Genomic DNA, 113,116 nt, shown 5'->3' on the forward strand with positions numbered 1-113,116 from the left:
CGCTTCCCCGCTGAAGCGGGCACTCCGCCAGCTGGCGATCGGTTTTGGGGCTGCGGGAGCGACCTATCTCCTCGGCCTGGCCTTCGGGACGACCCTCGGCTGATGATGGCTCGGTCGACGAAGGGCATTCGCGGGTATCTCCTCACCGCTTTTTCTGGTTCCCCTGACGGTATACCGCCGTGGGTGGCGCAGCTGGAACACGGCGACGACATCGGCTACTTCGGGCCGGGCTCTGCGGTGTGGACGGTCAATGGCGGTACACCGGTGCTCGTCGCCGGTATCCGCGCGCTACTTATGCAGACACTTCATCCTGGCGCGATGGCGGGGGTGCACGATTGGTCCCGGTACCGGGAGGATCCGCTCGGACGGCTCGCAGGCACCGTACGCTGGGTGCTCAGCACCACATTCGACGACCGCGCGGGGGCTGAGGCCGGCTCCGCGCAGGTGCGGAAGATGCACACCCGCGTGACGGGCGAGTACACCGATGCCTCGGGCTCACGGCGGCCATATAGCGCAGCCGATCCCACCCTCGTGAGCTGGGTGCACGTCGTTTTTGCCGAGTCATTCCTCAGTTGCCACCAGCTGTTCGGGGGCGCGATTCCCGGGGGCGCCGATCGGTACGTCGCCGAATGGGCCTCGGCGGGTGAACTCATGGGCGTGCTGAACCCGCCGCGCACCGAGGCTGAGTTGCGCGGGCAGCTGGAGGCCTTCGGCCCCGAGCTGGTCAGCGACGAGCGCGTCGCGGATGCACTGCGGTTTATCCGTAAGCCCCCGCTGCACCCGTCGGTGATGCTGGGTTATCGCGTGCTGTTCGCGGGAGCCGTAGCGTCGCTGGATCCCCAGTATCGCCGCCTGCTCGGCCTGCGTCGCCCGTGGTGGCCGGCGCTCACCCTGACCCGCGGGGTGCTGGTCTTGCTTCGCTGGGTTCTCGGGCGACCCTCGTCGAGCGAGGTCTTCGCGCGTAAACGCATAGCGCGGCTCGCATCGCTGGATAGCCGGGCGCAGCGGTGGAATACTGGGGACGATGACGACAGTTGACGCCGTAGTAGTCGGATCCGGACCTAACGGCCTTGCGGCGGCCGTGACGATGGCCCGGGCTGGACTATCGGTCGCGGTGTACGAGCGAGCAGCCACAATCGGTGGCGGTGCCCGAACCGCCGAACTCACCCTTCCCGGCTTTCACCACGACGTGGGGTCGGCGATCCATCCGATGGCCCTCGCAAGTCCATTCTTTCGCGCGTTCGGGTTGAGCGACCGTATCGCCCTGACTGTGCCGGAGCTGTCGTACGCACACCCGCTCGACGGGCGTGACGCTGCAATCGCGTGGAGGAGCCTGGAGCGTACAGAGCACGAGCTGGGTCGGGATGGCGCAGCGTGGCGATCGCTGTTTCAGCCTCTTGTCGACCAGATCGGCAACCTGGCCGAGATCTCTGGTTCGCCTCTGCTGCGGGTACCGCGACACCCGATCACGCTTGCGCATCTGGGCCTCCGGGTACTCGAGCAGGGCACCCCGACCTGGAACCTTCGCTTCCGTGAATCAGCTGCCCCTGCGCTGCTCACCGGCGTTATCGCGCATTCGATCCAAACGCTGCCGAGCATGGCGGCCGCTGCCGCCGGTCTCGTCCTCGCCGCACACGCTCACGCCGCCGGGTGGCCGGTGCCCGTCGGCGGAAGCCAGTCGATAATCAACGCTCTCGCAGCCGACCTGCGTTCCCACGGGGGCACCATCACCACCGATGCCCACATCACTTCGTTGGCGGAACTTCCTCCGTCGCGGGTCGTGCTGCTTGATACATCCGCCCGCGCCCTTCTGGATCTTGCTCCTGACTCCGTGCCGGCCGCCTACGCGCGAACACTGCGGTCGGTGAAGTACGGAAACGGTATCGCGAAGGTCGACTTCGCCCTGTCCGATGGTGTGCCGTGGGCAGACGCGCGCCTGCGTGAAGCCGCGACCCTGCACCTCGGCGGCTTTCGCGCGGAGACCGCCGCGGGAGAGCGCACCGTGGCGCGCGGGCGGCTCCCGCGCAGCCCCTACGTGCTCGTCGCTCAGCCGAGCGCCCATGACCACACCCGCGCTCCCGAGGGAAAGCACGTGCTGTGGGCGTACACCCACGTGCCGAGGGGCTCGACGGTTGATCGTGCGGACGCGATTGCGACGCAGATCGAACGATTCGCCCCAGGGTTCCGAGACACAATTCTCGCGCAGGCTTCCAGTTCAGCCCAGGATGTTGAGTACTCCAACCCGAATTACATCGGCGGCGATATCTCGGCAGGAGCCGTGAACCTGCGGCAGCTGCTGCGGCGCCCGACGCTGACCGATCCCTGGCGAACCCCGGTGCCGGGAGTGTACCTGTGCTCATCAGCGACATCGCCGGGGCCGGGAGTGCATGGCATGGCGGGTTGGCACGCCGCGGTCAGCGCCCTCCGCCACGAATTTGGGATACGGAAAGCGCCTGACCTGGCGCCCTGACAACAGACGGTGGCCGTGACGGCCGCTAGGACTTCTGTTTGTTTGGGTCGGAATTTCCGTGGGGCTCATCCATAAACTGCATGCCCTGCGCCGAGTTGGCCGACAGGGTGAGTAGCTCAAGCCACTCGCGGTTGATGGTGGGTTGCTTGCTGCCGAAGTACTTGAAATACAGCGGGATGGCGGCGTCGATCCAGATGCTGCTCCTGCCGTCTCCCACGCTGGGGTCATCCTTCCACGAGAAAAAGAAGCTCTCCCTGCGTCGCAGCTTCGCGCCTATTACCAGCTGGAGGTGTGCCATGTCCCGGTCATCGAAAACGATCTCGACGCCCGAGTCTCCATACAAAATCTTGCCCACTTACTTGTTTCCGTTCTCTTTCCCCAGATGATCCGCGCCGTGCGTTGTTCGCAGAGTAGACCCCGACAGTCGTTGATTCAATCGCACTCGCCGCCGTCGGGTGGCGTAGATCACGACGTGACCTGAAGTTCAGCCGTAGGCGACCCCCACAGCCGAGAACGTTCGTTGCGGGAGCTGGATTGCTCGACCGAGCCCGGAGCACGAGGTGCTGACCGTTGATCTCATATCGTTCCCCCCACCCGCAGCATTGTGGCTGACAATCAAACCCCCGCGTGGGCGACCACGCGGGGCGGCTAGACTCCACCGCGCCGTACGGAGTCAGTCTCACACGCTCAACTAGAGGGTGAAACGGGCTTGCGATGGCACCGCGCAGGGTGCTATCGCTCTTGCGCCCCCCTGAGTGCGTGGGGCGACCACTCGCGACTCTGCGAGGTGGCCGACCCACAGTTTCTAGCGGGCCGAAGCGCGCACCATGTCGACGGCGTAGTCCCAGCTGAGCGACTGGCCGACTTCGACGGCATGGCTCAGTACATCTCCGTGGAGGGCAACGTACACGGCACCGACCTTGTGGATATAGCCGAGAGTGTCGTTGTTGCTCATGACCGCGTAAACGTCATCGGTGACGAGCGCAATCGATGAGTCAGTGCGCGGCGCGCGGGTGGAAGAGTGTAATACGGACATGGGTCTCGTCCTTTCAAACGAACCCCGGAGGACAACCGGGACGCCCCACCTTTGGGGGGTACCCCCATTGAAGCACGGGCACCTTGAGCGACGAAAAATCGGCGTACCCCTTGACAGGAACGCCGATTCACGCAGGTGTCGGATAAGAGCCGCGCCCTTGCCCATTTCATGCGGTGATCAGGTGATTGAACCCTCCCGCTGCACGATCAGGGCAGAGTGCGGGGGCAGTGTGGCCTGTCCATCGATGACGCGCGCCGAGGCATCCGTCATCACCAGCACGGTATTGCCCGTGGGCAGGGGGAGGGTCAGCGCCTCGTCCCCGAAATTGATCAGTGTCGAGAGCGATCCGCGGTCGAGGCGGAACCAGCGTCGCTCGTCGCTGTAGGTCGCATCGAGCACCCCAAACTGCGGGTCAGTGAGCTCGGGCACGGCACGACGGAGGGCACCGAGCTCACGGTAGAGGCTCAGGAGCCGGGCGTGGTCACCCTCGGTAGCCTCTGACCAGTCGAGTTTGGAGCGGTGGAACGAATCGGGATCCTGGGGGTCGGGCACCACATCGGGGTCCCAGCCCATCTTCTCGAATTCGGCGATGCGTCCCTCGGCCGTGGCCTTTCCCAACTCCGGTTCCGGATGGGAGGTGAAGAACTGCCACGGTGTCGAGGCTCCCCACTCCTCGCCCATAAACAACATGGGTGTGAATGGTCCGGTCACGGTGAGCACGGCGGCGATCGCAAGCTGACCGTAGTCCAGGGAGGCGGTCAGACGGTCGCCGATCGCCCGGTTGCCGATCTGGTCGTGGTCCTGCGCGAAGGTCACCAGGCGCCAGGTCGGCACGGCGGGGTCGATGGGATGCCCGTGCTCCCGCTCGCGGAAGGACGAGTAGCTGCCGTCGTGGTAGAACCCCTGCGTGGAAACCTTCGCGAGAGCCTCCAGGGAGGCGAAGTCGGCGTAGTACCCCGTTGTCTCTCCCGTCAGGGCGACGTGCACGCTGTGGTGGTAGTCGTCGCTCCACTGCGCGGTGAGCCCGTACCCACCGGCCTCGCGCGGCATGATCAGCTTGGGGTCGTTCAGGTCTGACTCGGCGATGAGCGTCAGTGGGCGACCGAGGTGGGCGCTCAGGGCGTCGGTCTCCTCGGCCATCTCCTGCAGGATGTGCTTGTCGTTTGTGTCGACCAGCGCGTGCACGGCGTCGAGGCGAAGGCCGTCGACGTGATAGTCGCGCATCCACATGGCGACATTGTCGAGGATGAACCGGCGCACCGCGGGCTCATCCAGGTTCACCGAGGAGCCCCACGTGTTCGCGTTGGCTTCGTGGAGATAGGGACCGAACATGGGGAGGTAGTTGCCGCTCGGACCCAGGTGGTTGTAGACGACGTCCTGCAGCACGGCGAGTCCGCGGGCATGGCACGCGTCAACAAAGCGCTGGTAGGCCGCGGGGCCGCCGTAGCCCTCGTGCACGGTGTACCACTGCACGCCGTCGTAGCCCCAGTTGTGCGTGCCGTTGAAGCCGTTGACCGGAAGCACCTCAACGAAGTCGACGCCGAGGTCGACGAGGTGGTCGAGCCGCTCAATCGCGGCATCGAGGGTGCCCTCGGGCGTGAACGTGCCGAGGTGCATCTCGTAGATCATTCCGCCGGCGAGCTGACGTCCGGTCCAGGACGTATCGCTCCACTCGTGGGCGGCCGGATCGAACGCTTCACTCGGTTCATGAACACCGTGTGGCTGGCGCCGCGAGCGCGGGTCGGGGATGACCTGCTCCCCGCCATCGAGCACGAATCCGTAGGCCTCGCCCGCGGCCGGTGCATCTGGCGCGGTCCACCAGCCGGAGTCTCCGCTCACCATGGGCGTCGTTGCGTCGCCCACGCGGAGGTCAACCTGCGTGGCGGAGGGCGCCCACACGTGGATGCCAGTGTCAGTGCCTGAAGTGCTGAGATGCCGTGCCACGCTCATGAATTCTCCGATGATGAGGGTGCGGGCGCGAGGAGCGCCACGGGATAATCGGCGAGCAGGTCGGCGAGAGGAAGGTTGCCCCCGTCGAACGCACGCCCGGAAATCGTGTCGATGACGCGTCTGTTGGGCAGCATCACTGACGTGTCGCCCCAGCCACCCCGTTTTTCGAGTCCGAGCGGGAAGCGTGTGCCGATGGTCACGGCACCGCCGCGGTCGAAGGCGATCGCGTGCGTCGCGGCGGATCCGAGCACCGGGATTTCCGCGTATCGGGTGAACAGCTCCGGGTGATCGCGGCGCAGCCGCAAAGCCGTCGTCGTCACCAGCAGCTTCGCCGCTCCGGTGGAGTCGATCGGAGGATGTGCGCCGGCATCGATCTCCGCGAGGATTTGGCGTCGCACCACAAAGTCGACAGCTCGGCGGTTGTCGGGATCCACCAGGCTCGTTTCCCAGAGTTCACTGCCCTGGTACACATCGGGCACTCCGGGAGCCGTCAACTGGATGAGCTTCGCGGTGAGCGAGTTCGACCAGCCGGCGGGTGCGGCGACGGCGAGGAACTCCTCCACGATGCGCACGACGTCGGTGTCATCGAACGCCGAGTCGACCAGCGCGTGCATGCTCTTTTCGAACGCCTCGTTGGGAGCGGTCCAGGCGGTCGAGTTTCCCGCCTCGCGTGCGGCCTTCTCGGCGTAGGCGTGCAGCCGCTCGCGGGACGCCGGCCAGGACCCGACAATCGACTCCCACAGGAGGTTCTCCAGCGGTCCGTCGTCGAGCGGAGCGCGGGCGTGCAGCGCCGCGAGGGTGGTGTCCCACAGCTCTGGCACTTCGGACAGAACATTGATGCGCGCCCGCGTGTCCTCTCCACGTTTGGTGTCGTGGGTGGACAGCGTGGTGAGAGACGCAGGGAAACTGGCCTGCCGCACGACCTGGCGGCGGTGGAACTCCGCAGCGTCGATCGAGAACTCCGCGGGGTCTGCCCCAACCTCCGTGAGAGACGAGAGGCGGTTGTACCGGTAAAACGCGGTGTCTTCGACCCCCTTGGCCATCACCATTCCGGAGGTCTGCTGGAATCGGATGGCAATCGGCTCATTCGGGTCTGCGAGCAGGGGAACGAGCGCCTCCACCGCGTGGGCGAGTTCGGGCCGGTGCTTGATCGCCAGTTCCGCCGCGGCGGTGAGGTGCTCGCGCCCAACGGGCAGGTACGACCGGTACACGGGGAAGCACGCCAGGAGCTCGGCGATCGCATCATCCGCCCGCTCAATGGGAACGGGAAGCAGCCGCTCCAGCCGCAACACCTCGGAACGCAGGATGGTGTCTGCGATGCCGCGCTTGGTGCCGTGGATGAGAGTGTGCCAATCGAGCGGCTGCGCCCGTCCACGAAGGCGGGTGTCGAGCGCGTCGAGCGCGTCACGTCCGGCCGGGTCGACGAGCACCCGGTCGATGTCTGCGAGCGCGTCGTAGCCGGTGGTACCGGCCGTCGCCCAGAATGTCGGGAGTTGCTCGTCGCCTTCCAGGATCTTCTCGACCCAGACCTCGGTTCCGCCGCTGGCTGCCGCGAGTGTGTCGAGGTAGCCGCCCGGGTCGGCGAGTCCGTCTGGGTGGTCGACGCGCAGACCGTCGGCGAGACCGTTCCGCACCCAGCGGAGAATCTCGGCGTGCGACTCCTCAAACACCCACGGAACCTCGACGCGGATGCCGGCGAGGGTGTTGACCGCGAAGAACCGGCGGTAGTTCAGCTCGGCGTCAGCGCGACGCCAGTTCATCAGCTCGTAGTTCTGTTTCGCGAGGACCTCGGTGATGTCGGATGACGCGTCCGCGGTGCCCGGAGCAAGCGGGAAACGGTTCTCGAAGTAGTGCAGCTCGCCGTTCTCGATGGTGAACTCGCCAGCCTCGAGCGACTCCTCGAGGGTGCCGCCCAGCACGGGAATCCGCACCTTGCCCTGGCCGAACTCCCAATCGACGTCGAACGCCTCCGCGTAGCGGGACGCGCGGCCGTGGGTGAGCAGATCCCACCACCAGCCGTTCTCGTGCGGCACCGCGACGCCCATGTGGTTCGGCACGATGTCGATGAGCACGCGCAGGTCGTGTTGATGAGCCGCGGCGGACAGGGCGTCGAGGCCCGCAGCTCCGCCGCGGACCGGATCAACGAGCGAGTGGTCGACCACGTCGTAGCCGTGGTCAGAGCCAGCCGTGGCCTTGAGCAGGGGAGAGAGGTAGACCCAGTCCGCACCGAGGTCGCGTACGTAGGCGGCCACCTCCGCGGCAGAGTCGAGATCGAAGCTCTCCCGAATCTGGAGCCGGTAGGTAGAGATGGGGACGGTCACGGTTATACCTCCGGGCGGGCGGAAGGAAGGTCGTCGGCCGTGGATCCCACGAGCACGGCGAGCGACGCGGCGACCGAGTGATCGGGTTCCACCTCGGGTTCGACGTGGGCCCGCAGCACGATCAACGACTTGCTCTCGACGGTGACTGCCGATCCTGCCGTGCGCGGCTCAGAATCCGCACTGACACCAGCGGTGTCGACGACAACTTCCCAGACGGGCGAATATTCCTCGATGGGGAGAACGAAGTCAACGGACTCGTCGTGCGCGTTGAACAACACAATGAAGTGACGATCGATGATGCGCTCACCGCGCGGGTCGCGTCCGCCGATGCCCTCACCGTTCAGGAAAACGCCGATGGCGCGGCCGAAGCCGGAGCCCCAGTCCTCCGGAGCCATCGCGCTGCCGTCGGGCTGCAGCCACACGATGTCCGGCAGTGGTTCGCCTTCGGAGCGGCGTACGGGGCGCCCGTCGAAGAACCGGCTGCGTCGGAAGGTCGGGTGTTCCTTGCGGAGTCGGGCGAGGGCCGCCGTGAACTCGATCAACGGGCCATCCGCATGGTCCCAATGCACCCAGCTGATCTCGGAGTCCTGCGCGTACGTGTTGTTGTTGCCCAGTTGGGTTCGCCCGAGCTCGTCGCCGTGCAGGATCATCGGCACACCCTGTGACAGCAGCATGGTGGCAAGGAAGTTGCGCTGCTGACGCGCGCGGAGGATCAGCACCGCCGGGTCGTCCGTCGGGCCCTCGACGCCGAAGTTGTACGAACGGTTGTGCGATTCGCCGTCGTTGTTGCCCTCGCCGTTGGCGTCGTTGTGCTTCTCGTTATATGACACGAGGTCGGCAATCGTGAAGCCGTCGTGGGCCGTGACGAAGTTGATGGATGCCGCGGGGCGACGTCCCGAGTGCTCGTACAGGTCCGCGGACCCGGTGATGCGGGAGGCAAACTCACCGAGGGTCGACGGCTCACCGCGCCAGAAGTCGCGCACGGTGTCGCGGTACTTCCCGTTCCACTCGGTCCACTGCGGGGGAAAGTTGCCGACCTGGTAGCCGCCGGGCCCGATGTCCCACGGTTCAGCGATGAGCTTCACCTGCGAGACCACCGGGTCCTGCTGCACCAGCTCGAAGAACGTGGACAACTTGTCCACGTCGTAGAACTCGCGGGCCAGGGTGGAGGCGAGGTCGAAGCGGAAACCGTCGACGTGCATCTCGGTCACCCAGTAGCGCAGGGAGTCCATAATCAGCTGGAGCGAGTGCGGGTGTCCCACATTGAGTGAGTTGCCCGTTCCCGTGTAGTCCATGTAGAACTGCTTCTCGTCGTCCATCAGGCGGTAGTAAGCAGAGTTGTCGATGCCGCGGAACGACAGCGTGGGGCCGAGGTGGTTTCCCTCCGCGGTGTGGTTGTAGACCACGTCGAGGATGACCTCGATGCCGGCGGTGTGCAGCGCGCGCACCATCGCTTTGAATTCCTGCACCTGCTGGCCGAGCTGGCCGCCCGAGGCGTAGTGATTGTGGGGCGCGAAGAAGCCGATGGTGTTGTAACCCCAGTAGTTCGACAGGCCCTGGTCCTGCAGGGTGCTGTCGTTGACGAACTGGTGCACCGGCATCAGCTCGATGGCGGTGACGCCCAGCTTCTGCAAGTGTTCGATGATCAGCGGGTGCGCGATCGCGCTGTAGGTGCCCCGGATCTCCTCGGGGATGCCCGGATGCAGCTGGGTCAGACCCTTCACGTGCGCCTCGTAGATCACGCTCTCGGCGTAGGGAATCCGCGGCAGGCGGTCGCCGGCCCAGTCGAAGAACGGGTTGACGACAACGCCCAGCATCATGTGCGAGGCGGAGTCCTCGTCGTTGCGCGAGTCGGGGTCACCGAAGTTGTACGAGAAGAGCGACTGGTCCCAGTCGATTTCGCCCGCGGTTGCCTTGGCGTAGGGATCGAGAAGAAGCTTGTTCGCGTTGTTGCGGGTTCCCTTGGCCGGGTCGTACTCGCCGTGAACGCGGTAGCCGTAGCGTTGGCCCGGCTGAATCTGGGGGAGGTAGGCGTGCCAGACGTAGGCGTCGACCTCGATGATCTCGACTCGGGTCTCAACGCCGTCGTCGTCGAACAAACACAGTTCTACACGCTCTGCTGCTTCACTGAAGATTGCGAAGTTGGTGCCGTTTCCATCGAATGTCGCGCCCAAGGGGTACGCGGATCCTGGCCAGGTGTGCATGGGGTCCTTTCATTGACCGTGGTTCCACCGTACCGTGACCTCCCTGAGGGCGAAGCGAGCGCCCTAGGGTGGCTTCATGAACACGGTCGTGGCAAAGAGATACGTCGCACTCCTGCGAGGTATCAACGTGGGTGGTGCTAAACGTATCGCGATGGCCGACCTGCGTGCGGTATTCGAATCGCTCGGGTTTGTCAGGGTGCGGACCCTCCTGCAGAGCGGAAACGTTGTGTTCGACGTGCCCGAAAACGCGGGTCACGACGTGGACGAGGCGTTCGTGCGCACCCTCGAAACCACCCTCGAAACCACCCTCGAATCTGCCATCGAATCGGCCACGGGAGTGCACTCCAGCACGATCGTGTTCTCGGCCGCGAGATTCCGGCACATAGTGCGAGACAACCCCTTCGCGGATGCCGCAGATCCCTCCCGCATGCTCATCACTTTCTGCGGGTCGCCGCCGGAGAGGCCGGAGAGGATTGCGCAAGCACGCCCCACCGACGAGGAGCTTGCGCCGGAAAAGATCGTGGTCGGCACGGACGCGATCTACCAGTGGCTCCCTGATGGCGTGCTCAAAACCAAACTTCCTGCGAAGTACACCGAGCGAGTGGCCCCGCGATGCACCGCACGCAACCTGCGTACGGTTGGCAAGATCTTGCAGCTGCTTGAGGAGTGACGCGTAGCCTGAATCTATGACCTCGACACCCACCCCTGCCCTCGCGCCAGCACCGATCGTCGACAACCCCGAGCCGTGGGTCTCGAGACAGATCATCCAATATGTGGAGACGGATGGCGCGAAGCCGGTGTTTCGCGGCGGCGCACCTCTGCTACTCCTTACTACCCGCGGGCGAAGCTCGGGGCAGTGGCGCCGTACCTGCCTCATCTATGGGCCAGACGCGGGACGGTTCATCGTCGTCGCGTCGCTGGGCGGGGCTCCGAAACATCCCGTCTGGTACCTCAACCTCCGGGCGCACGACCGAGTCTGGGTGCAGGTCGGCGCGGAGACCTTTTGGGTCGTGGCACGGGACGCCACAGCGGAGGAGAAGCCGGCGCTGTGGGACAAGATGGTCGCGATCTACTCGGACTACGCCAACTACCAGAAGAAGACCGACCGGGAGATCCCCGTCGTGATCCTTGAGCGCGAGCAGTAGCGCGCGCGGAAACTACTGCAGGCGCGGCACGACCTCGCGGGCCAGGAAGTCAAGGTGGTCCAGGTCGGACAGGTCCATGATCTGAAAGTAAACGCGGCTGATTCCGAGGTCAGCCATCTCGCCAATGCGGTCCACGACCTCATCTGTGGTTCCGGCGAAACCCCCCGAACGCAGCGACGCGAGGTCCTGGCCGATGGCACCGGCGCGGCGCGCGGCCTCTGGCTCGGTCGCCCCGGCGGCGGTGGTGCCGGCGATCGAGAGGATCAGGTCGGACGGATCACGATCGATGGCCGCACAGGCCTCGCGCACCCGTTCAAGGCGAGCCGGAATCTCCGGCGCATCCCCCACGAATCCGGCGTTGTATTCTGTGGCGAAGCGCGCGGCCAGCGCCGGGGTCTTTCGGGGCCCGCCGCCGCCGACGATGATCGGCACGGTCGACTGTGTGGGCTTCGGCAGCGCAGGGGAGTTGGCTAGCTGGTAGTGCTCGCCCGCGAACGAGTAGGTCTCGCCGACCGGTGTGGACCAGAGACCGGTGACAATCTCGAGCTGCTCCTCCAGCAAACCGAAACGCTTGGCGGGGAACGGTATGCCGTAGGCCTCGTGCTCCCGCTGGTACCAGCCGGTGCCCAGGCCCAGCTCAGCTCGCCCACCCGACATCTGGTCGACCTGTGCCACCTGGATGGCGAGAATCCCCGGGTGCCGGTAGGTCACCGACGAAACGAGCGTGCCCAGTTTGATGCGGCTGGTGTCGCGAGCAAGGCCCGCAAGCGACGTCCAGGCGTCGGTCGGCCCTGGCATCCCGTCTCCATCGCCCATCACGAGATAGTGGTCGCTACGGAAGAAGGCATCGAAACCGAGTTGCTCGGTCGCGCGGGCTACCGCAAGGAGATCGTCGTAACTGGCGCCCTGCTGGGGCTCGGTGAAGATGCGAAAGTCCATGCAACCACCATAGACTTGAGGTGAACACGGGAGTCCGGTGAGCCGGGCTGAGAGGAAGCTTCTCCAAGCTTCGACCGTCGAACCTGATCTGGATAATGCCAGCGCAGGGAGGCAATCTCTTATAACCCGTGCCATTTCATTCTGAAAGGCACGTCATGAACACCAGCACCCTTTCCTCTGCACCCCGCACATCGCTGCGCTCACGGTTGTCCGCACGCTGGCGGGTCGTTGACATCGTTGTTGCCAGCGTCATCGGCGTCGCCAGCGGCCTGATCTTCGTCGTGTGGAACGTACTGTCTAACCCGGTGACCGAACCGTTGCGGTTGCTGTTGCCCGGCCTGCAGGCCGTTGGCGGCGGGTTCTGGCTATTTGCCGGCGTGCTCACCGCGCTCATCGTGCGCAAACCGGGCGCGGCCATCTACGGCGAGGTAGTCGCTGCTGCCGTCTCCGCGTTGGTCGGCAACACCTGGGGGTGGTGGACTCTCGTCAGCGGCCTCACCCAGGGCATCGGTGCGGAGATCATCTTCCTCGCATTCCTCTACGCCAACTGGCGCGCGTACGTCGCGGTGCTCGCGGGAGCGGGCGCCGGACTTGCGATGGCGCTGACCGACCTGACCTTCTGGTACCCGGGTTCCGGTGCCCTGTTTGTCAGCGTGTACACCGCTTCCGCCATCGTCGGAGGCGCGCTCATCGCGGGCCTGCTGTCGTGGCTCGCGGCGCGCGGGATCGCCCGCACGGGCGCACTCAACAGATTCGCCTCGGGGCGCGAGAACGCCGCTCGGATCTGAATCGCGTGAGTGCTTCCGGAATATCGCCTGTGCGCGTGCGCGCCCGCGGTTGGGGCTGGCGTCACGCCGGCCGTCAGGCGTGGGCGGTCCGTGCGCTCGATCTCGCAATTGATCCGGGCGAACGGGTATTGCTGCTCGGTGCGTCCGGGGCGGGAAAATCGACACTGATGGCGGCGCTCGCCGGCGTGCTCGGGGGAGACGACGAGGGCGAAGGGGAGGGGGAGCTGCTGCTCGACGGCAGCGCCCCGGCTGATGCCCGCGGCCGCGCGGGCCTGGTGCTCCAGGATCCGGACAGCCAGGTGATCCTGGCGCGGGTGGGAGACGACGTCGCGTTCGGCTGCGAAAACCTCGGCGTTCCCCGGGACGAGATCTGGAGGAGGGTGGTCGAGGCGCTCGAAGCAGTGGGGCTCGACCTGCCCCTCGACCATCCCTCCTCGCGGCTGTCCGGGGGTCAGAAGCAGCGACTCGCCCTCGCCGGAGTCCTCGCCATGCGGCCGGGACTGATTTTGCTCGACGAGCCCACCGCGAATCTGGACCCCGACGGTGTGCGGGAGGTGCGCAACGCGGTCGTCAGGGTCGCCGACGCCACCGGAGCGACCCTGATCGTGGTCGAACACCGGGTGGATGTCTGGCTTCCCCTGGTGGACCGCGTTGTGGTGCTCGCGCCAGCTGGCGGTGTCCTCGCCGAAGGCACTCCCTCGGCGGTGCTCGAGCGACAGGGCGCCGCGCTCGCCGCGAGCGGTGTGTGGGTGCCCGGAGTCCCGCCGACTCGTTCCCTGCGAGTCCGCGAGGAGACAGCCCTCCTGCTACGCGCTGAGTCGTTGGCGATTGGTCGGGGGTCCACCCTGCGCGACGGTATCGACGTGAGTATTGCGGGGGGACGCGCGACGGCGATCACCGGGGCCAATGGCGCGGGCAAGAGCACCCTGGGACTCACTCTCGCCGGCCTCCTCCCGCCCCGGGCTGGCGCCGTTGTCGCGACCGATTCTCTTGCGGCCGGTGCGGGCACCCTCCCGCACCGGTGGAAGTCCCGCGAACTGCTGACCCGGATTGGCACCGTATTCCAGGACCCGGAGCACCAGTTTCTCGCCGGTACGGTTCGCGCAGAGCTCGCGGTGGGGCCGCGGGCGCTGCGGATGGCGCCGGACCTGGTCGACGCGCGAGTCGACGAGTTGCTGGAACGGCTGCGGCTGGCCCCGCTCGCCGAGGCGAATCCGTTCACGCTTTCGGGAGGGGAGAAGCGACGACTAAGCGTGGCGACGGTGCTCGCTACCAGCCCGCGGGTGCTCGTGCTTGACGAACCCACCTTCGGGCAGGACTCCCGCACCTGGGCCGAACTCGTAGCCCTACTCGCGGAGTTGCTCGACGGCGGCAGCGCCGTGGTCGCGATCACCCACGACGCCGAGTTCGTCCAGGCGCTGGCGGACGAAGAGGTGCGGCTGTGACCGACATACTCCTTCCCGTACGGGGAACCCAGGCGATCTACGGGATCAACCCCGTGGCGAAACTCGGCGCCGCTTTTCTCCTGGGCGGCTGTCTCATCCTGTCGATCGACTGGGTCTCCGCGGCCGTCGCGCTGCTGCTGGAGTGTGCGCTGTTCTTGTTCGCCGGACTCTCCGCCCGCACGTTCTGGCTGCGCACACTTCCCGTCTGGCTGGCGGCCCCGCTCACCGCAGCGACGATCGCCCTTTACGGCCAGACCTCGGGCCAGATCTACTTCGAATTCCTGTTCGCGCGGATCAGCGAGGGTTCGCTCGAGCTCGCGCTGGCGACGCTGCTGCGGGTGCTCGCGATCGGGCTGCCCTCGGTCGTGCTATTTCTCACGGTGGACCCCACCGACCTCGCGGATGGCCTCGCTCAGGTGCTGCACCTCCCGGCGCGGTTCGTGCTGGGTGCGCTCGCCGCGCTGCGTCTGGTGGGGCTGTTCCTTGACGATTGGCGCTCACTCGAGCTGGCCCGTCGGGCGCGTGGGGTCGGCGACACCGGCCGGATTCGCCGGACAGCCGGGCAGGCCTTCGCGCTGCTGGTGCTCTCCATCCGCCGCGGCAGCAAGCTTGCAACCGCGATGGAGGCGCGTGCGTTCGGTGCCCCCATCCAGCGCACGTGGGCACGGGAATCTGTGTTCGGCGCACGGGACTGGGTGTTGGTCGCGCTCGGAGGCGCTATCGGCGCGACGGCGATTGTGTGTGCGGTGCTGGCGGGAAGCTGGAACTTCATTGCGGCCTGAATTTCTCTCCCCGGGTGGCGCGTCCTCCCCACTCAATGTGCTCACTCCGCAGCCCCGGGTGCTCATTGACGGCCGCTCGGGCTCGGGCAAAACCGAGTTCGCCGCCCTCCTGGTATCCGCGTGGCCCGGGGCGCAGCTGGTGCGGCTGGATGACCTGTACCCCGGCTGGGACGGACTGGAGGCGGGAAGCGCGATGGTGCATACCCAGGTGTTGCGGGAGCTTCGCTGGCGCCGCTGGGACTGGGCTGCGAATAAACCGGCGGAGTGGCATCCGCTCGACCCCACCCGCCCGATCGTGGTGGAGGGGTGCGGTGCCCTGAGCGTGGAAAACCGCCGGGCCGCGACACTCGGGCTGTGGGTGGAACTGGACGACGCAACGCGCAAAGCCCGTGCTCTCGCCCGGGACGGCCAGGCCTACGCCCCGCACTGGGACGCGTGGGCCGCCCAGGAGGAGGTCTTCCTTGCCCGGGAGCGTCCCCGGGAGAACGCTGATGCGATTATTGATGGGGCGGATGTCTCGGCCGCCGTTACTCCGTGGCTCGCGCGGGTCGCGCTGATACCGACACCCTCCCCGAAGCGGCCCTAGTCCCACCCGAGCGCGTGAAGCTCCTCGTCATCGATGCCGTAGAAGTGGGCGATTTCGTGCACGAGCGTGACGTGGATCTGGTCTTTCAGTTCCTCGACGTCGGCGCTGATGGCGAGGAGCGGTTCGCGATAGAGGATGATTCGGTCCGGCAGCTCGCCGAAGCCGTAGGTGCCGCGCTCGGTGAGGGCGACACCGTCGTAGAGGCCGAGAAGATCGAGAGACCCGTCCTCCGGACGCGCCTCGGTGACAAAGACGATGTTATCGAGGCCGTCGACCATCTCGTCCGGCAGGGCGTCGAGTTCATCGACCACGAGTCGTTCGAAGTCGTCCTCGGTCATCGGGTCCATGCGATCAGCTTCCCATAGGCGTCGCTACGACGTGGATTCGACGAGCGTCTCCTGCAGGAAGCCCAGCCATTCGTAGATCGCTACCGTCATGGGGTCCGCGTCGGAGGGCATGGTGCCGTCGCGTTCCACTGCGAGTCGGGCACCCAGTGTCAGTCTCAGGTCGGTGAGGGTTCGCAGCCACGCGCCGAGTCCCTCGCCATCCAGCTCGACAACTTGCTTGCGATTGCGGGCAGGCCTCGACAGGTCGAGGAGAACCGCGCGTGCGTTGCGAACCTTCGCGTCGGCCAAGTCGGACTCGGTGAAACGCCGAAACTCGGCTGCGTCCTGCTCGGAATCCCGGTACCCAGCGGGCAGGAGGCGATCCAGTGCCGGATCAGCCCCTGGCGCTCCGCGGCGCTCGATGAGGTCGGCCAGTTGACCAACGAGGTCGCTGAGGATGCGGGCTTCCTCTGCGGAAAAGGATGCCGTGCTGGTGCCGGCTGAACTCTGCGCGAAGCCGTTCATCCGTCTTCCTTCTGGAGGCTCGCCGAGAGGCCGTAGCCGTGCAGAGCGACAACGTGGCGTTCCATCTCTTCCCGGCCTCCCGTCGCCACAGTGGCGCGCCCCTCGTGATGCACGAGCAACATCAGACGCGTGGCTTCTTCACGAGCGAACCCGAAGTAGTCCCGAAACACCCACGTCACGTACGACATCAGGTTCACCGGGTCGTCCCACACCAGCGTGACCCACGGCTGGTCGAGGAGCACCGTCGCATTCAGGTCCGTCAGTTCGTCTGTCTGTGCCATGAAACCAGCCTCGCATCAGACTAGGGGCCGGGGAACCGGCAGAACGGATAGGGACAAACTGAAGAGGCCGAAAATGGGACACGTTAAAACAGAAACGGCCCGACCGAAGTCGAGCCGTTTCCAGTGGGGTGAACGACGGGGCTCGAACCCGCGACATCCGGCTCCACAAGCCAGCGCTCTGCCAACTGAGCTACGCCCACCATGCGTTGCCGAGGCAACTAGATCATCTTATTACAGTCTGGAGGCCCACTGTGCAACAACTTCGGCCGAGACGGCCTGAACATCCTCCGAGGTGGGGCCGGGTTCCGCGACAAATACGGCTTTTCGGTAGTACGCGAGCTCGCGAATCGATTCCAAAATATCTGCCAGCGCGCGGTGGCCACCGTTTTTCGCGGGGGAGTTGAAGTACACGCGGGGGAACCAGTGGCGGGCAAGCTCTTTGATCGAGGAGACATCGATGCTGCGGTAGTGAAGGTGGCTGTCGACCCGGGGCATGAACTTGGCGAGGAATGCGCGGTCCGTGCCGATGGTGTTTCCGGCCAGCGGAGCGCTCTGGTGCGCCGGCACGTACTTGAGGATGTACTCGAGGATCTCGTACTCCGCTTCGGCGACCGTGACGCCGTTCGGAATTTCGTTGATTAGGCCGCTCTCGGTGTGCATGTTGCGTACAAAATCGCCCATGTTGTCCCAGGCCGACGCATCCGGCTTGATCACAATGTCGAAGCCCTCGGCCACGGGTTCGAGGTCGTAATTGGTGATGACCACCGCCACCTCCACGAGTTCGTCGATTCCGAGGTCGAGTCCGGTCATTTCACAGTCGATCCAGACCAAAAGGTCCGCAGAAGAAGCCATGGGGAGATTCTACCGGGGCGCGTGTGCGCACCGGCGGCGACGCGACGCCGATGGCGGTTCCTCGGCTTGCCTACACTGGCGGTATGGTCGTCGCTCTTCTCTTGCTCAATGCCGTCTTCAACGTGGTGGTGTGGCCGCAGTTCTACCGCCGCATCAGTTCGGACCCACGGGCGAGAGACTCCTCGGGTAAAGCCACGGCGTTCCTGCGCGTGCACCTCGTGCTCATCGTTATGGCCCTGGTGATCGCCGCGCTATCCGTGCTCGGCGCAATACTCACTCTCATCGGCGTCTGGTAGGAATTAACCATGACGAACAACACACCCCAGCTCGCGCACGGCGACGAGTACATCGTTTTCTATCAGGGTGGGCCCTATGACGGACAGAACGACACCCGCATCAGCACAGACGGAACCTGGGACACCGAGCTGACCGTGCTCGCCGCCGTAGATGGCCACGAGACGCAGCAGGTGTACACCGTCGTCAAGGCGGTCGAGGTGGGCGACAAGGTACAGGTCACCTACAGCTGGGACGCCCCGGAAAGCGACGCGCTGGAAGACCCGAACGAGCGCGGCGAGCTCTAGCCACCAGTTTTCCACGCCGAACGCCCAGGTTTCACTGCCCCCGGGCGCGCGGCCACCGCCCAGCGGGTCACGGAAGTTCCGACGAGAACGGGAATCCCGGGGCCCGCTTTGTGGTTGGCCCTCACGTGAACCTAGATCTCTATACCTCCGCGTTCTGCGACCCGTGCATCATGACGCGGGCAGTCATCGAGGACGTGCGACGGTTGGTTCCCGCCGCTGTGGTTCGAGAGATGGATGTCGCGCGCGACGAGCAATTGGCTCGTGCCGCCCATATCCGCTCCACACCGACAATCATCGTGCGTTCCGACGACGGCGCCGAGGTCTTCCGCGCCGAGGGGATACCGACCGTGAATCAGGTTCTGGTAGCCCTCGCGAAAGCGGTGTGAGCCGCCGGCCGCTGACCAGCGGCGGCGCGTGGCGACGGCGCTCGGTGTGGGTGCCCCTGGTAGGAATCGAACCTACGACAAGCGGATTAGAAGGCCGCTGCTCTATCCACTGAGCTACAGAGGCAGAAGCCCCAGTCTAGAGCGTGCCGCGACCAGGTCGCAGCACGCTCCAGACTGGGCAAACTGGATTCGGTTGGCGTTTACCTAGTGTTCGCTCAGTGTCGGATCGGGGTCGGTGCGCTGGCGCACTGAGCCCGCGTTCACGGGCGGCGCGTAGACGTCATTCGCCACGGTGGATACGTCTTCGCCGTCGTTGCTCGTGCGCTCGTATTCAACGTCGTCGGTGTTGCGCGTTTCGGTCGAGCCTTCGGCGTCGTGATCGCCCGAAGGTGCCTCGTTGTCCGCGATCGTGGCTTCGTAGTCAGCCGTGACCGGCCGCGTGTATGCGCTGGTTGAGAGGGTCTCGGACTCTTCCGCCGCGGCGACGGGCGCTTCGGGAGCAACCGGTGCGGTGGATGCCGCTGCCGGAGCTGCAATGGCCGCAGGAGCGTACGGAGCTTTGGCGGACGCGTCGGAATCAGCAGCTTTATCGCTTGCCTGCTTGGCGGTCCACTGGGCTTGCTTCTCGGCGGCGGCCTTGTCTGCGGCCTCGTCGTCGAAACGCCACTGCTCGAGGTCGAACGCGAACAGCTTGCGCGCTCGCTTCGGCTTGTCCTGCCACTCGAGGAGACGGTTGCGGTAGTCGACGAAAGTCTGTTCGGCCTGGAAGCTGAAGTTTGCGGAATTCTTCTTCATCCCCGCCAGCTCGTGGGCTGCCCAGTCCGCGGCAGCACTCGCGCCATTGACGGGAAGCAGACGCAATCGAATGTCAGCCTCGTTGAGCTGGTTGTCCATGCGCTGCTTCTCTTCGCCCCCGAGCGAACTCCACGAGGTCGCCTTACGGCCGGCGCCGATGATCGCCATCACAGCGGACGCCTTCAGCTCACGATCCTGATGGTCAAGCACGCGCTTGGCTGACGCCCGAGCGATCAATGCCGCGATAATTCCCGCAGCCAAAATCGCGACGAACGGCACAACGGCCGTCGCGATCACCTGCCGACCCTCGGTCGACGTCAGCCAGTCCACAAATTCATTCCACCACTGCATGTGACGCACGATACCTCGGGTGCTCGTTTGGACGGCAAAGCGCGCCCGAGTGTTGAAAAACTCGGTGGCGACTCGTTATCGACGGGTGCGGTGACCTTTCAGAGCCGAAAGCAGTCGATCGCGTCATCCATTCTCCAAAAATCACCGAGGGGAAGGGAGCCGCGCTGGTTCGGGATCAGGCGTCGCGAGCTGAACTTGAGTTCTCGGCCCTCAACGACAGCCTCGATGTACCCGAGCACCTCGCCCGTGGCGCGGGTGACCCGCCACTGCCCGTTGGCCAACTTGACCATCGCGAGTCCGCGGCGAACGGTGGGGGCGGTGCCAACACGATCAAGAAGGGTCATGATGATGCTCCTGGGTCATTCCGGCCGGTGCGGGGGATACCTCGAGACTAGGGAGCACCCCCGACAATGGGCGAGATGACAGGCAACACAGAAACGGAGGGCAGCGCGAGCTACCCTCCGTCGGTTATCTGTGTCGGTCGGCTAACTGCGCCGGCCCGCCGGCCTGTGCCGGACAGCTATCTCTGCCTCAGCGCAAGCTGGTTCCGTCGATTGCGAATTCTTCGATCGCTTCGATCTCCGCAGCGGTGAGCGCGGGACCTCCGAGAGCGCCGACGTTGTTCTCCAGCTGTGCGACGCTCGACGCTCCGATGAGCGCCGAGGTGACCTGCGGGTGACGGAGGACCCAAGTGAGTGCCAGCTGCGCGAGGCTTTGCCCGCGCTGCTCGGCGATCGCGTTGAGGCCGCGAGCGCGTCCGAGATATTCGTCGGTGATCTTGGAGGCGTTCAGCCACCGTCCCTCCGCAACCCGCGAATCGGCGGGAATATTGCCGTCGAGGTAGCGGTCGGTGAGCAGTCCCTGTGCGAGGGGCGAGAACACGATGCTGCCGGCTCCGACCTCGTCCAGAACCGGCAGGAGCCCGTCCTCGATGTGGCGGTCGAACATGTTGTAGCGCGGCTGGTGGAGGGTAAGGGGAATCTTGTGCTCCGCGAGCGCGGCAGCCGCGGCGAGAGTCTGCTCCGGGGTGTAGTTCGATACCCCTACATACAGCGCCTTGCCCTGCTGGACCGCCGTGGCGAGAGCCCCCATGGTTTCTTCGATGGGAGTGCCCGGGTCAGGACGGTGAGAGTAGAACACGTCAACATAGTCCACACCGAGGCGGCCGAGGCTCTGGTCGAGCGAAGAGAGAAGGTTCTTGCGCGAACCCCACTCTCCGTACGGGCCCTCCCACATGTAATAGCCAGCCTTACTCGAGATGAGGATCTCATCCCGGTAGGCGCGGAAGTCTTCGGCAAAGATGCGGCCGAAGTTCGTCTCGGCGGTTCCCTCCGGAGGCCCGTAGTTGTTCGCGAGGTCGAAATGCGTGATCCCCAGGTCGAACGCCCGGCGCAGAATAGCCCGCTGGGTGTCGAGAGGCCGATCGGTGCCGAAATTGTTCCAGAGCCCGAGGGAGACGGCGGGCAGCTTGAGCCCACTCTTTCCCGCACGGACGTAGTCGATAGAGGAGTACCTGTCTTCGTTGGCAATGTATGGCATGCCCATAGCCTAGGGCTGGCTGGGAGCGGGAATGCCGACGGGGTAGCGCCGGTTGGACATCACGGTGCCTCGCGTACCAATCCCCGAATCGAAAGTAGGATTCTCTAATGCAAACATTCGTTCTTGCCGGTGGCTGTTTCTGGTGTCTCGACGCCGTCTATCGCACTCTGAAGGGTGTCTCAGACGTAGTTTCTGGCTACACCGGTGGCGAAACGGCCCACCCCAGCTATGAGGCTGTCTGCACCGGGCGCACAGGGCACGCGGAGGCCGTCGCAGTCACCTTCGATCCCGACGTCATCCCGGCAGAGGTGATCCTCGATGTGTTCTTCACGCTGCACGACCCGCGCCAGCTCAATCGCCAGGGTGCCGACGTCGGCACGCAATACCGCTCAGCAATGTTCTATACGGATGATGCTCAGAAGGCGCTGTTCGAGGCAGCCCGCGACCGTGCCAGCGAGTACTGGGACGGTGGAATTGTCACCGAGATCAGCCCGCTCGGCGAGTACTTCGATGCTGAGGAGTACCACCAGGACTTCTTCGCGAAGAACCCCGGGCAGGGATACTGCCTGGCCGTGGCGCTGCCCAAGGTGAACAAGATCCGCAAGTCTTACGGATCGTACGTACTCGCGTCGTAACCCCTGCGCGTTCGCGCCTCCACGTTGCAGAATGGTTCTGCAACGAAAGGAGCTCAACGATGAGTGACAAGACCACGATTTATCAGAACTGGGTGGCGTTCGGCCCGGCCGGAGCCGTCGGCTCGATCCACCGCACCGATGACGGCTACATTTTCCGGCTGCTCGGCGACAGCGAACCGCGTGCAACGTACCCGAGCCTGGAGGTGGCGAAAAGTGCGCTGCATGCGGCACTCCTGCCGGGATCGGATTGGCCGGAGTTCCGCGAACACTGACCGTCGCGTCTCCTCCCCAGCGGCACATTGATCGGCCGGCTCCACATTGTGGGGTCGGCCGATTTTTCATGTGCGGGAATGACGAAACTGGGTTCAGGGATCCGGTGCGACATCCCGGCACGAGTGGCGTTCCGGATCCCGCCAAACCCATCTGACGGAGGAATCATGCCTGACACCATCACTCTCACGGGCGTTGTCGCCACAGCGCCGCACACAGTCAAGACGGAGGCAGGGCTGATTATCACCCACTTCCGACTTGCGTCGAACAATCGCCGTTTTGACCGTGCGACCCAGCGCTGGATCGACGGCGAGAGCAACTTTTACACGATTAGCGCGTTTCGCCAGATGGCTCATAACGTGCTTGCGTCGCTCGTCACGGGTGACCGTGTTGTTGTCACTGGCCGGCTGAAGGTGAAGAACTGGACGAGCGGAGACAAGAGCGGCACCAACATCGATGTGGAGGCCGAGTCCATCGGTCACGATCTGGCCTGGGGACAGTCTCGATACACCAAATCACCGAAGGCCGCTGACCGAGACTCCAGCGCATCGGAGGACCGTTCAGCGTCCGGCGACCCCGCATCGGGCGGCCCCGCATCGCAACGCGACGTGCACGAGGGTTTGCCCGCCGTTCCGACCGAGTGGGCCCAGCCGGGCGTGTATGCAGACCGGATAGCGGGTGACGCCGATGGCGAAGCATTATCTTCCGGCATTGATGATCAGGGGGATGACGCGGAGCTCGACGACACCGAGGGCGACGCGCTCGTCGATACCGTGGGCGGCGCGCTTCTGGCCCGGGTGGGGGCAGGTAGTCACGGCGCCGGGGAGAGGTCCGCGGACACACCCTTCTGAACGTCGGAGGAGGAGCCGAGCGGGGCGACCGAAACTGTCAATGGGGGTCGGTGATGGCGAGATCACTCAGGCGGCTAACCGTAGAATCGGCGTGGATGGGCGCGCTCGGAGCCCACGGGGGAGGACCAGCAATGCGACGTGCCAATGTGCCGAAGACTCGGATAGTGGTGGCGCTTACCGCCGCGCTCGGAGCGGCGCTTGTGCTCGCAGGTTGCGTCAACGGTGCCCCCGCGCCAACCACGACTCCATCGACACGGCCTTCGTCGAGTTCAGAGGCTCCCGTCACCACCGAACCGCTCGTCCTCGACCCCGCGGGCTCCGCACAGGACAATCTGCCCTTCTTCGCGTCAGTGGTGGAGGAATTTCTCGCCTCCGCCCCCGATTCGCAGGGCCCCGCGATCATCGATCACCTCGCAAGCGTCGGCTTCGACAAGGCGACGATGGAGGTCACTCCCGACACCACTGCCGTGGGGCTGGAGGCTGACAACATCCAGTTCTCCGTACGTATCAACGACAGTTGCCTGGTCGGCCAGTACGGAAATGTGGGAATCCACACCATTGCGACGTCGGTTCTGGCCACCGGCACCTGTCTAGTAGGGGAGACCCGCGCAATAGACTGGTGAGCATGGCCGAATTTGTTTACTCCATGGTGCGCGCTCGAAAGGCAGTGGGCGACAAGCTCATCCTCGACGACGTCACCATGTCATTCTTTCCCGGAGCGAAGATCGGAATTGTGGGGCCCAACGGCGCCGGCAAGTCCACCATCCTCAAGATCATGGCTGGGCTCGACACCCCGAGCAACGGTGAGGCGCGGCTGAGCCCCGGCTACACCGTGGGCATCCTCATGCAGGAGCCCGAACTCGACGAAACCAAGACCGTTCTGGAGAACGTCCAGGAGGGGGTCGGTCCGATCAAAGCCAAGGTCGATCGGTTCAACGAGATCTCCCTCGCGATGGCCGAGCCTGACGCGGATTTTGACACGTTGCTCGCCGAAATGGGTGTGCTGCAGGAAGCTATCGACGCAGCCGACGCCTGGGACCTCGACTCCCAGCTCGAGCAGGCGATGGATGCCCTTCGCACGCCGCCGGGGGACTACTCGGTTGCGAACCTCTCCGGTGGTGAGAAGCGCCGTGTTGCACTGACGAAGCTCCTGTTGCAGAAGCCCGACCTGCTGCTCCTCGACGAGCCCACTAACCACCTTGACGCGGAGAGCGTGCTCTGGCTGGAGCAGCACCTCGCCAAGTACCCGGGCGCCGTACTCGCCGTGACTCACGACCGGTACTTCCTCGACCATGTCGCCGAATGGATCGCCGAGGTCGACCGCGGTCACCTCTACCCCTACGAAGGCAACTACTCCACCTACCTTGAGAAAAAGGGCGAGCGGTTGATGGTGCAGGGCAAGAAAGACGCCAAGCTCGCGAAGCGACTGTCCTCTGAGCTCGAGTGGGTGCGCAGTAACGCGAAGGGCCGCCAGGTTAAGTCGAAGGCGCGTCTGGCCCGCTACGAAGAAATGGTCAACGAGGCGGAGAAGACAAGAAAGCTCGACTTCGAAGAGCTCGTCATCCCGGTCGGCCCGCGATTGGGCGCGCAGGTCATCGATGCGAAGAACCTTCAGAAGGGCTTCGACGGACGAGTGCTCATCAATGGTCTGAGCTTCACGCTTCCGAGAAACGGAATCGTCGGTGTCATCGGTCCAAACGGCGTGGGAAAGACGACGCTGTTCAAGACCATCACCGGGCTGGAGCCGCTCGACTCCGGAGACCTGAAGATCGGCGAAACGGTCGACATCTCCTACGTCGACCAAGACCGTGGCGGTATCGACCCGAACAAGACCCTGTGGGAGGTCGTCTCCGACGGACAGGACTTCATCCAGGTCGGCAAGACCGAGATCCCGTCCCGCGGATACGTATCCCAATTCGGGTTCAAGGGTCCTGACCAGCAGAAGAAGGCCGGCGTCCTCTCCGGTGGAGAGCGCAACCGCCTCAACCTTGCGCTGACGCTGAAGCAGGGCGGCAACCTGCTGCTCCTCGACGAACCGACAAACGACCTCGACGTCGAAACCCTCGGTAGCCTCGAAAACGCTTTGCTTGAGTTCCCCGGTTGCGCCGTGGTCATCACTCACGATCGGTGGTTCCTCGACCGCATCGCGACACACATCCTTGCCTACGAGGGCACCGAGGAGAACCCGTCCAACTGGCACTGGTTCGAGGGAAACTTCGAATCCTACGAGGAGAACAAGATCCAGCGCCTCGGTCCAGATGCGGGCAAGCCGAACCGCTCGGCGTACCGCAAACTCACCCGCGACTAGTCCGAGCGTCGAGTACCGAATGCGTTTGCACGTTCCGATCAAGCTGCGCTGGAGCGACCTCGACGCCTACGGTCACGTCAACAACGCCGAGATGCTGCGCCTCCTCGAGGAGGCGCGCATCTTGGCGTTCTGGGTGTCGGACGACGGCGTGGATGGCGCGTCGCTCGACGAGCGTCCGGGCAGCGGAACCACCGCGATCCTCGACGGGCGCCCAGGCGCGGCCACCCTGACCTTGATAGCCCGACAGGAAATCGAGTACCTCCAGCCGGTTCCGTACCTCCGTGAGCCGCTCGAAATCGAGTTGTGGATCGGCCACCTCGGGGGAGCAAGCCTCGAGGTCTGTTACGAGATTTACAGCCCGCCCGGCGTTGCGCCTCGCACGCTGTTCACCCGGGCGGCGAGCACGCTCGTCATGGTTGACGCGGCCAGCGAGCGTCCGCGGCGGATCAGTGACCGGGAACGCGATGCCTGGTCGCCATATCTCGGCGATCCGATTGTGTTCAAGCGGCGCTGAGCCAGACAGCGCTGACTCAGGCGCTGCGAAAAACTAGCGCGGAGCGCGCACCATTCCCTCTTGGGCGACGCTGGCGATGAGATCGCCCGCCCGGTTATAGATGCGGCCGAGCGACAGGCCCCGCCCGCCACGGGCGTTCGGGGACTCCTGTACATACAGCAGCCACTCGTCGACCCGGCTGTAGCGGTGCCACCACATCGCGTGGTCGAGGCTGGCCGCCTTGAGTCCCGGGGTGGTCCACGCAACTCCGTGAGCCCGCATGATCGGCTCGAGGATCGAGTAGTCGCTGGCGTAGGCGAGCGCGGCGCGGTGCAGATTGGGATCGTCCGGCATGGTGCCGATCGCTTTGAACCAGAGCGCCTGGTGCGGTACGTGCGCCCCCTCGACGGAAAAGTAGACGGGAGATTCGACGTGCCGCAGGTCGAACGCGCGCTCGGTCGCCCAGTTCTGAGCGATCGGGTGGTCGACCTTGCCCAGCAGTTCGGCGGCGCTCGGGAGGGTTTCCGGTTCGGGGATGCCCGACGGCATGAGAGCCTGATGCTCGAGCCCCTCGTCCTCGTCCTGGAACGAGGCGATCAGCGACAGAATCGGCTGGCCGTTCTGGTACGCCTGCGTGCGCCGGGTGGAGAAGGACCGGCCGTCGTGGATTCGATCCACGGAGAAGGTGATCGGAAGGGTCGCGTCACCCGGACGCAGGAAGTACCCGTGCATCGAGTGGATGAACCGGTCAGGCTCCACCGTGCGGATTGCTGCCGTCAGGGACTGGGCCAGGACCTGCCCGCCGAAAACCCGGCCGAGGGGCTGCCACTGGCTCGGCCCCGTGAAGATGTCTTCACTGGTGCGTGCACCTGTGTCAGTCAAGTTGAGGGCGGCTAACAGACCGGATAATGGGTCGCTCATGCCCTGTAGTTTAGATGTCAGATGACCCACACATTCACACTCCCGGAATCCCTTGCCCTTCGCGACCTCCAGGTCTTTCTCGGACGCGCCGGTCGCGTCGAGGACGGCTCAGCCCGCCTCATTGTCACCAACGGGGTGCTCGCGGTCTACGTTGCGATCTTCTATCCCGTCGGCCTACTCGACCAGGCGCCCACCGTGCTGGGCTTGCGCACACTCGACGTCGGAGACACCCCCAACTTCGATGCCGTCGTTCCGGTCGGGTCGCTGCTTGAACGCATCAACCGAAAGCTGGACCAGGTGGCGGATGATGCGGCGCCCGTCACGGTGACGCTACCGATGGAGGTCCACACCGTGACCTGGGCCGCGATCTCACCCCCACGGGGAGGGTGGCGCGGCGTCAGCCCCACCACCTCCGCGCTACTGGGCGCGGTTGCGAAATCGGGCATCGAGGAAGTCGCGGAGGCGATTCCCACCGGCACCGGCGAGCAGATCGTGCACCGGGTGCGGTCAGAAGTCTGGGGCCGTCCGATCGAGGGGCTCGAGCACGTGCCCGCGGGCGGGGCGTTCGCCGCCCTGTCGCTCGGGTTCCTCTCCGACAGCTCCTCCGTCGAGATCTACGAAACCGGTCCGTGGACCCGCCTGACGACCGACCGGGGGCACGTGCTCATCAAGCGGAAAGCCTGGACGCTGTCTCGCTAGAGCTGCTCTGCCAGCGCCGTCCCGCAGCGTCGCGACGAGACATCCGCCGCTGTCTCGCTAGTCGTCGAAGGTGTTCACCATCGCGTGAGCGGCACGCTCGAGATACGCCCACAGGGTGGCCTCGTGCAGGGGTGACAGGCCGAGTCCGTCTACCGCCACCCGCATGTGCGCGAGCCACCGGTCGCGCGCGTCGGGGTTCACCTTGAATGGCATGTGGCGTTGGCGCAGGCGCGGGTGGCCGCGTTCTTCACTGTAGGTTCCGGGGCCGCCCCAGTACTGCTCGAGAAAACCGGTGAGGCGCTGGATGGCCCCTTCGAGGTCCTCCTCGGGATACATCGGCAGGAGGACGTCGTCTGTGCGGATCCCCTCGTAGAACGCGCGAACGAGTCGTTCAAAAGTGGGGCGCCCGCCGACCTGCTCCCAGAAGTTGCCCTGCACGGACTCGCCCTCTTTGCTGAGGCGGATGGTGACGGGGTTGGACTCACTCATGGGGAGGTGCCTTTGGGGTTCGGGGAGCACGAGGCACCCGCGGAGCTTTCTTAGGAGTCGACTCTACCGAGGCGACGGGAGTCGGGCGGGTGCGCGGGGCGCGAGCTCCGTTGATGCTCTCCGCACCGTCGAACCCGCTGAGCACAACGCTGTTCAGCGACGGCAGCTGGATGCCCATGTCGTCGACGGCGTCCTTGAGTCGGGCACGCAGATCCCGGGCGACGTCGTCTTTCGTGCCCGCGCGCGTCTTGACGACCAGGCGGATGACGATCGCCTCCGCGGAGATGGACTCGATGCCCCAGATCTCGGGACGCTCCAGTATTCGACTGCGCCACTTGGGGTTGGTCGACATCTCTACTGCGGTGGCCAGCATCCGCTCCTGGACTTCCTGCACGTCCACCTCATAGGGCACCGCGAGGTCGATGATGACGCGCGACCAACCCTGGGACATGTTTCCCACCCGGAGGATCTCGCCATTGCGCACGAACCAGACGGTTCCGTTCACGTCACGCAGCTGGGTGATGCGGATTCCGACCGCCTCGACGACACCGGTCGCCGGGCCCAGGTCCACCACGTCGCCGACGCCGAGCTGGTCTTCTGCGACCATAAAGAGGCCGTTGAGCACATCCTTGACGATGTTCTGCGCCCCAAAACCGAGGCCAGCACCGAGGGCCGCCGTGACCAGGGCGAAGGCGCCGCTGATGTTGGGGTTGACCTCGGTCAGCACAAGCACGAGGGCAACGGTGACGATAACGGCCGTCACAATGTTGTTGAGCACGCTCCCGAGCGTGCGCGTTCGTTGAACGACCCTTACGGCGCTCAGCGGCGAGACGAGCAGCGACTGGGTGTCTTCAACGCTCTGTTTCTTTTTGACCCCCGAGACGATTCGATTGACGCCGCGGTCGATCACAAAATGAAGGATCACGCGCAGCACCACCGCAATGACAACGATGACCAGGATGTTGATCACCTTGTCGTACGAGGTATAGAAATCGTGCAGTGCGGTCCAAAAGACGTCCAAGTGCTGGCTCCTTGATAGGGGTGTACCAGTCTATTCGCGTCGATTCGCGCGGGTCTGACCGCACCTTCAGGGTTCGGTCGGACCCGCGCGAGGTTCTAGACGTCCCGGCGCTTCAACAGCACGCTCGCAATGACGAACATCACCGCAACCCAGGCGAGCATGACGAGTCCGCCCTGCAGCGAGTCCAGCACGATAACGCCACCGGTCACACTGGCCTCTGCCGCGTACGCGTAGAGGCGCCCGCCCGCCTGGTCGGGCAGGAACATAGCCAGGTTCTGTGCCCACTCTGCCTGCGTCATTGCCACGATGATTTGCAGCACCGGCGGGAGCACCAAAACCAGTCCCAGCGAGGCCGCGATTCCGCCCGCGCTGTTGCGCACGATCGTTCCGATGGCGAGGGACAGGATGCCGATCAGCGCGAGATAGAGCGCGCCCCCGACGAGAGCGAGCAGAAACTGGGAGTCACCGAAGTCGGGGGTGATGCCGGACTTCGGGAGCATCGGCGCCGTGATCAGAGCGGTGGCGAAGATCGACACCAGACCGACCACGAACGTGACCACGCCAAACACGATTGCCTTGGCGAACAGAGCAGGAAGGCGCTTGGGCACGGCCGTGAACGTCGACCGGATCATGCCCGTGCCGTATTCGCCGGAGATGACCAGCACCCCGAGCACCGCCGCGACCAGCTGGCTGAACCCGATTCCGAGGGTCGAGACGAGCAAAGCGTAGCTCTGCTGGTCTTCCTGGGTGAGAGAGCCCCCCGACGCGAAGGTAGCCGAGGCGGTCTGCGCGATCAGTATCCCGAACAGCACGGTGATGGCGATAACGATCCCGTAGCACCAGACGGTGGAGCGCAGCGAGCGCAGCTTGATCCACTCGGAGCGCAGGGTGCCCGCGAACGAGAGGGCGGCGGTGCGGCTGCCCGTGGGCTTGGGAGCGACGGCCGCTGCGGTGGTGGTCATCGGAGAGCTCCATTGGTGGTCGGTGCAGCTGCAGCGGCGGATGCGGGTGCGGGTGCGGCGGATGGTGTGGGTGAGGCGGATGCCGCGGCCATACCCCCGGCGTGGTACTCGACATCATCCTGGGTGAGGCTGAGGTAGGCGTCTTCGAGCGACCCGACGGCGGGCGTCAGCTCGTGCAGCACCACCCCGGAGGTGGAGGCGAGCTCACCCAGTTGGGGCGCTGCCATGCCGTTGACGACGAGGAGGTCGTGCTCCGTGCTCTTCGCGCTGCCGCCGTGGGTGGCAATGAGCTCGGCGAACCGCGCAGCATCCGGGGTCCGCACCCGAACGGCGGTGCCGGTCGACAACGCGATGATGTCGGCTACCGGGGAATCGGCGATGACCTTGCCCCGGCCCAGCACGATGATGTGGTCGGCCGTCTGGGCCATCTCGCTCATCAGATGCGATGACAGGAAAACGGTACGGCCCTCGCCGGCGAGGAAGCGAGCGAGGTTGCGCACCCAGATAACGCCCTCGGGGTCGAGACCGTTGACGGGCTCATCCAGGATCAACGTCGCCGGGTCGCCCAGCAGCGCGGTCGCGATGCCGAGTCGCTGGCCCATGCCGAGCGAGAAGCCGCCGACGCGTTTGCGCGCCACCGACTCGAGGCCGGTCAGGGCGATGACCTCGTCGACACGCTTACGGCCGATGCCGTGCGTTGCGCCGATCGCCAGGAGGTGGTTCAGCGCGCTTCGGCCGGTGTGGACGGCCTTGGCGTCCAAGAGCACCCCGACTTCATTCAGCGGCGAATGGTGATCGGCATAGGGCTTGCCGTTGACGGTCACCGCCCCGGCGGTGGGCCGGTCGAGTCCCACAATCATCCGCATCGTGGTCGATTTACCGGCCCCGTTCGGGCCGAGGAATCCGGTCACCAGTCCCGGCCGAGCCGTAAAACTAATGCCGTCGACGGCGGTCTTGGCGCCATAGCGCTTGGTCAGTCCCTGGGCTTCAATCACGAAAGATCCTTCATGGACGACAGCCTAGGGGTGGCACGGGGACGCGCGGCGGGGGTGCCCCGCTATTGGGGCGGAATTGGGGGGTTACCCCTACGGGGTCGGGCTCGGGAGTAAGGGGGCGCAGTGTCGACGCCAGCACGCTGGGGGCTGGCGTCGACGATCGTCCGGTCAGACCGCTAGCTTGCGTCCTTCGCCTGCGCGAGAAGGGCACGTTCGACCCCGGCGAGGTTCTCGACCATCAGCCGGCGCAGGGCCGGGATGTCGTCGTTGGCCTCGAGCCAGGCCCGCGTGGCGTCGACCAGGGACTGCGAGGCGAGCGCCGCGGGGTAGAACCCCACAACAAAGGCCTGCGCGATGGCGTAGCTGCGGGTCGTCCAGATCTCTTTGACGGCCGCGAAGTACGGCTCGATGAGGCTCTGCAGAGGAGCGGGATCGTTGACGTGGCCGTAGCCGAGGGTGATGTTGCGCACGATCGCGTTCGGCAGCTTGTCGCTGTCCGCGACGGAATCGAACACCCGGCGCTTGCCGTCGGCGGTGGGAATCGTGGCACTGGCCCGGGCCGCCGACTGCTGGCCGTTGGCGGTGTTGTCCGCCGCGAGTGCTTCATCGATGTCGGCCTGGGTGGCAGCGCCGCCCAGGACGAGGCCCTCGAGGAGCTCCCAGCTGAGGTCGGCGTCGATCTCGAGCCCGGGAAGGCTCTGCGTGCCGTCGCGCAGATCCCGCAGGATTGCGGTGTGCGTTTCGGTGGAGGCGAGGTTGGCGAAGAACTTCACAAACTGGAACTGCGCGTCAGAGCCGTGTTCCGCGCCCTGAGCGAGGGCCCAGAGGGTGTCACCGATGAACTCGATCGCCGCGGCGCGCTCGATGGGGTCGACGTACATGCGGGCGACCGTGCCGAGCTGCCCCAGGGTGGTGCGCAGGGTCGTGCTCTCGGACTCCGTCGCGATGTTGTTCAGCACCAGGTGCACGTAGTCGCTCGGCCGCGTTTCCGCGTCCCTGGTCGAATCCCAGACGGAACCCCACACGATGGATCGCGCGAGCGGGTTCTCGATGCCCGCCAGGTTGTTCATGGCGGTGGAGAGGGATGTCTCGTCCAAACGGATCTTCGCGTAGGCCAGATCATCGTCGTTGAGGAGAACCAGGGCGGGACGAGTGAGTCCCACGAGCTCCGCAACCTCGGTGCGCTCGCCGTCGACGTCGAGCTCCACCCGGTGGGTGCGCGCCAGCGTGCCGTCGGTGAGCTCGTAGAAACCGATCGCGAGGCGGTGCGGGCGGATCGTGGGATAGTTGCTTGCGGCGGACTGGAGCACGGCAAACGATGTGATCGTGCCCGCGGCATCCGTTTCAATATCAGGGCGAAGCGTGTTGACCCCCGCCGTTTCGAGCCAGAGCTGCGCCCAGTGGCTCAGGTCGCGGCCGCTCGTGGTCTCCAGTTCGGTGAGCAGGTCAGACAGCTCGGTGTTACCGAACTCGTGCTTCTTGAAGTACGCGGCCACGCCGGCGAAGAACGCGTCGATGCCGACCCAGGCGACGAGCTGCTTGAGCACCGATCCGCCCTTGGCGTAGGTGATGCCGTCGAAGTTGACCTGGACGTCCTCGAGGTCGTTGATCGTCGCGACGACCGGGTGGGTGGACGGCAGCTGGTCCTGGCGGTAGGCCCAGCTCTTCTCCATCGCCTGGAACGTGGTCCACGCCCCGGTCCACTCAGTCGCTTCCGCGGTCGCGATGGTGGAGGCCCACTCGGCGAACGACTCGTTCAGCCAGAGGTCGTTCCACCACTTCATGGTCACCAGGTCGCCGAACCACATGTGCGCGAGCTCGTGCAGGATGGTGACGACCCGGCGTTCCTTGATCGCGTCGGTGACCTTCGACCGGAACACGTAGGTCTCGGTGAAGGTGACCGCTCCGGCGTTCTCCATTGCGCCCGCGTTGAACTCGGGTACGAACAGCTGGTCGTACTTCTCGAACGGGTAGGCGTAGTCGAACTTCTCCTCGTAGTAGGCGAAGCCCTGACGCGTCTTTTCAAAGATGTAGTCGGAGTCAAGGAACTGGCTGAGCGACTTGCGCGCGAACAACCCGAGGGGGATGACCCGGCCGTCACGGCTGGTGAGCTCGCTGCGTACCTCGGCGTAGGGACCGGCGATCAGGGCGGTGATGTAGCTCGAGATGACCGGCGTGGGGGAGAAGCTCCAGACCGCACGACGATTGTCGAGGCGCTCGGGCTGCGGAGTCGGGGAGTTGCTCACGACGGCCCATTCGGAGGGCGCGGTCACGGTGAACTGGAACGTCGCCTTCAGGTCGGGCTGTTCGAAGACGGCGAACACCCGGCGGCTGTCGGGCACCTCGAACTGGGAGTAGAGATAGACCTCGCCGTCGACCGGGTCGACGAAACGGTGGAGGCCCTCGCCGGTGTTGGTGTACTCGGCGTCGGCAACCACGGTGAGCACGTTGGTTTCGGCGAGATTGTCGAGCTGGATGCGAATGCCGTCGCTCACGATCGCCGGGTCGAGCTCGGTTCCGTTGAGGGTGATCGAGTGCACCGTGCGGGTGATCGCGTCGATGAAGGTCGAAGCACCCGCGGTCGCGTCGAAGCGCACGGTTGTTGTGCTTGCGAAGGTTTCCTCCCCGGTCGTCAGATCGAGGGTGACGTCATAACACTTGACCGCGATGAGCGCTTTGCGCTCCTGGGCCTCGACACGGGTGAGGTTCTCTCCTGGCACGACTTGCTCCTTTAAAACGGAATATTTGTCCGTTGACCAGCCTAATGCGGTGAACCTGCGGGCAGTCCCGGCGCGCGCGGGTGGATGCAGCTCGTGCGAAACAATGCAGCCTGGCTACCAAGTTTCATCCCCGCGGATCACGACATCACTGCCCCCGTCCACGAATATGACCTGGCCACAGACATGGGTGTTCTCGGGACCAGCGAGCCAGGCCAGCAGCCGGGCGGGAACGATGGGTTCTGCGAATCCCCCGAGTGGCATCGGAACGCCCGTGCGTATCTGCTCCCGTCCGCGCTCTGTCGCCAGCATGGGTTCGACCATGGGCGTGAGGACGATTCCCGGGGCGATTGCGTTGAGGGGGATGTTGGCACCCGCCCAGTCGGAGGTGGCGGCCGTTCGTCGTATCCACTGGGCAAATGCCTTCTTGGTGGACGCGTACACCCGAGCCGCGAGTTCGGGATGCTTCGCGATCGCGACGGTACGAGCGAGCGCAGCCCCCTCGTTGCCCGCGCGCATTGCCGCCACGAGTTTGTCGTCGACCGGCAGGAGGCTCGACATAGACGCGACACCGACGGCGCGGGGTGCCTCGGATCTCGCAAGAAGCGGGCGCAACCCCTCGAGGGTGGCGACCATGCCGAAGTAGTTCACCGCCACTGTGGCGGGCGTCGCATGCGAAAGGCCCGCGACGGCGATGATGCCGTCAATGGTGCCGCGGCTCAGCCTGATCACCTCTTCGACCAGCCCGCTTCGACCCTCCGGCGTGCCGAGGTCGACCACAACGTCCGCCGCGCTGAGGTCAACGCCGATGACGATATCTCCGCGTGCGGTGAGCAACTCAGCGGTCGCCTTGCCAATTCCGGACGCAGCGCCGGTGACTACCACCGTCCTGGGGATGGCCCACTCCTCTTAATTCCGGCAGCACAACCGCTCAGGGACAACCGCGGAGGGACACCCACGCAGGTTCCTGGCCGGTGGTAGTGCCACCGGCCAGGAGCCTGCGAGGCAAGCGCGGAAGTCATCGGCGTGCACCCGTGCTGCGACTATTTCAGCTGGAGACTACTTCAGCTGGAGTGCCCGGGGAGCCGGCGCGGCGGTGGGCTGCGGGCGCAGGATTTCGCTTGTCTCCGCAATCACCTTCGTCAGCAGCTTGACCAGGCGGTCGTCGGGATCGACGACGCACGCCTCGGCGATGCCGATAACAGATGCACGCAGCATCGCCTCATCAGAGACTGCGATCGGGCGGGGCCGAAAGACCGACTCGTCACCCTCGAACGCGCGCGCCCACGCTTCCGCGGTGGGGGCGGTGTTGAGGGCAGCACGCACGGCAAGCCGGGTTCGATCGGTCACTTCGCCCGTGTAGCCGGCCAGCAGTCGCTCGCACCGCAGGAGCCCCGCCGCGAGCGCCCGCTGCCGAACTTCGTTGGAAATGGGGAGCGCGGTGGAGGCAGCCAGGGCCGAAACTACGAGCGGAACCCGGGGGTCGTTGCCCACGAGACCGACGACGGAGGGGATCAGCCCGGTGAGTCGTGACCGTGCCTCGTCTGAGGTCACGTCGTTGACCAGCCGGGCCAGGGCCGCAACGGATGGATGGGTGCACGCGGGATGATCGCTCCAACGCAGGCCAGCGAGGTATGACGCGTACTCCATGAAGCAGGCGCCGCGACGTGGGTTGCGGTGCCGCCCCGGAGACAGGACGGGCAGTAGCTGTTCGGTGTTAACCCCTTGCATGAGGGCCTCCTTGAGAAGTGACCGGTGATATCCAGTGTGCGCCCGAATATCGATATTGACTAGACCCTTGCACTCGCCAGTCAAGAGCTAATTTTTCCTCCGAGAACGCGCGAAGATGTGACACACAGCACTACTAGCGCGGAGGTCGATCGGGATGGTGGATTCACGAATCCTGCAGACGCAGACCGCGCTCTCCAGAGCCATCCTCGAGTTGGCGAGCGAACGCCCGGTCTCGCAGATACCCGTGTCTGAGATAGCGAGGCGAGCGGGCATCAACCGGGCGACGTTCTACAACCACTACCTCTCCGCGGGAGGACTGCTTGCGGCCGTGGTGGACCGGGAGCTCGATCGGGTGCGCGAGGCAGACCATGCGTTTCGCGGCCGCCCGGGTGCGCCGCGCGAGGAGGCTACCCGTCGTTCGGTGGAGGCCGTTGTGATGCTCGTGCAGCAACACCGTCGCATGTTCGAACTCGCATTGCTCGATCCCCAGGATGCGTCGCTGCACCGCGCGCTCGCCGCACACTTCGAGCAATCGTGCCGCGAGCATCTCGCCCGCTACGCACTGGAATCGGAGCCCGTGCCCGATGTCGATATCGTCGCGGGCTTTGTCGCAGAGGGAATCGTGGGCGGTATCGAAGCGTGGATCGGCAAGCCGCGCGTGGAGCCCGAGCGGTTGACGGACGCGATCATGTCCGCGATGCCGCGATGGTGGCGTTAGGGGCATCCCTAGAATGGGTCTATGCGCATCCATATCGCGACCGACCATGCCGGCCTCGAATTCAGCCGGGACCTGCAGGCACATCTCACAGCCGCGGGACACGCCGTTGTCGACCACGGTCCCACCGTCTACGACGCCGTCGATGACTACCCCAGCTTCTGCATCAATGCTGCCCGCGCCGTCGTTGCCGATCGCGCTGCTGGCGTCGACGCTCTCGGTGTCGTGTTTGGCGGCTCGGGCAATGGGGAGCAGATCGCGGCGAACAAGGTAGTTGGCGCTCGGGCGGCTCTCGTCTGGAATCTCTCTACCGCCCAATTGGCGCGGGAACACAACGATGCCAACGTCATTTCCATTGGTGCGCGCCAGCACACCCTTGACGAGGCAACCGCCTTCATCGATGCCTTCATCGGCACCGCGTTCACGGGGGAGGACCGTCACGTGCGCCGCATCGCGCAGCTCGCCGAGTACGAGACCTCGGGCACAATCGTCGGCCACGAGATTCACTAGCGATGCCCGAGGGTCATTCCGTCCATCGCATCGCCCGCCAGTTCGCGCTGCACTTTGTCGGGCAGTCGGTGACCGCGTCGTCTCCGCAAGGCCGGTTCGCGGCCGGCGCTGCCCAAATTTCGGGGATGCGGATGACGGATGCGCGCGCCGTGGGAAAGCAGATGTTTCTCGAGTTCGACGAGAGGCTCTGGCTGCGGGTCCACCTCGGCATGTACGGCGCCTGGGACTTCGCCGGTGACATCACGGCGGACGCGACGACCGCTTCGGCCAACGGGCGCATGGGGCAGACGAACCAGCGCGGAACAGTGGTTGGGGCCGAGTCAGGCGCCGCGCCCGTGTCTCCCGCGCCCGCCTCCGCCGCGCCCGCCTCTCCCGCGGCCGGCCAGAACGGCGAGAACGAGGACTCGCTCCACAGCATCGGCGCGCCCCGGCGCACTCGTCTCCGGATGTCTGAATCGGAGAAGCTGGGTATGCCGCTCGAAACGTTCCCGCCGGAACCGATCGGCGCCGTGCGCGTGCGTCTGCGCACCGAGGGGGCCGTCGCCGACCTTCGTGGCCCTACGGCCTGCGAGGTTTTGCACCCCGAAGAAGTGCAGGCGGTCATCGCGAAGCTCGGGCCAGACCCGCTGCTGGATGATGCGGGCGACGGCGAGGACCGTTTTGTGACTGCCGTGAGAAAAAAGCAGACACCGATCGGCCTCATCCTGATGGATCAGGCGGTCGTCAGCGGCATCGGAAATGTGTATCGTGCGGAGCTGCTGTTCCGGGCGCGGTTGAACCCGCATACCCCGGGCAAGCTGGTCACGGACGACCTCGCGCGGGCGTTGTGGAAGGACTGGTCTTACCTGCTCGAACTGGGTGTGCGAACCGGCCAGATGATGACAATGGACGACCTCGACGACGAGGGCTACACCCGCGCACTCGCGAACCGGGACGACCGCCATTGGGTGTACCACCGCGCTGGCAAGCCGTGTCGGGTCTGCGGCACCGACATCGTGATGGAGCTCGCCGCCGCGCGCAAGCTCTACTACTGCCCGCACTGCCAGGCCTGACGCGTGAGGCTCAGGAACGCCCGAATCACCGGTGAACCGGTCGACGTGGTGGTGGAGGGCGGGGTGATCGCATCGATCACCCCCGCCGGCGGGTCGTTCGCGAACGACGATGCCGTCCGCGACAATGCCGCGGACGACGATGCCGCTCACGGCGACGTCGATCACGGCGACGTCGATCTTGACGGCCGGTGGCTGACCCCGGGCCTGTGGGACAACCACGTGCACTTCACCCAGTGGACCCTGAGCAGCCGCCGGGTCGATATCTCGGGGGCGGGTTCTGCGCGGGAGGCGGCAGCGATGGTCGCGTCCGCGATCGCGCGAGCCGGCGACATCACCACCCGGGCACCGTTCATCGCCGTCGGATTCCGAGACGGGCTCTGGCCGGACGCACCGAACCTGGCCGACCTGGACCTCGCGGTGGGTTCGCGTCCGGTGGTGCTGGTGAGCGCCGACATTCACGCGGTCTGGTTGAACTCAGCTGCCCTCGACCTCTACGGCTACCGTGGCCACCCGACCGGGCTGCTGCGCGAAGACGTGGCGTTCGACATCGCCCGCCGCATCGACGAGGTTCCCACCGACGTCGTGGATGTCTGGGTGCGGGATGCCGCGGCTCGCGCGGCTGCCCGCGGCATAGTCGGCATCGTGGACTACGAGATGACCTGGAACGTCGACAACTGGGTGCGCCGGGTGGCCGCGGGCACCACGTCGTTGCGCGTGGACCTCAGTGTCTACACCGAGCATCTCGACCGCGCGATCGCTCTCGGGCTGCGCACCGGGGCTCCGTTCGCGGCGGCCGACACCGACCTGCTGACGTTCGGGGGCTTCAAGGTCATCACCGACGGATCGCTCAACACGCGCACGGCTTATTGTGTCGACGAGTACCCGGGACTCGCGGGCCACGATCACCCCCACGGACTGCTGACCGTGCCGCAGCACGACCTCGTCCCCCTCATGCGACGCGCGGCCGCGGCGGGCATTGCGCCGTCCGTGCACGCGATCGGTGACCGCGCGAACGCCCTCGCGCTCGATGCCTTCGAGACCCTCGGCATCGGGGGGAGAATCGAGCACGCCCAGCTGTTGAGCGACGGCGATATCTCCCGCTTCGCCCGCCTCGGGGTGACCGCCAGCGTGCAGCCGGAGCACGCGCTCGACGACCGCGATGTGGCGGAGAAGTACTGGCCCGGACGCACCGGTCGCGCGTTTGCGTTGCGCTCACTCCTCGACGCCGGCGCCCAGCTCGCGCTGGGATCCGACGCACCGGTCGCTCCACTCGACCCGTGGGTCACGATGGCCGCCGCCGTGGGGCGCACCCGCGATGACCGCGAGCCGTGGCATCCCGAACAGGCTATTTCGCTGGACGAGGCGATGAGGGCGTCCAGCCGAACCACCGTTGCGCCCGGCCAGCGTGCCGATCTCGTGGTCACGGAGGTCGATCCGCGTGGCGCGAGCGCGTCCGACCTGCGTACCATGCCCGTGGCTGCCACCCTGCTCGGCGGTCGCTTCACGCACACTGACCTCAGGTGACCTAGCCCCCGGAGGGCGGTTCGAGCTAACCCGGTTACTTCGAACTGGTCAGTTATTTTGAGCTGATGTGGGCGAACAGGAACCAGCGGTCCTTGTCGAGGCCGCGCGCGATTTCGATGGCGACGTCCTGGCTGACCGGGTCGAGCTCGGCCAGTTCTTCGACCGCGGTGCGCACCGAAACCAGCGTCGCATCGATGGAGGCGATGATCTGGGCGATGACCAAATCGGACTGCTGGAACCCTGCATTCAGCACGGGCGTCGTTGCCTGGGCGCCCACCGTCTGGATGCGAGCGTCGATCGGGAGGCCGAGGGCGACGACCCGTTCTGCAGCGGTATCGGCGTAGTCATGTGCGTGGTCGACGATGGTGTCGAGCAGTTCGTGAACCGCCTGGAAGTTCGCCCCGCGCACGTGCCAGTGCGCCTGCTTGCCGTCGACGGCGAGAGCCGTGAGGTTGACGACAACAGGGCTGAGGAACTGCGCGACACCCGACGTGACGTCCGGGTCGACTGAGCTTTCTGGAACGGTGATGAAGTTGGTCATCTCGTGCCTCCCTTTGCGTTAAGTCTTGGCGAGCGATGAGTCAGCGCTGATGCGCTGCAATGCTTCTGCTGCAACGCTACGCTTCGGCAGATTATTCGCAAGCAAGCGAAGGCTCCGCTAAGCCGGCCGGTCGGGGCGGGGGTTAGCCCCACGTCGGGTTCGGGCGCCCACCCGATACCGCGCGGGCGGCCGCGCAGCGAGGCTGGGGTATGTCCGGTAGAACGCCGTCTTCACGCCGGGCGCTGCCACACTACAAGGAGAGACCCATGAGCACCGAACGCATGAGCACCGAACCCATGAGCACCGAACCCGTGACCGCTGAACCCATGAGCACCGAACCCGTGAGCACCGAACCCGTGACCGCCGCCCCCGCCGCAGTCTCCTCCGATCGCCCCGCGCGTTTCCTGCGTCTGTATCGGCGGCTGTGGCGAACCGTGCCGCGCGAGCTCGGCTTCCTGGTTCTTTCGTTCCCGGTCGCGCTCGCGACGTTTGTGGTGTCCATAGCTCTGGTGTCCACCGGGGTGAGCAGCCTAATTTTGATCTTCGGCGTCTTCATCGTCGTTGGGGCGCTGTACGTCGCACGCGCGTTTGGCACGTTCGAACTGATCCGGCTGGAGTGGGCCGGGCGACCCCGCATCGGACGGCCGGAGTGGCAGGACGGACGCGCTCAGCAGGGATTCTGGGGCTGGCTGCGTGGCCTGTTTATCAACGGTCACTACTGGCTGTATCTGCTGCACTGCCTGGTGCTGAACTTCGTGGTCTCGCTTGTCACCTGGACCATCACCACAGTCGCTCTTGTCTACATCCTCGCTGGTCTTACGGGGTGGGCCTGGGCACCCGGTTTGCCCCCGGAATGGCAGGTCAACGATAACGACTGGACGTTGACCAACACCGTGCTTGGCCTCTTCGGGCAACAGCGCAGCGGCGACGCCCTCATCGCCTCGGAGCACATCGCGGACGTCATCGCCGGCCTGATCCTGCTCGTTCTGTTGCCCTTCATCACGCGCGGCCTCGTGCTGGTGCACCAGGGCGTTGCCCGGGGGCTTCTCGGACCCTTTAAGTCGGACGCACTACAGCGCGAGGTGATCGCCCTGAACGCGTCCCGCGGGGCCGCGGTGTCAGCCGAGGGGCACTCGCTCCGTCGACTCGAGCGCGACATCCACGATGGACCGCAGCAACGACTGGTGCGCCTGCAGATGGACCTGTCCGCGGCGCAGCGGCACATCACCAAGGACCCGCAGCAGGCGCAAGACTTGATCGCCGAGGCCATGCTGCAGGCGAAGGAGGCGCTCGAAGAACTCCGGGCCCTCTCGCGCGGGTTCGCCCCTCCGATCCTTCTCGATCGCGGGCTCATCGCGGCGCTGGAATCCGCGGCGATCCGCAGCAGCGTGCCGACGCTGGTGTTCAGCGAACTGCCGGGTGATGCGAACGCCAGCGGCCCGATTCTTCCGCAGGAGATTGAACGCAACGCCTACTTCGTCGCGAGCGAGGCGATCCTCAACGCCGCGAAACACTCCGGCGCAAGCCAGATCGAGGTGCACGTGAGTGTGCGCAGGCTTCCTGAGGAGGATGTCTCGTGGCTCGACGTCGCGGTCAGCGACAACGGCCGCGGTGGCGCGACCTTTGTGCCCGGGCACGGGCTGGCCGGGCTGGAGGAGCGTCTGCGTGGTCTCGGCGGGATACTCAGTGTGTCGAGCCCCACGGGCGGACCGACCACGGTGACCGCGCATCTGCCGCTGAGCGTCGCGATGCCCGGCAGTGTCGCGTGAGCCTTACTCTGGAAGCGTGTCCTCCCTTCGCGTCGTAGTTGCCGATGATTCCGTCCTGTTGCGGGAGGGGCTCGTCCGGGTGCTGGTCGAGGCGGGAATAGACGTCGTTGCCGCCTATCCCGACGCGGACCAGCTGCTCGCCGCGTTGCCCACCACCCGGCCGGACGTCGTCCTGCTCGATGTGCGTATGCCTCCAACCTTTCGGGACGAGGGAGTGCGTGCGGCGATTCTCGCCAGGAAGCTCCAGCCCACGGTCGGGATCCTGCTGCTGTCGCAGTACGTGGAGGTGGCCTATGCGCAGGAGCTGCTTTCGTCGGGAGCCGGGGGAGTGGGCTACCTGCTGAAGGACCGGGTGGCGTCGCTCGACGAACTCCAGGACGCGGTCACCCGCATCGCCGCGGGCGGCACCGTGCTCGACCCCGAGGTGGTGGCCCAGCTTCTCGGCCGCCGGCACGACCCGCTGTCGACCCTGACGCCCCGCGAGCGCGAAGTGCTCGCGCTTATGGGAGAAGGCCGTACCAATGTCGCGATTGCGGCGGCACTGGTCATCGGCACCGGAGCTGTGGAGAAGAACGTGACATCCATTTTCTCAAAATTGGGGCTGGATGACTCGGGGACCGACCATCGCCGGGTGCTCGCGGTTCTGCGGTGGCTGCAGCGCTGACCTGAACCGGCAGCACAGCGCCGGGCAAGCACCGCGTCAGGCAAGCACGGCGTCAGGTGTGCAGGGTGTGGGTGTGCTCGCGGTGGCTGGCGGACTCCAGCTGGAACGTCGAGTGGTCGACGGCAACGGCGAAGTGGTCGGCAACGCAGTCCTGCAGCTGGGAGAGGATCAGCGGGGCGTGGCCGTCGAGGAAGCAGCTGTCGTCGAGGACGATGTGCGCGCTCAGCACGGGAAGCCCGCTCGATACCTGTGTTGCGTGAAGGTCGTGCACTCCGATCACGTGGTCTTGGGTGAGCAGGTGCGTCCGCACGGCGTCCATGTCGAGTCCCGCCGGGGCGCGCTCCAGCAGCACATCTATGGTCTCGCGCAGCAGCTTGAGGGTGCGCGGCACGATCAACACCCCGATGAGCATCGCGACCACCGCGTCGGCTGCGTACCAGCCGGTCAGCGCGATGATGATGGCGGCGACAATGACCGCCACGGAGCCGAGGGCGTCGTTGACCACCTCAAGGAACGCTGCGCGGAGGTTGAAGTTGGCCGACCGCGATCCGAGCAGCACGAAGATCGCAACCACGTTTCCGACGAGGCCGATAACGCCGAACCAGACCATGAGCTCTGACTGGATCTCCGCCGGACGGAACAGGCGCTGGGCACCCTCGATGAAGACGTACAGCCCGACCCCGAGCAACACGACGGCTTGTGCGGTTGCGGCGAGAACCTCGGCCCGGGCGAATCCCCAGGTGCGCTGCGCCGTGGTGGGACGTTTGGCCAGGGTCGCAGCGAGCAACGCCATCGCGAGCCCACCCGCATCGGTCAGCATATGCGCGGCGTCGATCAGCAGGGCAAGGCTGCCGGTCAGGGCTGAGCCGACGATTTCGGCAATCAGGATCGTCACCGTGATGAGCAGTGCGACGAGCAACGGGCCACGATGTGTCTCGCCGGGATTGGCGTGGGAGTGGTCGTGGCTGTTCATACTCAAATGGTACCGAGGCGGGTGCTCAGGGTGTCTCTGAATCGGGAAGCCGACTGAGGAACGCCTCGATGTACCCATTCGGAAGCGGGAGCCGCGAGAACGCCCCGCCCGGGGGCGACGTTGTGCTCGAGCTCTCGCCGCCAAGTTTGGCGACCTCGCCGTACAGCCGCTCCATCTTCATGTCGAGGCTGGTCACCGCGATGGCGGCTTCCTTCAGCTCGGCCAGGAGTGAATCCGGCACTTCGCCGTCATATTTGTAGTAGATCTTGTGCTCGACGCTGGCCCAGAAATCCATGGCGACGGTTCGAATCTGGATCTCGACCCGCACGGTTTCCACCCGGTCAGACATGAAGACCGGCACCTCGACGATGAGGTGCAGGCTCTGGTAGCCGTTGGGCTTGGGATCGGCGATGTAGTCCTTCACATCGATGACGGTGATGTCGTCCTGCCCCGCGAGCATGTCGCGGATGAGGTACGTGTCTGCGACGAAACTGCAGGTGATGCGGATGCCGGCGATGTCGGAAATCTGCGCCCGGATGTGCTCGACGGTGAGGGGGCAGTTCTTGCGCTGGGCCTTTTTCAGGATGCTCTCGGCTGACTTGAGGCGAGATCCGACGTGCTCGATGGGGCTGTAGTCGTGGATGTAAGTGAACTCCTCCTTGAGGATGTTCACCTTCGTCATGACCTCGTCGAGGCCGAACTTGTACGACATCATCAGCCGGGCAAATTCGTCGCGCGCCTCAAACGGGTCCACCCGGGCCACGACGTTGGAGGCGGAGGGAAGGTGGATGCCGGGAAGCTGCGAGTTTGGCACGTGCCCACCGAGCGCGTGCCGACCGGAAGCGCGCGGCCCAGGTAGACCAGTCTCGGAGAGGGCATCCGGGGGCATAGTCACTTCTACCAGCCCCGTTCCTCTTGCTCTCCTCGCGCGTCTGGGACGCGCGGTGGTGTTCCCTCCATGAAACTTAGTGACTGTTCCTTGGTAAATGACTGGGAGCAGCCTGATGCCGCCGACGGCTTACTTGGTGACGTTCACCAAACCGTTGAAGCCCTCCGGGACCACTACCAGGTTTCCCGCCGCGGCGAGTTCTTTGAGGGTGTCCAGATACCGCTGCGACAGGATGTTCTCGGTCAGTGACCCGTTGAGGATGGCGTTGGCGTCGGCTTCTGCCTGTGCCTGCACGACCTTCTGCTGTGCGCTCACCTGGGCGGCCTCGAGGTTGGCGGTCTCCTTCGTAACGTTGATCTGGGCCTGCTGCGCCGCGGCGTAGCTCTCCTTGACGGCGTCGGGCACGCGGATCTCCTGCAGGCTGATGCTGTCCACGATCACGCCATCGTCGCTCCACCGGTCTTCGAGCGCCTCGAGGACGGCAGCCTCGACTTCCCCGCGCTTCGTGAGCAGGTCGAGGGTGGAAAACTGGTTGGGCACCAGACGCACGACGGAGCGCACATCCTGCTCAATGAAGGACTTTTTGAAGTTCTCTTCTGACAGGAATTCCTTGTAAATGTCGGTCACGGAATCCGGGGCGATCGAGTATCGCAGCGCGATGTCGATGTTGCTCGACACCCCGTCCGCATCCTGCACCGTGATCTGAGCGCCGTTCGCGACGCCGCCGTTGTTATCGCTGTCGTTGTCTGAGGTACCCGCGAAAACGACCTGCTGATTGCGGATGCTGAACTCGACGGTGTTCACCCACGGGGCCTTGCCATGCAAACCGGTCGAGTTGGACTGGCCCACGATGTTTCCGGTGATGTCCTTCTCGACGACTGCGGTTCCCGCGTCTTGCGTGTAGAAGGAGGCGAAGGCGGCAAATGTCACCGCGATCAGCGCGAGAGAGGCGCTGACCCAGGTTGCGACGACGCTGGTTTTCTTCGTTCGTTCGCCCGTGGGGCTGGTGGACTTGTAGCCACGGGCCACGAGCAGCGCGATAAGCGCAAGTACAAGAAAGATGATTGCCGCGAAAAGCATGGGATCTCCTCTGGTCTACCCAGGGAGACGCTATCTCGAAAACGCGGGATGCTCAGATAACGTTCTCATTACAGCGGCAATTCTCATTACAGCGGCGAGTGCATCACAGCGGCGAAATTCGCTGCTGGCTGTGATGCAACCGTTGAGGGGATGACCAGGATCGAACTGGCGTCATCAGTTTGGAAGACTGAGGCTCTACCATTGAGCTACATCCCCGCATACCGGCTTCACAACCGGTCGTGCGTTGCAAGCCTAACGCATACTTGAGGGGTGTTCGCGCCGCCCTCCGGGAACTCGGCTAGACTTGCCGAGGCCAATTTGCGGAATTGCTTTATCCGCAAGGCCGCCGCACAACTCCCAGATTCACCACAACAACGAAGTACCCGCGAGCCTGCGGTTACGGGGTGTAGCTCAGCTTGGTAGAGCGCTCGTTTTGGGGGCGAGAAGTCGCAGGTTCAACTCCTGTCACCCCGACACAAAGTTCCAGACGAATGACGTACCGAATTTCCAGTAAGACGAACATCAGGAGAACACCAACGTGAAGACCACGGTCGAGAAGCTGAGCCCCACCCGCGTAAAGCTGATTATCGCTGTTACGCCAGAGGAGCTGCGTCCGAGCATCGATCACGCGTACAGCCACCTCGCCGAGCAGGTTAACATCCCCGGCTTCCGCAAGGGCAAGGTGCCGCCGCAGCTGATCGACCAGCGCATCGGACGCGACGAAGTGCTGAACCACGCCGTCAGCGATGGCATGGACAAGTTCTACCGCCAGGCCGTGTCCGAAGAGAAGATCCGCGTTCTCGGGCGCCCCGAGGCAGACATCTCCGAGTGGCCGAACGTGAAGGACTTCACCGGCGACCTGATGCTCGCCATTGAGGTCGACGTGCGCCCCGAGTTCGACCTCCCCAACTACGAGGGCCTGAAGCTCGAGGTTGACGCCACGGTCGTCTCCGACGAGGACATCGCCAAGGAGCTCGACGACCTGCGCGGCCGTTTCGGAACGCTCATCACGGTCGACCGCCCCGCCAAGACCGGTGACTTCGCCCAGCTCGACCTCGTCGCCACCATCGGTGAAGAAGAGGTCGACACCGCAAACGGCATCAGCTACGAGATCGGCTCCGGCGAGCTGATCGAGGGCATCGATGAGGCTCTCGACTCGCTCACCGCGGGTGAGACCACGACGTTCGAGTCCAAGCTTCTCGGCGGTGACAAGGAGGGCGAGACCGCCCTGATCACCGTTTCGCTGCTCGCAGTCAAGGAGCGCGAGCTGCCCGAGGCCGACGACGACTTCGCCCAGATGGCCAGCCCGTTCGACACCATCGACGAGCTCAAGGCTGACCTCAAGGAGCAGGTCGAGAAGTCCAAGGTCTTCGGCCAGGGTGCCGCAGCGCGTGACCAGATCGTCGACAAGCTCGTGGAGCTCGTCGACATCCCCGTTCCCGCCGGCCTGGTCGAGGCTGAGGTCACCCGTCACCTCGAGAACGAGAACCGCCTTGAGGACGACGTGCACCGCGCCGAGGTTGCCGAGTCCAGCGAGAAGACCTTCCGCAGCCAGATCCTCCTCGACGCCATCGCGGAGAAGGAAGAGATCAAGGTCAGCCAGGACGAGCTGACCCAGTACCTGATCCAGGGTGCTTCGCAGTACGGCATGGAGCCGGGCGAGTTCATCAAGGTGCTCGACCAGAACGGCCAGATCCCCGCCATGATCGGCGAGGTCGCCCGCGCCAAGGCGCTCGCGCTCGTGCTGGAGCAGGCCGAGGTTGTCGACACCGAGGGCAAGAAGGTCGACCTCAGCGAGTTCACCTCACCGGCCACCAGCAACGACGAAGAGTTCTTCGAGACCGCTGACGCAACCGACCTGCTCGAGCAGGCCAACGCAGACCAGGACGACCACGCGGGCCACAATCACTGAGTGAGACCAATCACTGAGTGAGACCAAACACTGAGTAAGACCGTTCGATAGTGCGGGCGCCGGGACAGTCGGCGCGTAACACTACGAGATGAGCCGGGCGCGGGAGACAATCCCGCGGCCGGCTCATCTAGGTTTAACCGGTGAACACGCGCCCGGACAAACACGACCCGACCACGTTGCGGCTGCTGACCCAGGCGGTGCACGCCGGCAACAGCATCGATCCGGGTACCGGCGCCATCCGTACGCCCCTGGTTCTCGCGAACTCCTATGCGCTCCCCGAAGATCCTTCGGCGATCAGCTGGTCGGGCACGGACGTGCCGCTGTACACGCGCAACTCTGGGGTCAACCAGCTCGCCCTGCAGGAGAAGCTCGCGGTACTCGACAACGGCGAAGATGCGGTCGCCCTCGCCAGCGGGGTCGCGGCGCTGCACGCCGTGTTCTTCACCTTTGTCTCCTCCGGCGATCACGTTGTGGTGGCGGATGTGGTGTACGAGGCGTCGTATCGCCTGTTCGCCGAGCTTCTCCCCGAGAAATACGGGATCCAGGCGACCTTCGTCGACACCTCTGACCTCGACGCGGTGCGCGCCGCCATCCGGCCGAACACAAAGCTGGTGCACGCCGAGACGCCGGCCAACCCGACCACCCGCATCGCCGACATCGCGGCCCTCGCGCAGATCGCACACGCGGGCGGGGCGCTCCTCAGCGTCGACTCGACGTTCGCGTCGCCACTGCTGCTGAAGCCGCTCGACCTCGGTGCAGACCTGGTCGTGCACTCCCTGACGAAGTACATCAACGGCCACGGTGACGCCATGGGCGGCGCGGTGATCGGGTCGCGCTCACTGATCAACAGGATCAAGAGCGATGCAATGGTGGATGTCGGCGGGGTGATCAGTCCCTTCAACGCCTGGCTCATCACGCGCGGCTCCGTGACGCTGCCGCTGCGCATGCGGCAGCACTCCAGTAACGCGCAGGCGGTCGCAGAGTTCCTCGAAGCCGATCCGCGGGTCGCGTTCGTGGCCTATCCCGGGCTTGCCTCCCATCCGCAGCACGAGCTTGCCGCGCGCACCATGCCTCATGGTTTCGGCGGGATGCTCGCGTTCGCGGTGCGAGGCGATCCCGACATCCAGAACCAATTTGTCTCGAACCTGCGGATCATCACCTCTGCCGTCTCCCTTGGTCACGACGAGTCGTTGATCGTGCACGTGGGTACCTCGGGGCCGCGCGCGCAGCACTACCCGGCGGAGTTCAAGAAGTGGGGACACCTGCGGCTGTCAGTGGGGCTGGAAGATCCGGATGACCTCGTTGCCGACCTTGCCGCCGCACTGGAGCTAACGCTGCCGTCGTAGCGCAGCTGACCGGTGACCGTGCTGCCTGGTGACCGTGCTGACTGGTGACCGTGCTGCCTAGTGACCGTGCTGCCACCACTCGGCGTTGCCGCGCGTGATCGCGCGCACTGCCCAGTCCGGGTCGAGCGGATCGGGGGAGCGCAGCCAGGTTTCGAGCGCCGCGACGGTGCCGGACGCGGCAATCGCGGCGTAGAACGCGAACTGACGATACCGATACTCCGCGTCCTCCGGGTCGCCGTGCAGAGCCCGAGGTGCCAGGTGTGGGTGGCGCAGCAAATGGTCGCTGAGCGCCCACTCGATGTGGTCGATCAGCACGTCCCGCATCTCGCGGGGGAGCCTTCTGACCAGGTTGTTGCGATAGAGCGCCGCATTGTCGTGGCAGTGGCGCACCAGCGCCCGGTTCAGCTGCTCCAACGGCAACACCTGGCCGTCGGGGAGCAGCTCGGCGGCGCGCGCGAACTCCTCGCGGATGTGCTCGAGCTCCTTGCCGAGAACGCTGGCGAGCAGGTCGCCGGGGCTCTCCGCGTGCGCGTAGAAGGTGGGGCGGGTGATGCTGGCGGCGCGGGCGATGTCGGTCACGGTGATTTCGCTGAGCGGGCGCAGCGTCGCGAGGTCGAGGATGGCGCTTTCGAGCTGGTCCCGCGTGCGTTGCGCTCGTGCGTCCATCTCCCCATAGTGGACCATCGCGCGGTCGGGCAGACGCTCCACCGCGCGAGAAGATGGAGCATGCACAATCTCGGACTCCTCTTCGACGTCGACGGGCCGCTGGCAAGCCCGGTCTCCCGCACCATCGCAATCGACAGCATCGTCTCGGATCTCGTCACCCTCGCCACTGCGGGAGTTCCCATTGCGTTCATCACCGGGCGCTCCGACGCCTTCATTCGCGACCAGGTGATCTCGCCGCTGCTCGACAACGGCCTCGCGGACGCCCTGGCGGGCGAGCACTCGCGCATGTTCGGGGTGTTCGAGAAGGGCGCGTCGTGGGCACCGATTGGATCGCACGGGATGTCGGAGGTGACCGTAGACGAAAGTGTGGCGCTGCCAGAACCCGTAGCCCGCGAGATACGGGCGCTCGTGGCATCCGACTTCTCTCACACCATGTTTTTCGACGAAACCAAGCGCGCGATGATCTCTGTCGAACAGAATACGGATGTCGCGCACGACGCCTACCTCGCCGACCAGGGTCGGTTTAATGACGCGGCGTTCGCCGTGTTGGTGCGCAACGGGCTCGGCGTTCGGTACGGGGAGCGGGAATCGCCAGACTCGGCGGGGGCCGTGCCGTTCCGTCTCGATCCCACCATCATCTCGACCGACATCGAATCGGTGCAGCTCGATAAAGACCGTGGTGCCGAGCGCGCGTTGGGGTACTTCGAGAGCCTCGGGCCGCTGCCGCGACTGTGGCGCTCGGTGGGGGACTCACGGAGCGACTACCTGATGGCCGACCATTTGCACGCCGCCGGGTACGAGGTGGCGCACGTCGACGTGCGCCCCACAGACGGGATTCTGGAGCGTCCGTACCGCGTGATCGTGGAGGGTGAGCTCATCCACGATGAGGCCGGCGCCGCGTTCCTGAGTTACTGGGTCGACAAGCTTCAGCTGCGATGATTACGCGGTCCGGCGCGCTAGCCTAGAAGCAATGAATACGACACCTTCGGACGCCGTCCTGGACGCTCCCGCGCTCGCCCGCTACATCGACCACACGCTTCTCAAGCCGGAGGCGACGACCGCCGACGTGGCTGCACTCGTTGCGGAAGCGATCGAGCTCGGAACATACTCGGTCTGTGTTTCTCCGGCCATGCTGCCCCTGGCGCTTCCCGAGGGAACCGACCTGAAGGTCGCCGTCGTCTGCGGATTCCCCAGCGGCAAGCACCACAGCGCGATCAAAGCCGCCGAGGCTGCGCTCTCCATCGAGCAGGGCGCCGACGAGGTCGACATGGTGATCGACATCGGGCTGGCAAAGGAAGGCCGTTTCGCCGAGGTTGAGGCCGACATCGCCGCCGTTCGGGCCGTCATTCCGGCGCCGCGGGTGCTCAAGGTCATCATCGAGTCGGCCGCTCTGACGGATGACCAGATCGTGGGCGTCTGCCGTGCCGCGGTCGCCGCCGGCGCCGACTTCGTGAAGACTTCGACCGGGTTCCACCCGACGGGCGGAGCGACCGTGCACGCCGTGCGGCTGATGGCGCACACCGTGGGAGACAAGGCGCAGGTGAAGGCCTCCGGTGGGGTGCGCAGCTACGATGACGCCCTCGCGATGATCGATGCCGGCGCGACCCGCCTCGGTGTGTCCGGATCCGCTGGCCTGCTGTCGGGCGCTGCCGAATCAGGTTCGGGCAGCAGCTACTAGGCGCTCCGCGGCGTCAGCGGCCGAGCTCGGACCGGCCGGGCAGGCTGCGCAATTTGTCACGCACGCCGTCGAGGATGTCGGCGAGCACGGTGAGGTCGTCCGCGGAGACGTGGTCGAGGAACAGCGTCTTCACGACCTCCACATAGTGCGGTGCCGCCTCGATGACGCAGCGCAGTCCGTCCGGGGTGATCCGGGCGATCACCGAGCGTTCGTCATCCCGGGACGGTGCACGCGAAACGAGGTTCAGCTTCTCGAGCTGTCGAATCTGGTACGTCAACCCGCTGCGCGACACGACCAGCGTGTTCGCTATATCCGTCATCCGCATGCCCTGCTCACCCGCCTCGGCGATACGCGCGAGGATTTCCAGTTGCGCGAAGCTCACTCCCACCGCTTCGCGAACCCGGCGGTCCGTGGCGTGCTGCACGTGGTTCGCCGTCTCCAGCAGTGCCAGCCAGGCGCGCATTTCTTCTGGCGTCTGGCGTGTGGGGAGTGCGTCGGGGTCGGGACGTGGAGTTGACATGCCACACTCCCGACGTTGGTCTCGCTCGTTTTCGTGCCGATCGCGCTTCGTGCTGATCGCCGCCCCAGCTTATTCGAGTTATTCGAGCGCGATGAGCTGGGCTGCGTAGGCACGCACCGACCCCGAGTATTCGGCAAGGTGGTCCGCGAGCGCGTCGAGGGCGACGGCGATGGCCGCACGCTCATCGCCGGTATCTGCAAGGCAGAGGGCGAGAAACGCGCGGGCCGAACCGATGAGGCGATGGTCGGCGTCGTTCGCGAAGCCGTCCTGCAGAATCGTGATTGCTTCGTCCGGCCGGCCGAGGTTGCGCAGCGTGCTGGCGAGCTGGATGACCGCCCGTCCCCGCAACGGCTCATCGAGTCCGAGAGCGAGCGACCTCCGGTAGAGCGGCTCGGCGGCGGCCTCCTCGCCGATGTAGTCCCGGGCACTGGCCGCCTCGAACAGCGCCGTCGCGTCGTCGTCGGGGCGCTCCTCGACAAGTTCGTCGATCCGCCCGAGTAGCTCAGACGTGCTCGACCGGGACGCCGTGGCCCACACCAGCGCGACCCGGGATTGCCACTCTTCAGTCATCCTGTGAGCATAAGACTTTGCCGACGGCGAACAGGCCACGGTGGGCTGTCCCACTCCGCTAGATTCAAAACCAAGCGATAACTGAATGGGAGCGCAACAATGGCCGAACCGGCACTTGTCAGCAGTGTTTTTGATCGACTGCTGAAGGATCGCATTATCTGGCTTGGTTCAGAGGTGCGCGACGAAAACGCCAACGAGATTGCGGCGAAGCTGCTGCTGCTCGCCGCCGAAGACCCCGAGAAGGATATCTTCCTCTACATCAACTCTCCCGGTGGCTCGATCACCGCGGGAATGGCGATCTACGACACGATGCAGTTTGTACCGAACGACATCGTGACGGTCGGCATCGGACTGGCCGCTTCCATGGGACAGTTCCTGCTCTCCTCCGGCACCAAGGGCAAGCGGTACATCACCCCGAACGCCCGGGTGCTGTTGCACCAGCCCTCTGGTGGCTTCGGCGGTACCAGCGCCGACATCCAGACCCAGGCCCACGTCATCCTCGACATGAAGAAGAGGATGGCCGAACTTACGGCCGAGCAGACCGGCAAATCGGTCGAGCAGGTGCTCATCGACAACGACCGTGACAACTGGTTCGACGCCAAGGGCGCCCTCGAGTACGGCTTTGTCGACCACATCCGCGAGCACGCGTCTGACGTAACGGGCGGCGGCGGAACAGACGAGAGCATTCCGAACCCCGACGAGACTGAGAAGTAGAAAAGATCATGGATAACTTCACCTTCGGCGCCTCTGGTGCCTCCGGCATGGCGAGCCAGATGCCAGAATCGCGCTACATCCTCCCCACCTTCGAGGAGCGCACGGCCTACGGCTACAAGCGTCAGGACCCGTACGCGAAGCTCTTCGAAGACCGCATCGTGTTCCTCGGTGTGCAGATCGACGACGCCTCGGCCGACGACGTGATGGCGCAGCTTCTGGTGCTCGAAAGCCAGGACCCCGACCGCGACATCATCATGTACATCAACTCGCCCGGTGGATCCTTCACCGCGATGACGGCGATCTACGACACCATGCAGTACATCCGCCCGCAGATCCAGACCGTGGTTCTCGGTCAGGCTGCCTCCGCCGCATCCGTACTGATGGCAGCGGGAAGCCCGGGCAAGCGCCTCGCGCTGCCGAACGCACGCATCCTCATCCACCAGCCTTCTGTTGGCGGCCAGGGTGGTGGGCAGGCGTCAGACATCGAGATCCAGGCCCGCGAGATCCTTCGTATGCGCGAGTGGCTCGAGGAGACGCTGTCCAAGCACTCCAACCGCAGCGTGCAGCAGGTCAACAAGGACATCGACCGTGACAAGATCCTCAGTGCCGCCGAGGCACTCGAGTACGGCCTGATCGACCAGGTTCTGACGAGCCGCAAGAACCTTCCCATGCTCGTCAAGTAACACCCGGCATCACCCGCGCCATCGTGCGCACGAAAACTGCGGCCATCCCCGAGGGGACGGCCGCAGTTTTTGTTGCGTGCTGCGACTAGTTTTTCTTCTTGCGCCCGCTGAGCACGAGGGTCACCGCGACCGTGGCCCCGAGCAGCACCACCGCGCCCCCGATCCACAACACGTCGCTGAGGTTCGCGAGCTGGGCCGAATCGGTCGCCTGGCCCTCGGTGTCCTCGGATCCCGTGCCTGGCTCCGTGTCCGGAGCTGTGTCTGGTTCTGGGTCTGCGGTGTCGCCGCATTGGGGCGCGGCTGCCGAACCCTCGGAGACGACACTCGCTGACGCGTCGGCGGGCGCCCAGGTGAAGGGGTACTCGGCCGAGACCGTGTGACCGTCGGCCGAAACCACCTGCCAGACGACCGTGTAGTCGCCGGGCTCGCCGAGGGCGGCGGCGGTGGACATCGTGGGGCCGGCAATGGTGACGCAGCCGTCGCCGTAGTACAGCCCGGCTTCGTCAATCACCTCCAACGCGAACCCACCCTCGCCGACACTCTCGAGTAGAGCCTCGTTCGTGGTGATCTCGAAGTTCGAGGGCAGCGCGGTCAGCTCTTCTCCTGCTGCCGGGGTGGAGGACACCAGGTAATTGTGAGCCTGCGCGGCCGAAGCGAACCCGAACAGGGTGCCACCCAGCACGAGGGTGCCAACCGCTGTCAGCGTCACCGCTTTGACCGGACGCATTGCGCTTACTCCGCGTTCCTGCGACGAGCGGTGATGCCGAGCACCAGCCCTGCCGCCCCGAGGAGAAGCCCGCCCAGCCCGAGGATGCGGGCGAGAACGTCATCACCGGACGAGACCGACGAGGCTGTGGACCCGTTGGATGCCGTCGCCGCGTCGGCATCGGCGTCGGCATCTTCATCGTGGTCGGCACCCGCTGCCGCGTGGTGGTCTGTCGGCGCCGCGTCGTTGATGTACAGCACGGGGGCGGGGTATTCCGCGTCTTCTTCTGTGCTGTCCCAGCTCACGATCGTGCCATCGGAGTAGTACTGCGTCGCAGGGAGCACCACGGATCCCGTGTCGGGAACCGCGCCAAGCGACACCGAGAACTGCTGCAGCTGCCCGTCGGCGATCTCCGAGCCAGGCAATGCCGTCCAGACGACGGACGTGACCGCTTCGGCGACCTCGTTCTCTCCCACGGTGACGGGTGCCGGGAGGGTTTCGGAGACCAGCTCAGCGGACCATCCGGCGACCGGAACGTACCGGACGCTGGTGAACGGGGTGTCCTCGGGAAGCGCGAGCTCCACCTTGGTCGTGGTGGCGGTTGCAGATTCGTTCGGCACTTTCACGGTGATGACCGCGTAGCTGCCGGCCTCGGCAGCGTTCGGGTTGATCGTCACGTGCGCGCTGGCAGCGAGTGGTGCCGCAAGAGCGAGCAACGCGCCCGCGCCGATCGCCGCCGCACCCTTTGCAAACGCGGACGCGCTGCGTCGCTGAGTGCCGGGGTGGCGCGTCGAGGAACGGGCAACGGAGGTGTGGTGTGAAGGGGAGATGTTCATAAAAGAGGTCCTTGTGATTAGGAAAGCCCGCAGGGGAGCAATCGCAGGGGAGCAATCGCGGTGGAGCAAACGCGGTGGAGCAAAGAGGGGAGCGGTGACACAGTGCACAGCTGAGCCGTAGCAGTTAGCCGAGCGGTAGCACCGAGCTGGGCCGTAACACTGAGCTGAGCCGTCGCAGTGAGCTGAGGTTTAGCGGCGAGCGGAGCTGTGTCGGTGCGGCGTAACGGGACAAGCGCTCTGAACACGGCGCTGAATAAGCGTCGCTGATTGGTGAGCGCTGCTTAGTAGGCGCTGATCAGGCGGCGCTGATCGCGGGCGGGCCGCGGTGGCGCAGGGCGCTGAAGAGCAGTGCGAGATCCCGGGGAAGTACCGTTTGCGCGCAACCCACGCGCGCGGGGCGCCCTTCGCCGAGCACCGGTACGGCGCTGATGACGACGGTGAGCAAGGCCACCAACAGCCGGGCCGTTCCACGCAGGCGGAGAATCGCGGACTCGACGTAGCGCAACGCGACCACCGTCAGCAACGCAGCGCCAACATGGGCAAGCCACATCGACGCGGAATGGTGGCTGCCGGTGCCGTCAGGCAGGCCCGCGAGCGAAATCGGCGTTCCGGCGTGTACGGCGTGCTCCGGCACCACAACGGTTCCGGAGTAACTGGTCCCGGAGAACAGTCCGTGGAACATCGCCTGGGCAATGCCCACCGCCACCGACGTTCGCCAGAGCGACACGGTGGGGCCGACGAGCGCGATGCAGATCGGGATCGACAGCGCGAGCGATAGCGCCAGCGCCGCACCAGAAGGTGCCGTGCCCCCGGCGAGCAGGTGCGAGAACGCCGCCACGAGTGTGGCGAAGGTGGCCGCAAGAGACCCGCTCAGCACGCGCACCCCGCGCGCAGGCAGGGCGCGGGTCGGTCGAGTTCTCACTCAAGTATCGTGCCATAGCAACGGCGCGGCACCGAACGCGAGCGCCTGAGGCGGTCAGATCGCGCCACGGGGCACCGCACAGATGCGGCACGCCGATGTCTTCTTTTGTTCAGGTGCCGTGCGCTGTCACCTGTACGGGTTAGGCTCGGATGACGTAGCACGTTGAAAGAGGGAGAGCGACCGTGGCCCGCATAGGGGAAAGCGCCGATCTGCTCAAGTGTTCTTTCTGCGGAAAGAGCCAGAAGCAGGTCCAGCAGCTGATCGCCGGACCAGGCGTGTACATTTGCGACGAGTGCGTCGAGCTCTGCAACGAGATCATCGAGGAGCGCCTGGCCGAGGCCGGCGAAGAGGTTTCCAGCGAGTTCGATCTTCCCAAGCCACGCGAGATCTACGCCTTTCTCGAGGAGTACGTCATCGGACAGGATGCCGCGAAGCGCGCACTGTCGGTGGCCGTCTACAACCACTACAAGCGCATCCGGGCGCGTAACACGATCGGTCCCGCTGACGCCATCATCGACGACGTCGAGATCGCCAAGTCGAATATTCTCCTCATCGGTCCGACCGGGTGTGGCAAGACCTACCTGGCGCAGACGCTTGCCAAGCGGCTGAATGTTCCCTTTGCTGTCGCCGACGCGACCGCGCTCACGGAAGCCGGCTACGTCGGCGAGGACGTCGAGAACATTCTCCTGAAGCTGATTCAGGCCGCAGACTACGACGTCAAGCGTGCTGAGACCGGCATTATCTACATCGACGAAATCGACAAGATCGCCCGTAAGGCCGAAAACCCGTCGATCACGCGTGATGTGTCGGGTGAGGGCGTGCAGCAGGCGTTGCTCAAGATTCTTGAGGGCACCGTTGCCTCCGTGCCCCCTCAGGGCGGCCGCAAACATCCGCACCAGGAATTTATCCAGGTCGACACGACCAACGTCTTGTTCATTGTTGCCGGAGCATTTGCCGGTCTCGAGGAGATCATCTCTCAGCGTGCGGGCAAGAAGGGCATCGGTTTCGGCGCACCGCTGCACAGCAAGGGCGACGACGTAAACCTGTTCGGCGAGGTATTGCCGGAAGACCTCCACAAGTTCGGGCTCATACCCGAGTTCATCGGCCGCCTGCCCGTGGTGACCACGGTCACCCCGCTTGACCAGGTGGCGCTGATGGAAATCCTGACCGTCCCGAAGAACGCCCTCGTGCGCCAGTACCAACGCATGTTCGAGCTCGACGGTGTTGAACTCGATTTCGAGCTCGACGCGCTGGAGTCCATCGCCGACCTCGCTGTTCTCCGAAAGACCGGTGCCCGCGGACTGCGTGCCATTCTCGAGGAAGTACTCGGGCCGATCATGTTCGATATTCCTTCGAATGACAACGTGGCCCGAGTGATTGTGACCAAGAAAACGGTGCTCGACAACGCCGCGCCGACGATTGTCCCGCGCACCGCGCTGCGCGAGGAGAAGTCGGCCTAAGAATTCTCCAGCCGATCATCGCTGGCGTCGTTGGCGCCCTCACGGGATTCGCCAGCGCGTTCGCCCTCGTCATCGCCGGGCTCATCGCCGTCGGGGCCACCCCGGCGCAGGCGGCCTCCGGGCTACTGATTTTGTGCCTTACACAGGCGCTGAGCGGGATGCTGCTGTCGTGGCGCTACCGCCTCCCGCTGTCGTTCGCCTGGTCTACGCCCGGTGCCGCGTTGCTCGTCGCAGCTCAGGCCACCACGGGCAGCTTCGCTGCCGCCGTCGGCGCGTTCGTGGTGTGCGGGGTGCTCATCGTGGTCACGGGTCTCTGGCCCGCGCTGACCCGCGCGGTGACTCGGATACCGAAGCCGATCGCCAGCGCGATGCTCGCGGGCATCCTGTTCCCGATCTGTCTGGCCCCGGTGCGGGCCGCCGTCGATATCCCGCTGCTGGCACTGCCCATCATTGTGACCTGGCTTCTGTTGTACCGGCTTGCCCCGCGCTGGGCGATACCCGGCGCTCTTCTGGTCACCATCGTCGCGATCGGAATGAACGCGGGTAGCGGCTGGATTACTGCGGCGTCGGGAATCCCGCGATTGATCTTTGTGCCGCCCGCGTTCGATCCCCTCGTCATCGTCAGCATCGGCCTTCCGCTGTACATCGTGACCATGGCGGGGCAGAACGTACCCGGCTTCGCCGTGTTGGCGACATTCGGGTACCCGGCGGTGCCTGCCCGTTCGGTGCTTGTCGGCTCCGGCCTCCTCTCCGCGGCAGGCGCGATGTTCGGCGGCCACGCCATCAATCTCGCCGCGCTCTCAGCAGCGCTTATGGCTGGTCCGGATGCGCATCCGGACAAGGCAAAGCGGTGGGTCGCGGCTTTCGCAGGCGGTGCCACCTACGTTGTCCTCGGCCTTGGAGCGACGCTCGCTGCTGCCCTGGTGGCGGTCAGCCCGCCCCTGTTGATCGCCACCGTGGCGGGCTTGGCGATGCTCGGCGCGCTCGTTGCGGGCATCGCGTCGGCTCTCGAAGAACCCGAGCACCGGCTTGTGGCCGTCGTCACGTTCCTCGTTGTGGCGTCGGGTATCGTGGTCGCCGGGGTCGGGTCGGCCTTTTGGGGGCTGCTCGTCGGCGGGCTCGTGATGCTCTGGCTTGGCCTCGGCAAGCGCCGGATCAGCCGGACGTCCTGACGCTGCAGCACCATGGCGGCGCCACGAACGCCCGGAATATCCGCCCCCACGGGCTTATGCTCACCGGCCGGGCTTCTTAGACTGACACGATGATCGACGACGACCAGGTGGTCAACCGCACCCTCGTCGATGGTCGTTCGATCGCCTGGTCATCGTTCGGTTCGGGACCGCCGCTCTTGCTCGGGGGTTGGTGGTCCAGCCACCTCGGGCTGGACTGGCGCAATGCCGCGTTCCGTCGTTTTATTCTGCCGCTCGCAGAGCACCGCACCGTGATTCGGTACGACCGCGCCGGCACTGGCCTGTCCGATCGATCGGCCGCGCCGGACAGCCGTCCCGAGTGGGAGGTGGAGACGATCTCGGCGGTGCTGGATAGCGCCGGGCTTGGTCCGGCCGACGTCATGGGTGTCTCGTTCGCGGCGCCCGCCGCGATCGCCTTCGCGGCGGAGTACCCGCACCGGGTGGAGCGTCTCGTCGTGTTCGCCGGATACGCCTCCGGCGCGGCGCTGGCACCGCTCGAAGCGCGCACCTCCATCCAGACGATCGTGGGCGCGCACTGGGGGATCGGATCGAGGATGATCGCCGACTTTTTCCTCCCCGAAAGCAACCAGTCTGACCGTGCCGCATTCGCGATATCCCAACGTCGTTCAATGTCGGCGCGGGACGCGTGCACCCTGCTGTCGGCCGCCTACGCCGTCGATATCCGGCCCACCCTGTCGAAACTTCGCAGTCCGACACTGCTCCTGCACCGGCGCGGAGACCGGGCCATCCCCTTCGTACAAGGACGCGCGCTCGCAGCTCGCATCGGTGGCTCGCGCTTCGTGCCTCTCGACGGGCTGAATCACCTGCCGTGGCACGGGGAAACCGACGAGGTCATGAGCGCGCTGTTCGAGTTTGGCGGGGTGTCGCGGGCGGGCGGCAGCGGCGGCAGGATTCACAGCCTCACCGCGCGCGAACGCGACGTGATCCGGCTGATTGCGCTTGGACTCACCGACCAGCAGATTGCGGGGGAACTCGTGATGAGTACCCACACCGCGCATCGCCACGTCGCGAACGTCCGGCGCAAGCTCGGAGTCAATTCGCGGGCGGCGGCCGTCGCCTGGGCCGCGCAGCACGGGCTGGTGTGATCGGCGCGTCGGCGTAGCCGCGCGGCTTCAGCCCGTGAGCCCGCGGCGAATGAGGAGCGGATCGATCGCGGCGTCGCGGCCCCGGAAATCGCGGAAGGCCTCGAGGGGGTTCACCGACCCGCCCACGCCGAGCACGCGCGTGCGGAACCGGTCACCGTTGGCCCGCGTCAGCCCGCCATTGTCGGAGAACCATTCGACGGTGTCTGCGTCGAGCACCTCGCTCCAAATATACGAGTAGTAGCCAGCGTCGTAGCCGCCCGAGAAGGTGTGCGCGAAGTACGTGCTGGAGTAGCGCGGAGGAACCGCGGGGTTGTCGAGACCAAAGTCCGCGAGGGCGGCCGCCTCAAACGCTGCGACGTCCGTTATCTCGGTATCACGGGCGATGGTATGCCAGGCCTGGTCCAGTAGCGCCGCGGTGAGGTATTCGCTGGTGGCGAAGCCTTCGTTGAAGGAGGCAGAAGCCTGCAGCTTCTCCACTATCTCCTGAGGCATCACCTCTCCGGTCTCGAAATGCACTGCGTAATTCGCGAGCACTTCGGGCCACAGCATCCACATCTCGTTCACCTGGCTGGGAAACTCCACGAAGTCACGGAACACGTTGGTTCCGGCGAACTTGGGGAAGGTGACCCGGGCGAAGAGTCCGTGCAGCGCGTGACCAAACTCGTGGAAAAGGGTGGTCACCTCGTCGTAGCTGAGGAGCGTCGGCTGGCCAGCGGCCGGCTTCGGTACGTTGAGATTGTTGGTGACGATCACGGGATGGCCGAGCAGCGTGGACTGCGAAACCAGCGAGTTCATCCACGCACCGCCGCGCTTCGAATCGCGGGTGTACAGGTCAAGCGTGTACAACCCGACAATGCTGCCGTCTTCGTCGCGCACCTCGAACACCCGCACGTCGGGGTGGTAGGCAACGAGGTCGGGGCGCTCGGTGAAACTCACACCGTAGAGCCGCGCCGCCGCGAAGAAAACCCCGTCGCGCAGCACTCGTTCTGCTTCGAAATAGGGCCGCATCTCGGCGGTGTCGACGTCGTAGCGCGCCTTGCGCACCTTCTCGGTGTAGAACGCCCAGTCCCAGGCTTCCAGCGCGAACGCGTCGCCGACCTGCTGCTGAAGGTCAGCCTGCTCGATCCTGGCGTTCCGTGCGGCCGCGGGCGCGAGCGTGCGCAGCATGGTGTCCACGGCCTCCGGCGTTCGTGCGGTCTCGTCAGCGGTCACCAGGGCGGCGTGGTTGGCGAACCCGAGCAACGCGGCACGTTCCGCGCGCAGCCGGGTGATCTCCAGCACGAGTTGCCGGTTGTCGTTGTCGCCGCCGTGGATCCCCCTCGACCGGGAGGCCGTCATGATCCGTTCCCGAAGCGCTCGGTTTGTCAGGGATGACAGAAACGGATGCCCCGTGGGCAGCACCAGGGTGATCAGGTACTTGCCGGCCAAACCCCGTTCCTCGGCGGCCTGCGCAGCCGCGGAAATTTCTCCGGCGCCGAGACCGTCCAGTTCGGCGATGTCATCCACCACAACGGCCCGGTCGTTGGTGTCCGCGAGGAGATTCTTCTCGAAGCGTGTGGTGAGCGTCGACAGCCGCAGGTTGTACGAGGTGAGGGCCGCTTTGCTGCGCGCATCAAGCCCGGCGCCCGCCTGGCTGAACTCGGTGAAGTAACGCTCCACGAGGTAGCGGGTCTCGGCGTCGAGCCTGAGGTCGTTGCGTCGCTCATACAGTGATGCGACCCGCGCGAACAGCGCCGGGTTTAGGCGGATGGCGTCAGAATGGGCCGCCAGCAGCGGCGCGATCTCTTCCTCGAGCGCATTCGTGAAGTCGGTGCTGTCAGCGGAGGACTTGTTGAAGAAGACCGTAGCCACCCGCGAAAGCAGCTGCCCGGCGCGTTCGAGCGGCAGAAGCGTGTTGTCGACGGTTGCCTCCGCGGGGTTGGCGGTCACCTCGGCGACTTCCCGGAGGTGTTCGGCCATGCCGTCGAGAAATGCCGGGCGGTAATGCTCGTCGGCGATGTCGGCGAACGGGGGAAGCCCGAACGGCGCGGGGAACGGAGTCGCGAAGGGATTGCCCATGCCGTTAGTCCTCGGTCGGATGAATGGTGACGGCGCCGTCGGCGTCCACCCTGATGGTGGTGCCGTCGTCGAGTTCAACCACCGGGCGGCGCTCCAGCCAGGTCAGGGTCCAACGCCACTGGCTGACGTCGACGCCTTCCAGATCGCCCTCGACGGCGGTGATGGCCGAGATCACGTCAGGGGACAACGTCGCTGGTGCGGCGGTTCCGACGACCCAGCGGGTTCCGAGCTGCATCACTGAACCTCGACCTGTTCTGCGAGCACGATGTGTGTCACGGACACCGCGTCGGCTTCGACAAACTCGACCGTCGCTATGCGCCCGACAGCCTGCAGATCGTCGATAGCCAGCTGAAGCTGCGCCGGCCCGCTGATTGTGGCGGACACAACCTCGGTCTTCTGCGATGCCTTCGCATCCGTCTTCGCGCGTCGGATGCTGATGAGCGCCTCGCTCACGAGGGGCAGCAGCCCGGTGGGTTCGGCGGCTGCCGAAACAACGGGCCACTCCGACGTGTGGATAGAACCGTCATGGGTCCAGCTCCAGACTTCCTCCGTGGCGAACGGGATGAACGGGGCGAACAGGCGAAGCAGCACATCGATGGCGTGACGCAGCGTCGCGGTGGCTGAAGCCTGCCCCTCCGGGGTGCCGGCGCCATACGCGCGCTCCTTGACCAACTCGAGGTAGTCGTCGCAGAACGTCCAGAAGAACTGCTCGGCGGCTTCGAGTGCCTTGGCGTGGTCGAACTCGTCGAACGCCTTCGTGGCTGTGGCGACGACGCGGTTGAGTTCGGCCAGCAGGTCGATGTCGAGCGGGGCAGTTCTGCCCGCGGCATCCACCTCGGCGGTCGGGAACGAGTACACAAACTTCGCGGCGTTCAACACCTTGATCGCGAGGCGGCGGCCGATCTTGATCTGCTTGGGGTTCTGCGGGTCGAAGGCGGCGTCGGTACCCAGGCGGCTCGAGGCAGCCCAGTAGCGCACGGCGTCGGAGCCGTGAGTTTCGAGCATCGCGGCGGGGGTCACCACGTTGCCCTTGGACTTCGACATTTTCTTGCGGTCGGGGTCGACGATGAAGCCGGAGATTCCGGCGTTTTTCCACGGCACCGTGCCGTGCTCGAGTTCCGACCGGAGGACCGTCGAGAAGAGCCAGGTGCGGATGATGTCCTGGCCCTGGCTGCGCAGCGAGTACGGGAAGACAAGGTCGAACAGCTCGGGGTCGCGTTCCCAGCCTCCCGCGATCTGCGGGGTCAGCGACGAGGTGGCCCAGGTGTCCATGATGTCTACCTCACCGGCGAATCCGCCGGGTACCCCGCGCTGCGATTCGTCGTAACCGGGCGCGGTCTCCGATGCCGGGTCGACGGGCAGCGAGTCCTCGCTCGGCACAATGGGCGTGCCCTTGTTTCCCTCGGCATCGAGCTCGTACCACACGGGAATCGGCACACCGAAGAAGCGCTGGCGGGAGATCAGCCAGTCGCCCGTGAGCCCGCCGACCCAGTTTTCGTAACGGGTGCGCATGTGGTCGGGGGTGAAGTTGATCTCGCGACCGTCCGCGATGAGTTTTTCGCGAAGCGCGACATCCCGCGCCCCATTTCTGATGTACCACTGGCGGGTCGAGATGATCTCCAGGGGCTTATCGCCCTTTTCGAAGAACTTGACCGAGTGGGAGATCGGCTTCGGGTCGCCGATCATTTCACCACTCGCCTGGAGCAGCTCCACAACGGTCTTCTTTGCGCTGAACACGGTCTTGCCCGCGAGCTGCGCATACGCGGCGGTTGCCTGCTCGGTCACGATCACGTCGGGGGCGTCGGCGACGATGCGGCCGTCGGATCCGATGATGGTGCGGTTGGGCAGGTCGAGTTCGCGCCACCAGATCACATCGGTCACGTCACCGAATGTGCAGATCATCGCGATTCCTGAGCCCTTCTCCTTCTGGGCGAGGTGATGGGCGACAACGGGAACCTCGACACCGAACAGCGGAGTCGTCACCATGGTGCCGAACAGGTGCTGGTAGCGCTCGTCGTCGGGGTGCGCAACGAGGGCGACGCAGGCGGGCAGAAGCTCAGGGCGGGTTGTTTCGATGTGGATGTCGGTGCTCGAGCCATCGTCGGCCGGAACCGTGCGGAATGCCAGGCGGTGATACGCCGCAGGCATCTCCTTGTCCTCGAGTTCGGCCTGCGCGACGGCGGTGCGGAAGGTGATGTCCCAGAGTGTCGGTGCATCGGCCTGGTATGCCTCGCCCCGGGCGAGGTTGCGGAGGAAGGCACGCTGGGCCGCGGTCTGGGCCTCGTCGCCAATCGTGCGGTAGGACTGGGTCCAGTCGACGCTGAGGCCGAGCGTGCGCCAGACGTCCTCGAACTGCTTCTCGTCTTCGACGGTGAGGCGCTCGCACAGTTCGATGAAGTTGCGGCGCGAGATCGGCAGCTGGTCGGCGGCCTTGCTGCTGGCGTTGTCGCCACCTTCGAGCGGGGGAACAAACGCGGGGTCATACGGCAGCGTCGGGTCTACGCGCACACCGTAGTAGTTCTGAACGCGGCGCTCGGTCGGGAGGCCATTGTCGTCCCACCCCATCGGGTAGAAGATCGTCTTGCCGCGCATTCGCTGGTAGCGGGTAACGAGGTCCATGTGGGTGTAGCTGAAAACGTGCCCGATGTGCAGGCTTCCGGAGGCCGTCGGCGGCGGGGTGTCGACCGAGAAGATGTTCTCGCGAGTCGCATTCTGCCGGTCGAACAGGTAGGTTCCCTGCTCTTCCCACGATTGGCCCCACTTCGTCTCAAGGCCTTCGAGGGCGGGTTTTTCGGGCATCGACGCAGGCGTAGACATGGTTCTCCGGAATCTATATGTGCGGCACCGAGTCAGATGGTGGGGTGCCTGAGTGTGGGAAGTGCTCCCATGGTATCCGACGGGCAGGGTTGGGCTTTGGCCGGGTCAGTCGCCTAGCGCGCGGTTGAGCGTCACCGTGCGGTGAGTCAGCACACCGTCGCCATTGTCGAGCGTGACCGTAAAGGTCTCCGTTTCGAGACTGCAGTCGTACAACGTCGAGTAGGTGCCGCTCGGGTCGACATCGGCATCTGGGTTGGCCTTCGCATCGTCGGTGCCAATGCCAAACCATGCCTGCGCTGCTCCGGTGCTCGTCCAGGCGAAGTCGACCGGCTGCTGCGATTCGGCGTCGTTGCAGAGAACGGGAGCGCCGTCTTCTGGCGAGAACGCGGTGAAGGTCGCGGCAGACGCTGCTGGCGGTGCCGTTGCGGTTGGGGTGCTCGTGGCGGACGGTGCGGGTGTTGGCGACGGAGTGGAAGACTCCGTGGGGCTGGGCGTCGGCGAGCTCGGCGTCGTGGACGGTGCGGGCGTTGGCGTCGCGCTCACCGATGCGGTGGGGCTGTCCACGGGCACGGGAGTGTCGTCGTTGCTGGTCAGCATGATGATGAGCACGATGAGCGCGATGACCAGCGCTGCTCCAATCGCAATAAGGGTGATCAGCAGCGCGCGTGAGCGTCCCGGGGGTGTGCTCTCCGGGTTCGCGACGGGATCCGGGCCAAGGGGCGGGGGCGGGGTGGCCGATGCTGCCACTCCAGCCACCGGGATGTACTCGGTTGCTGCGTCCGAACCGGGCGCGGCCGCAGAGTCACGAGGGGGCGTCGCACCCATCCGTTCGGTCGGGGCGTCCCCGGGTTGCGACGGCGTGGCTCCGATCCGTTCGGTCGGTGTGTCCGCCGGTTGCTGGGGCATGCGCCTCGTCGGAGCGTCCCCGTCGTTTGTGTTGTACGCCTCGGTTGGTGTCTCGTCGTCGCTCATAGCTGTTCCCGTCGGTCTCGTTGAGCCTATTGGTTCATGGACTCGATTATGGGATTGTCAGGGGCAGCTCAAGCGGCGTCTCTGGCGGAGTTGAGGTTGGCGGCGCGGACGGCGAGGTGCTGGGTGTCGGCGAGGCCGACGGAGAGGGTGCGACAGGCGGCGTCTCGACTACCGGCGGCGCGGGGTCAGGGGAGGGTGCTGGTGCCGGTGCCGGTGCTGGTGCTGGCGCAGGTGCGGGAGCCGGTGCTGGCGCTGGAGCGACGCTCGGAGCAGCCGACGGGCGGGCGGGCGCGGTTGCAGACGGTGTTGCCGTCGGAGTGGCGGAGGGGGTGGGCATGCGGCTGGGCGTGGTTTTCGGTGTCGGCGAACTCGACTGCGACGGTTGCGGTGCGGCGGGGTCGTCCGGTGTTGTTCCTCGCACAAACAGGATCGACAGTAGCGCCACAATCGTGACGAACAGCGCGGCTCCTACCGACACCAGGATGATCATCGTTCGGGACCAGCTGCCCGGAGAGTCAGAATCCACCGCGTCGCCGCCGTCGTTTCCTCCTCCGCCGTCGTTTCCTCCGCCGTCGTTTCCTCCACCGTCACCGAATCCGGCACCGGCTGCCGACCCGGCCAACGGGTAGGTCATCAGCGGGTCAATATTCGTGTCGTTTGCGGCGCTGTAGGCCAGCGCGTTCACAATGGATGTCGCCCCGAGATGCTCCGGTTCCTGATCAACAACGGGATCCAACTCGGGTTCGGACTCCGGCCCGACATCCGTTGACGACGCCGTGTCGATCGGGGAGGCGCCGAACGCGGTGGTGGCGGCGTCTGGCTCCACTGGCTGAGATACCGGTTCGGAGGCACCGCGGAGAAGATCCTCAAAGGTCCACTCGTTCGACCCACCCGAGCCCGAGTGCGACCCGCCCGCTGGCACGGCCGGTTCGGGTTTGGTGTCGTCGGTCATCGTTTGTCTCCGGCCTCCCCGCAGCCAGTCCGCGAGCGGCCACAGTTTATCCGGTGCGGGTCTTCGCCGAAAAATCCTGTGGTAGCTCGGTGAACTCGACTTCAATCCAGCCGAAGAACGCTGTCGCTCATGTGCGCGATCACATCAGTGTCGTGGGAGATGAACAGATAACTCAATCCGCGGTCACGCTGCAGGGCATCGAGCAGGTCGAGGATCTGGGCCTGGATCGTCACGTCGAGAGCCGACACGGGTTCGTCGAGGATGAGCACCCGGGGCTCGGCGGCCAGCGCCCGCGCGATCGCCACGCGTTGGCGCTGCCCTCCGGACAAACTGTGCGGACGGCGTTCGGCGATGTTCGAGGCGAGCCCTACGCTGTCGAGCAGCTCGGTCACGCGGGTGGTCCGCCCCGCGCGGGACGGGGATGCCCCGTCGCGCTGCACGGCGTCGGCCAGAATCGCGCGAACCGTTGACCGCGGATCGAACGACCCGAGCGGGTCTTGGTAGATGGCGCCGATCAGCGCCCGGTCGGCGCGACGGAGCTTTTCTGGAGTGCTCGACCACGGCTTTCCAAGCAGGCGCAGCTCGCCCGAGTCCGGCTGCTGCAGCCCCAGTGCGATGCGGGCGAGCGTGGTCTTTCCCGAGCCGGACGGCCCGACCAGCCCCAGCGTTGTGCCCACGGGAAGGGCAAACGAGACGTTCTGCAGAACCGGGCGGGACCGATCCCGACCGCTCGAGAACGCGACCGACAGGTCTGTAGCCTCCAGCGCCAGAGCGGGACGCGGCTCTGGTGCGGACGCTGTCCGGTCGCCCGTGCGGGTCGAAGGCAAGCTCTCGCGAGCGGTCGGCCCGCTGAGCAGGAGCTGGTGCCGCGGCTTGTTCGCGGGGGACGCCGCGAGAAGCTGGCGCGTGTACGGATGCTGCGGGTTGTGCAGCACCGCGGAGGTGTCGCCCTCCTCCACGATGCGGCCGTCCTTCATCACCGCGACCCGGTCGGCGATCGCGGCGACCGCGGTGAGGTCATGGCTGATCAGGAGCACGGCGGTGCCTGCCGTGGCCTGGTCGGCGATGAGGCGCAGCACCCCGTCCCGCACCTGCGAGTCCAGCGCGGTAGTCGGTTCGTCGGCGATCAGGATCCGAGGGCCTGCCGCGAGCGCCGCCGCGATCAGTACGCGCTGGCGCAGCCCACCGCTGAGCTCGCCCGAGCGTTGGCCGACCCGAGTTTCGGGATCGGGGATGCCGGACTGGGTGAGCAGCTGGAGCACACGTGCCCTGCGGTCGGTCGGGCTCAGGCGGGTGTGCAGGCGAAGCGCGTCATCCACCTCACGACCTATCAAGCGCAGCGGATCGAGCGAGACGAGCGCGTCCTGGCTGATCGACCCGACGACGGCGCCGCGCATCCTCTCCAGCCTGCGCTCGCTGAGGCCGAGCAGGGAGAGACCGTTCACCTCCAGGGTGTCGGCGCTGACCTGGGCACCCGCACCGGCGAGGCCCACGAGCGATCGTGCCGTCACGCTCTTGCCCGAACCCGATTCGCCGACCAGGGCGAGGCACTCGCCCGCGGCGATGGTGAGGGTGATGTTGTCGACGGCGGGGGAGTCGGCGCCTGCGAAGCGGACGGTCAGCCCGTCGATCCGCACGAGCGGCGCGGCGCCCACGCGCGCCGCACTGTAAATCGCCTCGACGCTCACGACGACCTCACCCGTGACTGCAGGCTGCGGCCGAGCAGGGTTGTGGCCGCGGCGCTGAGAACAATTGCGAGGCCAGGGAAAAACGTCATCCACCAGAAGGAGGCGACATAGGTGCGTCCCGAATTGAGCATCGCACCCCATTCCGCGGCGGGAGGCGAGACCCCGAGGCCGAGGTAGCTGAGCGACGACGCCCAGACGATCGACTGCCCGACGCCGAGGGTGACGAGAACAAACAGGGTTGCGGTCACGTTGGGGAGGATGTGGCGCAGCAACCTGCGCCACCAGCCATGGCCGAGCACGAGCGCCGCCTCGACGTACCCGGATCTGCGCACGCTGAGCACCTGGCTGCGCACGAGGCGGGCGTACCCGGGTGCGGTCGCAAGGCCCACGGCAATGGTGGATGTCACGGGGCCTGGTCCCGCGATCGCGATGAACAACAGCGCAAGCAGGAGCCCCGGAAAGGCGAACAACACCTCCACAAACCGCGTGGAGGTCGTGTCGAGCCACCGCGGCCCGAGGCCCCCCACGATGCCGAGCACCAGCCCGAGCCCGACCCCGATGGCCGTGGCCAGAACGCCGATCAGCAGCGACGGTGCCGCGCCGTGCACGATCCGGGTAAGGATGTCGCGTCCGGACTCGTCCGTGCCGAGCGGGTGGCCGGCCGAGGGTGCCTGGAAGCTCGCGAGCGGGTCAATGGCGAGGGGGTCGCCGGGGGCGATCAGGTTCGGGGCAACCGCAGACACCACAAAAAAGGCGAGCACCACAACGGGGGCGGTCTCGACGACGCTCGGGCGCTTCATGCGTTGGCCTCGGTGCGGAGCCTCGGGTCGGCGATGCGGTCGAGGACGTCGGTCAGCGTGGTCACCAGGCTGTAGGCGAGGGCGACGACGAGCACGGTTCCGGTGACGAGGGGGATGTCGCGTGCCTGCACCGCACTGAGCAGGGTTCGACCGAGACCGGGGCGGGCGAAGACCGTTTCGACGACGACCGCGCCGCTGACGAGCGTGCCGAATGCCCAGCCGGAGAGACCGATCGCCGGGAGGGCAGCGTGCCTCAGGCCGTGCCGCCAGATCACGCCCGTGGCCGTCTCGCCGCGGGTGCGGGCGGACTGCGCGAAGGGCGAGCTGAGCGCATTCAGCAGCGATTCGCGCATCACCTGACCGAGGAAGCCGGCGAGCGGGATCGCGAGGGTGATCACGGGCAGAACCAGGCCGGACGGCGAACGTCCACTGATCGGCGGCAGCCAGCCGAGCGTCGTGCTGAAGAGCAGGACGAGCGAGGTTGCGAGCCAGAAGTGGGGGAGGGCGACCGCGACGACCTCGAGGGCCGAGCCGAGAGCTCCGGCGATCCGACCGGAGCGGGCGGACCAGACCGCGACCGTGATTGCAAGCACCCACGCGAGGGCAAGGGCGAGACTGGCCAGCAGCAGGGTGCCCGGGAATTGCTCGGCGATGACCGACGAGACCGGTTCCCTCAGGGAATAGGACGTGCCGAAGTCGAGGAGCAGGTACCGTCCCATCTGGGCGAGATACTGCATCCACAGCGGCTGGTTGAGGCCGTACTCCTCTCGCGCCGCCGCCAACGCCTCATCGCTTGCCTGGGAGCCCGGACCGCCGAGGAGTGCTTCGGCCGGATCGCCGGGGATCAGGCGCAACGCGAAGAACGTGAGCGTGGCGGCAGCCCAGAGTACGAAGAGCAGCCCGCCGAGCCGCCCGATCAGCCAGCGGACTCCGGTGCCTCCCCGGCGTGGGGAAACCCGGGAGGCCGCGACGATGGTCACCGATCAAGCCATGCTTCCGCGAGAGTGGGAGTCGAGACGGTGGGCATGGCCCGCAATCCTTCCACGGCCGTGTTGTACAGGTAGTGGTTCTGCTGGTCGTAGAGCGGGAGGATGTAGAACCCGTCGAGCACGATCTGCTGGGCATCAGCGTACAGCTGGCTGCGCTGTTCGGCGTCGCTGACCTCGGAGGCCTCCGTCAACAGTGTGTCCAGCTCGGGCAGGTTGACCTGCGCGAGGTTAGCGAAGTAGCCGCTCGGCGCCGGGGTGATGCCGTCGGAGTGGTAGAGGATTCGCAGCACGTCCGGGCCCACCTTGGTATACGGAGCGCTCACAACGTTGTATTCGTTCGCCGCGAGAGTTGCGTACCAGGTGGAGAGGTCTCCGGGCTCGAGCACCACGTCGAAGCCTGCCTCTTTGGTCGTCGCCTGGATCTGCTCGAAGAGCGACTGTTCTGCGGGAATCGACTGATTGGTACTGACGGGGAAGGTCACCGTGAGGCGCTCGCCGTCTTTCACGCGGTAGCCGTCCGCGTCGCGCTCGGTCCAGCCCGCGGCATCCAACAACTCATTCGATTTTTCGAGGTCGAAGTCGAACAGGTCTGGGTCGCTCACCCCGAGCGGTTCGACGCTGGACAGGGCGGAGTAGGAGCGCTCCGCCGTGCCGAAGAAGAGGCTGGTGATTCCGTCGTTGACGTTCGCGGCGCGGATGAAGGCTTCACGAACGGCAACGTCGTTGAACGGGGCGATGCCGCTGTTCAGCTCGAGGCGGTTGGAGGCGCCCGGGCGGGGAGCGTCGAGCTCCTCGAGCGAGTCGTCGTCGTCGGCGGCGACGAGTGCATCCGGCTGCGCGTTGTCGATGACGTCGACCTCACCAGAGGCCAGCGCCGCATAGCGGGTCGCCGAGTCGGGAACGAAGCGCCAGACGATCGAGTCGAGGTAGGGGCCATCGCCGTCCGCGGCGTCGGCCGGCGGCGAGGTGTAGTCGTCGTTTCGCTCCAGCGTGATGCTGTTCTGTCGGTCCCACTCGGTCACGACGAAGGGCCCGGTGCCGACCGGGCTCTCGCAGTTGACCTCTTTTGCTCGTTCGAGGGCTGCGGGGGATTGCATGGCAACCCACGGCTGGGACAGCGATTCGAGCAGCGCGCTGTCGGGGGCGGACAGGGTGAACCGCACCACGGTGTCGCTGACGGCCTCAACGCCGGTGACCTTGCCGAGAGCGAGGTAACCGGTGGATGATCCGGTCGCGGGATCCTGCACGTGGGCGACGTTGGCCTGCACCGCAGCGGCGTTGAGCGGCTCGCCGTCGGTGAAGGTGACGTTGTCGCGGAGGGTGAAGTCCCAGCTCAGGCCGTCTTCGGCTTCGGACCATTCGGTCGCAAGCCACGGGATGACCGCGCCCGAGGCATCCAACGACACCAGGGATTCGAGGTATTGGGTCGCCACCAGCGCCTGCGGGTAGTTGCCGCCGACGTGAGGGTCGAGGCAGGTCGGCTCCGCGTCTCCCGTGGCGTAGGTGAGGGTGCCGCCCGCCACGGGGTCAGAGCTGCCACCGTTGTCGGCTGCCGGCGCGCAGCCCGACAGGATCAGCGCGGTGAGGGTGAGGCCCGAGATCGCGAGACCGGCGCGGGTGGCAGCGGTGCGCGAGGTTTTGGTGCGGGAGGTCGCGGTGCGCGAGGGGGACGACGGGCGAATGGCCATGCGGGTGCTCCAGGAAGGTGGGGGGAGTTGCGGTCCCGATAAAACTAGACCGAGTACAACAATAGGCGATGCGAGGAGTTTTCGTTGGCATCGGGCTGTGCGAGAGTGGAGCAATGCCGACCAACGAACCCCTGACCCCGCCGTCATCCGGGCGGCCATCCGGGCGGCCATCCGGGCAGTCATCCGGGCAGCCGTCGGGTCGGCCGTCCGGTCGGCCAGGGCGTCGTCCCGCGTCGTCCCGCGCCGCGATCGAGGACGCGGCGGGCGAGCTCTTCCTCGAACAGTCCTATGCGCGGACGACCATTGAACACATCACCACCCGTGCCGGAGTCAGCCGCGCCAGCTTCTTCAACTACTTCGACGCAAAGAGCGATTTACTCTGGGGGGATGTCGACGCGCTTGTCGATTCGGTCGAGCAACAATTGCGCGCGCAACCAAGCAACATCCCGCCCATGGACGCCGTGCGGGGAGCGCTGGTTTCCGCGGCAGAACACGTCGGCTCCGACCGCATCCCTCTCGCGGTCACCCAGTGGGAGCTCATGGGCGCGCGCGACGAACTCCTCACCTCGGGGCTGTCACGGTTCTCCCGACTGGGCTCGCTGGTGCGGGTCTACCTCGATTCCCGGGCGAAGAGCGGTGAGCAGCTCGCCGTTACCGCAGCCTCCTTCGCTCTCGTCGGTGCGGTCGCGGCGGCTGCGGGAGTGTGGGCGGCGCAGGGAACGGCCCGAGACCCGCTCGCACCGCTCATCGATCGCGCAATCGCGCCGGTCTGCGACGGCTTTGCGCCCCGCTTCTCCTGACTGGGCACTTGCCGTTGGTTGCTAATGTCGACTGGGCACTTGCCGTTGGTTGCTAATGTCGAGTGGGCACTTGTCGTTGGGCGCGCTCAATCGACCGGGCTGTTGTCGACCATCTTTTCGAAGAAGTGGGTCGTTTGCTGTCCGGTGGCCGGAGTCCCGAAACGGTTGTTGTCCAGTGGGCGGGGTTTCGCAACGGTTGCTGGCCACTCGTCCGCCACCCCGCGCCGGACGTCGCTGCGAACCCCTGCATCGCCGCCGTCGTTAGGCTGGCTGGATGCGTTACTTCTACCCCGAAATCGAACCGTACGCCACCGGAATGCTGGAGGTCGGCGACGGCCAGAGCATTGCCTGGGAGGCGTCGGGTAACCCCGACGGCAAACCCGTCGTGTTTCTGCACGGCGGCCCGGGAGGCGAGGTGTCGCCTCGGCACCGTCGAGCGTTCGACCCGGAGAAGTACCGCATCATCCTCTTCGACCAGCGCGGGTCGGGTAAAAGCCGGCCGCACGCGAGCGAAGACGGGTACGACCTCGCCGTCAACACCACCTGGCACCTGGTCGCAGACATCGAGCGCCTGCGCGAGCACCTCGGCGTCGACCGCTGGCAGGTGTTCGGCGGATCCTGGGGCAGCACGCTCGCCCTCGCCTACGCGCAGACGCATCCGCAGCGGGTAACCGAACTCGTGCTGCGCGGCATCTTCACCCTGCGCGAAAGCGAGCTGAACTGGTTCTACGAGGGACCGGCCGGCCAGATCTTTCCCGAGGTGTGGGAGAAGTACGTCGCCCAGGTGCCCGAGAACGAGCGCGGCAACTTCATTCAGGCCTACCACCGCCTGCTCAATCACCCGGATCCCGCGGTGCACAACCCGGCAGCGGTCGCGTGGGCGACGTGGGAGGCCAGCGGCATCACGCTGCTGCCGCGGCCGGATCTCGTGGAGACGTTCTCCGATCCCCGCTTCGCGCTGGCGTTCGCGCGCATCGAAAACCACTACTTCGTCAACAAGGGCTGGATGAGCGACGGCCAGTTGATAGCTAACGCTCACGTGCTCCGAGACATCCCGGCTGTCATCGTGCAGGGCCGGTACGACATCTGCACCCCGCCCGTGACCGCCTGGGATCTGCACAAGGCCTGGCCGGAGGCTGAATTTGTGATGGTGGATGACGCCGGCCACTCTTTCGACGAGCCCGGGATACTCTCCGCGTTGATCGACGCGACAGACCGGTTCGCAGAGACGACGGATCAGCCTATCGAGAAGTAAACCGGCAGAGTCGGCATCGTCATTCCGACGGGCGAGAACAAACGTCTGGTTGTCAGGACGGCGCCACCTGGATCGCGGGAGGCGCCCAGCTTCCGTCGAGCACCTCGGGTCGCGGCGCGTACAGGCGCATGGTGATGCCGAGGGGGCCGGGAGGTGCCGGCAGCCAGTTGGACTCTTTGTCAGGCCCGGGGTTCGAACGCTGGATGTACAGGTCGAGGGCGCCGTCGGGGGTGTAGTTCAGGGCGTCGCGGTCTCCGATCGCGTAACGGTTGAGTTCGTTGGCCGATGGAAAGCCCTCGGCGTCGTACATCGTGAGCGACCAGAACGCGTCGACGGGTGGCAGTTCTTCCTTCTCGAAATGGAGGACGTAATCCTTCTCACCCACAAAAGCCTCACCCTGGTCATCGGTGACGGCCAGGGGATAGACGGCGTCCTCCGGCGGGTTAGCTCCGAGCCCCGCAATGGCAAGTACGGCGCGCTTGGCGTAGAAGTTGCCATAGACGCCGACCGAGTCGAGGATGATCTCCCAGCCGTTGACCAGTTTTCCCACCGCCGGGATCAGTGTCTTCAGCCTGGCGAGTTCGTCTCGGATTCCCTCATTCAGTGCGGCGCCCGCGCCCGCGCCCAGGGGCGACGGATCAAACGAATCCGATGCATGAACGCCGATGTGGGCGATCCGTGCCCGGATCGAGAAGTCGGTGTAGTGCCCGGGATGCTCGGCCAGCAGGCGGTTGGCGTAGCCGAAGAATTGCTCCGCGTCGAGGGAGTTCACGAGCCGCAACGGCTCCATTGTGAGATCGAGATCGGCGGGCGCCGCCGCGCTCAGCCTCGAAGTCGTAGGTTCCCCGCCGGACAGCGTGCGAATCGAGAAGCCCGCCTGCACAGCGTGAACCGCCTCATAGTCCGCGGGCCCGTTTGTCTGAACTCGCCCGATCAGCCACACAATTGGGGTCGGCGCCGCAATCGGTGTACCCGCGACCGGTAGGTCGCCTCGCCAGTTCGGCGGAATCACCACAAAATCGTGCGCCTCGCTCGCGGTCGTTCGCTTGCCTGGCACCGCGAACGCGTCGGTCCACATGTCGAGCATGGGGAGGAGGTAGTACCGCCCATCTGTGTTTGGGACGTGCACGATCAGCGGTCCGTCTGACAGGTCGAGCCAGCACACCGAGTACAGGGTGTCGAAGTTCGGTCGAACGATGCCCCGGAAGTCAGCCGGGGGAAACGCCGGAACGTGCGCGAAGGTGTTCGGCAGGCTGTGCCCGATTCCTCCCGACCCATCCGTGAGCTGCATGCGGGTCACGTCCATGATGATGAGGGGGTAGAGGTAGGTGAAGGCTTCCGCGGCGAGCGCTCGAATTTCGGTCGAGTCGAGTGACACCGTCGAGTCGAGAGATACGGTCGAGTCGATGGACATGGAACACCTTTCATCGGGGCGCGGGATCCCGCGGGCAGCTCCAAGCGTCCGCCCGGCCTGCTCGTTTCCTCTTCCTCCCTTTAAGGTGATCCGGATCACACCGACGGAACGCGAAACGGCCGCCTCGCCCCGTGTTTCCACGGGCGTGACGGCCGTTGCGGTGCTGCTGTAGCGACCCAGTGGTCGAGCAGGACCTAGTGGTCTAGCTGCAATTGATCGAATTATGCGGTGAGGCTGTCGACCCATTCCTGGTTCTCGACGATCCAGGAGTCCACGATGTCCTCGTAGTCGCTCGCGTCGGCGTCGCTGTTGAACATGGCGTTCTGGAGGGTACCGAGAGTCTCGGTGTCCATCTCGAAGTCGCCGAGCCATCCCGCGAACGTCGGGAACTTCTCTTCGAAGTCGGTGCTGCCGTAGGAGTGGAGTCCCTCCGGATCACCCAACGCGCCCTGGGGGTCGGCGAGGTCCTTGATCTCAAACGCGTCATACGCCCAGTGCGGGTGCCACAGGGTGACCGCGATGTTCTCGCCGGCGTCTGTTGCGGCCTGCAGCTCGGTGAGCATGGTGGCGGTAGAAGAGGTTTTAAGTTCCCAGTCCTCGAGTCCGTAGCCCGGGATGACGACATCTTCGGTCACCGCGGTCAGTCCGGCGCCGGGCTCGATACCAACAATCGTGCTGTCAAACAGGTCGGCGTTGTCCGCGAGCTCGTCGAGCGAATCGACGGGCGCGTCCGCGTTAACCGCGACGTTCAGGGTTGCGTCGGTGTTCCAGGTTCCGATGTCGACGATGTCGTCACCGAACTCCTCGACGTAGGTCTCGTGGGTGGTCGGCAGCCAGACGTCCATGTTCACGTCGTAGTCCCCGGTCGACAGTCCCGTGAATCCGGCAGCGACATCGGCGTATTCCAGCTCGACGTTGTAACCCTTGTCTTCGAGGACGGACGCCCACAGGTAGCTGACGGCCTCGCCCTCGGGCCACCCATTAAATACGGCGACGGTGACATCTTTCTGATCGCCGTTCGCCAGCGGTTCGGCGGGCTCTGAGGCGCAGCCGGCCAGTGCGACCAGACCGGTAGCGGCGACTGCGGCGAGCATGGTGCGGATGGGGGTGTTCATAGATTCCTTACGGGGTTGTGGTGCAGTGACGGAAAAGACTGGGGCGAACAGAAAACGTCGGTTAGACCGAAACCGGGACCTTGGCCTCGGTGGATGCCGGCTCCGACGGCGTTTCGGCGCGGGCAGGCTGTGCGGCTTCGCTGGTGCCGGTGGCGCCCTTGCGCGTCAGAAATGCGAACATCGGGCGCTTGCGCTTGCCGGCGAGTGCGCCGGACAGGCGGTCGAGGAAGATCGCGAGGATCACAACCGAGATACCGGCTTCTGCACCGAGGGCAACGTCGATACGGCTGAGCGACTGCACGACGTCTCCACCGAGGCCACCGGCGCCGACCATTCCGGCAATGACCACCATGGAGAGGGAGAGCATGATGACCTGGTTGACTCCGGCCATGATCGTCGGCATCGCGAGGGGGAGCTGGATCTGACGGAGGATGCGCCAGTTCGAGGAACCGAAGGCATGGCCAGCCTCGACAACCTCGCTGTCGACGCCACGGATGCCCAGCTCAGTGAGACGGACACCGGGTGCCATGGCGAAGATCACGGTGGCAACGATTCCGGGGACAACTCCCACCCGGAAGAGAAGCAGCGCGGGGACGAGGTACACGAAGGCGGGCATGGTCTGGAGGAAGTCCAGAACCGGACGCACGATCGTCGATGCGAGTTTGGATCGTGCCGCGAGGATCCCGAGCGGAACGCTTATGAGGATCGCGATCGCACTGGCAACGAGTACGAGCGACAGGCTTTCCATCGCGTTCTCCCACTGGTTCACTCCCACAATGAGGAGGAGGCCAACCGCGGAGCCACCAGCGAACTTCCAGCCCTTTACAACATAGGCGAGGACTGCCGCGACAATGATGATCGCCCAGAAAGGCGGGCTGACGAGCACAAACGACACAGCGTCATAGAGCGCCGCAAAGATGAGGCGGATGACGTCGAAGACCGGACGGAACGTGTCAGTCAGGAAATCGACGAAGAGGTCGGCCCAATCGCCGAGCGGGATGCGGAATTCATTCATACGAGGACACCGTCCTGGGTGGTGGAAGAGGAATCTGCGCCCTGTGCGAGGGTCGCGTCCAGTTCAGAATTGGGGATGATGGATACCGGTTCGATGACCGGAATAGGCATTGTGGTTGTCGGCACGTTGCCGAGCGCTGCGAGCAGCGTGACGCGGGGGATAACGCCCAGCAGGCGGTGCTTCTCATCGACGACCGCGATGGGGAGCGGACTCTCCACCGCGAGTTCGAACAGGTCGACCAGGGCGGCGTCAGGGGACACCGTCGCGTGGTCCTTGTTGATGATCCTGGCGAGGTCTGTGTCGTTGCTCTTGACCTGGCGCATCACGTGGGAGTCGCGCACGACACCGAGGAGCGTGCGATCGCGGCCGAGCACGAAGGCTGCACCGGCCTGAAGGTCGCGCATGACACGAAGCGCGCCTCGCGGTCCTGCGGTGAGCGGCACCACCGCGCGGGCGGGTTCCATGACGCTGGCGGCGGTCAGCACTCGGGCACGGTCGACGTCCTGCACGAACTGGGCGACGTAGTCGTTGGCGGGGTCGGTGAGGATGTCTTCCGGGGTGCCGATCTGCACGATACGGCCGTCGCGCATAACCGCGATGCGGTCGCCGAGGAACATGGCCTCGTTGAGGTCGTGCGTGATGAAGATGATGGTTTTGCCGAGCTCCGCCTGCAGCTCGAGCAACTGCTCCTGCATTTCCCGGCGGATGAGCGGGTCGAGCGCGGAAAATGCTTCGTCCATGAGGAGGATGTCGGTTTCCGTGGCGAGCGCGCGGGCGAGACCCACCCGCTGTTGCATCCCGCCGGAGAGTTCGGAGGGCAGTTTGTCTTGCCAGCCGTCCAGGCCCACGATCTTGACGACTTTGCCCGCGCGCTCCAGCCGTTCGCGCTTACCGACACCCTGCACCTCGAGGCCGTAGGCGGCGTTATCGAGTACCGTGCGGTGCGGAAACAGCGCGAAGTGCTGGAAGACCATCGACACGTGCTTCTGGCGCACAGTGCGCAGCTCCCCGGCGGATACACCAGAGATGGCCTTGCCCTCCACGGTCACCGAGCCGCTGGTGGGTTCGAGCAACCCGTTGAGCATGCGGATCAGAGTTGACTTGCCCGAGCCGGACAGTCCCATCACGACGAAGATCTCGCCCTTCTTGACCTCGAAGGAGGCGTCGATCACGGCCGCGGTCTCGTGCGGCGCTAGTTCGGCGCGGGTGGCGCCCTGCTGGAGGCGGGCGACTGCCTCCTTCGGGCGTCGTCCAAACACCTTGTACAGATTTTTTGCGGACACGGATGTAGCGCTGCTCACGTTTTCCTTAAAAGCGCGCACGTGGGAATTGATTAGGCCCACGGCGGCTGTAGATCTCGCGGACGGGTTGCTCACTTGTGGCGACGGCACCCTGATCAAGCGGCCGCACGGTACGTGCAGGCGGCGATCGGATACGTTCACGGCTCAGCCGGCGGCTGGAGGTGGGCGGACCATACGATTTCACGCCCGACTGTAAAGCCAAGCAGCGATTTCGCGACCTAATAAAGTAGTTCAGCTACAACCCTAGTCACATCACGGCGACACAATCGGGTCAGCGCACTCTCTTGGACGCGTTTTCTGCCCCGACCCGGCAGGTCCGACCGCTCTAAGGTCGCGGAATGGCGGGGATCGCGACCGTTGCCAGTTCGTTACCACACAGATGTTGGATTAACTCGACAAATCATGGCTTGTTCTATTGAAAATAGAACTATAAAGTTGAGTTTATGTTGATACGAGTTGATCCCGCCTCGAGTACGGCACTGTTCGAGCAGCTCGCCGCCGGGGTGCGCGCCGAGGTCATGCGCGGCAGGGTGACGGTGGGCCAGAAGCTGCCCGCAGCGAGGGAGCTTGCCACCTCCCTCGACATCAACGTGCACACCGTGTTGCGCGCCTACCAGTTGCTCCGCGACGAGGGTCTTATCGACCTCCGACGCGGGCGGGGCGCCATCGTCACCGACCACGCGCGCAACTACGCGGCGCTCGCAGAATCGCTGCCGCGCCTCGTCGCCGAGGGGAAACGACTGAACTTATCCGCAAACGCGCTCGCCGCGCTTATCAGAGAGGCATACCTATGACACTCATCACTCCGACCCGCGCACCCCGGGCGTATTCACCCGGCCAGGTTCGGCGCATCATCGGTATCGGCGGAGTCACCCCGGTTGTTTTTGCTTTGATCGGCTGCGCCCTGATGGCGTCCTGGGCCCCGGAGCTGCCCGACCCCATCGCTATTCATTGGGGTGCAGGCGGGAGCCCTGACGGGTACGGCTCGCTCGCCAGCGTGATCGCGATGCTTCTGGGCTACGTAGTGCTCTTCTCGGCAATCATCGTGGTGAGCGTCGTCGCACTGCGTTCGTCGCCGCAGCGATCCTCAAAACCTCGGTTGTTGATAGCGGGGAGCATCTGGTTGTCGACGGTGATGGCCTTCGGGCTTACGGGGCTGGTGTGGGCCCAGCGGGGTCTGGCTGATGCCGCCGACACCGGTTCGGTGGTTGCACCGTTCGTCCTGGGGGTGGCAGTCGGGCTCGTGTTCGGCACCGTGGCCTGGTTCCTTACCCCGGTACCGGCTCGTCTCGACGCGAGTCTCAATGACGGGGCCCAGCCCGCGATGGCTCTCGCGTCGCATGAGCGCGTCAGCTGGTCGAGGTCGTCCCGACCCGCCACCAGAACCATCGTTGTGTTCTTCGCCGTTTTTGGCGTGCTCTCGCTCGGGAGTGTGTTGTCCATGGCGCTCACCGCGGCGCCGTGGATGTGGGTGACAGTGCTTCTCCTGTGTCTGGTACTCCTTGCATCGGCCGTGTGCTTCTACTGGCGCGTGAGCGTCGACCAGCGCGGCGTGTCCGTGCGATCCGAAATTGGCGTGCCCACGTTCACAATCCCGTTGGACGAGATCTCAGGAGCGCGCGTTGTGCAGGTCAACCCGCTGGTGGACTTCGGGGGATGGGGCCTGCGCTGGACAGCGGGCAAAACCGGCATCGTAGTGTGTTCGGGAGAGGCCATCGAGGTGACCAGAAAGTCGGGCAAAATGCTCGTGGTGACGGTGGATGATGCGGACACGGCGGTCGCGTTGCTTGAGGGCCTGCTCCGTCGACGCGACGCCTCTGTGCCGCCCGCAGCGTCATCACCACCATCCACCCCGACTGTGGGCTAAACTGGCGCCCGAACAACGTTGATCCGGCAATCACCGGGGAGTTTTTGGAAGAACCGTCCGTTGCCCTGCAGGTGGGGCGACGAGCGCAGTAGAACCAAACGGGTCTGGCCCGTCACAGCCAATGAACAAGCGGTCGCGGTGACGCGGCAAGCGGGGTGGTACCGCGGAGTCCGGAGAGTGCGGGCGACGTCCTCGTCCAGACAATCGCGCGACCTGGAGAGACATGTCCTACCCCCGCAAATCGTTCGTACCGGCCGATGGCAGCGCCGACGCAAGCACCGCCGGCAGCGAGAGCACCGACAGCAGTTCGACCAGTGCGTTCGGCGTCGCAGCATCCCCCAACTTCCCCGATATCGAGAAGCGCATCCTCGCATTCTGGAAGCGGGATGACACGTTCAAGGCCTCTGTTGCCGCGCGCGAGGGCGCAGACGAATGGGTCTTCTACGACGGCCCGCCCTTCGCGAACGGCTTGCCGCACTACGGCCACCTGCTGACCGGGTACGCGAAGGACCTGTTTCCGCGATTCCAGACGATGCGCGGCAAGCAGGTGCATCGGCGCTTCGGGTGGGACACCCACGGCCTCCCCGCCGAGCTCGAAGCGATGCGCCAGCTCGGTATCACCGAGAAGTCCCAGATCGAAGAAATGGGCATCGCGACCTTCAACGCGAAGGCGCGCGAGTCGGTTCTCGAGTACACGGGTGAGTGGGAGCAGTACGTCACGCGCCAGGCCCGCTGGGTCGACTTCGAAAACGACTACAAGACTCTCGATGTGACCTTCATGGAGTCCGTCATCTGGGCGTTCAAGCAGTTGCACACCAAGGAGCTCGCGTACGAGGGCTTCCGGGTGCTGCCTTATTGCTGGCACGACGAGACGCCGCTGTCGAACCACGAGCTGCGCATGGACGATGACGTCTACAAGATGCGCCAGGACCAGACCGTCACCGTCACGTTCCCCCTCGACGGAGCCAAGGCGGAGGCGCTTGGACTCACCGGCGTCAAGGCTCTGGCCTGGACCACCACGCCCTGGACCCTCCCCACCAACCTCGCCCTGGCGGTCGGGCCCGGCATCGAATACGCGGTTGTGCCGTCCGGTCCGCTCGGCGCCGGAGACGGTTCGGCCGAAGCGGTTTCTGAGTACCTCCTCGCCACCGACACCATCGGCGCCTACGCCAAGGACCTCGGCTACGCGTCGCCAGCGGAGGCCACCGCTGCGATCAGCCGCACGGTGCTCGGCGCCGAGCTCGACGGCGTCACCTACGACATGCTCTGGGACTACTACGCCGATACCGAGCTGTGGGGCACCGAAAACGCCTGGCAGATCCTCGTCGCCGACTACGTGGCCACCGGAGAGGGCACGGGAATCGTGCACCAGGCACCGGCCTACGGCGAGGACGACCAACTCGTCACCGGCAAAGCGGGCATTCCTGTCATCCTCTCCGTCGACGATGGCGCCCGATTTCTTCCCGTGATAGCGGATGTCGCGGGGCTGCAGGTCTTCGAGGCGAACAAGCCCCTCGTGCAGAAGCTGCGCGCCGACGGCCGACTTCTGCGCGTGGCGAGCTACGAGCACAGCTACCCGCACTGCTGGCGCTGCCGCAATCCACTGATCTACAAGGCCGTTTCGAGCTGGTTCGTGCGGGTCCCGGAGTTCCGCGACCGTATGGGTGCACTCAACCAGGACATCAACTGGGTGCCCGCCAACGTGAAGGACGGCCAGTTCGGCAAGTGGGTGGGTAACGCTCGCGACTGGTCGATCTCGCGTAACCGCTACTGGGGCTCACCGATCCCGATCTGGAAGAGCGACAACCCGGACTACCCACGCGTCGACGTGTATGGCTCGCTCGACGAGCTCAAGGCAGACTTCGGCAGGCTCCCCACGAACGCGGAGGGACAGCCCGACCTGCACCGCCCGTACATCGACGAGCTGACTCGACCGAACCCGGACGACCCGACCGGGGCATCCACCATGCGCCGCATCGAGGACGTCCTCGACGTCTGGTTCGATTCCGGGTCGATGCCGTTTGCCCAGGTGCACTACCCGTTCGAGAACCGCGAGTGGTTCGAGAGCCACAACCCCGCAGATTTCATCGTGGAGTACATCGGGCAGACCCGTGGCTGGTTCTACACGCTGCACACACTTTCGACGGCGCTGTTCGACCGGCCGGCGTTCAAAAACGTCATCAGCCACGGCATCGTTCTTGGCAGCGACGGGCAGAAGATGTCGAAGTCGCTGCGCAACTATCCTGACGTCAGCGAGGTGTTCGACCGCGACGGCGCCGACGCGATGCGCTGGTTCTTGATGTCGTCATCGGTCATCCGCGGCGGCAATCTCGTGGTCACCGAGGAGGGCATCCGCGAGAGCACGCGCCAGTTTCTGCTGCCGCTGTGGAGCACGTACTACTTCTTCACGCTGTACGCCAACGCTGCGGGGCCGGTCGATAACCCCGGCTACGAAGCCACCTGGCGCACCGACTCGACCGACGTGCTCGACCGTTACCTGCTGGCGAAAACACGCCGTCTGATCGACGATGTCACCGCCGATCTCGAGGCACTCGACAGCCCGCTCGCGGCCAACCGCCTGCGCGACTTCGCCGATGTGCTTACTAACTGGTACGTGCGCCGCAGCCGCGGACGCTTCTGGACCGGGGTCGCCGACGCCAACTCGGTCGATGCGTTCGACACTCTGTTCACGGTGCTCGAGACGGTCACGCGCGTTGCGGCACCCCTCATCCCGCTGATCGGCGAAGAAATCTGGCAGGGTCTCACCGGCGGTCGAAGCGTGCACCTGCTCGACTGGCCCGACTCCTCCGCCTTCCCCGCCGACGACGAACTCGAGGCCACGATGGACCGCGTTCGGGAGATCGCATCCTCGGGGCTGTCCCTGCGCAAGGCGAAAAGCCTGCGGGTGCGTCTGCCGCTGGCCAAACTCACCGTCGTCAGCACCCAAACCGCAGAGCTTGCCCAGTTCGAACAGATCCTCCGCGAGGAACTCAACGTCAAGGCGCTGGAATTTGTGACCTTCGAGGCGGACAGCCTCGAAAAGTTCGGCATCAGCCACAAGCTCGCGGTCAACGCGCGCGCCGCGGGGCCCCGGATCGGAAAGCAGGTGCAGACCGTTATCCAGGCTGCCCGTGCCGGCGACTGGCAACACACGGCAGACGGGGTGGTCGCGGGCGGGATCGCACTGCTGCCTTCGGAATACGAGCTGACCCTGCAATTGAGTGACCCGTCGAGCGCGATCGCGTTCCTGAGCGGCAGCGGATTCGTGCTGCTCGACACCGTCACGACACCGGAACTTACGGCCGAGGGCCTCGCCCGCGACCTCATCCGGGCCGTCCAGGACACCCGGAAGGCCGCGGGACTGCAGGTCAGCGACCGGATCCGCCTCGCGATCGTCGGGGAGAGCGCCGAAGACGTTGCCGCGCTCACGAACTTCGGCGACACGATTGCCGCAGAGACCCTCTCAACCTCATTCACCGTCACCTTGGCCCCGGATGCGCTGACCACAGCGGCACTGGACGCTGCGGCCGGCGGCGAACGTGCCGTTCTGTCCGGCGGGCAATTTTCTAACTCCGGCGTTCTGGTGATTGATCTCTGGAAGTCAGACGCAACACAATTGGAAGCAAGCAATGTCTAAAAATAATGACCTGGAAGACGACCGCGAAGTTGGCGACTACGACGACGGTCTGTACGAGCGTGCCGCTCGCGACGCGTACGAGCAACTCCTCGAGCGCGTGGGGGAGGCCTCCCCGCAGCCGCGCCTGAGCGCAACGCGCCGCGCGGTCGAGATGCTGGGTGACCCGCAGAAGGCGTATCCCGTCATCCACATCACGGGGACCAACGGCAAGACCTCGACCAGCCGCATGATCGAGTCGCTCCTGCGAGCCCACGACCTGCGCACGGGATTGCTCACCAGCCCGCACCTCGAGCGGATCAACGAGCGCATTGTGATCGATGGTGAACCCATTTCCAACCAGGCCTTCGCGGAGAACTGGAAGGACATCACGCCGTTCCTCCAACTCGCCGACGCCGAACTGGTCGCGGCTGGCGAGGTGCCCCTGAGCTTTTTCGAGGCGCTGACCGTTCTCGCTTTTGCGGCGTTTGCAGATGCACCGGTGGATGTCGCGGTGCTCGAGGTCGGAATGGGCGGCGAGTGGGACTCCACCAACGTCGCCGACGCCCAGGTAGCGGTGTTTGCGCCCGTCGCGCTCGACCACGAAGCACGCCTCGGCAACACCGTGCGGGAGATCGCCGCGACCAAGGCCGGCATCATCAAGGACGACTCGGCCGTGGTGTCCGCAAGCCAGGGCGCCGACGTGATCGTCGAGCTGGAACGAGCCGCCGCGGCACACGGCACCCGGTTGGCGGTCGAGGGCAACGAGTTCTCCCTCGCCTCGGGAACCGTAGCCGTCGGCGGGCAGGTGATCTCGGTTTCCGGGCTCGCCGGAACCTACTCCGACCTGTTCCTTCCGCTCTTCGGCGACCACCAGGCGCACAACGCGGCCCTGGCAATCGCCGCAGTGGAAGCATTCATTGGTGGGGGAGCGCAGCCTCTCGGTGCCGATGTTGTCGCCGAGGGTCTCGCCACGGTGACGTCGCCGGGCCGGTTGCAGGTCGTGGGGATCGAGCCGACCGTGGTGGTGGATGCCGCGCACAACCCGCACGGGGCTGAGGCGTTGGCCGCCGCGTTGCCGCAGTATTTCACCTTCGACCACATCACGGCCGTGATCGGTGTGCTTGCCGACAAGGACGCCGAGGGGATCGTGCGCGCGCTCGACGGGGTGGTGAACGAGTTTGTGGTGACACAGTCCACGTCGGACCGTGCCGTAGACGCTGACGATCTGGCAGCCATCGTGGTGGCCATCGCCGGCGCCGACCGCGTCATCGTCGAACCGTCGCTCGAGGCCGCGCTGGACACTGCGCGGGACAGCGCCGCGCGCACCGATAAGGGTGCGGTCGTCGTCGCGGGGTCGATCACGCTCGTCGCCGACGTGATGTCGATGGCCTCCGACCAGGGCTGGAAAAAGTGACGCGCGGGGTGCTCGGTGAGTGAGTCCCAGCCGGGCCGTGCCCGACGGGTACGCAGCGTCACGGAGTTGCTGCTCAGCATCGTGCTCGCTCTCGAGGCCATCGTGGTGTTCTTCGTCACGCTCACGGTCTACGGGCTCGACGTCCTCGACCCCGTGACGGCGTTCGTCAGCGGTGCGGTTCTGGTCGTCCTGTTGATGGCGACCGCACTGCTGCTGCGCTATCCCTGGGGCATCTGGCTCGGGTGGGCCCTGCAGGTTGTGCTGCTCGCGTCCGGGGCGTTGCTGCCCGCGTTGTACTTTGTTGCGGCAATATTCATCGCAATGTGGGTGTACTGCTTTATCCGGGGGCGTCAGATTGACAGGGGCCGCGCCGCACAACAATAAGCGGGATGCGGCACTTGGTTGCCCGGCTCGGTACAGTGAAAATCCCCGGGGCAAGTTATTGCCCCTCGGCAGAGAAAGAGATCCCATGAACATCGAAGAAACGCTCGTCCTGGTGAAACCCGATGGTGTGGCGCGCAACCTCACCGGTGAGATCCTCCGCCGCATTGAGGCCAAGGGATACAGCCTGGTCGACATCAAGCTGGTAGAGCCCGATCGCGACCTTCTCGCACAGCACTACGCCGAGCACGAGGGCAAGCCGTTCTACGAGCCGCTCGTGGAGTTCATGGAGAGCGGCCCCATTGTCGCTATCCGCATCGCCGGCAACCGGGTGATCGAGGGTTTCCGTTCTCTTGCCGGAACCACTGACCCCACGACCGCTGCGCCCGGCACCATCCGTGGTGACTTCGGACGGGACTGGGGGCTCAAGGTGCAGCAGAACCTGGTTCACGGCAGCGACTCGCCCGAATCAGCGGCGCGGGAGCTCGCGCTCTGGTTCTAAGCTCACTCCGGTTCTAGGGTCTCACCGGTTGTGAGGTCCCACCTGTTGTAAAAGACACAAAACAAATGCCCGCGGATGCTGTGAAGCATCGGCGGGCATTGGTGTTTCAGGTGCGCGTTACTCCGTGGGAGTTTCCTCCGCGGCCGCAGTCATCACGTCGGTGACGAAGGTGCTGAAGGCTTCGGGGTCGTCGAGGGCGCCGGTGTACTGGCTTCCGTTCACCAGCACCGTGGGGGTGCCGGTGACGGCCGCGACCTCGGTGTTGGGAAGCGGCCCCTCGAGTGCGCGCTCGGTTGCACCAGCGACCCACTCCGAGAACGTGCCGTCGGTGATGCAGGACGCGACGTCGTCGCCATCCGATCCCGCCGCTGCGATCAATTCGACGAGTTCGTCGTCGGTGAGGCCCGTGGTTGCTTCCTCCGGCTGATCGGCGAACAGCGCCGTGTTGACCGCGAGGAAGTTATCCGGGTCGTAGTTCGCAACACACGCCGCAGCGTTTGCCGATCGGGTGGAGTATTCGCTCCCGAGTGACTGGCTGTCGAGGATCGAGATCGGGTGCACCTCGAGGGTTGCGGCGCCCGAGGTGACCCAGCTCGCGATCTGTTCGCCGTTGGTGTTCTCGAAGTTCCCGCAGTAGGGGCACAGATAGTCGAGGTAGACGACGATGTTGGCCACGTCGGTCGACTCGCTGACGTCGGTCGCGACCGGGACCGAATCTGGCTGCAGCGCCGCGGTCGAGACGGCGGTAGCCGCGCTCCCGTCGCCCGTGATGACGATGCCGTCACTCAGCATGTTGAGCGGCCCGGTGGTGGGCTTGGCTGACGTCGTCACCACCAGCGCGACAACCGCGACGATGGCGAGCGCGCCGAGAATGACGGACCCCTGGGTGATCAGGCGGCGTCTCTTCTTGCGCTTCTGCTCGGCCTCGCGGGTCTCGCGCGCGAGTTCCCGCGCGTGCTCACGCTTCTGGTTTTTGGTTAGTGGCTGGCGGTCGTTGGTCATACGCCCCTCGTGTCGTTGCGGGGCGCTATCGCCCCGAAGAGACGCTACTGACGAATCTTAACCAAAGTTTATGCCCGGGCTGTGAGTGTGCCGTGTGACCAAAGACCTTCCCTGACGGCCTCAGAGGAACGAGAGCACATCGAGTCTGAGCTGCGCAACGAGCGCGATCACAAGGTACGAAGCGACGGTGATGAACGGCACCCAGCCGTAGGCCGCACGGAACAACCGCCTGGCGCGGGCTGAAACCGGCACCACTCCGTTCGACAGGCAGTAGAGCACCACCGCCCAAAACATCGGGATCGTCACCGACCACACCACCATGCACCACGGGCACAGCGTGCCGAGGGTGAAAATGCTCTGCGACAGCAGCCAGATGACGAAGGCAAGGCCGGCGGTGAGGCCCAGCGCAAAGAGGATCCAGAACCACCGTGCGAATTTTGCCCCGGCGAGGATCGCAACACCAACGAAGATCGGCGCGCAGAAGGCAGCCAAACCGATGAGGGGGTTAGGGAACCCGAAGACCGCGCCCTGCCAGGAGTCGAGATTCTTGCCGCACTGCACCACAATGCTGAAATCGCAGCTCAGGTCCACACTGGGATTGACCAGCACGTCGAACTTGGCGAGGGTGAGTTCGAACGCGGAATACCAGCCGATGATGCCGCCGACGATGAGTAAGAGTGCGAGCGCGACGGGGCGCCGGGAAGACGGAAAGCTGGTCATGGTCGGATTATTGCATGTCGCTGCTGGCCGGTTGCCGGGGCGTCCGCGCGACTATTCACCAATGCGTGCGATAATTTGCAGTAGTCAGTCGAGCCGCGCTCGCGCTGACGCCAAAGAAGGCTTGACCGGGCATCAAACCGGGCCACCGGATGCAACACAGGGATGTTGCGGTGACGGATAGCAAGTTCCGTGCACCGGAGTGACAGCCGGTGCAGGCACAGCATGGGCAATAAGGTCGCCAGCTCGATTTACTCGAGATCAGGCACCGATTGCGGACATGAAGGATTAGCAGCGTTTAGCGAAAGCGAAAAACGCTCCAGAGAGTACCCGGTGGGTGGCGCGGTCGCCCAGCCGGCCAAGGAGTACACCAGAAATGGTGAACACAAACAATAATAACGAAGCACCCAAGAAGCGCAGCCGCCTGTTCGGCGGCCGCAAGACCGTGCAGGCCAGTGTTCCGCCGCCCGCTGCGGCCGAGCCCGAGCGCACCGAGATACCAGAGCCGGATCGGTCTGAGGCGCTGAGCACGGCGGACGAATCATCCGCCACAGCCCCGCCCGCCCGCCGAGCTGCCCCCACCAAGGCCCCAGCGGTCGATGAGTTTAAGGAATCCGACATGGATGACGCCCCCATCGGCCACGCCCCGATGACCGTTCCCGAGATTGACCACAGCGCGCGCCGCACCCCGCCACGCCCGACTACCTCGTTGCTATTCCAGGCGCCCGACCTGCCGCCACTTGCCCCGCTCGCGCCCCGCACCTCAGACCGCCGGGACGACGCCGGTCGTGACGACGACCGTCGCGAGCCCAACCGCCGCGACTCGAACCGACGCACCGACGACCGTCGCGACGTAAACCGTCGTGATGACGACCGTCGTGACGTAAACCGTCGTGATGACGACCGTCGTGACGTAAACCGTCGTGATGACGACCGTCGTGACGCGAACCGTCGTGATGACGACCGTCGTGAGCAGGCGCCGGACGACGTCGACCGCGCCGACGACCAGCAGGACGACGACACGCCGAATGTGCGCCGACGTTCGCGTCGCCGCCCGGGTGAAGAGCCCCGCGCCGGTGACACCGACCCGAACACCGTCATCAAGGTGCGCCAGCCGCGCCAACAGCCGCAGCCTGAGCTGATCACCGAACCTCAGCGCATCAAGGGATCAACTCGTCTTGAGGCCAAGAAGCAGCGTCGCCGTGACGGCCGCGATGCCGGCCGCCGCCGCCCCGTGATCACCGAGGCAGAGTTCCTCGCCCGCCGCGAGAGCGTCGACCGCATGATGATCGTGCGCTCGAAGTTCGACCGCACGCAAATCGCCGTGCTCGAAGACGGCGTCCTGGTCGAGCATTACGTGGCCAAGGCCGCCGAGGCGAGCCTCATCGGCAACGTGTACCTCGGCCGAGTGCAGAACGTGCTTCCGAGCATGGAGGCAGCATTCGTCGATATCGGACGCGGACGCAACGCGGTGCTCTACTCGGGTGAGGTCGACTGGGATGCCGCCGCCGCCGACAGCGACTCGAAGAACCAGCCCCGCCGGATCGAGCTGGCGCTCAAGCCGGGCGACCGCGTACTCGTCCAGGTGACAAAAGATCCGATCGGACACAAGGGCGCCCGCCTGACCAGCCAGGTGAGCCTGCCCGGCCGGTACCTCGTCTACGTGCCCAATGGGTCGATGAACGGCATCAGCCGCAAGCTCCCCGACACCGAGCGCGCTCGCCTCAAGAAGATCCTCAAGGAGGTGCTGCCGGAGAACGTGGGCGTCATCGTGCGCACCGCGTCCGAAGGCGCCACCGAGGAGCAGCTGACCCTCGACGTCAATCGCCTGACCAGCCAGTGGGCAGAGATCAGCCGGCTCGTGGAGACCTCGCAGGCTCCGGTACTGCTGCACAGCGAACCCGACCTGCTCGTCAAAATCGTGCGCGACGTGTTCAACGAGGACTTCCAGAAGCTCGTCATCGCCGGCCCGGAAGCCCAGTCGACCATCGAGGCCTACCTGCGCTCGGTCGCACCCGACCTGCTCGAGCGCGTCGAGACGTACGAGGGCGACACCGACTCCTTCGATGCGTACCGCGTCACCGAGCAGATCGAGAAAGCGCTCGATCGCAAGGTGTGGCTGCCCTCGGGTGGTTCGCTCGTCATCGACCGCACAGAGGCCATGACGGTCGTCGACGTCAACACCGGCAAGTTCGTCGGGTCGGGCGGCAACCTCGAGGAAACGGTCACCAAGAACAACCTTGAGGCCGCAGAAGAGATCGTGCGCCAGCTTCGCCTGCGCGATATCGGCGGCATCATCGTCGTCGACTTCATCGACATGGTTCTCGAAACCAACCGTGACCTCGTGCTGCGTCGTCTGGTGGAGTGCCTGAGCCGCGACCGCACCAAGCACCAGGTGGCGGAGGTCACGAGCCTCGGCCTGATTCAGATGACCCGTAAGAAGCTCGGACTCGGCCTCATCGAGTCCTTCAGCGAACCCTGCGAGCACTGCGCCGGCCGGGGGATCATCATCCACCACGATCCGACCACCCAGCACCGCCAGACACCGCAACAGCAGCCCGAGGGTAACGGCCGCGGTCGCCGTGGCAACAAGGGCCAGAGCGGAGCGCCCACAGCGCCCCGCGGCAACTCCTCTGCTCCGAACTCAAACGGCAGCGCCACTGTGCCTGCCGGGCAGAGCGCACCCGTGAAGCACGCGATCACCGATGACGTGCGCAATGCGCTCGCGCGGGTTGCCGCGAGCACGGTGCACACGGACGCCCCGTCGGCCGAGGGTGCCGTTCTCGATTCACACGAGAAGGTGGATGCCGCGTCCGCCGCGACACCGGAGGCTCAGGCGCCTGCGTCGACCGACGGTGCCTCCGGTATCGAGGCAGCGGTGACGCCCGAAGCGTCCGACGGCGCCGAATCGACGGAAGCAGCAGACGCAGGCAAGGCCCCGACCCGGGCATCGCGTGGTGGACGCCAGGAACGCGGCAACCGCCAGGCCAACGGCGAGCGCCAGAGCAACGGCGAGCGCCAGGGCAACGGCGAGCGGGGCGGTCGCAATGCTGATCGCGCCGGTGGTCGCCAGAGCGCGGCCGACCGGTCGAACGCGCGAAAGATCAGCGCAGAAGAGATCAACGCTCAGCACACGGTCGCGTCCGAGCCCACCGTGGAGGCGCCCGCCGCACCTATAGTCGGCGAGGGCGCGGAAGCGGATTCGGTCGCTATCTTCGACCTGCCCGTGACCAAGGCCCAGCGCGCACCGCGCCGGATCAGCACTCACGACGCCGAGCAGATTCTTGATTCCGTGCTCGAGGCTCTGCCAGAACCGAAGCAGCCGGGACAGGGGCGCTCTCGCGTCTCCCGCCGCGCGTCGAGCGCCGGCGCCGGCATCATCACCACCGAGGTGAAGGAATAACTCCCTCCCACCCGTAATTCCTGGCGGTCCGTCCGAGTTTTCTCGGGCGGACCGCCCTGGGTTCACCACCCTTGGGCGCCGGCACCGCGAGCCGGGGACGGCGCTCAGGTACGGGCATGAAAGGATAGTGCCGGTGGAAACGACGACACAGCAGAGGTCCGGCGAGGCCGGCCGCCTGCCGCCCGAGCAGCCGGGGGAGCGCGCCCGGCGCCGGGGTCTATCCGGCCGGGCCCGCTGGCTCGTGATCGGGCTGGTCGGGATCGTCGGGCTGTTTGTGGTCCGGCACCTGACGGCGGGAATTGAAGACGCAGGTCTGCCCAACCAGTTCCAGGACTTCCTTACCCTCAGCATCAGCGTCATCATCGAGTCGCTGCCCTTTGTTGTTCTCGGCATCGCCCTGTCGATCGTTGTGCAGGTCTGGGTCCCCGACCACCTGTTCCTCAAGGTGCTCCCGAAGAATCGGGTCGGACGCCGGGTGGTCATCTCCCTGCTCGGAGTTCTTCTGCCGGTGTGCGAGTGCGGCAACCTCCCGTTGGCGCGCGGCCTGATCGTGAAGGGCCTCACCGTCTCCGAGTCGATGACCTTCTTGCTGGCGGCCCCAATCGTGAATCCGATCACGATCCTCACCACCTACCAGGCCTTTGGCTGGAACGATGGCATCCTCGTATCCCGTCTGATCGGCGGCTTTGTCATCGCGAACCTCGTCGGCTGGCTGTACAGCCGTCACCCCGCGCAGCAAAGCCTGCTCACCGACCGTTTCGCCGCGGAATGCAAGGTTCCTGCGGGGCATGCCCACGGTGAAACCCGCTGGCAGAAGAGCGTGCAGCTGTTCGTGCGCGAGACCGGTGTCATCCTCCCGGCGCTCTTCCTCGGCTCGGTCGTGGCCGGGCTCGTCCAGGTCGCGGTGTCGCGGCAGGTTCTCGTGACGCTCGGCAGCAACCCGGTGTGGTCGATTCTCGCGATGATGGTGCTCGCCTTTATCATCTCGATTTGCTCGAACGTCGATGCCTTCTTCATCCTGCCCTTCGCGAGCACATTCCTCCCCGGTGCGATCGTCGCGTTTTTGGTGTTCGGCCCCATGATCGACATCAAGATGATCGCGTTGATGCGTACGACGTTTCGCACCCGCGTGCTCGTCCAGATCGTTGTCGTGGTCGCCCTGGCCAGTGCTCTTCTCGGATTGGTGATCAACTATGTCGCGTAGCTCCCTTTGGGCGCGTGTCCAGCAGTGGCGCGGCGTCGTCCTGGTCGTCGCAGCGGTCGTCGCGACGATCTGGCTCGCGCTAAACAACCAGCTCATCCTGTACATCCACCCCCGGTATGTGGTGTTCACGGTGGTCATGGCCGCGGTGGCCCTGGTGTTGGTGGTCGCGAGCTTCCTGCTGCGTCTTGGCCACAACCACGACGAACCGCCGACGCGCGCTGCGGCCCGTCTGTCCACGATCGCGAGCCTGCTCGCCGTCGCGGTGGCGGTGGCGATGATCGTGGTGCCCCCCGCCACCCTGACGAGTGCGACAGTCGCGCAGCGGGACATCAACAGTTCCGGGGTCGGCGCGGAGGTTCAGTCGGTCGATGCTGCGGCTGACTCGTCCGACGCTGTATTCGCCGCTTTCACCGTTCTCGACTGGGCGTCGCTGTTGCGTCAGACCAGCGACACCTCCTTTTATGCGTCCAAGCCGGTGGATGTCACGGGCTTTATCACCGAGGATGCGAACGACCCCGACAACGTGTTTTACGTCTCGCGATTTATGATCACCTGCTGCGCCGTTGACGCCCAACCGGTCGGGGTACCGGTGTACCTGCCGGGTTGGCGCGACCAGTTCGCCGTCGACGACTGGGTTCAGGTGACGGGCGAGTTCGTTCCGAACGCCAGCCAGAGCAGTACCGAGCAAGTCGCCCTGCTTCCCGCGGCCGTCACGCCGGTGGGCGAGCCGAGCGAACCGTACCTCTTTTGAGCGTCAGTTCAGCCGCTCCCGCCACGCACAGGACATTCCGCCGCACTCTGGCAGCGACGGTTGCGGTACTCGTTGTGCTCGTCGCGGTCTTTGCGACGCTCGGCTTTTCGCAGGGGCCGAAACTCTCCAGCGCGCAAATCGACACCGCGCAGGTCGTGCAGCAGGGCGGTCAGCAGCTGCGGCTCTTTGTAAACCAGGCTGTCGCATCGATCGAGGCCGACCAGATCACCGTTACCCCGGCTGCGGCCATCTCGGTGAGCACCAGCGGCGATGTCGTCGCGGTGCAGTTCGATGAGCCGCTGCGGTACAACACCGACTACGTCGTCGAGGTGAGCGGGGTCACGAGTGTCTACGTCGCCCAGCCGTCGACCCTGACCTATGAGTTCACGACTGCCTCACCCGAGCTGTATTACCTTGATCGGGCCGGTGACAGCGACCGGATCATCCGCACCGCCCTATCGACAACCGATCGTGACATCGTCTACGAGGCCGCAAGCATCGAAGACTATGCGGTCTTCGATGGGGCACTCGCCGTGGTCACGACGGGTTCGGACGGGGGCAGCGCCCTGGCGTTGGTCAGCGCCGAGGGCAATGTGGAGGACATCGCCCTTCCCGGTGTGGGGGTGGTGGAACAACTGCAGTCCAGCGCGACCACCGGCATGCTCGGGTTCATTTTTACGGGAACGGATGCCGCGGGCGGCACTGATTACGCACGCACCCTCTTCACCGTCAACCTCGGTGGGAGCCGCGCCCTGGTTGCGGTCACCGGCCTCGACGGGCTGACGCCGCAGGTGGAGAGGTGGGACTTCGTGCCCACCACGAGCGACATCGTTGTGTACGCGGCTGACCAGAGCCTGCTCCGTGTCGGGCTGGGGGATGCCGCGACGGTGCTTCCGCTCGGTCAGTTCTCCGGCTTCCAGTCGATGTCGGCGGACGGCAGGACGGTTGTGGTCACCGACCCGTTCGGCGCGGTTGCGCTGAACCTGAACGACGGGTCCATCCAGCGCCTCGACCCGTCACCTCTCGAGGGGGAGGTTCCTTTCGCGGGCGCCACCGCGGTGGTGCCCTCCGGCGGGTGGGTTCAGCAGGTCGCGGACATCGACGTCACCACGGGGAGATACAAGTCCGCAATGGTGTTCGACGACGGCAACACCGCCCGCATCATTTACCGCACCCCGCGCGACGAGGGAAGCTTCGTGAACTTCGCCCTCTCACCCAATGGGCAGTATGCGGTGGTCGAGACCGTGCCCGACGTCAGTACGAGCGTCGACGACGGATACACCGTGAACCCACGCTCGACCAGCATCACCACGGTGTTCGTCGATGTCGGCACCGGCGCCGTGGTCAAAAGCATCGAGGGCTTCCGAGTGTCCTGGTAGGGCGCTTCAGGCCAGCTAGTGCGAACGCTTGTCCTTCTGTTTCACCCGCAGGCCGCTGTCGCGCAGCCGCTCGACCAGCTGGCGCACCGTGACCGGCTCCGCCCCGCTCGCGACGAGTGACGACCACTTCTCCTGCGGAACGTCGTAGTGGTCGTGGTCGAAGCTGCGCCCGGGCAAGCCTGCCGCGGAAGCGAAGGTGTGGAGCTCGTCGAGCGAACGGTCGCTGACTAGGTGCGCCCAGAGCGTGTTGTGAGCCGGCCAGATCGGCTGGTCGATGAGGATCACGGGACTCCGGTGCGGGTAGTGGGCGAAGAAAAACACTTCACACCTCAGCTCGCCGAGGTGCGGTCCTGTTCAGCGTAGGCGGTGCCTGCCGCGGGCGCTGGCTCACGGAGCCGAAGGGCGTGCCGCAATCGCCGCTCGCCCGGCCGTGGCACGACATCCCGCGTGTTGCGGCTCAGGTTCCCGCACGAACGGGCAGACGGCGGTATTATGAAATCTGTCTTTGCCGACGCGGGTAAGTCTGTGGTGCCGATCAATCGGTCCACGGGGTTCGCCAAGCGTCTCCAGGGCGAGAAGCGTGGTGTCCGGGCCGAGTTTGACCGAACCGCCCCGGATCGACTACTGTTGGCCCTTGGCGTGTGCTGGGCAAAGCCCAAGATGCGGGATTTTTACCCAACGCCAACAGTTTTCTCTCCAAGACAATTTCTCCAAGACAGTGTCTTCTCAACAAACAAAGGGTTCCAAGTGGTTTACGCAGTTGTGCGCGCCGGTGGTCGGCAGGAAAAGGTAGAGGTCGGCACGATCGTTGTCCTCGACCGCATCAAGGCTGACGAGAACGGCAACGTTTCGTTGGCTCCCGTGCTGCTCGTCGACGGCGAAACGATCACGAGCGGTGCTGCGGCACTTGCCGGCGTGACCGTTACCGCCGAAGTTGTGGGCGACCTGCGCGGCCCCAAGATCGTCATCCAGAAGTTCAAGAACAAGACTGGTTATAAGAAGCGTCAGGGGCACCGCCAGGAGCTCACCCGCATCAAGATCACCAGCATCACCAAGTAGTCGTAGGAGCTGAAAACACATGGCACACAAAAAGGGCGCAAGCTCCTCACGTAACGGCCGCGATTCCAACGCCCAGTACCTTGGCGTCAAGCGCTTCGGTGGCCAGGTCGTCAAGTCCGGCGAGATCCTCGTCCGCCAGCGCGGCACGCACTTCCACCCCGGCGTGAACGTCGGCCGTGGCGGCGACGACACGCTGTTCGCACTGTCCGCTGGCGCTGTCCAGTTCGGTGCGAAGGGCGGCCGCAAGGTCGTCAACATCGTCGCAGCAGCATAGTTTTTTCCTAAACAGCAGAGGCGAGCTTCGGCTCGCCTCTGCTGTTTGCGGTTTACCCGCATTTTTGTTTTGATTCCCAGCACTGCCTGCTAAAGAAATACGTAGATAGCGCACGTCGTACGACCCAATCCAGAGGAGCTTGCCATGGCAACGTTTGTTGACCAGGTGACATTGCACCTTCGTGCGGGCGGCGGCGGCGACGGCTGCGTCTCAGTCAAGCGTGAGAAGTTCAAGCCTCTCGCGGGCCCCGACGGCGGAAACGGCGGCAACGGCGGCAGCATCATCCTGGTCAGCGACCTCGGGACCACGACATTGCTCGGTCACCACCGCGCGCCTCACCGCAAGTCTGATCACGGCGGGCCCGGCATGGGTGACCACCGCGCAGGATTCGCCGGCCCCGACATCGAGCTGGCCGTGCCCGTGGGAACGGTCGTCAAAGATGCCGACGGCAACGAGCTCATCGACATGGACGTTGCGGGAGTGCGCTTCGTCGCGGCTCCCGGCGGAATGGGCGGGCTCGGCAACGCCGCGCTGGCCACCACGAAGCGCAAAGCCCCCGGCTTCGCTCTTCTCGGAACTCCCGGCTGGGAAGGTGACATTCTTCTCGAGCTGAAGGTCGTTGCCGACATCGCACTCGTCGGATATCCGTCTGCCGGCAAGTCCAGCCTCATCGCTGCCATCTCCGCGGCGAAGCCGAAGATCGCTGACTACCCGTTCACCACCCTGCACCCCAACCTCGGTGTTGTTCAGGCCGGTGAGACTCGGTTCACGGTTGCCGACGTTCCCGGTCTGATCGAGGGCGCCAGCGAGGGAAAGGGTCTCGGCCTGGAGTTCCTTCGTCACGTTGAGCGCTGCACCGCGCTCCTGCACGTACTCGACTGCGCCACGCTCGAGCCGGGTCGCGACCCGCTCAGCGACCTCGACATCATTCTGGGTGAGCTTGCCGCATACCCGGTCCCCGAGGGGCAGACGCCGCTTCTCGAGCGTCCCCAGCTCATCGCCTTGAACAAGATCGACGTTCCCGACGGCCGCGAACTCGCGTCGTTTGTGCGTGCCGAGCTCGAAGGCCGCGGCTACCGCGTTTTCGACGTTTCCGCCGTGTCGCGTGAGGGACTGCGCGAACTCAACTTTGCCCTGGCCGAACTCGTCGAAGCCGACCGCGCGATCCGTGCGCTTGAGCCGGTGGCGGAGCGCATTGTTATGCGCCCCCGTGCGGTCAATGAAGTTGACTTCACCGTGCGCGTCGAGGGCGGCTCTGGCGGCGACATCTACCGCGTGCTCGGAGAAAAGCCGGAGCGCTGGGTCGCCCAGACCAACTTCACCAACGACGAGGCCATTGGCTTCCTCGCCGACCGGCTCGCGAAGCTCGGCGTCGAGGAGCAGCTCTTCAAGTCAGGTGCCGTATCGGGTTCCACCGTGATCATCGGAGCGGGCAACGGCGTCATCTTCGACTGGGAGCCCACGCTCACGTCGACAGCCGAGTTGGTCACCGCCCCGCGTGGTACCGACTCGCGTCTGGACGACAGCACGCGTATGACCAGCAACAAGCGTCGCGAAACCTACCTGCAGCGCATGGACGCGAAGGCCGCGGCCCGTGCCGAGCTGCAGTCCGAGCGCACCGCCGGCGTCTGGAACGTGGACGACGAGATCGCGCTGGCCAGGGAGTCCGAGGACGACGACGCGGCTTCGCGTGACTAGCCCCATCCTGGCGCGCGGGGACATCCACCGAGCGCGACGGATTGTCGTGAAGGTTGGGTCTTCCTCGATCAGTGGGGCGAATTCCGGGCAGATCCGTCCGCTCGTCGACGCCCTCGCGGGGGCGCACGAGCGTGGCACCGAGGTCATCCTCGTCTCATCCGGGGCTATCGCCACCGGCATGCCCTTTCTGAAGCTGGACGCGCGACCCACCGACCTGGCCACACAGCAGGCGGCTGCCGCGGTGGGGCAGAACCTGCTGATCTACCGCTACCAGGAGAGCCTCGACCGATACGGCATTGTGGCCGGCCAGGTGCTCCTGACGGCCGGTGATCTGGAAAACGTGACATCCCGCAGTAATGCCCAGCGGGCAATGGAGCGACTGATCGGGTTACACATCCTGCCCATCGTCAACGAGAACGACACTGTCGCGACCCATGAGATCCGGTTCGGTGACAACGATCGTCTGGCGGCGCTCGTCTCGCTGCTGGTACGGGCCGATCTGCTGGTGCTGCTCTCCGACGTTGACGCTCTCTACACCCGTCCGCCGCACGAGCCAGGGGCCGTGCGCATCGACGATGTGCCGTTCGGAGACGACCTCGCCGGAGTGACCTTCGGGGACATCGGATCTGCCGGGGTCGGCACCGGGGGAGCGGGCACGAAGGTAGCGGCCGCAAAGCTTGCAGCCTCCTCGGGCACTGCCGTTCTGCTTACGGCCACCCACCGGGTTTCTGATGCCCTTGCCGGGGCAGACATCGGTACCTGGTTTCACGCGAACACTCGCTGAGTCCGGCCCGTGCCCGCCGTTCTGGCCTAAACTTGGGCCATGTCGCAGAACGTCGTCACCGGGCCCACATTTCTTGCGAAACTCGATGCGTCACGAGAGGCTGCACGGGTTCTCGCGACCGCCACGGCGGGTCAGAAGGATGCCGCGCTGCGGGCAATCGCCGACGTCGTAGCGTCCTCTGCCGAGCGAATTCTTCCGGCCAATGACCTCGACCTCGCCAACGCTCGCGAGAACGGATTGAGCGCGGGGATGCAAGACAGGCTGCGTCTCGACGCGGCGCGGCTGGGTGCGCTGGCTGAGGCCGTGCGCGAAGTTGCCGCGCTGACCGATCCGATCGGCCAGGTGGTGCGCGGGTCAACCCTCCCGAACGGTCTCAAGATCGCCCAGGTCCGCGTGCCGTTCGGCGTGGTCGGAGCGATCTACGAGGCGCGGCCCAACGTGACCATCGACATTGCCGCTCTCGCCCTCAAGAGCGGAAACGCTGCGGTGCTGCGGGGTGGGTCTGCGGCGCAGAACACGAACGCCGTCCTGGTTGAGCTGCTGCAGGAAGCCATAGCCGGAGTGGGACTCCCCGCGGACTCGGTGCAGACGATCGACGAGTTTGGCCGTGATGGCGCCGCCCAACTTATGCGAGCGCGCGGATACGTTGACGTATTGATCCCCCGGGGAAGTGCCGACCTCATCAACACCGTGGTGAGCCAGTCGACGGTTCCGGTGATCGAAACCGGCGCGGGAGTGGTGCACATCTTCCTCGACGAGTCGGCGGACGAATCAAGCGCGGTAGACATTGTCCATAACGCGAAGGTGCAGCGCCCGAGCGTCTGCAACGCGCTGGAAACCCTTCTCGTGCACCGGGCGGTGGCTGAGCAACTACTGCCGCCCGTCCTGGCGGCGCTTCGCGCCTCAGGTGTCACCATCCATGGCGACGAGGCGACGCGGGCGATCGTTGCAGACGTGGTGCCCGCCACCGAGGAGGACTGGGCGACGGAATACATGTCGCTCGATCTTTCCGTGCGTGTCGTGGACGACCTCGACGCCGCGATGGACCATATCCGCCGGTACTCGACGCACCATACCGAATCGATCATCACCAATAACCTTGCGCGGGCGGAACGGTTCCTCGCCGAGGTCGACTCCGCCGTGGTCATGGTGAACGCTTCCACACGGTTCACCGACGGCGGTGAGTTCGGCTTTGGGGCAGAAGTAGGCATTTCCACCCAGAAGCTCCACGCCCGCGGTCCGATGGGTTTGGGCGAGTTAACCAGCACAAAGTGGGTTGTGCGCGGCACCGGCCACGTGCGCGGCTAGAATTCACTAGTCCCGAACGGAGAATCGCATGACGCTGCTACTGACCCTTCTCGCCACCACGAGCGAAGAGCACCACCCGATCCTGATGCCGCCCCTGGCGTTCGCAGGCGTTGCCTTCGCAGTGTTCCTCGTGCTGGGCGTCACGACCTGGAGCTTCCGCGACGTGGCGAACCGTCACAGCCAGAAGTTCGGCAACAGCTCCAGCGACCACCACACCGGCCACTAGGACTACCTCTCTATGGCAGACAGCGCCCCCCGGCGCTCCCGAATTGGGGTCATGGGCGGCACCTTCGACCCCATCCACAACGGTCACCTGGTCGCGGCCAGCGAAGTGCAGCAGCACTTCGACCTGGACGAAGTCATCTTTGTTCCCACCGGGCAGCCCTGGATGAAACCCCGCGTCACCGCCGGGGAACACCGGTACCTGATGACGGTGATCGCGACGGCGGCGAACCCGCGATTCACGGTCAGCCGAGTGGACATCGACCGTGATGGCCCGACGTACACCATTGACACCCTCCGAGACATCCGCCGAGAACGGCCAGACGCCGACATCCTCTTCATCTCGGGCGCCGACGCCATTGCCCAAATTTTGGAATGGAAGGATGTCGCGGAGCTGTGGTCCCTCGCCGACTTCGTCGCGGTCTCCCGCCCGGGCCATGACCTGTCCATTAGCGCATTGCCGGAGCAGGGCGTAAGCTCGCTAGAAGTCCCCGCGCTGTCAATCTCTTCCACTGATTGCCGGAGCAGGGTGAGCCGGGGTTTTCCGGTCTGGTATTTGGTTCCCGATGGTGTCGTTCAGTACATCTCCAAACACCACTTATATCGGAGTAATTGATGACGACATTCCAGGATCCGCCCTACCAGAGTAGGCGGGCCGTTCGCCAGAGCGGACACGTTGACGACGTAGAAGTTGACGCCCCTGTACGTCCGGCGACCGCTCGCACGGGGCGCCGCGCACAGCTGCCGTCTGCCACAGAGTGGAACGGCGAGGACGGCACGGGCGCATCGGGTGGTACGGGCACCCCCGCGCCGCCAGCAACCCTGACTCTCGCGACCCCGCTCCAGCCGCAGATCCCCGTCTATGACGCTCCGGCGAGTGAGACGGATACAACAGAGGCGATCGGCGGTTCCGGAGCTGGAACCCACCGTGCGCCGGCGTCCACCGCGACGACCTCCGGGGCGTCGGTTGCCGCCTCCACGACCCAGGGACGGCGGGCCTCGCTCGCCACAGGCCAGATGCACTCCGGCATTGCCGCCGCTGCGCTCGATTCCGCGCCCTCCGTCGCTGCAGCAACCCCAGTTGCGGTTGAGCCTGCTCCTGCTGAAGCTCCCGCATCTCCGGCTAATGTCGAGCCTCCGACTGTTGTCGAGCCTGCGACTATCGTCGAGCCTGCTCCGGTTGTAGCTGAGCCCGCGCCTGCCCCGGCTGTTGTAGCGCCGCAGCCTGACCGTCCCCTTACGCGTCGCGAGCTCCGCGAGGCGCGGGTCGCGGCCGAACGCGCGGCCGGAATGGCAGAAGTTCCCGAGGCTATTGTCTCTATCCTGAACTCCGGCCCGATCATCCTTCCCTACCTGTCCAGCCCAGCCACGACGCCGCTGTCTCCGGGCGCGGCGGCGGTGGCGAACGAGGACGATGCCGTGGGGCATCCGCGGTCCGCACGGGTCGAGACTGCGCTGGCCGAATTCGACGAGCTGACCCGCGAGCACGAGGGTGACGCGGTGCCAATCGGGGCCGAGGAGCACCCCGCTGCGCCGGTATCTACCTGGGGCATGCCGCTGGAACCCAGCTCCGCCAACGACGGCATAGCCAATGACGTGGCGGCTAATGACGTCACACCCGCCGTCGACGTTGACGACGAAGACGACGACGTGATCGACGCCAGCGACAAGGTTGCCCCGGTCGAGCCTGAGCTGCAGGCCGAATCTGTGTCTGAGTCCCAGCCCGAACTCGATTCTGAGCCGATCGTCGTGCCGATGTTCATTGAACCCGGGCAGACTCCCGTCTCGAACCGCGGTGCCGGCCACTGGTCGGTCAACTCCGACACGGACGACGACATTGAGTCGCTCGAAAACACCGTTACCCGCTCCGTTGGTGCGGGCGGTGCGCTCACGACCAGCGCGCTCGTTCTTCCTTCTTTCCCTCAGTCCTCCGATCTCACCACGCCCTACCTGGCGACCGGTGAGACGATGTTGACCGGATCCATCGACCTGCCGCGGAGCCTTGGTTCCACGGGTGTGCACCCCAGTCAGGTTGATAATTCCGACTTCGACGTCGACCCTCTCGACCGCGAAGTGCCGACGACTGATTCGGCTCCCGTGCGTGCCATCCGTGCCGTCAGCACGCACACCGGCAGCAACGGGCTGATCACGTCGAAGAAGCCGCAGGGAAACCACATGCTTACAGTTCTTGTGGTCTCATCTTCTGGGCTCGCCGTCGTCGTCGTCGGACTGCTCATCGCTGGGGTGTCCAGCGGTCTGTTCCAGTAAATTTCGCTCTTCACTTTTCACTCACTCCAAAGGACCTCGTGACTGCTTCTCCCCGCGCCATCGAACTCGTCAACGTCGCTGCCCGCGCCGCCGACTCCAAGCAAGCGGAAGACCTCGTGGCTTTGGACGTTTCCGGTCCTCTGCCGCTGACGGACATCTTCCTGCTCGCCACCGGACGCAACGAGCGCAACGTCGTCGCGATCGCCGGCGAAATCGAAGACAAGATGAACGAGATTGGCGTCAAGACGCTCCGTCGTGAAGGCCGCCAGGAAGGTCGTTGGATTCTTCTCGACTTCGGCGACATTGTCGTGCACGTCTTCCACGAAGAAGACCGCCTGTACTACTCGCTTGAGCGCCTCTGGAAGGACTGCCCGTCGGTTGAGCTGGCTCTCACCGTGAGCGAGTCCGCCGAGTAGCTTCGGGCGGCCACGACTTCGGGTAGCCATGATTTCCCTCACCTCTGTCTCCAAGTCCTTTGGTTCCGGCGCCCGGCGCACCGTGGCTCTTGACAATGTTTCTCTCGACGTTCCGGAGGGAGACATCTTCGGTGTGGTCGGACAAAGTGGTGCCGGAAAAAGCACGTTGATTCGCACGGTGAACCTGCTCGAACGTCCCGATTCCGGGTCTATCCGGGTGGATGGACAAGAACTCACCGCCCTCGGAGACAACGACCTTCGGGTCGCCCGCCAGGGTATCGGCATGGTGTTTCAGCACTTCAACCTACTCTCGAGCCGCACGGTCCAGGGAAACGTCGAGTTCGCACTCGAAGTTATCGGCGTTGATTCGCGCGAACGAAAACGGCGTGCCGCTGAGATCCTCGACCTCGTGGGTCTCGGAGCGAAGGCGTCCTCGTTTCCGTCTCAGCTGTCCGGGGGACAGAAGCAGCGTGTCGGAATCGCCCGTGCCCTCGCCGCGCGACCGCGCGTTTTGCTCTCGGATGAAGCCACGAGCGCCCTCGATCCGGAAACCACACGGTCGATCCTCGAGTTGTTCCGCACCATCAACCGGGACCTCGGGCTCACCGTGCTTCTGATCACCCACGAGATGGACGTGGTGAAAACGATCTGCGACTCGGCCGCACTGCTCGAGGCCGGACAAATCAAGGAGAACGGCCGACTGGTCGAGCTGATCTCCACACCCGGGTCGCGGCTCGCGCGCGACCTGTTCCCGCTGGGAGCCATCGGCGAGCTGCCCGGTACAACGGTGATCGACATCACTTTCAGCGGCGGTAACGCCGACCGCCCGGTCATCGCGCAGCTGGCCCGGGACCACGCGATCGACGTCAGCATCCTCGGCGCCGCAATCGAGACCATCGCGGGCAATCAGGCCGGCAGAACCCGGCTGGGCCTGCCGGGCGACGCGCGAAGCAATGCCGCTGCCATCGCCGATCTGCGGGCACAGGGCCTCCTTGTAGAGATCGTCGGGGGAGCAGCAGCATGATCGACACCACCAGCCCGGACTTCTGGCCCGACTTGTTCGAGGTTTTGCTCCTGGGCACGGGCCAGACGCTGTACATGGTCTTTTTTGCCCTTCTGTTCACCGTGCTGATCGGGCTGCCAATTGGCATCCTGCTGGTCGGAACCGAACGCGGCGGATTGTTCGAGCGTCCGTTCGGCTCGCTCGCCTTCGGCCGGATTCTGAATCGGGTACTGGACTTCATCGTCAACCTCGGGCGCAGCGTTCCGTTCATCATCCTGATGATCGCGATCATCCCGTTCACGCGGGTGGTGGTCGGAACCTTCATTGGGCCCACGGCCGCCATCGTGCCGCTGTCGCTCGTGGCCATCCCGTTCTTCGCCAGAATGGTGGAGATCTCGATCAAAGAGGTTGACCCAGGTCTGTCCGAGGCCGCGCATTCCCTCGGCGCTTCGCGCTGGCTGATTGTGCGGAAGGTGTTTATACCCGAGGCGCTGCCAGGGATGCTGCTCGGCCTGGCTACTACCGTGACATCCATCATCAACTTCTCTGCAATGGTCGGCGTCGTCGCCGGCGGCGGATTGGGGAACGTCGCTGTTACCTACGGTTACCAGCGGTACAGCACGATCCACATGGTCGCCGTTATCATCATTATCTTCGTGATCGTGATGATCCTGCAGGGCGTCGCTACCCACTTCGCGAAGAAGTTTGCACGCACGTCCATCGGAGAATCACGCGCCCAGACGATCGGGCGCAAGGTCGTTCGCGACAGCCCGGTTGGCCCCTAAGTTTCCCCTCGCTCCACCCCACTGCGACCGAAGTCAGCATCACGGTCGTGTTCCTCCCAACCCCTACGAGAAGAGTTCTTCCCATGCGATTCACCCCTCGCAACGCGCGCCTTGCTGGTGCCGCCGTTGTCGCCGTTCTGGCGCTTGGCCTCACCGCCTGCTCGTCCGCTGACTCCGACTCCGCCGATAGCGACTCTGGCAGCCTCGGCACAATCAAAGTCGGCGCTCTCGCGACCCCCGCTGGCGACATCCTGAATTTCGTTTCTGAAAATCTGGCGGATGACGCGGGGCTCACGATCGAGTACACCGACTTCACCGACTACAACACCCCGAACATCGCGTTGAGTGACGGGTCGATCGATGCGAACCTGTTCCAGAACGCCACCTTCCTCGAGACCTACAACGAGCAGGCCGGCGGCACGCTGGTTTCGGTCGGCGAGGTGTACCTCCCGAGCGCCGCGTTCTACAGCGACAAGGTCTCCAGTCTCGACGAGCTCGAAGACGGCGCAGAAATCGCCATCCCAAACGACCCCACCAACGAGGGCCGTGCGCTCAAGATCCTCGCGGCCGAAGGCCTCATCGAGGTCACTGAGAATCCGACCACGCTGAACGACATCACCGCGAACCCGAGCGACTTCGAATTCACGGAAATCGAGAACGCCACTCTGGCGCAGGCGCTTCCTGACGTGGACGCGGCGTTCGTGACGATCTCCTTCGCTCTGCCCGCCGGGTTGACCGCTGACGACGCGATTCTTGTCGAGGACGCGGACAGTCCCTATAGCAATGTGCTCGCGACGTCTGCTGAGCTTGAGGACGACCCGCGGATCGCGAAGCTCTACGAGCTTCTGCTGGACCCCGCCACCCAGGAATACATGAACGAGACCTGGGGTGGACTCGTCATCCCGGAAGCCCAGTAATACGCTTCGCGTACTGCCCCCGGCCCGGAAATACGTTTCTGGGACGGGGGCAGTTTCTGCCTCAGGCGGGGGCACCCTTCTGCCTCAGACGGAGCCAGCCTTCTGCCTCAGACGGCGCTAGCCTTCTGTCTCGGACGCAGCCAGACACGCCCGGGCGTCGCTCATCCCGTGTCGGTGTGTCGGAGAAGGTCCAACTGTGTAGTAATCTATTCAAGTTGCCTTTACGGAACAGAAAAAGTGAATATGGGTCCATGGCGCAGCCCGGTAGCGCACCTGCATGGCATGCAGGGGGTCAGGGGTTCGAATCCCCTTGGATCCACCCACGTCCTGTTTCGGGACAGAAAAACGGGACAAAGAAACGGTACGTAGAAAAGCTCTGAACCTCAGGTTCAGAGCTTTTCTTGTTGGTGGGCGTGAACAACCATCACGGGTGCACGCGAGACGAGTAGCCACGTCGGCAGAACGGCGATGCACAGCAGCGGAAGCGCGGAAACCGAGCCGGTCACCGCGACGGCGACAAACAGCGAGATCCAGCCGTCGCGGGACACCGCGAGCACCATCCCGAGCACGCCGCCCGCGATCGCGACGGCCAGGGGAACCGATGGCACGATCGCGTTCGCGACGACGCCAATCGCCATACCGATGAACACCGCAGGAAACACGCGTCCGCCGCGAAAACCTGCTGCGGCGCTGATAACTAGCGCGACCACCTTGACGGCCACGATCAAAATCAGAGTGCCCACTGTGAGCGAATTTCGCTCGTCGAGTAGTTCGTCCATCTGCTGGAGTCCCTTGAAGAGGGTCACCGGCCCGCCGATGGCGCCGAGCACGCCCAGCAGGGCGCCGCCGATCCCGGCGTAGATCAACGGATTGCGAAGCAGGCGAAACGCGCGGTGGAGGCGGGGGAGTGCCGCCGCAGCGAGGATGCCGATGGTCGCCGCGACGCAGGCGATGATGGAGGCGGAGAGCAGGTCCCAGGCGGCAACCGTGGTGTACGTCGGGAGCGGGAGCGTGAACGAGGGGTGCGCGAGCAACGACATCGTCACCGACCCGGTTGCGGCGGCGACCAGGGGCAGGAACAACCGGTCCCAGAGCTCGCCCTCGATCTTGAGGGACCCGACCACTCCGGTAAAAACGAGGGCCGCAGCCACGGGTGTACCGAACAGCGCTCCGATGGTTCCCGCGGCGACGACGATCACCACAAGTCCGGTCGGGATGCTCGGTTGCAGCTTCTTGATCGCGGCCACGAACAGGGCCGTATTGATGGCGATGATGGGACTTTCCGGGCCGAGGCTCACGCCGCCCGCGAGCCCCAGAACCGTCACGACCGCGAGCGAGGGCAGCACCCGCAGCGGAGACGGCGGGGCCATAAGCGACACGGTGGCGGAATCTTCACCGCCGTGCCCGGGGGCGAGCCACAGCACCAGCCCGACCGCGATGCCGATCCCCGTGAGCGTGGCGAAGATCCACCAGCCCGAGGTGGGATCGACGCCTAACGCATCCGGCAGCGCGCTCCACAGCCCTTGTTCGAGCAGCGCGGCCATCTGGTCCACCGCACGGAGCAACAGGGCGCAGCCGATGCCGACGACCGCGGCGGGAATGGACAGGGCGGCGAGCATGCGCACTGTCGATTGGGGCGGCCTGGAGTGCATCGATCGAAAGTAATCCCAGGCGTCAGTGACCGGCTCACCCGGGCGGGGTGATCCGGCCTCGGTCACCTGAAGAGACAGCTGCCCCTATGCTGTGGTCGTGAGCCAAAATCACCCTCGAGCGGTCGTTGCCGGCGCATCCGGCTTCATCGGAAAACGGCTGGTCGAAGATTTGGCCGCCCAGGGATATCTGGTGTCCCGAATCGGCCGGAGCGGGGCGGACGCCGCGTGGGGCGACGACACCGCAGTGCGCGCTCTCATCGACGGCGCTGATCTCCTGGTCAACCTCGCCGGAAAGAGCGTGAACTGCCGCTACACCGAGCGCAATCGCGACGAAATTCTGCGCTCACGGATCGACACCACCCGGCAGCTCCGGCGAGCGATCGAGGCGAGCTCCCACCCACCGGCCGTGTGGCTCAACGCGAGCACTGCGACGCTGTACCGGTACGCCCTCGACCGGCCGATGACCGAATCGGAAGGCGAAGTCGGAACCGGGTTTTCTTCCGACATCGCCCGTGAGTGGGAGCACGAGTTGTTCGTCGGTGAGTTGCCATCGACGCGGCGGGTAGCGTTGCGCATGGCCATCGTTCTCGGTGACGGCCCGGCAACCGGCATCCTCCTCCGCCTCGCGCGTTGGGGCCTGGGCGGCCCTCAGATCGACGGATGGTGGTTTCCCCACCGTCGCTACCGTGGCATCGGTGCACGGCCCACCGGTGACGGTCGTGCTCCCGCACACCGCTCGCGCGGGCGGCAGCGCTTCAGCTGGATTCACATTGACGACGTTGTAGCGGCGGTCACGTTCATCGCGCGCTCCGGCGACATCGTGGGCCCGGTCAACCTCGCGGCGCCGAACGCAAGCGATAACCGGGCGCTCATGGCCGCGTTGCGCAAGAGCGTCTCCGCGAGGATCGGCTTGCCCGCCTTCCGGTGGATGCTCGAGCCAGCCATGTGGCTGCTGCGAACCGAGCCCGAGCTGGTGCTGAAGAGCCGCTGGGTGACACCGGAGCGCCTGACCGAGGCCGGGTATGCGTTTGTCTGGCCAACGCTCGAACCCGCCATCGACGATGTGGCGAAACGTTCTCGCTAGCGCCTGCTGTCAGCGAGGCACGTCGGACCAAGCCCCTATTGCGGGATGCGGGCGCGCTTGGCAGCGGCGCGGCTGTCTGCTTTCGTGGCATGCCGTTGTTCTTTTGACGCGGCGTAGTCGGCCTTGAGAATGCTCCGCGTCTCGGCGGTCGGCCCGATCGCGGGGCGCCAGGCATGTGCGTCCGGGTTGGAGTCCACGAGCACGGCCTTCGCCAGCAGGGTCAGCGGCACGGCGAGGATCGCACCGATCGGTCCGATGACCAACGCCCAGAACAGCACGGAGAAGAAGGTCAGGGTCTGGCTGAGTGACACCGCCTGACCCACGACGCGGGGCTGGATAATCGACTGCACCACAGCGTTGATGATGGTGTAAACCACCACAACTGCGACCACCACAGGCCATCCACCCGTGAGATACCCGAAGACGATGGGTGGCGCGATCGCGAAGAAGTAGCCGATGTTGGGGATGAAGCTGCAGAGGAACGCGAGCAGGCCCCAGAGCAGAGCCGCGGGCACCTCGAGGATCACGAGCGCGATCGCGTTGAGGGCGCCCTGCACAACGCCGAGCACCGTGGTCACCACCATGTAGCGGCGAACGTTGGAGGCGTACGCGCCCAGCGCGGCAACGAGATGCGGGCGGGTCACCTCCAGCTGCCGAAGGATGGTTCTGACGTAGACCGCGTCTGCCGCCATGAGAATCATCATGGTGAGCACGATCACCAGGCCCCCCGTGATGCTGGCGAGGCTGCCGAGAGCGCCGGTCACCGCCGCCGCGATGCTCGCCGGGTTCAGGCCTCCCGCCAGCGACTCCACCTGCGTCTGGTCAATGCCGATCAAGGCGAGGGCGGTGGTTATGGATGCCGCGATCTCCTGAAACTGGTCTGCGTAGTCCGGCAGCATCGCAACAAATTGGGCAAACGCGATGATGATCGTGTAGGTGAAGACCGCAAGCAGCCCGAACACCACCAGGATGACCGACCCCGTCGCTATACCGCGCGGCACGCCGTGCTTCTCCAGCCCTGTTCTTACCGGACCAGCGCAGATCGTGAGCACGAGGGTGAGTAAAACGGGAGCCAGGATGCCGCGCAACTCACTAATTCCGATTGCCACCACGACCGCGGCAGCGAGACCGACGAGGATGACGGTTCCGCGCGGGTACTGGGTGTCAGCCATGTCCACACGGTAGGGGCGCCGTCAGCACAGTGTCGTCATTCTTTCCGGGTGATGCCGATGGTTGTGTCGGCTAATAGCGTCACCCCAACGGCGCCCTCCGGATCGCCCACGGGAGAAGGGACACCGATGGACCCGGTACTCGGCACGAATTTAGCGTGGGTTTCCGTCGCGCTGCTGCATTTTGCTGTCTGCATCATTGCCCTGATCGTGATTCCGCGGAACAGGAAGCCCACCGCGGCGATGGCGTGGCTGCTCGCGATCCTCTTTGTGCCCTTCATTGGACTTGTGCTTTACCTCATCATTGGTAAATCCCAGCTCCCGGAACGGCGCCGTGCCGAGCAACAACGCATCGACGGACTGATAGCCGCGAGAGTCGCGGGGCTTGATCTTGTGCCGGGTAGGGCGACGTGGCCGCAGTGGTTTGAGAGCGTCGCGCGGCAGAACCAGACGCTCGGAGGGATTCCCGTAGTCGGGGGCAACACCGCGGTGCTGATTGACGACTACACCGGGTCGATCGATGCGATGGCTGCGGAAATCGATACGGCGACGACGTTCGTCCACGTCGAGTACTTCATCGTGTCGTTGGACAGCACCACTCGCGGATTTTTCGCCGCCATGGAAGCTGCGGTAAAGCGGGGCGTCACGGTGCGGTTGCTTGCCGACCACGTGTCGTCGGTGAAGGCGGTCGGGCATAAGGAGACGTTCGCCGAGCTTGATCGCATCGGGGTGAAGTGGAGCTACATGCTGCCGGTGATGCCGTTCAAGGGAAAGTATCAGCGGCCGGATCTGCGCAACCACCGCAAACTCGTGGTCATCGACGGCCGGGTGGGCTACATGGGGTCCCAGAACCTCATCGACCGCAGTTACAACACACCGAAGAACCTCAAGAGGGGGCTGCAGTGGCAGGAGCTCGTCACCCGACTCGAGGGCCCGGTCGTTGCGGGGCTCAATGCGGTTTTCCTCTCGGATTGGCTCAGCGAAACCGGCGAGCTGCTCGACGTGGAATCTCCCGCGGTGAACCTGCCCGCTCGCCAGGCTCGGTTTGACCGGTCGCCCGACGCGTTGGAGTGCCAGGTGGTGCCGAGTGGTCCGAGTTACAGCACGGAGAACAACCTGCGCCTGTTCCTCTCGCTGATCTACGCTGCATCCTCGCGCGCCATCATCACCAGTCCGTACTTTGTGCCGGATGAGGCGATGATGTACGCGATCACGTCAGCGTGTCATCGTGGACTCGACGTGCAGCTCTTTGTGTCGGAGATCGGCGATCAGGGGCCTGTCTTTCACGCGCAGCGGTCTTATTACGGTGACCTGCTGGAGGCGGGAGTGCGGATATTTCGCTACCCGGCCCCGTTCATCCTGCATGCAAAGCACCTGTCCATCGATGACGACATCGCGGTCATCGGATCCAGCAACATGGACATCCGCTCATTCAATCTTGACCTCGAGGTATCCCTGTTGGTGAGGGGCCGCGCCTTCGTAGACAAGATGCGCGAGGTTGAGGAGGGATACCGCGTGATCAGCAGCGAGCTGACGCGAGAGGAATGGGCCAGGGAGCCGCTGTCCTCGACTGCGCTCGATGGATTGGCGCGACTCACCTCAGCGCTGGAGTAACCGGTGTGGGAGTCGCTCGGAAGCATTCTGCCGATCGCCGTGGCGGTTGCCTTCAGCTCCGTCCCCATTTTGGCGACCGTGCTGATTTTGCTCTCCCCGAACCGGGTACGCAGCGGCGTCGCCTTTCTGATCGGTTGGGTCGTCGGAATCGCCGCCGTGCTCACCACCTTCGTCCTGTTGGCCCAGGCGCTGCCGGTACGCAGAGCCGTGCACCCGCAGGTCGCGCTCGCGGTCGCGCTCATCGTCGTAGGCCTCGGGCTGATCGTGCTCGCCGTCGTGAGCGGCCGGCGCGGGCACGGTAAGGGCGGGATGCCGCGGTGGCTGACCGCAGTGGGATCCATCGGACCAGCCAGGGCCGCCGGCCTTGCGCTTCTCCTGAACATTCGGCCGAAGGCCATTCTGCTGAGTGCCGCGGCCGGGCTGTCTCTGCGCGGAACCGGGTTGAACGCGGCAGACACCGCACTTCTGGTGGTCATCTTCACGGTGATAGCTGCGTCTACCGTCGTGGGCCCGATCGTGTTCTCCCTCCTGTCCCCGGACAGGGCGGGTGTCTGGTTGCGGGCGACCCGTAGCTGGATCGAGAAAAACAACAGGACCGTGACCGTCCTCATCCTCTTCCTCATCGGGGTCGTCGTCGTCGGCGACGGCATTTCGCGGCTGTGATAGCGATCACCCGCTGCGCGTGAGGCTCGAAGCGCGCCGCCGGGATACGTTCGCCGCACATGTCAGTTGCAGCGGCTGTTTTGCGCACAGAGGAGTCAGCGATGCCCGTCACCATCCCGCCACCCGGTCAGTTCATTTCCATCCCCACGATCCCAAACCTGCGTGATCTCGGCGGGTGGCGCACGCCTCAGGGCAGGGTGATGCGCGGCATCCTGTACCGTTCGGCACAGTTCAGTGCCTTGAGCGGCCCGGATTCCGACCGGTTTGCCGAGCTCGGCATAAAAACAGTGTTCGACATGCGCACTGCCGACGAGCGCGAACACCAACCGAGCGCCCTTCCCGAAGGCACCCGCGGCGTCGTCGTTGACATCCTTGAGGACGCAACGGGAGCCGCCCCGGCAGAACTATTTTCCGTTCTGGGCGATCCGGTCGCCGCCCAGGAGATGCTCGGCGGCGGGAGGGCGGTCACGCTGTTCACAAGCGCCTATAAGCAGATCGTAAATCTGGCGAGCGCCAGAATCGGGTACCACCGGTTTTACACGGCTCTGCTCGACACGAAGGCGTTGCCCGCCGTATTCCATTGCACGACGGGAAAGGACCGCACAGGGTGGGCGGCGGCGGCTTTGCTGCTGCTTCTCGGAGTGGACTACGACGACGTCCTCGAGGACTACCTGCTCACCAACGCGCAGCTGCTGCCCTCGCTCCAGGGGCTGCTGGATGACTTTGAGTCCGCGGGCGGCGATCCCGCGTTGCTCCTGCCCGTACTCGGCGTCCAGAGGGAGTACCTCGATGCCGCGCTCGCCGAGATGACCGCGATGTTCGGCACGGTCGAGAACTACTTCATGAGCGGACTCGGGCTCACCGAGGCCGACATCGCCCTGCTGCGGCTGACGCTCATCGAGTTTGATGGCTCGGCTGACGCGGACGCGGACTGAGCAGGAGAGTGACGAAAGGGAGGCGTGAGGATGAAGCGTATGGACGAGTCGCCAGGCGTGGCGCAGCGCGAACAGGACTCGAAGCCCGGCATCGCGGAGCACGAACTGGTCGCGCTGCGCGCCCAGTTCTCGGGCGAACTCGTGCTCCCCGGAGCGGACGGTTACACCGCCGCCCGCGGGGTGTGGAATGGCCTGATCGACAAAAAGCCGGCGCTCATCGCGCGGGCCGCGGCTGCGGCGGACGTCGCCGTGGTGGTGCGGTTCGCCCAGCGTGTGCAGCTTCCACTCGCCGTGCGCGGCGGCGGTCACAATGTTGCGGGTAACGGCACCGTGGATGACGGGATCGTGCTCGATCTGGGTGCGCTGCGCGACGTGAGCGTGGATCCCGTGTCTGCGACCGTGCGGGTGGCAGCGGGTGCGCTGTTGCGGGACGTCGATCAGGCGACCGCGCCCTTTGGGCTCGCGGTACCGCTCGGTGTGGTTTCGGCCACTGGCGTCGGCGGCCTCACCCTCGGCGGTGGCCTCGGCTGGCTCACCCGCGCGTACGGATTGACGGTCGACAACCTGGTCTCCGCGGAGATCGTGACCGCCGCCGGGAACGTGGTCTGGTCAAGCCACAACGAGAATCCGGAGTTGTTCTGGGCGATCCGGGGCGGCGGCGGCAACTTCGGGGTGGTCACCGCGTTCACCTTTCAGGCACAGCGGCTCGCGCCCCTGGTGTTCGCCGGAAACCTGATTTACGCAC

112 protein-coding genes, 5 tRNA genes and 1 riboswitch (2 of these 118 cut by a window edge) are annotated in these 113,116 nt (G+C 65.3%); of the genes, 65 read left to right on the top strand and 52 right to left on the bottom strand.

Features of this window, described 5'->3' with window-relative positions:
* The 3 genes in view from B0I08_RS00830 to B0I08_RS00840 are tightly spaced (at most 2 nt apart) and all read left to right on the top strand, a layout consistent with a single transcriptional unit that may run on beyond the window.
* Nucleotides 1–103 carry the 3' portion of a VIT1/CCC1 transporter family protein gene (locus B0I08_RS00830; protein ID WP_106208886.1) on the top strand. It extends 980 nt beyond the left edge of the window, so the window shows 103 of its 1,083 coding nt (coding positions 981–1,083); its start codon lies off the left edge, out of view; its stop codon occupies nt 101–103.
* A gap of 2 nt (nt 104–105) precedes the next feature.
* The gene (locus B0I08_RS00835; protein WP_106208888.1) at nt 106–1,038 is read left to right on the top strand and encodes an oxygenase MpaB family protein; all 933 of its coding nucleotides are present in this window, start codon (nt 106–108) and stop codon (nt 1,036–1,038) included.
* Entirely contained in the window at nt 1,025–2,470 is a 1,446-nt protein-coding gene (locus B0I08_RS00840; protein WP_106208890.1) for a phytoene desaturase family protein, read from the top strand. The genes B0I08_RS00835 and B0I08_RS00840 overlap by 14 nt, the downstream gene beginning before the upstream one ends.
* Nucleotides 2,471–2,495: 25 nt before the next feature.
* On the opposite strand, the gene B0I08_RS00845 is transcribed toward B0I08_RS00840, so the two are convergent.
* From B0I08_RS00845 to glgX, 5 genes are all read right to left on the bottom strand, one after another.
* Nucleotides 2,496–2,825, bottom strand: coding sequence for a DUF7882 family protein (locus B0I08_RS00845; RefSeq protein WP_181243118.1), 330 nt, complete (start codon nt 2,823–2,825; stop codon nt 2,496–2,498).
* A gap of 450 nt (nt 2,826–3,275) precedes the next feature.
* Nucleotides 3,276–3,506: a hypothetical protein gene (locus tag B0I08_RS00850; protein ID WP_106208892.1), complete on the bottom strand. Its 231-nt coding sequence runs from the start codon at nt 3,504–3,506 to the stop codon at nt 3,276–3,278.
* 177 nt (nt 3,507–3,683) lie between these two features.
* Entirely contained in the window at nt 3,684–5,456 is a 1,773-nt protein-coding gene (treZ, locus tag B0I08_RS00855; RefSeq protein WP_106208893.1) for a malto-oligosyltrehalose trehalohydrolase, read from the bottom strand.
* Nucleotides 5,453–7,777 (bottom strand): malto-oligosyltrehalose synthase, encoded by a 2,325-nt coding sequence (gene treY / locus B0I08_RS00860; RefSeq protein WP_106208895.1) that lies wholly within the window; start codon nt 7,775–7,777, stop codon nt 5,453–5,455. The genes treZ and treY overlap by 4 nt, the downstream gene beginning before the upstream one ends.
* Nucleotides 7,778–7,779: 2 nt before the next feature.
* Nucleotides 7,780–9,981: a glycogen debranching protein GlgX gene (gene glgX / locus B0I08_RS00865; RefSeq protein ID WP_106208897.1), complete on the bottom strand. Its 2,202-nt coding sequence runs from the start codon at nt 9,979–9,981 to the stop codon at nt 7,780–7,782.
* Between the two features lie 76 nt (nt 9,982–10,057).
* On the opposite strand from glgX, the gene B0I08_RS00870 reads away from it, so the two are divergent.
* Together B0I08_RS00870 and B0I08_RS00875 are read left to right on the top strand one after the other, a co-directional pair.
* Nucleotides 10,058–10,651, top strand: a complete 594-nt coding sequence (locus tag B0I08_RS00870; protein WP_106208900.1) for a DUF1697 domain-containing protein — start codon at nt 10,058–10,060, stop codon at nt 10,649–10,651.
* Between the two features lie 16 nt (nt 10,652–10,667).
* Nucleotides 10,668–11,126 carry a nitroreductase family deazaflavin-dependent oxidoreductase gene (locus tag B0I08_RS00875; protein ID WP_106208902.1) on the top strand — a complete coding sequence of 153 codons (459 nt, stop codon included), beginning with the start codon at nt 10,668–10,670 and terminating at the stop codon, nt 11,124–11,126.
* Nucleotides 11,127–11,138: 12 nt separating this feature from the next.
* On the opposite strand, the gene B0I08_RS00880 is transcribed toward B0I08_RS00875, so the two are convergent.
* The gene (locus tag B0I08_RS00880; protein ID WP_106208904.1) at nt 11,139–12,065 is read right to left on the bottom strand and encodes an LLM class F420-dependent oxidoreductase; all 927 of its coding nucleotides are present in this window, start codon (nt 12,063–12,065) and stop codon (nt 11,139–11,141) included.
* Nucleotides 12,066–12,081: 16 nt separating this feature from the next.
* A riboswitch (TPP riboswitch) is annotated at nt 12,082–12,192 on the top strand.
* A 28-nt stretch (nt 12,193–12,220) separates the two neighbouring features.
* Between B0I08_RS00880 and B0I08_RS00885 the strand changes: the two genes are divergently transcribed.
* From B0I08_RS00885 to B0I08_RS00900, 4 genes are read left to right on the top strand one after another with little or no spacing between them, the layout of a single operon-like run.
* A complete protein-coding gene (locus B0I08_RS00885) occupies nt 12,221–12,853 on the top strand; it encodes an ECF transporter S component (protein ID WP_106208906.1) in 633 nt (210 codons plus the stop codon).
* 35 nt (nt 12,854–12,888) lie between these two features.
* A complete protein-coding gene (locus B0I08_RS00890) occupies nt 12,889–14,298 on the top strand; it encodes an ABC transporter ATP-binding protein (protein ID WP_245884425.1) in 1,410 nt (469 codons plus the stop codon).
* Nucleotides 14,295–15,080 (top strand): energy-coupling factor transporter transmembrane component T family protein, encoded by a 786-nt coding sequence (locus B0I08_RS00895; RefSeq protein WP_106208909.1) that lies wholly within the window; start codon nt 14,295–14,297, stop codon nt 15,078–15,080. The genes B0I08_RS00890 and B0I08_RS00895 overlap by 4 nt, the downstream gene beginning before the upstream one ends.
* Before the next feature lie 37 nt (nt 15,081–15,117).
* The gene (locus tag B0I08_RS00900) at nt 15,118–15,666 is read left to right on the top strand and encodes a nucleoside/nucleotide kinase family protein (protein ID WP_106208911.1); all 549 of its coding nucleotides are present in this window, start codon (nt 15,118–15,120) and stop codon (nt 15,664–15,666) included.
* Here the strand turns inward: B0I08_RS00900 and B0I08_RS00905 are convergent.
* The 5 genes from B0I08_RS00905 to orn form a co-directional block, all read right to left on the bottom strand.
* Complete coding sequence (locus B0I08_RS00905) at nt 15,663–16,013, bottom strand: metallopeptidase family protein (RefSeq protein ID WP_425432973.1); 351 nt, start codon at nt 16,011–16,013, stop codon at nt 15,663–15,665. The two genes, B0I08_RS00900 and B0I08_RS00905, sit on opposite strands and share 4 nt — an antisense overlap.
* Before the next feature lie 24 nt (nt 16,014–16,037).
* Nucleotides 16,038–16,517 (bottom strand): DUF2017 family protein, encoded by a 480-nt coding sequence (locus B0I08_RS00910; protein WP_106208913.1) that lies wholly within the window; start codon nt 16,515–16,517, stop codon nt 16,038–16,040.
* On the bottom strand, nt 16,514–16,798 hold the full coding sequence (gene clpS, locus B0I08_RS00915) for an ATP-dependent Clp protease adapter ClpS (protein WP_106208915.1): 285 nt from the start codon (nt 16,796–16,798) through the stop codon (nt 16,514–16,516). Before clpS ends, B0I08_RS00910 begins: the two co-directional genes overlap by 4 nt.
* A 124-nt stretch (nt 16,799–16,922) precedes the next feature.
* Nucleotides 16,923–16,998: transfer RNA gene (locus B0I08_RS00920), tRNA-His, on the bottom strand.
* A gap of 31 nt (nt 16,999–17,029) precedes the next feature.
* The gene (gene orn / locus B0I08_RS00925; RefSeq protein ID WP_106208917.1) at nt 17,030–17,650 is read right to left on the bottom strand and encodes an oligoribonuclease; all 621 of its coding nucleotides are present in this window, start codon (nt 17,648–17,650) and stop codon (nt 17,030–17,032) included.
* Between the two features lie 83 nt (nt 17,651–17,733).
* Between orn and B0I08_RS00930 the strand changes: the two genes are divergently transcribed.
* The 3 genes from B0I08_RS00930 (at nt 17,734) to B0I08_RS00940 (ending at nt 18,617) form a co-directional block, all read left to right on the top strand.
* Nucleotides 17,734–17,946, top strand: coding sequence for an SCO4848 family membrane protein (locus tag B0I08_RS00930; RefSeq protein ID WP_106209941.1), 213 nt, complete (start codon nt 17,734–17,736; stop codon nt 17,944–17,946).
* Nucleotides 17,947–17,955: 9 nt separating this feature from the next.
* Nucleotides 17,956–18,231 carry an oligoribonuclease gene (locus B0I08_RS00935; protein WP_106208919.1) on the top strand — a complete coding sequence of 92 codons (276 nt, stop codon included), beginning with the start codon at nt 17,956–17,958 and terminating at the stop codon, nt 18,229–18,231.
* A 125-nt stretch (nt 18,232–18,356) separates the two neighbouring features.
* Nucleotides 18,357–18,617 carry a thioredoxin domain-containing protein gene (locus B0I08_RS00940; RefSeq protein ID WP_106208921.1) on the top strand — a complete coding sequence of 87 codons (261 nt, stop codon included), beginning with the start codon at nt 18,357–18,359 and terminating at the stop codon, nt 18,615–18,617.
* Nucleotides 18,618–18,668: 51 nt separating this feature from the next.
* Here the strand turns inward: B0I08_RS00940 and B0I08_RS00945 are convergent.
* The 4 genes from B0I08_RS00945 to B0I08_RS00960 form a co-directional block, all read right to left on the bottom strand.
* Nucleotides 18,669–18,741 (bottom strand) — tRNA-Arg (locus B0I08_RS00945).
* Nucleotides 18,742–18,821: 80 nt separating this feature from the next.
* Nucleotides 18,822–19,763 carry a hypothetical protein gene (locus B0I08_RS00950; RefSeq protein ID WP_106208923.1) on the bottom strand — a complete coding sequence of 314 codons (942 nt, stop codon included), beginning with the start codon at nt 19,761–19,763 and terminating at the stop codon, nt 18,822–18,824.
* Nucleotides 19,764–19,861: 98 nt separating this feature from the next.
* Entirely contained in the window at nt 19,862–20,107 is a 246-nt protein-coding gene (locus B0I08_RS00955) for a hypothetical protein (protein ID WP_106208925.1), read from the bottom strand.
* A 187-nt stretch (nt 20,108–20,294) separates the two neighbouring features.
* Nucleotides 20,295–21,302, bottom strand: a complete 1,008-nt coding sequence (locus tag B0I08_RS00960; protein WP_106208927.1) for an aldo/keto reductase — start codon at nt 21,300–21,302, stop codon at nt 20,295–20,297.
* Nucleotides 21,303–21,409: 107 nt separating this feature from the next.
* Between B0I08_RS00960 and msrA the strand changes: the two genes are divergently transcribed.
* The 6 genes from msrA (at nt 21,410) to B0I08_RS00990 (ending at nt 25,880) form a co-directional block, all read left to right on the top strand.
* Nucleotides 21,410–21,937: a peptide-methionine (S)-S-oxide reductase MsrA gene (msrA, locus tag B0I08_RS00965; RefSeq protein WP_106208929.1), complete on the top strand. Its 528-nt coding sequence runs from the start codon at nt 21,410–21,412 to the stop codon at nt 21,935–21,937.
* Between the two features lie 59 nt (nt 21,938–21,996).
* The gene (locus tag B0I08_RS00970) at nt 21,997–22,209 is read left to right on the top strand and encodes a methyltransferase (RefSeq protein WP_106208931.1); all 213 of its coding nucleotides are present in this window, start codon (nt 21,997–21,999) and stop codon (nt 22,207–22,209) included.
* A gap of 165 nt (nt 22,210–22,374) precedes the next feature.
* Entirely contained in the window at nt 22,375–23,058 is a 684-nt protein-coding gene (locus tag B0I08_RS00975) for a single-stranded DNA-binding protein (RefSeq protein WP_181243120.1), read from the top strand.
* A gap of 95 nt (nt 23,059–23,153) precedes the next feature.
* Entirely contained in the window at nt 23,154–23,681 is a 528-nt protein-coding gene (locus tag B0I08_RS00980) for a DUF6993 domain-containing protein (protein WP_146134285.1), read from the top strand.
* Nucleotides 23,682–23,683: 2 nt separating this feature from the next.
* Nucleotides 23,684–25,366, top strand: a complete 1,683-nt coding sequence (gene ettA / locus B0I08_RS00985) for an energy-dependent translational throttle protein EttA (RefSeq protein WP_106208937.1) — start codon at nt 23,684–23,686, stop codon at nt 25,364–25,366.
* A 19-nt stretch (nt 25,367–25,385) separates the two neighbouring features.
* Nucleotides 25,386–25,880 (top strand): acyl-CoA thioesterase, encoded by a 495-nt coding sequence (locus B0I08_RS00990; RefSeq protein ID WP_106208939.1) that lies wholly within the window; start codon nt 25,386–25,388, stop codon nt 25,878–25,880.
* Nucleotides 25,881–25,913: 33 nt separating this feature from the next.
* Here the strand turns inward: B0I08_RS00990 and B0I08_RS00995 are convergent, their stop codons facing one another.
* Nucleotides 25,914–26,780 (bottom strand): acyl-CoA thioesterase, encoded by an 867-nt coding sequence (locus B0I08_RS00995; RefSeq protein ID WP_106208941.1) that lies wholly within the window; start codon nt 26,778–26,780, stop codon nt 25,914–25,916.
* 21 nt (nt 26,781–26,801) lie between these two features.
* On the opposite strand from B0I08_RS00995, the gene B0I08_RS01000 reads away from it, so the two are divergent.
* Complete coding sequence (locus B0I08_RS01000) at nt 26,802–27,479, top strand: DUF8185 domain-containing protein (RefSeq protein WP_106208943.1); 678 nt, start codon at nt 26,802–26,804, stop codon at nt 27,477–27,479.
* Nucleotides 27,480–27,536: 57 nt separating this feature from the next.
* Here B0I08_RS01000 and B0I08_RS01005 read toward each other — a convergent pair whose 3' ends face one another.
* The 7 genes from B0I08_RS01005 to B0I08_RS01035 all read right to left on the bottom strand — a co-directional run bounded on the left by B0I08_RS01005 (nt 27,537) and on the right by B0I08_RS01035 (nt 35,394).
* The gene (locus tag B0I08_RS01005; RefSeq protein WP_106208946.1) at nt 27,537–27,968 is read right to left on the bottom strand and encodes a globin; all 432 of its coding nucleotides are present in this window, start codon (nt 27,966–27,968) and stop codon (nt 27,537–27,539) included.
* On the bottom strand, nt 27,961–28,989 hold the full coding sequence (locus B0I08_RS01010; protein WP_106208948.1) for a mechanosensitive ion channel family protein: 1,029 nt from the start codon (nt 28,987–28,989) through the stop codon (nt 27,961–27,963). The genes B0I08_RS01005 and B0I08_RS01010 overlap by 8 nt, the downstream gene beginning before the upstream one ends.
* Nucleotides 28,990–29,084: 95 nt before the next feature.
* Nucleotides 29,085–29,951: an ABC transporter permease subunit gene (locus tag B0I08_RS01015; protein WP_106208950.1), complete on the bottom strand. Its 867-nt coding sequence runs from the start codon at nt 29,949–29,951 to the stop codon at nt 29,085–29,087.
* On the bottom strand, nt 29,948–30,946 hold the full coding sequence (locus tag B0I08_RS01020) for an ABC transporter ATP-binding protein (RefSeq protein ID WP_106208952.1): 999 nt from the start codon (nt 30,944–30,946) through the stop codon (nt 29,948–29,950). Before B0I08_RS01020 ends, B0I08_RS01015 begins: the two co-directional genes overlap by 4 nt.
* 176 nt (nt 30,947–31,122) lie before the next feature.
* Entirely contained in the window at nt 31,123–33,666 is a 2,544-nt protein-coding gene (gene pepN, locus B0I08_RS01025) for an aminopeptidase N (protein ID WP_106208954.1), read from the bottom strand.
* 114 nt (nt 33,667–33,780) lie between these two features.
* Complete coding sequence (locus B0I08_RS01030; protein ID WP_245884428.1) at nt 33,781–34,548, bottom strand: SDR family oxidoreductase; 768 nt, start codon at nt 34,546–34,548, stop codon at nt 33,781–33,783.
* Between the two features lie 174 nt (nt 34,549–34,722).
* Entirely contained in the window at nt 34,723–35,394 is a 672-nt protein-coding gene (locus tag B0I08_RS01035; protein ID WP_146134286.1) for a hypothetical protein, read from the bottom strand.
* Between the two features lie 154 nt (nt 35,395–35,548).
* On the opposite strand from B0I08_RS01035, the gene B0I08_RS01040 reads away from it, so the two are divergent.
* From B0I08_RS01040 to B0I08_RS01055, 4 genes are read left to right on the top strand one after another with little or no spacing between them, the layout of a single operon-like run.
* A complete protein-coding gene (locus B0I08_RS01040; protein ID WP_106208961.1) occupies nt 35,549–36,112 on the top strand; it encodes a TetR/AcrR family transcriptional regulator in 564 nt (187 codons plus the stop codon).
* Between the two features lie 21 nt (nt 36,113–36,133).
* Nucleotides 36,134–36,619, top strand: coding sequence for a ribose-5-phosphate isomerase (locus B0I08_RS01045; protein ID WP_106208963.1), 486 nt, complete (start codon nt 36,134–36,136; stop codon nt 36,617–36,619).
* 2 nt (nt 36,620–36,621) lie between these two features.
* Nucleotides 36,622–37,671: an Fpg/Nei family DNA glycosylase gene (locus B0I08_RS01050; RefSeq protein ID WP_106208965.1), complete on the top strand. Its 1,050-nt coding sequence runs from the start codon at nt 36,622–36,624 to the stop codon at nt 37,669–37,671.
* A gap of 3 nt (nt 37,672–37,674) precedes the next feature.
* Entirely contained in the window at nt 37,675–39,195 is a 1,521-nt protein-coding gene (locus B0I08_RS01055) for an amidohydrolase (RefSeq protein WP_106208967.1), read from the top strand.
* A 52-nt stretch (nt 39,196–39,247) separates the two neighbouring features.
* Here the strand turns inward: B0I08_RS01055 and B0I08_RS01060 are convergent, their stop codons facing one another.
* Nucleotides 39,248–39,736 carry a Dps family protein gene (locus B0I08_RS01060; RefSeq protein ID WP_106208969.1) on the bottom strand — a complete coding sequence of 163 codons (489 nt, stop codon included), beginning with the start codon at nt 39,734–39,736 and terminating at the stop codon, nt 39,248–39,250.
* A gap of 266 nt (nt 39,737–40,002) precedes the next feature.
* On the opposite strand from B0I08_RS01060, the gene B0I08_RS01065 reads away from it, so the two are divergent.
* Together B0I08_RS01065 and B0I08_RS01070 are read left to right on the top strand one after the other, a co-directional pair.
* A complete protein-coding gene (locus B0I08_RS01065) occupies nt 40,003–41,505 on the top strand; it encodes a sensor histidine kinase (protein WP_245884430.1) in 1,503 nt (500 codons plus the stop codon).
* 16 nt (nt 41,506–41,521) lie between these two features.
* Nucleotides 41,522–42,169, top strand: a complete 648-nt coding sequence (locus B0I08_RS01070; protein WP_106208971.1) for a response regulator transcription factor — start codon at nt 41,522–41,524, stop codon at nt 42,167–42,169.
* Nucleotides 42,170–42,221: 52 nt separating this feature from the next.
* On the opposite strand, the gene B0I08_RS01075 is transcribed toward B0I08_RS01070, so the two are convergent.
* From B0I08_RS01075 to B0I08_RS01090, 4 genes are all read right to left on the bottom strand, one after another.
* The gene (locus B0I08_RS01075; RefSeq protein ID WP_106208973.1) at nt 42,222–43,142 is read right to left on the bottom strand and encodes a cation diffusion facilitator family transporter; all 921 of its coding nucleotides are present in this window, start codon (nt 43,140–43,142) and stop codon (nt 42,222–42,224) included.
* A gap of 25 nt (nt 43,143–43,167) precedes the next feature.
* Complete coding sequence (locus B0I08_RS01080) at nt 43,168–43,857, bottom strand: GTP pyrophosphokinase (RefSeq protein ID WP_106209946.1); 690 nt, start codon at nt 43,855–43,857, stop codon at nt 43,168–43,170.
* 303 nt (nt 43,858–44,160) lie between these two features.
* Nucleotides 44,161–45,111 carry a prohibitin family protein gene (locus tag B0I08_RS01085; RefSeq protein ID WP_106208975.1) on the bottom strand — a complete coding sequence of 317 codons (951 nt, stop codon included), beginning with the start codon at nt 45,109–45,111 and terminating at the stop codon, nt 44,161–44,163.
* A 145-nt stretch (nt 45,112–45,256) separates the two neighbouring features.
* Nucleotides 45,257–45,327 (bottom strand) — tRNA-Gly (locus B0I08_RS01090).
* A 184-nt stretch (nt 45,328–45,511) separates the two neighbouring features.
* On the opposite strand from B0I08_RS01090, the gene B0I08_RS01095 reads away from it, so the two are divergent.
* The 3 genes from B0I08_RS01095 (at nt 45,512) to B0I08_RS01105 (ending at nt 48,369) form a co-directional block, all read left to right on the top strand.
* Nucleotides 45,512–45,585, top strand: a tRNA-Pro gene (locus B0I08_RS01095).
* A 64-nt stretch (nt 45,586–45,649) separates the two neighbouring features.
* Nucleotides 45,650–47,023: a trigger factor gene (tig, locus tag B0I08_RS01100; RefSeq protein WP_106208977.1), complete on the top strand. Its 1,374-nt coding sequence runs from the start codon at nt 45,650–45,652 to the stop codon at nt 47,021–47,023.
* A gap of 140 nt (nt 47,024–47,163) precedes the next feature.
* Nucleotides 47,164–48,369, top strand: a complete 1,206-nt coding sequence (locus B0I08_RS01105; protein ID WP_106208979.1) for a trans-sulfuration enzyme family protein — start codon at nt 47,164–47,166, stop codon at nt 48,367–48,369.
* Nucleotides 48,370–48,426: 57 nt separating this feature from the next.
* On the opposite strand, the gene B0I08_RS01110 is transcribed toward B0I08_RS01105, so the two are convergent.
* Complete coding sequence (locus B0I08_RS01110) at nt 48,427–49,101, bottom strand: TetR/AcrR family transcriptional regulator (RefSeq protein WP_146134287.1); 675 nt, start codon at nt 49,099–49,101, stop codon at nt 48,427–48,429.
* On the opposite strand from B0I08_RS01110, the gene B0I08_RS01115 reads away from it, so the two are divergent.
* Both B0I08_RS01115 and deoC read left to right on the top strand, forming a co-directional pair.
* Nucleotides 49,096–49,974, top strand: a complete 879-nt coding sequence (locus B0I08_RS01115; protein WP_106208983.1) for a hypothetical protein — start codon at nt 49,096–49,098, stop codon at nt 49,972–49,974. The genes B0I08_RS01110 and B0I08_RS01115 overlap by 6 nt on opposite strands.
* Before the next feature lie 31 nt (nt 49,975–50,005).
* Complete coding sequence (gene deoC, locus B0I08_RS01120) at nt 50,006–50,713, top strand: deoxyribose-phosphate aldolase (protein ID WP_106208985.1); 708 nt, start codon at nt 50,006–50,008, stop codon at nt 50,711–50,713.
* Between the two features lie 13 nt (nt 50,714–50,726).
* Here the strand turns inward: deoC and B0I08_RS01125 are convergent, their stop codons facing one another.
* Together B0I08_RS01125 and B0I08_RS01130 are read right to left on the bottom strand one after the other, a co-directional pair.
* On the bottom strand, nt 50,727–51,233 hold the full coding sequence (locus B0I08_RS01125; protein WP_106208987.1) for a MarR family winged helix-turn-helix transcriptional regulator: 507 nt from the start codon (nt 51,231–51,233) through the stop codon (nt 50,727–50,729).
* Nucleotides 51,234–51,311: 78 nt separating this feature from the next.
* Nucleotides 51,312–51,803, bottom strand: a complete 492-nt coding sequence (locus B0I08_RS01130; protein WP_106208989.1) for a tetratricopeptide repeat protein — start codon at nt 51,801–51,803, stop codon at nt 51,312–51,314.
* A gap of 99 nt (nt 51,804–51,902) precedes the next feature.
* Between B0I08_RS01130 and B0I08_RS01135 the strand changes: the two genes are divergently transcribed.
* Both B0I08_RS01135 and B0I08_RS01140 read left to right on the top strand, forming a co-directional pair.
* The gene (locus tag B0I08_RS01135) at nt 51,903–52,517 is read left to right on the top strand and encodes an ATP-dependent Clp protease proteolytic subunit (RefSeq protein WP_106208991.1); all 615 of its coding nucleotides are present in this window, start codon (nt 51,903–51,905) and stop codon (nt 52,515–52,517) included.
* Nucleotides 52,518–52,525: 8 nt separating this feature from the next.
* Complete coding sequence (locus tag B0I08_RS01140) at nt 52,526–53,200, top strand: ATP-dependent Clp protease proteolytic subunit (protein ID WP_106208993.1); 675 nt, start codon at nt 52,526–52,528, stop codon at nt 53,198–53,200.
* 85 nt (nt 53,201–53,285) lie between these two features.
* On the opposite strand, the gene B0I08_RS01145 is transcribed toward B0I08_RS01140, so the two are convergent.
* From B0I08_RS01145 to B0I08_RS01155, 3 genes are all read right to left on the bottom strand, one after another.
* A complete protein-coding gene (locus B0I08_RS01145) occupies nt 53,286–53,927 on the bottom strand; it encodes a copper resistance CopC family protein (protein ID WP_106208995.1) in 642 nt (213 codons plus the stop codon).
* Between the two features lie 5 nt (nt 53,928–53,932).
* Nucleotides 53,933–54,742, bottom strand: a complete 810-nt coding sequence (locus B0I08_RS01150; protein WP_106208997.1) for a YcnI family copper-binding membrane protein — start codon at nt 54,740–54,742, stop codon at nt 53,933–53,935.
* 295 nt (nt 54,743–55,037) lie between these two features.
* Nucleotides 55,038–55,664 carry a hypothetical protein gene (locus tag B0I08_RS01155; protein WP_146134288.1) on the bottom strand — a complete coding sequence of 209 codons (627 nt, stop codon included), beginning with the start codon at nt 55,662–55,664 and terminating at the stop codon, nt 55,038–55,040.
* A 182-nt stretch (nt 55,665–55,846) separates the two neighbouring features.
* Between B0I08_RS01155 and clpX the strand changes: the two genes are divergently transcribed.
* The 3 genes from clpX to B0I08_RS01170 all read left to right on the top strand — a co-directional run bounded on the left by clpX (nt 55,847) and on the right by B0I08_RS01170 (nt 59,420).
* Nucleotides 55,847–57,124 carry an ATP-dependent Clp protease ATP-binding subunit ClpX gene (gene clpX, locus B0I08_RS01160; protein ID WP_106209000.1) on the top strand — a complete coding sequence of 426 codons (1,278 nt, stop codon included), beginning with the start codon at nt 55,847–55,849 and terminating at the stop codon, nt 57,122–57,124.
* Nucleotides 57,125–57,141: 17 nt separating this feature from the next.
* A complete protein-coding gene (locus tag B0I08_RS01165) occupies nt 57,142–58,296 on the top strand; it encodes a benzoate/H(+) symporter BenE family transporter (protein ID WP_245884483.1) in 1,155 nt (384 codons plus the stop codon).
* Between the two features lie 89 nt (nt 58,297–58,385).
* Nucleotides 58,386–59,420, top strand: coding sequence for an alpha/beta fold hydrolase (locus B0I08_RS01170; RefSeq protein ID WP_106209004.1), 1,035 nt, complete (start codon nt 58,386–58,388; stop codon nt 59,418–59,420).
* A 27-nt stretch (nt 59,421–59,447) separates the two neighbouring features.
* Here B0I08_RS01170 and B0I08_RS01175 read toward each other — a convergent pair whose 3' ends face one another.
* From B0I08_RS01175 to B0I08_RS01215, 9 genes are all read right to left on the bottom strand, one after another.
* Nucleotides 59,448–61,478, bottom strand: a complete 2,031-nt coding sequence (locus B0I08_RS01175; RefSeq protein WP_106209006.1) for a M3 family metallopeptidase — start codon at nt 61,476–61,478, stop codon at nt 59,448–59,450.
* Nucleotides 61,479–61,482: 4 nt separating this feature from the next.
* Nucleotides 61,483–61,713 (bottom strand): hypothetical protein, encoded by a 231-nt coding sequence (locus B0I08_RS01180; RefSeq protein WP_106209008.1) that lies wholly within the window; start codon nt 61,711–61,713, stop codon nt 61,483–61,485.
* On the bottom strand, nt 61,713–64,295 hold the full coding sequence (gene valS, locus B0I08_RS01185; RefSeq protein ID WP_245884432.1) for a valine--tRNA ligase: 2,583 nt from the start codon (nt 64,293–64,295) through the stop codon (nt 61,713–61,715). The genes B0I08_RS01180 and valS overlap by 1 nt, the downstream gene beginning before the upstream one ends.
* A 105-nt stretch (nt 64,296–64,400) precedes the next feature.
* Nucleotides 64,401–65,267: a hypothetical protein gene (locus tag B0I08_RS01190; RefSeq protein ID WP_106209011.1), complete on the bottom strand. Its 867-nt coding sequence runs from the start codon at nt 65,265–65,267 to the stop codon at nt 64,401–64,403.
* A 46-nt stretch (nt 65,268–65,313) separates the two neighbouring features.
* Complete coding sequence (locus B0I08_RS17680; protein WP_181243122.1) at nt 65,314–66,219, bottom strand: hypothetical protein; 906 nt, start codon at nt 66,217–66,219, stop codon at nt 65,314–65,316.
* 101 nt (nt 66,220–66,320) lie between these two features.
* Nucleotides 66,321–67,907: an ATP-binding cassette domain-containing protein gene (locus B0I08_RS01200; RefSeq protein ID WP_181243124.1), complete on the bottom strand. Its 1,587-nt coding sequence runs from the start codon at nt 67,905–67,907 to the stop codon at nt 66,321–66,323.
* Complete coding sequence (locus B0I08_RS01205) at nt 67,904–68,707, bottom strand: ABC transporter permease (protein WP_106209018.1); 804 nt, start codon at nt 68,705–68,707, stop codon at nt 67,904–67,906. Before B0I08_RS01205 ends, B0I08_RS01200 begins: the two co-directional genes overlap by 4 nt.
* Nucleotides 68,704–69,687, bottom strand: a complete 984-nt coding sequence (locus B0I08_RS01210) for an ABC transporter permease (RefSeq protein ID WP_106209020.1) — start codon at nt 69,685–69,687, stop codon at nt 68,704–68,706. Before B0I08_RS01210 ends, B0I08_RS01205 begins: the two co-directional genes overlap by 4 nt.
* Nucleotides 69,684–71,384 (bottom strand): ABC transporter substrate-binding protein, encoded by a 1,701-nt coding sequence (locus tag B0I08_RS01215; RefSeq protein ID WP_106209022.1) that lies wholly within the window; start codon nt 71,382–71,384, stop codon nt 69,684–69,686. Before B0I08_RS01215 ends, B0I08_RS01210 begins: the two co-directional genes overlap by 4 nt.
* 113 nt (nt 71,385–71,497) lie before the next feature.
* Between B0I08_RS01215 and B0I08_RS01220 the strand changes: the two genes are divergently transcribed.
* Both B0I08_RS01220 and pip read left to right on the top strand, forming a co-directional pair.
* Entirely contained in the window at nt 71,498–72,184 is a 687-nt protein-coding gene (locus B0I08_RS01220) for a TetR/AcrR family transcriptional regulator (RefSeq protein ID WP_106209024.1), read from the top strand.
* 274 nt (nt 72,185–72,458) lie between these two features.
* Nucleotides 72,459–73,439, top strand: a complete 981-nt coding sequence (gene pip / locus B0I08_RS01225) for a prolyl aminopeptidase (protein ID WP_106209026.1) — start codon at nt 72,459–72,461, stop codon at nt 73,437–73,439.
* 52 nt (nt 73,440–73,491) lie between these two features.
* Here pip and B0I08_RS01230 read toward each other — a convergent pair whose 3' ends face one another.
* The 4 genes from B0I08_RS01230 to B0I08_RS01245 form a co-directional block, all read right to left on the bottom strand.
* Nucleotides 73,492–74,853: a DUF1254 domain-containing protein gene (locus B0I08_RS01230; RefSeq protein ID WP_219905589.1), complete on the bottom strand. Its 1,362-nt coding sequence runs from the start codon at nt 74,851–74,853 to the stop codon at nt 73,492–73,494.
* Nucleotides 74,854–75,074: 221 nt separating this feature from the next.
* Entirely contained in the window at nt 75,075–75,968 is an 894-nt protein-coding gene (locus tag B0I08_RS01235; RefSeq protein WP_106209028.1) for a glycine betaine ABC transporter substrate-binding protein, read from the bottom strand.
* 61 nt (nt 75,969–76,029) lie between these two features.
* Complete coding sequence (locus tag B0I08_RS01240) at nt 76,030–76,983, bottom strand: ABC transporter permease (protein ID WP_106209030.1); 954 nt, start codon at nt 76,981–76,983, stop codon at nt 76,030–76,032.
* A complete protein-coding gene (locus B0I08_RS01245) occupies nt 76,980–78,266 on the bottom strand; it encodes a quaternary amine ABC transporter ATP-binding protein (RefSeq protein WP_342748147.1) in 1,287 nt (428 codons plus the stop codon). Before B0I08_RS01245 ends, B0I08_RS01240 begins: the two co-directional genes overlap by 4 nt.
* A 461-nt stretch (nt 78,267–78,727) precedes the next feature.
* Here B0I08_RS01245 and B0I08_RS01250 point away from each other — a divergent pair, with 461 nt between their 5' ends.
* The 6 genes from B0I08_RS01250 (at nt 78,728) to ndk (ending at nt 86,064) form a co-directional block, all read left to right on the top strand.
* Nucleotides 78,728–79,078 carry a GntR family transcriptional regulator gene (locus B0I08_RS01250; RefSeq protein WP_106209034.1) on the top strand — a complete coding sequence of 117 codons (351 nt, stop codon included), beginning with the start codon at nt 78,728–78,730 and terminating at the stop codon, nt 79,076–79,078.
* Nucleotides 79,075–80,151 carry a DUF1648 domain-containing protein gene (locus tag B0I08_RS01255; protein ID WP_106209036.1) on the top strand — a complete coding sequence of 359 codons (1,077 nt, stop codon included), beginning with the start codon at nt 79,075–79,077 and terminating at the stop codon, nt 80,149–80,151. The genes B0I08_RS01250 and B0I08_RS01255 overlap by 4 nt, the downstream gene beginning before the upstream one ends.
* A gap of 223 nt (nt 80,152–80,374) precedes the next feature.
* Nucleotides 80,375–83,788 carry an isoleucine--tRNA ligase gene (gene ileS, locus B0I08_RS01260; protein ID WP_106209037.1) on the top strand — a complete coding sequence of 1,138 codons (3,414 nt, stop codon included), beginning with the start codon at nt 80,375–80,377 and terminating at the stop codon, nt 83,786–83,788.
* The gene (locus tag B0I08_RS01265; RefSeq protein ID WP_106209039.1) at nt 83,781–85,181 is read left to right on the top strand and encodes a bifunctional folylpolyglutamate synthase/dihydrofolate synthase; all 1,401 of its coding nucleotides are present in this window, start codon (nt 83,781–83,783) and stop codon (nt 85,179–85,181) included. Before ileS ends, B0I08_RS01265 begins: the two co-directional genes overlap by 8 nt.
* 15 nt (nt 85,182–85,196) lie before the next feature.
* On the top strand, nt 85,197–85,565 hold the full coding sequence (locus tag B0I08_RS01270) for a DUF4233 domain-containing protein (protein ID WP_106209041.1): 369 nt from the start codon (nt 85,197–85,199) through the stop codon (nt 85,563–85,565).
* An 85-nt stretch (nt 85,566–85,650) separates the two neighbouring features.
* Nucleotides 85,651–86,064 carry a nucleoside-diphosphate kinase gene (gene ndk / locus B0I08_RS01275; protein ID WP_106209043.1) on the top strand — a complete coding sequence of 138 codons (414 nt, stop codon included), beginning with the start codon at nt 85,651–85,653 and terminating at the stop codon, nt 86,062–86,064.
* A gap of 117 nt (nt 86,065–86,181) precedes the next feature.
* Here the strand turns inward: ndk and B0I08_RS01280 are convergent, their stop codons facing one another.
* Together B0I08_RS01280 and B0I08_RS01285 are read right to left on the bottom strand one after the other, a co-directional pair.
* Complete coding sequence (locus B0I08_RS01280; protein ID WP_106209045.1) at nt 86,182–87,066, bottom strand: DsbA family protein; 885 nt, start codon at nt 87,064–87,066, stop codon at nt 86,182–86,184.
* Nucleotides 87,067–87,186: 120 nt separating this feature from the next.
* On the bottom strand, nt 87,187–87,786 hold the full coding sequence (locus tag B0I08_RS01285) for a vitamin K epoxide reductase family protein (protein WP_106209047.1): 600 nt from the start codon (nt 87,784–87,786) through the stop codon (nt 87,187–87,189).
* A gap of 373 nt (nt 87,787–88,159) precedes the next feature.
* On the opposite strand from B0I08_RS01285, the gene B0I08_RS01290 reads away from it, so the two are divergent.
* The 4 genes from B0I08_RS01290 (at nt 88,160) to B0I08_RS01305 (ending at nt 94,520) form a co-directional block, all read left to right on the top strand.
* Nucleotides 88,160–91,186, top strand: a complete 3,027-nt coding sequence (locus B0I08_RS01290) for an Rne/Rng family ribonuclease (protein ID WP_106209049.1) — start codon at nt 88,160–88,162, stop codon at nt 91,184–91,186.
* Nucleotides 91,187–91,319: 133 nt separating this feature from the next.
* Entirely contained in the window at nt 91,320–92,390 is a 1,071-nt protein-coding gene (locus B0I08_RS01295) for a permease (RefSeq protein ID WP_245884434.1), read from the top strand.
* Nucleotides 92,380–93,141 (top strand): TIGR03943 family putative permease subunit, encoded by a 762-nt coding sequence (locus B0I08_RS01300; RefSeq protein ID WP_106209051.1) that lies wholly within the window; start codon nt 92,380–92,382, stop codon nt 93,139–93,141. The genes B0I08_RS01295 and B0I08_RS01300 overlap by 11 nt, the downstream gene beginning before the upstream one ends.
* Entirely contained in the window at nt 93,138–94,520 is a 1,383-nt protein-coding gene (locus tag B0I08_RS01305) for a hypothetical protein (RefSeq protein WP_146134289.1), read from the top strand. The genes B0I08_RS01300 and B0I08_RS01305 overlap by 4 nt, the downstream gene beginning before the upstream one ends.
* A gap of 15 nt (nt 94,521–94,535) precedes the next feature.
* Here B0I08_RS01305 and B0I08_RS01310 read toward each other — a convergent pair whose 3' ends face one another.
* Nucleotides 94,536–94,841, bottom strand: coding sequence for a DUF4031 domain-containing protein (locus B0I08_RS01310; RefSeq protein WP_245884435.1), 306 nt, complete (start codon nt 94,839–94,841; stop codon nt 94,536–94,538).
* A 426-nt stretch (nt 94,842–95,267) separates the two neighbouring features.
* Between B0I08_RS01310 and rplU the strand changes: the two genes are divergently transcribed.
* The 13 genes from rplU (at nt 95,268) to B0I08_RS01375 (ending at nt 105,573) form a co-directional block, all read left to right on the top strand.
* On the top strand, nt 95,268–95,579 hold the full coding sequence (rplU, locus tag B0I08_RS01315; RefSeq protein ID WP_106209055.1) for a 50S ribosomal protein L21: 312 nt from the start codon (nt 95,268–95,270) through the stop codon (nt 95,577–95,579).
* A gap of 19 nt (nt 95,580–95,598) precedes the next feature.
* The gene (gene rpmA / locus B0I08_RS01320) at nt 95,599–95,853 is read left to right on the top strand and encodes a 50S ribosomal protein L27 (RefSeq protein WP_106209057.1); all 255 of its coding nucleotides are present in this window, start codon (nt 95,599–95,601) and stop codon (nt 95,851–95,853) included.
* 144 nt (nt 95,854–95,997) lie between these two features.
* On the top strand, nt 95,998–97,551 hold the full coding sequence (gene obgE, locus B0I08_RS01325; protein WP_106209059.1) for a GTPase ObgE: 1,554 nt from the start codon (nt 95,998–96,000) through the stop codon (nt 97,549–97,551).
* 4 nt (nt 97,552–97,555) lie between these two features.
* Nucleotides 97,556–98,335 (top strand): glutamate 5-kinase, encoded by a 780-nt coding sequence (proB, locus tag B0I08_RS01330; RefSeq protein ID WP_106209955.1) that lies wholly within the window; start codon nt 97,556–97,558, stop codon nt 98,333–98,335.
* 39 nt (nt 98,336–98,374) lie between these two features.
* Nucleotides 98,375–99,643 (top strand): glutamate-5-semialdehyde dehydrogenase, encoded by a 1,269-nt coding sequence (locus B0I08_RS01335; RefSeq protein WP_106209061.1) that lies wholly within the window; start codon nt 98,375–98,377, stop codon nt 99,641–99,643.
* A 28-nt stretch (nt 99,644–99,671) separates the two neighbouring features.
* The gene (locus B0I08_RS01340) at nt 99,672–99,869 is read left to right on the top strand and encodes a hypothetical protein (protein ID WP_106209063.1); all 198 of its coding nucleotides are present in this window, start codon (nt 99,672–99,674) and stop codon (nt 99,867–99,869) included.
* A 12-nt stretch (nt 99,870–99,881) separates the two neighbouring features.
* The gene (gene nadD, locus B0I08_RS01345) at nt 99,882–100,481 is read left to right on the top strand and encodes a nicotinate-nucleotide adenylyltransferase (RefSeq protein ID WP_106209065.1); all 600 of its coding nucleotides are present in this window, start codon (nt 99,882–99,884) and stop codon (nt 100,479–100,481) included.
* Entirely contained in the window at nt 100,481–102,133 is a 1,653-nt protein-coding gene (locus B0I08_RS01350) for a hypothetical protein (RefSeq protein WP_106209067.1), read from the top strand. The genes nadD and B0I08_RS01350 overlap by 1 nt, the downstream gene beginning before the upstream one ends.
* Before the next feature lie 38 nt (nt 102,134–102,171).
* On the top strand, nt 102,172–102,549 hold the full coding sequence (gene rsfS, locus B0I08_RS01355; RefSeq protein ID WP_106209070.1) for a ribosome silencing factor: 378 nt from the start codon (nt 102,172–102,174) through the stop codon (nt 102,547–102,549).
* Between the two features lie 28 nt (nt 102,550–102,577).
* A complete protein-coding gene (locus B0I08_RS01360) occupies nt 102,578–103,573 on the top strand; it encodes a methionine ABC transporter ATP-binding protein (protein ID WP_106209072.1) in 996 nt (331 codons plus the stop codon).
* The gene (locus B0I08_RS01365) at nt 103,570–104,337 is read left to right on the top strand and encodes a methionine ABC transporter permease (protein ID WP_106209074.1); all 768 of its coding nucleotides are present in this window, start codon (nt 103,570–103,572) and stop codon (nt 104,335–104,337) included. Before B0I08_RS01360 ends, B0I08_RS01365 begins: the two co-directional genes overlap by 4 nt.
* Before the next feature lie 83 nt (nt 104,338–104,420).
* Nucleotides 104,421–105,254, top strand: a complete 834-nt coding sequence (locus tag B0I08_RS01370) for a MetQ/NlpA family ABC transporter substrate-binding protein (RefSeq protein ID WP_106209076.1) — start codon at nt 104,421–104,423, stop codon at nt 105,252–105,254.
* Between the two features lie 245 nt (nt 105,255–105,499).
* Nucleotides 105,500–105,573 (top strand) — tRNA-Ala (locus B0I08_RS01375).
* 70 nt (nt 105,574–105,643) lie between these two features.
* Here the strand turns inward: B0I08_RS01375 and B0I08_RS01380 are convergent.
* Complete coding sequence (locus B0I08_RS01380) at nt 105,644–106,906, bottom strand: ion channel protein (protein WP_245884437.1); 1,263 nt, start codon at nt 106,904–106,906, stop codon at nt 105,644–105,646.
* Between the two features lie 97 nt (nt 106,907–107,003).
* On the opposite strand from B0I08_RS01380, the gene B0I08_RS01385 reads away from it, so the two are divergent.
* On the top strand, nt 107,004–107,990 hold the full coding sequence (locus B0I08_RS01385; RefSeq protein WP_106209957.1) for an epimerase: 987 nt from the start codon (nt 107,004–107,006) through the stop codon (nt 107,988–107,990).
* Between the two features lie 35 nt (nt 107,991–108,025).
* On the opposite strand, the gene B0I08_RS01390 is transcribed toward B0I08_RS01385, so the two are convergent.
* Entirely contained in the window at nt 108,026–109,162 is a 1,137-nt protein-coding gene (locus B0I08_RS01390) for an AI-2E family transporter (RefSeq protein WP_106209959.1), read from the bottom strand.
* A gap of 126 nt (nt 109,163–109,288) precedes the next feature.
* Here B0I08_RS01390 and cls point away from each other — a divergent pair, with 126 nt between their 5' ends.
* The 4 genes from cls to B0I08_RS01410 all read left to right on the top strand — a co-directional run.
* A complete protein-coding gene (gene cls, locus B0I08_RS01395; RefSeq protein WP_106209080.1) occupies nt 109,289–110,773 on the top strand; it encodes a cardiolipin synthase in 1,485 nt (494 codons plus the stop codon).
* Between the two features lie 3 nt (nt 110,774–110,776).
* Nucleotides 110,777–111,436 (top strand): GAP family protein, encoded by a 660-nt coding sequence (locus tag B0I08_RS01400; RefSeq protein WP_106209082.1) that lies wholly within the window; start codon nt 110,777–110,779, stop codon nt 111,434–111,436.
* 101 nt (nt 111,437–111,537) lie between these two features.
* Entirely contained in the window at nt 111,538–112,371 is an 834-nt protein-coding gene (locus tag B0I08_RS01405; protein ID WP_106209084.1) for a tyrosine-protein phosphatase, read from the top strand.
* Nucleotides 112,372–112,410: 39 nt separating this feature from the next.
* Nucleotides 112,411–113,116, top strand: partial view of an FAD-binding oxidoreductase gene (locus B0I08_RS01410; protein WP_106209086.1) — the start only. The gene runs 728 nt beyond the window's last position; the window shows 706 of its 1,434 coding nt (coding positions 1–706); it begins with the start codon at nt 112,411–112,413; its stop codon lies off the right edge, out of view.

The sequence above is a fragment of the Glaciihabitans tibetensis genome (assembly GCF_003003265.1).
GTDB lineage: Bacteria > Actinomycetota > Actinomycetes > Actinomycetales > Microbacteriaceae > Glaciihabitans > Glaciihabitans tibetensis.

Bases quoted from the DNA above. Each gene is read 5' to 3' on its own strand.
- B0I08_RS00970 (WP_106208931.1), top strand. From the start codon at position 21,997: ATGAGTGACAAGACCACGATTTATCAGAACTGGGTGGCGTTCGGCCCG.
- B0I08_RS00885 (WP_106208906.1), top strand. From the start codon at position 12,221: ATGAACACCAGCACCCTTTCCTCTGCACCCCGCACATCGCTGCGCTCA.
- B0I08_RS00835 (WP_106208888.1), top strand. From the start codon at position 106: ATGGCTCGGTCGACGAAGGGCATTCGCGGGTATCTCCTCACCGCTTTT.
- B0I08_RS01080 (WP_106209946.1), bottom strand. From the start codon at position 43,857: ATGATGTCGTACAAGTTCGGCCTCGACGAGGTCATGACGAAGGTGAAC.
- pip (WP_106209026.1), top strand. From the start codon at position 72,459: ATGCGTTACTTCTACCCCGAAATCGAACCGTACGCCACCGGAATGCTG.
- B0I08_RS00870 (WP_106208900.1), top strand. From the start codon at position 10,058: ATGAACACGGTCGTGGCAAAGAGATACGTCGCACTCCTGCGAGGTATC.
- B0I08_RS01205 (WP_106209018.1), bottom strand. From the start codon at position 68,707: ATGAAGCGCCCGAGCGTCGTCGAGACCGCCCCCGTTGTGGTGCTCGCC.
- B0I08_RS00875 (WP_106208902.1), top strand. From the start codon at position 10,668: ATGACCTCGACACCCACCCCTGCCCTCGCGCCAGCACCGATCGTCGAC.
- B0I08_RS01000 (WP_106208943.1), top strand. From the start codon at position 26,802: ATGACCCACACATTCACACTCCCGGAATCCCTTGCCCTTCGCGACCTC.
- B0I08_RS01340 (WP_106209063.1), top strand. From the start codon at position 99,672: ATGACGCTGCTACTGACCCTTCTCGCCACCACGAGCGAAGAGCACCAC.
- B0I08_RS01045 (WP_106208963.1), top strand. From the start codon at position 36,134: ATGCGCATCCATATCGCGACCGACCATGCCGGCCTCGAATTCAGCCGG.
- B0I08_RS00980 (WP_146134285.1), top strand. From the start codon at position 23,154: ATGGGCGCGCTCGGAGCCCACGGGGGAGGACCAGCAATGCGACGTGCC.
- B0I08_RS00995 (WP_106208941.1), bottom strand. From the start codon at position 26,780: ATGAGCGACCCATTATCCGGTCTGTTAGCCGCCCTCAACTTGACTGAC.
- B0I08_RS01190 (WP_106209011.1), bottom strand. From the start codon at position 65,267: ATGAGCGACGACGAGACACCAACCGAGGCGTACAACACAAACGACGGG.
- B0I08_RS01265 (WP_106209039.1), top strand. From the start codon at position 83,781: ATGTCTAAAAATAATGACCTGGAAGACGACCGCGAAGTTGGCGACTAC.
- B0I08_RS00910 (WP_106208913.1), bottom strand. From the start codon at position 16,517: ATGAACGGCTTCGCGCAGAGTTCAGCCGGCACCAGCACGGCATCCTTT.
- B0I08_RS01085 (WP_106208975.1), bottom strand. From the start codon at position 45,111: ATGCTTTTCGCGGCAATCATCTTTCTTGTACTTGCGCTTATCGCGCTG.
- B0I08_RS01350 (WP_106209067.1), top strand. From the start codon at position 100,481: ATGACGACATTCCAGGATCCGCCCTACCAGAGTAGGCGGGCCGTTCGC.
- B0I08_RS01255 (WP_106209036.1), top strand. From the start codon at position 79,075: ATGACACTCATCACTCCGACCCGCGCACCCCGGGCGTATTCACCCGGC.
- B0I08_RS01115 (WP_106208983.1), top strand. From the start codon at position 49,096: ATGCACAATCTCGGACTCCTCTTCGACGTCGACGGGCCGCTGGCAAGC.
- B0I08_RS01370 (WP_106209076.1), top strand. From the start codon at position 104,421: ATGCGATTCACCCCTCGCAACGCGCGCCTTGCTGGTGCCGCCGTTGTC.
- B0I08_RS01075 (WP_106208973.1), bottom strand. From the start codon at position 43,142: ATGAACAGCCACGACCACTCCCACGCCAATCCCGGCGAGACACATCGT.
- B0I08_RS01220 (WP_106209024.1), top strand. From the start codon at position 71,498: ATGCCGACCAACGAACCCCTGACCCCGCCGTCATCCGGGCGGCCATCC.
- B0I08_RS01335 (WP_106209061.1), top strand. From the start codon at position 98,375: ATGTCGCAGAACGTCGTCACCGGGCCCACATTTCTTGCGAAACTCGAT.
- valS (WP_245884432.1), bottom strand. From the start codon at position 64,295: ATGTCTACGCCTGCGTCGATGCCCGAAAAACCCGCCCTCGAAGGCCTT.
- treZ (WP_106208893.1), bottom strand. From the start codon at position 5,456: ATGAGCGTGGCACGGCATCTCAGCACTTCAGGCACTGACACTGGCATC.
- deoC (WP_106208985.1), top strand. From the start codon at position 50,006: ATGAATACGACACCTTCGGACGCCGTCCTGGACGCTCCCGCGCTCGCC.
- cls (WP_106209080.1), top strand. From the start codon at position 109,289: ATGGACCCGGTACTCGGCACGAATTTAGCGTGGGTTTCCGTCGCGCTG.
- B0I08_RS01360 (WP_106209072.1), top strand. From the start codon at position 102,578: ATGATTTCCCTCACCTCTGTCTCCAAGTCCTTTGGTTCCGGCGCCCGG.
- B0I08_RS01235 (WP_106209028.1), bottom strand. From the start codon at position 75,968: ATGAACACCCCCATCCGCACCATGCTCGCCGCAGTCGCCGCTACCGGT.
- B0I08_RS01300 (WP_106209051.1), top strand. From the start codon at position 92,380: ATGTCGCGTAGCTCCCTTTGGGCGCGTGTCCAGCAGTGGCGCGGCGTC.
- B0I08_RS00960 (WP_106208927.1), bottom strand. From the start codon at position 21,302: ATGCCATACATTGCCAACGAAGACAGGTACTCCTCTATCGACTACGTC.
- B0I08_RS01015 (WP_106208950.1), bottom strand. From the start codon at position 29,951: ATGACCACCACCGCAGCGGCCGTCGCTCCCAAGCCCACGGGCAGCCGC.
- B0I08_RS00955 (WP_106208925.1), bottom strand. From the start codon at position 20,107: ATGACCCTTCTTGATCGTGTTGGCACCGCCCCCACCGTTCGCCGCGGA.
- B0I08_RS01175 (WP_106209006.1), bottom strand. From the start codon at position 61,478: ATGGGCAATCCCTTCGCGACTCCGTTCCCCGCGCCGTTCGGGCTTCCC.
- orn (WP_106208917.1), bottom strand. From the start codon at position 17,650: ATGGCTTCTTCTGCGGACCTTTTGGTCTGGATCGACTGTGAAATGACC.
- B0I08_RS01380 (WP_245884437.1), bottom strand. From the start codon at position 106,906: ATGCACTCCAGGCCGCCCCAATCGACAGTGCGCATGCTCGCCGCCCTG.
- B0I08_RS01230 (WP_219905589.1), bottom strand. From the start codon at position 74,853: ATGTCCATCGACTCGACCGTATCTCTCGACTCGACGGTGTCACTCGAC.
- nadD (WP_106209065.1), top strand. From the start codon at position 99,882: ATGGCAGACAGCGCCCCCCGGCGCTCCCGAATTGGGGTCATGGGCGGC.
- ileS (WP_106209037.1), top strand. From the start codon at position 80,375: ATGTCCTACCCCCGCAAATCGTTCGTACCGGCCGATGGCAGCGCCGAC.
- B0I08_RS01365 (WP_106209074.1), top strand. From the start codon at position 103,570: ATGATCGACACCACCAGCCCGGACTTCTGGCCCGACTTGTTCGAGGTT.
- glgX (WP_106208897.1), bottom strand. From the start codon at position 9,981: ATGCACACCTGGCCAGGATCCGCGTACCCCTTGGGCGCGACATTCGAT.
- B0I08_RS01405 (WP_106209084.1), top strand. From the start codon at position 111,538: ATGCCCGTCACCATCCCGCCACCCGGTCAGTTCATTTCCATCCCCACG.
- B0I08_RS17680 (WP_181243122.1), bottom strand. From the start codon at position 66,219: ATGACCGACGACACCAAACCCGAACCGGCCGTGCCAGCGGGCGGGTCG.
- msrA (WP_106208929.1), top strand. From the start codon at position 21,410: ATGCAAACATTCGTTCTTGCCGGTGGCTGTTTCTGGTGTCTCGACGCC.
- B0I08_RS01130 (WP_106208989.1), bottom strand. From the start codon at position 51,803: ATGACTGAAGAGTGGCAATCCCGGGTCGCGCTGGTGTGGGCCACGGCG.
- obgE (WP_106209059.1), top strand. From the start codon at position 95,998: ATGGCAACGTTTGTTGACCAGGTGACATTGCACCTTCGTGCGGGCGGC.
- B0I08_RS00930 (WP_106209941.1), top strand. From the start codon at position 17,734: ATGGTCGTCGCTCTTCTCTTGCTCAATGCCGTCTTCAACGTGGTGGTG.
- B0I08_RS00880 (WP_106208904.1), bottom strand. From the start codon at position 12,065: ATGGACTTTCGCATCTTCACCGAGCCCCAGCAGGGCGCCAGTTACGAC.
- B0I08_RS01035 (WP_146134286.1), bottom strand. From the start codon at position 35,394: ATGCAAGGGGTTAACACCGAACAGCTACTGCCCGTCCTGTCTCCGGGG.
- B0I08_RS01285 (WP_106209047.1), bottom strand. From the start codon at position 87,786: ATGACCAGCTTTCCGTCTTCCCGGCGCCCCGTCGCGCTCGCACTCTTA.
- ettA (WP_106208937.1), top strand. From the start codon at position 23,684: ATGGCCGAATTTGTTTACTCCATGGTGCGCGCTCGAAAGGCAGTGGGC.
- ndk (WP_106209043.1), top strand. From the start codon at position 85,651: ATGAACATCGAAGAAACGCTCGTCCTGGTGAAACCCGATGGTGTGGCG.
- B0I08_RS00990 (WP_106208939.1), top strand. From the start codon at position 25,386: ATGCGTTTGCACGTTCCGATCAAGCTGCGCTGGAGCGACCTCGACGCC.
- B0I08_RS01065 (WP_245884430.1), top strand. From the start codon at position 40,003: ATGAGCACCGAACGCATGAGCACCGAACCCATGAGCACCGAACCCGTG.
- B0I08_RS01125 (WP_106208987.1), bottom strand. From the start codon at position 51,233: ATGTCAACTCCACGTCCCGACCCCGACGCACTCCCCACACGCCAGACG.
- B0I08_RS00975 (WP_181243120.1), top strand. From the start codon at position 22,375: ATGCCTGACACCATCACTCTCACGGGCGTTGTCGCCACAGCGCCGCAC.
- B0I08_RS01215 (WP_106209022.1), bottom strand. From the start codon at position 71,384: ATGGCCATTCGCCCGTCGTCCCCCTCGCGCACCGCGACCTCCCGCACC.
- B0I08_RS01040 (WP_106208961.1), top strand. From the start codon at position 35,549: ATGGTGGATTCACGAATCCTGCAGACGCAGACCGCGCTCTCCAGAGCC.
- B0I08_RS01060 (WP_106208969.1), bottom strand. From the start codon at position 39,736: ATGACCAACTTCATCACCGTTCCAGAAAGCTCAGTCGACCCGGACGTC.
- B0I08_RS00850 (WP_106208892.1), bottom strand. From the start codon at position 3,506: ATGTCCGTATTACACTCTTCCACCCGCGCGCCGCGCACTGACTCATCG.
- B0I08_RS01140 (WP_106208993.1), top strand. From the start codon at position 52,526: ATGGATAACTTCACCTTCGGCGCCTCTGGTGCCTCCGGCATGGCGAGC.
- B0I08_RS00950 (WP_106208923.1), bottom strand. From the start codon at position 19,763: ATGCAGTGGTGGAATGAATTTGTGGACTGGCTGACGTCGACCGAGGGT.
- B0I08_RS01280 (WP_106209045.1), bottom strand. From the start codon at position 87,066: ATGACCAACGACCGCCAGCCACTAACCAAAAACCAGAAGCGTGAGCAC.
- B0I08_RS01250 (WP_106209034.1), top strand. From the start codon at position 78,728: ATGTTGATACGAGTTGATCCCGCCTCGAGTACGGCACTGTTCGAGCAG.
- B0I08_RS01290 (WP_106209049.1), top strand. From the start codon at position 88,160: ATGGTGAACACAAACAATAATAACGAAGCACCCAAGAAGCGCAGCCGC.
- B0I08_RS01390 (WP_106209959.1), bottom strand. From the start codon at position 109,162: ATGGCTGACACCCAGTACCCGCGCGGAACCGTCATCCTCGTCGGTCTC.
- B0I08_RS01170 (WP_106209004.1), top strand. From the start codon at position 58,386: ATGATCGACGACGACCAGGTGGTCAACCGCACCCTCGTCGATGGTCGT.
- B0I08_RS01240 (WP_106209030.1), bottom strand. From the start codon at position 76,983: ATGAATGAATTCCGCATCCCGCTCGGCGATTGGGCCGACCTCTTCGTC.
- B0I08_RS01135 (WP_106208991.1), top strand. From the start codon at position 51,903: ATGGCCGAACCGGCACTTGTCAGCAGTGTTTTTGATCGACTGCTGAAG.
- B0I08_RS01180 (WP_106209008.1), bottom strand. From the start codon at position 61,713: ATGCAGCTCGGAACCCGCTGGGTCGTCGGAACCGCCGCACCAGCGACG.
- B0I08_RS01150 (WP_106208997.1), bottom strand. From the start codon at position 54,742: ATGAACATCTCCCCTTCACACCACACCTCCGTTGCCCGTTCCTCGACG.
- B0I08_RS00935 (WP_106208919.1), top strand. From the start codon at position 17,956: ATGACGAACAACACACCCCAGCTCGCGCACGGCGACGAGTACATCGTT.
- B0I08_RS01145 (WP_106208995.1), bottom strand. From the start codon at position 53,927: ATGCGTCCGGTCAAAGCGGTGACGCTGACAGCGGTTGGCACCCTCGTG.
- B0I08_RS01005 (WP_106208946.1), bottom strand. From the start codon at position 27,968: ATGAGTGAGTCCAACCCCGTCACCATCCGCCTCAGCAAAGAGGGCGAG.
- B0I08_RS01050 (WP_106208965.1), top strand. From the start codon at position 36,622: ATGCCCGAGGGTCATTCCGTCCATCGCATCGCCCGCCAGTTCGCGCTG.
- B0I08_RS00840 (WP_106208890.1), top strand. From the start codon at position 1,025: ATGACGACAGTTGACGCCGTAGTAGTCGGATCCGGACCTAACGGCCTT.
- rpmA (WP_106209057.1), top strand. From the start codon at position 95,599: ATGGCACACAAAAAGGGCGCAAGCTCCTCACGTAACGGCCGCGATTCC.
- B0I08_RS00905 (WP_425432973.1), bottom strand. From the start codon at position 16,013: ATGGACCCGATGACCGAGGACGACTTCGAACGACTCGTGGTCGATGAA.
- clpS (WP_106208915.1), bottom strand. From the start codon at position 16,798: ATGGCACAGACAGACGAACTGACGGACCTGAATGCGACGGTGCTCCTC.